The 108,828-nt window shown below is 69.2% G+C and carries 92 protein-coding genes; 38 read left to right on the forward strand and 54 right to left on the reverse strand.

Annotation, left to right across the window (positions count from 1 at the left end; translation table 11 throughout):
* Positions 1-55: 55 nt before the first annotated feature.
* A partial coding sequence (locus tag ASC99_RS42045; protein ID WP_369825079.1) for a recombinase family protein occupies positions 56-1,575 on the forward strand: 1,520 nt, incomplete at its 3' end.
* 417 nt (positions 1,576-1,992) lie between these two features.
* Here the strand turns inward: ASC99_RS42045 and ASC99_RS07090 are convergent.
* From ASC99_RS07090 to ASC99_RS36935, 3 genes are all read right to left on the reverse strand, one after another.
* A complete protein-coding gene (locus ASC99_RS07090; protein ID WP_057229516.1) occupies positions 1,993-2,271 on the reverse strand; it encodes a hypothetical protein in 279 nt (92 codons plus the stop codon).
* Positions 2,272-2,435: 164 nt separating this feature from the next.
* A complete protein-coding gene (locus ASC99_RS07095; RefSeq protein WP_057229518.1) occupies positions 2,436-2,735 on the reverse strand; it encodes a hypothetical protein in 300 nt (99 codons plus the stop codon).
* Positions 2,716-3,837 (reverse strand): GNAT family N-acetyltransferase, encoded by a 1,122-nt coding sequence (locus tag ASC99_RS36935; protein ID WP_057229520.1) that lies wholly within the window; start codon positions 3,835-3,837, stop codon positions 2,716-2,718. Before ASC99_RS36935 ends, ASC99_RS07095 begins: the two co-directional genes overlap by 20 nt.
* Positions 3,838-4,014: 177 nt before the next feature.
* Here ASC99_RS36935 and ASC99_RS07105 point away from each other — a divergent pair, with 177 nt between their 5' ends.
* The 3 genes from ASC99_RS07105 to ASC99_RS38295 all read left to right on the forward strand — a co-directional run bounded on the left by ASC99_RS07105 (position 4,015) and on the right by ASC99_RS38295 (position 7,145).
* The gene (locus ASC99_RS07105) at positions 4,015-4,512 is read left to right on the forward strand and encodes a GntR family transcriptional regulator (protein WP_057229522.1); all 498 of its coding nucleotides are present in this window, start codon (positions 4,015-4,017) and stop codon (positions 4,510-4,512) included.
* A 198-nt stretch (positions 4,513-4,710) separates the two neighbouring features.
* Positions 4,711-6,273 carry an AAA family ATPase gene (locus ASC99_RS40120; RefSeq protein WP_063857009.1) on the forward strand — a complete coding sequence of 521 codons (1,563 nt, stop codon included), beginning with the start codon at positions 4,711-4,713 and terminating at the stop codon, positions 6,271-6,273.
* Positions 6,274-6,470: 197 nt separating this feature from the next.
* Entirely contained in the window at positions 6,471-7,145 is a 675-nt protein-coding gene (locus ASC99_RS38295) for an HNH endonuclease (protein ID WP_157531406.1), read from the forward strand.
* A 63-nt stretch (positions 7,146-7,208) separates the two neighbouring features.
* Here ASC99_RS38295 and ASC99_RS07115 read toward each other — a convergent pair whose 3' ends face one another.
* From ASC99_RS07115 to ASC99_RS07130, 4 genes are all read right to left on the reverse strand, one after another.
* Positions 7,209-7,664: a hypothetical protein gene (locus ASC99_RS07115; protein ID WP_057229526.1), complete on the reverse strand. Its 456-nt coding sequence runs from the start codon at positions 7,662-7,664 to the stop codon at positions 7,209-7,211.
* Positions 7,665-8,066: 402 nt separating this feature from the next.
* The gene (locus tag ASC99_RS07120; protein WP_057229528.1) at positions 8,067-8,384 is read right to left on the reverse strand and encodes a hypothetical protein; all 318 of its coding nucleotides are present in this window, start codon (positions 8,382-8,384) and stop codon (positions 8,067-8,069) included.
* Positions 8,385-8,846: 462 nt separating this feature from the next.
* The gene (locus ASC99_RS07125; protein ID WP_057229529.1) at positions 8,847-9,356 is read right to left on the reverse strand and encodes a hypothetical protein; all 510 of its coding nucleotides are present in this window, start codon (positions 9,354-9,356) and stop codon (positions 8,847-8,849) included.
* Between the two features lie 247 nt (positions 9,357-9,603).
* Entirely contained in the window at positions 9,604-10,518 is a 915-nt protein-coding gene (locus ASC99_RS07130) for a DUF6192 family protein (protein WP_157531407.1), read from the reverse strand.
* Positions 10,519-10,790: 272 nt separating this feature from the next.
* Here ASC99_RS07130 and ASC99_RS07135 point away from each other — a divergent pair, with 272 nt between their 5' ends.
* Both ASC99_RS07135 and ASC99_RS38300 read left to right on the forward strand, forming a co-directional pair.
* On the forward strand, positions 10,791-11,642 hold the full coding sequence (locus tag ASC99_RS07135) for a hypothetical protein (RefSeq protein ID WP_057229827.1): 852 nt from the start codon (positions 10,791-10,793) through the stop codon (positions 11,640-11,642).
* 198 nt (positions 11,643-11,840) lie between these two features.
* A complete protein-coding gene (locus ASC99_RS38300) occupies positions 11,841-12,359 on the forward strand; it encodes a hypothetical protein (protein ID WP_057229533.1) in 519 nt (172 codons plus the stop codon).
* A 7-nt stretch (positions 12,360-12,366) separates the two neighbouring features.
* On the opposite strand, the gene ASC99_RS07145 is transcribed toward ASC99_RS38300, so the two are convergent.
* From ASC99_RS07145 to ASC99_RS07250, 22 genes are all read right to left on the reverse strand, one after another.
* Positions 12,367-14,031 (reverse strand): hypothetical protein, encoded by a 1,665-nt coding sequence (locus ASC99_RS07145; RefSeq protein ID WP_057229535.1) that lies wholly within the window; start codon positions 14,029-14,031, stop codon positions 12,367-12,369.
* A gap of 126 nt (positions 14,032-14,157) precedes the next feature.
* Complete coding sequence (locus ASC99_RS07150; protein ID WP_057229537.1) at positions 14,158-15,015, reverse strand: endonuclease/exonuclease/phosphatase family protein; 858 nt, start codon at positions 15,013-15,015, stop codon at positions 14,158-14,160.
* 86 nt (positions 15,016-15,101) lie between these two features.
* Entirely contained in the window at positions 15,102-17,084 is a 1,983-nt protein-coding gene (locus ASC99_RS07155) for an ABC transporter ATP-binding protein (RefSeq protein WP_235502985.1), read from the reverse strand.
* Between the two features lie 165 nt (positions 17,085-17,249).
* The gene (locus ASC99_RS07160) at positions 17,250-18,137 is read right to left on the reverse strand and encodes an aminoglycoside phosphotransferase family protein (RefSeq protein WP_162257857.1); all 888 of its coding nucleotides are present in this window, start codon (positions 18,135-18,137) and stop codon (positions 17,250-17,252) included.
* Entirely contained in the window at positions 18,134-18,895 is a 762-nt protein-coding gene (locus ASC99_RS07165) for a PIG-L deacetylase family protein (RefSeq protein ID WP_057229543.1), read from the reverse strand. Before ASC99_RS07165 ends, ASC99_RS07160 begins: the two co-directional genes overlap by 4 nt.
* A complete protein-coding gene (locus tag ASC99_RS07170) occupies positions 18,888-19,379 on the reverse strand; it encodes a GNAT family N-acetyltransferase (RefSeq protein WP_057229545.1) in 492 nt (163 codons plus the stop codon). The genes ASC99_RS07165 and ASC99_RS07170 overlap by 8 nt, the downstream gene beginning before the upstream one ends.
* Positions 19,380-19,482: 103 nt before the next feature.
* Complete coding sequence (locus tag ASC99_RS07175) at positions 19,483-19,974, reverse strand: NUDIX domain-containing protein (RefSeq protein ID WP_057229547.1); 492 nt, start codon at positions 19,972-19,974, stop codon at positions 19,483-19,485.
* A 56-nt stretch (positions 19,975-20,030) separates the two neighbouring features.
* A complete protein-coding gene (locus ASC99_RS07180) occupies positions 20,031-20,894 on the reverse strand; it encodes a bifunctional 2-polyprenyl-6-hydroxyphenol methylase/3-demethylubiquinol 3-O-methyltransferase UbiG (protein WP_057229549.1) in 864 nt (287 codons plus the stop codon).
* The gene (locus tag ASC99_RS07185; protein ID WP_057229551.1) at positions 20,891-21,382 is read right to left on the reverse strand and encodes an NUDIX domain-containing protein; all 492 of its coding nucleotides are present in this window, start codon (positions 21,380-21,382) and stop codon (positions 20,891-20,893) included. The genes ASC99_RS07180 and ASC99_RS07185 overlap by 4 nt, the downstream gene beginning before the upstream one ends.
* 242 nt (positions 21,383-21,624) lie before the next feature.
* Positions 21,625-22,569 carry a protein-L-isoaspartate O-methyltransferase gene (locus ASC99_RS07190; RefSeq protein ID WP_157531408.1) on the reverse strand — a complete coding sequence of 315 codons (945 nt, stop codon included), beginning with the start codon at positions 22,567-22,569 and terminating at the stop codon, positions 21,625-21,627.
* A gap of 275 nt (positions 22,570-22,844) precedes the next feature.
* The gene (locus ASC99_RS38305) at positions 22,845-23,006 is read right to left on the reverse strand and encodes a hypothetical protein (RefSeq protein ID WP_157531409.1); all 162 of its coding nucleotides are present in this window, start codon (positions 23,004-23,006) and stop codon (positions 22,845-22,847) included.
* Positions 23,006-24,604 (reverse strand): NUDIX domain-containing protein, encoded by a 1,599-nt coding sequence (locus ASC99_RS40125; protein ID WP_057229556.1) that lies wholly within the window; start codon positions 24,602-24,604, stop codon positions 23,006-23,008. The genes ASC99_RS38305 and ASC99_RS40125 overlap by 1 nt, the downstream gene beginning before the upstream one ends.
* Positions 24,605-25,405: 801 nt before the next feature.
* A complete protein-coding gene (locus tag ASC99_RS07205; protein ID WP_057229560.1) occupies positions 25,406-26,683 on the reverse strand; it encodes a tetratricopeptide repeat protein in 1,278 nt (425 codons plus the stop codon).
* A 258-nt stretch (positions 26,684-26,941) separates the two neighbouring features.
* Entirely contained in the window at positions 26,942-28,834 is a 1,893-nt protein-coding gene (locus ASC99_RS07210; protein WP_057229562.1) for a glycoside hydrolase family 15 protein, read from the reverse strand.
* Positions 28,835-28,891: 57 nt separating this feature from the next.
* Positions 28,892-29,356, reverse strand: a complete 465-nt coding sequence (locus ASC99_RS07215) for a hypothetical protein (RefSeq protein WP_057229564.1) — start codon at positions 29,354-29,356, stop codon at positions 28,892-28,894.
* A gap of 5 nt (positions 29,357-29,361) precedes the next feature.
* Positions 29,362-30,267 (reverse strand): helix-turn-helix transcriptional regulator, encoded by a 906-nt coding sequence (locus ASC99_RS07220; protein ID WP_057229566.1) that lies wholly within the window; start codon positions 30,265-30,267, stop codon positions 29,362-29,364.
* A gap of 126 nt (positions 30,268-30,393) precedes the next feature.
* On the reverse strand, positions 30,394-30,951 hold the full coding sequence (locus ASC99_RS07225) for a LuxR C-terminal-related transcriptional regulator (RefSeq protein WP_057229568.1): 558 nt from the start codon (positions 30,949-30,951) through the stop codon (positions 30,394-30,396).
* Between the two features lie 25 nt (positions 30,952-30,976).
* A complete protein-coding gene (locus tag ASC99_RS07230) occupies positions 30,977-32,041 on the reverse strand; it encodes a hypothetical protein (RefSeq protein ID WP_057229570.1) in 1,065 nt (354 codons plus the stop codon).
* Complete coding sequence (locus ASC99_RS07235) at positions 31,996-32,397, reverse strand: Mur ligase domain-containing protein (RefSeq protein ID WP_057229572.1); 402 nt, start codon at positions 32,395-32,397, stop codon at positions 31,996-31,998. Before ASC99_RS07235 ends, ASC99_RS07230 begins: the two co-directional genes overlap by 46 nt.
* A 96-nt stretch (positions 32,398-32,493) precedes the next feature.
* On the reverse strand, positions 32,494-33,945 hold the full coding sequence (locus tag ASC99_RS07240) for a glutamine synthetase family protein (RefSeq protein ID WP_057229574.1): 1,452 nt from the start codon (positions 33,943-33,945) through the stop codon (positions 32,494-32,496).
* Positions 33,945-35,447, reverse strand: coding sequence for an amino acid permease (locus ASC99_RS07245; RefSeq protein ID WP_057229576.1), 1,503 nt, complete (start codon positions 35,445-35,447; stop codon positions 33,945-33,947). The genes ASC99_RS07240 and ASC99_RS07245 overlap by 1 nt, the downstream gene beginning before the upstream one ends.
* Before the next feature lie 56 nt (positions 35,448-35,503).
* Positions 35,504-36,445, reverse strand: a complete 942-nt coding sequence (locus tag ASC99_RS07250; RefSeq protein ID WP_063857010.1) for a hypothetical protein — start codon at positions 36,443-36,445, stop codon at positions 35,504-35,506.
* 248 nt (positions 36,446-36,693) lie between these two features.
* On the opposite strand from ASC99_RS07250, the gene ASC99_RS07255 reads away from it, so the two are divergent.
* A complete protein-coding gene (locus tag ASC99_RS07255) occupies positions 36,694-38,019 on the forward strand; it encodes a helix-turn-helix transcriptional regulator (protein ID WP_057229580.1) in 1,326 nt (441 codons plus the stop codon).
* Here ASC99_RS07255 and ASC99_RS39650 read toward each other — a convergent pair.
* The 3 genes from ASC99_RS39650 to ASC99_RS36960 all read right to left on the reverse strand — a co-directional run bounded on the left by ASC99_RS39650 (position 38,000) and on the right by ASC99_RS36960 (position 42,013).
* Entirely contained in the window at positions 38,000-39,778 is a 1,779-nt protein-coding gene (locus ASC99_RS39650) for a prolyl oligopeptidase family serine peptidase (RefSeq protein ID WP_200948291.1), read from the reverse strand. The two genes, ASC99_RS07255 and ASC99_RS39650, sit on opposite strands and share 20 nt — an antisense overlap.
* 96 nt (positions 39,779-39,874) lie before the next feature.
* On the reverse strand, positions 39,875-40,561 hold the full coding sequence (locus tag ASC99_RS07265) for a dihydrofolate reductase family protein (RefSeq protein ID WP_057229581.1): 687 nt from the start codon (positions 40,559-40,561) through the stop codon (positions 39,875-39,877).
* Positions 40,562-40,606: 45 nt separating this feature from the next.
* Positions 40,607-42,013: a helix-turn-helix transcriptional regulator gene (locus ASC99_RS36960; RefSeq protein WP_082598144.1), complete on the reverse strand. Its 1,407-nt coding sequence runs from the start codon at positions 42,011-42,013 to the stop codon at positions 40,607-40,609.
* 181 nt (positions 42,014-42,194) lie between these two features.
* Here ASC99_RS36960 and ASC99_RS41660 point away from each other — a divergent pair, with 181 nt between their 5' ends.
* The 4 genes from ASC99_RS41660 to ASC99_RS07285 are packed head-to-tail and all read left to right on the forward strand — an operon-like array spanning position 42,195 to position 45,181.
* Positions 42,195-42,329 carry a hypothetical protein gene (locus ASC99_RS41660; protein WP_255359222.1) on the forward strand — a complete coding sequence of 45 codons (135 nt, stop codon included), beginning with the start codon at positions 42,195-42,197 and terminating at the stop codon, positions 42,327-42,329.
* A gap of 14 nt (positions 42,330-42,343) precedes the next feature.
* Positions 42,344-43,534 carry a cupin domain-containing protein gene (locus tag ASC99_RS07275; protein WP_057229586.1) on the forward strand — a complete coding sequence of 397 codons (1,191 nt, stop codon included), beginning with the start codon at positions 42,344-42,346 and terminating at the stop codon, positions 43,532-43,534.
* A complete protein-coding gene (locus tag ASC99_RS07280; protein WP_057229588.1) occupies positions 43,531-44,376 on the forward strand; it encodes an aldo/keto reductase in 846 nt (281 codons plus the stop codon). The genes ASC99_RS07275 and ASC99_RS07280 overlap by 4 nt, the downstream gene beginning before the upstream one ends.
* Positions 44,357-45,181, forward strand: a complete 825-nt coding sequence (locus tag ASC99_RS07285; RefSeq protein WP_057229590.1) for a hypothetical protein — start codon at positions 44,357-44,359, stop codon at positions 45,179-45,181. Before ASC99_RS07280 ends, ASC99_RS07285 begins: the two co-directional genes overlap by 20 nt.
* Positions 45,182-45,237: 56 nt before the next feature.
* Here the strand turns inward: ASC99_RS07285 and ASC99_RS07290 are convergent, their stop codons facing one another.
* Positions 45,238-45,951: an SDR family NAD(P)-dependent oxidoreductase gene (locus tag ASC99_RS07290; protein WP_057229592.1), complete on the reverse strand. Its 714-nt coding sequence runs from the start codon at positions 45,949-45,951 to the stop codon at positions 45,238-45,240.
* A 315-nt stretch (positions 45,952-46,266) separates the two neighbouring features.
* Here ASC99_RS07290 and ASC99_RS07295 point away from each other — a divergent pair, with 315 nt between their 5' ends.
* Positions 46,267-47,124 carry a methyltransferase domain-containing protein gene (locus tag ASC99_RS07295; RefSeq protein WP_082598145.1) on the forward strand — a complete coding sequence of 286 codons (858 nt, stop codon included), beginning with the start codon at positions 46,267-46,269 and terminating at the stop codon, positions 47,122-47,124.
* A gap of 8 nt (positions 47,125-47,132) precedes the next feature.
* Here the strand turns inward: ASC99_RS07295 and ASC99_RS07300 are convergent, their stop codons facing one another.
* From ASC99_RS07300 to ASC99_RS07335, 8 genes are read right to left on the reverse strand one after another with little or no spacing between them, the layout of a single operon-like run.
* Positions 47,133-47,666 carry an adenylyl-sulfate kinase gene (locus tag ASC99_RS07300; protein ID WP_057229596.1) on the reverse strand — a complete coding sequence of 178 codons (534 nt, stop codon included), beginning with the start codon at positions 47,664-47,666 and terminating at the stop codon, positions 47,133-47,135.
* Positions 47,663-48,397 (reverse strand): sulfotransferase, encoded by a 735-nt coding sequence (locus ASC99_RS07305; RefSeq protein ID WP_057229598.1) that lies wholly within the window; start codon positions 48,395-48,397, stop codon positions 47,663-47,665. The genes ASC99_RS07300 and ASC99_RS07305 overlap by 4 nt, the downstream gene beginning before the upstream one ends.
* A complete protein-coding gene (locus ASC99_RS07310) occupies positions 48,390-49,187 on the reverse strand; it encodes a hypothetical protein (RefSeq protein ID WP_057229600.1) in 798 nt (265 codons plus the stop codon). The genes ASC99_RS07305 and ASC99_RS07310 overlap by 8 nt, the downstream gene beginning before the upstream one ends.
* Before the next feature lie 4 nt (positions 49,188-49,191).
* A complete protein-coding gene (locus ASC99_RS07315) occupies positions 49,192-50,844 on the reverse strand; it encodes a pyridoxal-dependent decarboxylase (RefSeq protein ID WP_057229602.1) in 1,653 nt (550 codons plus the stop codon).
* Positions 50,837-51,877 carry a radical SAM protein gene (locus tag ASC99_RS07320; protein WP_157531410.1) on the reverse strand — a complete coding sequence of 347 codons (1,041 nt, stop codon included), beginning with the start codon at positions 51,875-51,877 and terminating at the stop codon, positions 50,837-50,839. The genes ASC99_RS07315 and ASC99_RS07320 overlap by 8 nt, the downstream gene beginning before the upstream one ends.
* The gene (locus ASC99_RS07325; RefSeq protein WP_057229606.1) at positions 51,877-53,076 is read right to left on the reverse strand and encodes a glycosyltransferase; all 1,200 of its coding nucleotides are present in this window, start codon (positions 53,074-53,076) and stop codon (positions 51,877-51,879) included. The genes ASC99_RS07320 and ASC99_RS07325 overlap by 1 nt, the downstream gene beginning before the upstream one ends.
* An 11-nt stretch (positions 53,077-53,087) precedes the next feature.
* Positions 53,088-55,097, reverse strand: a complete 2,010-nt coding sequence (locus ASC99_RS07330) for a radical SAM protein (RefSeq protein WP_057229608.1) — start codon at positions 55,095-55,097, stop codon at positions 53,088-53,090.
* 48 nt (positions 55,098-55,145) lie between these two features.
* On the reverse strand, positions 55,146-56,945 hold the full coding sequence (locus ASC99_RS07335) for a hypothetical protein (protein ID WP_057229610.1): 1,800 nt from the start codon (positions 56,943-56,945) through the stop codon (positions 55,146-55,148).
* A gap of 352 nt (positions 56,946-57,297) precedes the next feature.
* Here ASC99_RS07335 and argS point away from each other — a divergent pair, with 352 nt between their 5' ends.
* From argS to ASC99_RS07395, 12 genes are all read left to right on the forward strand, one after another.
* Complete coding sequence (gene argS, locus ASC99_RS07340) at positions 57,298-59,058, forward strand: arginine--tRNA ligase (RefSeq protein ID WP_057229612.1); 1,761 nt, start codon at positions 57,298-57,300, stop codon at positions 59,056-59,058.
* A 298-nt stretch (positions 59,059-59,356) separates the two neighbouring features.
* Positions 59,357-62,557 (forward strand): DISARM system SNF2-like helicase DrmD, encoded by a 3,201-nt coding sequence (drmD, locus tag ASC99_RS07345; protein ID WP_057229614.1) that lies wholly within the window; start codon positions 59,357-59,359, stop codon positions 62,555-62,557.
* Positions 62,554-66,582 (forward strand): DNA methyltransferase, encoded by a 4,029-nt coding sequence (locus tag ASC99_RS07350; protein WP_057229616.1) that lies wholly within the window; start codon positions 62,554-62,556, stop codon positions 66,580-66,582. Before drmD ends, ASC99_RS07350 begins: the two co-directional genes overlap by 4 nt.
* On the forward strand, positions 66,579-70,304 hold the full coding sequence (drmA, locus tag ASC99_RS07355; RefSeq protein ID WP_057229618.1) for a DISARM system helicase DrmA: 3,726 nt from the start codon (positions 66,579-66,581) through the stop codon (positions 70,302-70,304). Before ASC99_RS07350 ends, drmA begins: the two co-directional genes overlap by 4 nt.
* Positions 70,301-72,331 (forward strand): DUF1998 domain-containing protein, encoded by a 2,031-nt coding sequence (gene drmB, locus ASC99_RS07360; RefSeq protein ID WP_057229620.1) that lies wholly within the window; start codon positions 70,301-70,303, stop codon positions 72,329-72,331. Before drmA ends, drmB begins: the two co-directional genes overlap by 4 nt.
* Positions 72,324-73,064 (forward strand): DISARM system phospholipase D-like protein DrmC, encoded by a 741-nt coding sequence (gene drmC, locus ASC99_RS07365; RefSeq protein WP_057229622.1) that lies wholly within the window; start codon positions 72,324-72,326, stop codon positions 73,062-73,064. Before drmB ends, drmC begins: the two co-directional genes overlap by 8 nt.
* Positions 73,065-73,443: 379 nt before the next feature.
* Complete coding sequence (locus ASC99_RS07370) at positions 73,444-74,988, forward strand: hypothetical protein (RefSeq protein WP_057229624.1); 1,545 nt, start codon at positions 73,444-73,446, stop codon at positions 74,986-74,988.
* Positions 74,985-75,797 carry a hypothetical protein gene (locus ASC99_RS07375; RefSeq protein WP_057229626.1) on the forward strand — a complete coding sequence of 271 codons (813 nt, stop codon included), beginning with the start codon at positions 74,985-74,987 and terminating at the stop codon, positions 75,795-75,797. The genes ASC99_RS07370 and ASC99_RS07375 overlap by 4 nt, the downstream gene beginning before the upstream one ends.
* Positions 75,798-75,814: 17 nt before the next feature.
* Positions 75,815-80,275 (forward strand): hypothetical protein, encoded by a 4,461-nt coding sequence (locus ASC99_RS07380; protein ID WP_057229628.1) that lies wholly within the window; start codon positions 75,815-75,817, stop codon positions 80,273-80,275.
* 179 nt (positions 80,276-80,454) lie between these two features.
* The gene (locus ASC99_RS07385) at positions 80,455-81,441 is read left to right on the forward strand and encodes a Wadjet anti-phage system protein JetD domain-containing protein (protein WP_235502983.1); all 987 of its coding nucleotides are present in this window, start codon (positions 80,455-80,457) and stop codon (positions 81,439-81,441) included.
* Positions 81,442-81,599: 158 nt separating this feature from the next.
* A complete protein-coding gene (locus ASC99_RS07390; RefSeq protein ID WP_235502982.1) occupies positions 81,600-81,938 on the forward strand; it encodes an HIT family protein in 339 nt (112 codons plus the stop codon).
* 426 nt (positions 81,939-82,364) lie between these two features.
* Positions 82,365-83,420 (forward strand): phosphotransferase, encoded by a 1,056-nt coding sequence (locus tag ASC99_RS07395; RefSeq protein WP_157531412.1) that lies wholly within the window; start codon positions 82,365-82,367, stop codon positions 83,418-83,420.
* Here the strand turns inward: ASC99_RS07395 and ASC99_RS07400 are convergent.
* From ASC99_RS07400 to ASC99_RS07440, 9 genes are all read right to left on the reverse strand, one after another.
* A complete protein-coding gene (locus tag ASC99_RS07400) occupies positions 83,410-84,501 on the reverse strand; it encodes a zinc-binding dehydrogenase (RefSeq protein WP_057229634.1) in 1,092 nt (363 codons plus the stop codon). The two genes, ASC99_RS07395 and ASC99_RS07400, sit on opposite strands and share 11 nt — an antisense overlap.
* A gap of 28 nt (positions 84,502-84,529) precedes the next feature.
* The gene (locus ASC99_RS07405; RefSeq protein ID WP_235502981.1) at positions 84,530-85,765 is read right to left on the reverse strand and encodes a DegT/DnrJ/EryC1/StrS aminotransferase family protein; all 1,236 of its coding nucleotides are present in this window, start codon (positions 85,763-85,765) and stop codon (positions 84,530-84,532) included.
* The gene (locus tag ASC99_RS39295; protein ID WP_057229638.1) at positions 85,758-86,159 is read right to left on the reverse strand and encodes an AraC family ligand binding domain-containing protein; all 402 of its coding nucleotides are present in this window, start codon (positions 86,157-86,159) and stop codon (positions 85,758-85,760) included. Before ASC99_RS39295 ends, ASC99_RS07405 begins: the two co-directional genes overlap by 8 nt.
* Positions 86,160-86,182: 23 nt before the next feature.
* Positions 86,183-87,118: a phosphotransferase family protein gene (locus ASC99_RS39300; RefSeq protein WP_057229640.1), complete on the reverse strand. Its 936-nt coding sequence runs from the start codon at positions 87,116-87,118 to the stop codon at positions 86,183-86,185.
* Positions 87,115-88,110: a Gfo/Idh/MocA family protein gene (locus tag ASC99_RS39305; protein WP_057229642.1), complete on the reverse strand. Its 996-nt coding sequence runs from the start codon at positions 88,108-88,110 to the stop codon at positions 87,115-87,117. The genes ASC99_RS39300 and ASC99_RS39305 overlap by 4 nt, the downstream gene beginning before the upstream one ends.
* The gene (locus ASC99_RS07425) at positions 88,107-88,757 is read right to left on the reverse strand and encodes an AAA family ATPase (protein ID WP_057229644.1); all 651 of its coding nucleotides are present in this window, start codon (positions 88,755-88,757) and stop codon (positions 88,107-88,109) included. Before ASC99_RS07425 ends, ASC99_RS39305 begins: the two co-directional genes overlap by 4 nt.
* Positions 88,754-90,121, reverse strand: coding sequence for a glycosyltransferase family 2 protein (locus ASC99_RS39310; protein WP_162257859.1), 1,368 nt, complete (start codon positions 90,119-90,121; stop codon positions 88,754-88,756). Before ASC99_RS39310 ends, ASC99_RS07425 begins: the two co-directional genes overlap by 4 nt.
* Positions 90,122-90,312: 191 nt before the next feature.
* Positions 90,313-91,179, reverse strand: coding sequence for a glycosyltransferase family 8 protein (locus ASC99_RS07435; protein WP_057241264.1), 867 nt, complete (start codon positions 91,177-91,179; stop codon positions 90,313-90,315).
* Positions 91,176-92,186, reverse strand: a complete 1,011-nt coding sequence (locus tag ASC99_RS07440) for a UDP-glucuronic acid decarboxylase family protein (protein ID WP_235502980.1) — start codon at positions 92,184-92,186, stop codon at positions 91,176-91,178. The genes ASC99_RS07435 and ASC99_RS07440 overlap by 4 nt, the downstream gene beginning before the upstream one ends.
* 340 nt (positions 92,187-92,526) lie before the next feature.
* Here ASC99_RS07440 and ASC99_RS07445 point away from each other — a divergent pair, with 340 nt between their 5' ends.
* The 6 genes from ASC99_RS07445 (at position 92,527) to ASC99_RS07470 (ending at position 98,056) form a co-directional block, all read left to right on the forward strand.
* Positions 92,527-93,954 carry a hypothetical protein gene (locus tag ASC99_RS07445; RefSeq protein WP_057229649.1) on the forward strand — a complete coding sequence of 476 codons (1,428 nt, stop codon included), beginning with the start codon at positions 92,527-92,529 and terminating at the stop codon, positions 93,952-93,954.
* 23 nt (positions 93,955-93,977) lie between these two features.
* Positions 93,978-94,511, forward strand: a complete 534-nt coding sequence (locus tag ASC99_RS07450) for a GNAT family N-acetyltransferase (RefSeq protein ID WP_063857013.1) — start codon at positions 93,978-93,980, stop codon at positions 94,509-94,511.
* Positions 94,512-94,581: 70 nt separating this feature from the next.
* Positions 94,582-94,812, forward strand: coding sequence for a hypothetical protein (locus tag ASC99_RS07455; RefSeq protein ID WP_057229653.1), 231 nt, complete (start codon positions 94,582-94,584; stop codon positions 94,810-94,812).
* Positions 94,813-94,941: 129 nt separating this feature from the next.
* Complete coding sequence (locus ASC99_RS40130; RefSeq protein ID WP_235502979.1) at positions 94,942-95,805, forward strand: ISL3 family transposase; 864 nt, start codon at positions 94,942-94,944, stop codon at positions 95,803-95,805.
* A 225-nt stretch (positions 95,806-96,030) separates the two neighbouring features.
* A complete protein-coding gene (locus ASC99_RS40135; RefSeq protein ID WP_255359224.1) occupies positions 96,031-96,471 on the forward strand; it encodes a transposase in 441 nt (146 codons plus the stop codon).
* A 694-nt stretch (positions 96,472-97,165) separates the two neighbouring features.
* On the forward strand, positions 97,166-98,056 hold the full coding sequence (locus ASC99_RS07470; protein WP_057229657.1) for a hypothetical protein: 891 nt from the start codon (positions 97,166-97,168) through the stop codon (positions 98,054-98,056).
* A gap of 161 nt (positions 98,057-98,217) precedes the next feature.
* Here ASC99_RS07470 and ASC99_RS07475 read toward each other — a convergent pair whose 3' ends face one another.
* From ASC99_RS07475 to ASC99_RS07490, 4 genes are all read right to left on the reverse strand, one after another.
* Complete coding sequence (locus ASC99_RS07475) at positions 98,218-99,399, reverse strand: cytochrome P450 (RefSeq protein WP_057229659.1); 1,182 nt, start codon at positions 99,397-99,399, stop codon at positions 98,218-98,220.
* Positions 99,400-99,406: 7 nt separating this feature from the next.
* On the reverse strand, positions 99,407-100,654 hold the full coding sequence (locus ASC99_RS07480; RefSeq protein WP_057229661.1) for an MAB_1171c family putative transporter: 1,248 nt from the start codon (positions 100,652-100,654) through the stop codon (positions 99,407-99,409).
* A gap of 19 nt (positions 100,655-100,673) precedes the next feature.
* Positions 100,674-101,099, reverse strand: coding sequence for an ImmA/IrrE family metallo-endopeptidase (locus ASC99_RS07485; RefSeq protein ID WP_157543772.1), 426 nt, complete (start codon positions 101,097-101,099; stop codon positions 100,674-100,676).
* A gap of 525 nt (positions 101,100-101,624) precedes the next feature.
* Complete coding sequence (locus ASC99_RS07490; protein WP_057229664.1) at positions 101,625-102,047, reverse strand: helix-turn-helix transcriptional regulator; 423 nt, start codon at positions 102,045-102,047, stop codon at positions 101,625-101,627.
* Positions 102,048-102,424: 377 nt separating this feature from the next.
* Between ASC99_RS07490 and ASC99_RS07495 the strand changes: the two genes are divergently transcribed.
* The 8 genes from ASC99_RS07495 to ASC99_RS07530 form a co-directional block, all read left to right on the forward strand.
* On the forward strand, positions 102,425-102,736 hold the full coding sequence (locus tag ASC99_RS07495; protein ID WP_157531414.1) for a hypothetical protein: 312 nt from the start codon (positions 102,425-102,427) through the stop codon (positions 102,734-102,736).
* A 2-nt stretch (positions 102,737-102,738) separates the two neighbouring features.
* Entirely contained in the window at positions 102,739-103,692 is a 954-nt protein-coding gene (locus ASC99_RS07500; RefSeq protein ID WP_057229668.1) for a hypothetical protein, read from the forward strand.
* Entirely contained in the window at positions 103,692-104,375 is a 684-nt protein-coding gene (locus ASC99_RS07505; RefSeq protein WP_057229669.1) for an ATP-binding protein, read from the forward strand. The genes ASC99_RS07500 and ASC99_RS07505 overlap by 1 nt, the downstream gene beginning before the upstream one ends.
* 185 nt (positions 104,376-104,560) lie before the next feature.
* Complete coding sequence (locus ASC99_RS07510; RefSeq protein ID WP_057229672.1) at positions 104,561-105,124, forward strand: WhiB family transcriptional regulator; 564 nt, start codon at positions 104,561-104,563, stop codon at positions 105,122-105,124.
* On the forward strand, positions 105,121-106,146 hold the full coding sequence (locus tag ASC99_RS07515) for a DUF2637 domain-containing protein (protein WP_057229674.1): 1,026 nt from the start codon (positions 105,121-105,123) through the stop codon (positions 106,144-106,146). Before ASC99_RS07510 ends, ASC99_RS07515 begins: the two co-directional genes overlap by 4 nt.
* Positions 106,147-106,195: 49 nt before the next feature.
* Positions 106,196-106,429, forward strand: a complete 234-nt coding sequence (locus tag ASC99_RS39315) for a hypothetical protein (protein WP_057229676.1) — start codon at positions 106,196-106,198, stop codon at positions 106,427-106,429.
* 233 nt (positions 106,430-106,662) lie between these two features.
* Complete coding sequence (gene mobC, locus ASC99_RS39320) at positions 106,663-107,103, forward strand: plasmid mobilization relaxosome protein MobC (RefSeq protein WP_057229677.1); 441 nt, start codon at positions 106,663-106,665, stop codon at positions 107,101-107,103.
* A gap of 173 nt (positions 107,104-107,276) precedes the next feature.
* On the forward strand, positions 107,277-108,417 hold a 1,141-nt coding region (locus ASC99_RS07530), incomplete at its 3' end, for a relaxase/mobilization nuclease domain-containing protein (RefSeq protein WP_235583013.1).
* Positions 108,418-108,828 lie beyond the last annotated feature (411 nt).

The following is a 108,828-nucleotide window of genomic DNA, read 5'->3' on the forward strand; positions in this document are numbered from 1 at the left end:
GTCAGACGTCCATCTCCAGGGTGCGGACGCGTGCCACCGAACGGAGAGTGGAGAGATGGCGCGCAAGGCACCCGGTCAGGTCCGTTACCTAGATCTTCTCCTGCGGAAGTCGCAGGTCGTCCGCAGCACTCCGACACGGGACATCCTGTCCCTCAAGGCCCAGGAGACGAAAGGCCGGGCGTGGGGCAGGGCAAACGGATACGAGATCCGTCACATCTTCCGCGAGAACCTGAGCGCCTACAAAACAGGGATCAAGCGTCCCGAGTTCGATGCGGCAGTACTCGCACTGCTCGATGGCGAGTCGGACTGCCTGTGGGTCTACGACTCCTCTCGGTACAGCCGCAAGGGCGCGGGGGACGTACTCAAGATCTTGGACTCCCCCGGCAAGCGTCTCTACTTTGATCTGGACCGCCTGGACACCGAGGTCCCCGCCGACCGCTCTCGGATCGTCGGAAAGGCCGAAGAGGCCCGCGAGTACAGCCGGATCTTGTCGGAGAAGGTACGGGACACCAAAGCCGAGGACCGCGACGCCGGCAAGTGGCTCGGTACTGTGCCGTACGGATTGAAAGCGACCAAGAAGCGAAAGCTAAAGGGCAGTAAGAGCTGGCACATTATTGAGCGCATCCACGAGGAGGCCGCCCAGGGCCGATCCCAACGGCAGATCACCCTGGGACTAACCGCAGACGGCTACACCGCACCCTGGGGCGGACCTTGGCGGGTGAGCAGCGTCGGCAAGATCTTGCGAAACCCCGTATATCTCGGATGGCAGACCATTAGCGTCAAGGGGACACCCCAGATCTACCTGAATAGCAAGGGCAAGCCGATCCGGGTCTTCGCCAAGGGCTTCGAAGGGATTTCCAAGGCGACTTGGGACAAGCACCGCCGCATCGCCGCAGGATTCGAGCGGGCCGAAGGATTCGGGGCCAGGCATGACGAATACCCGCAGCCCGAGCAACATCCCGTCGCTGGCATGACGTGGTGCGTGGGGGGTGGCTTCGATAGCAAGATGGGCCATCGTGCAAATTCCGTCAGTCACTCTTTTCGCTGCTCCAACATCATCGCTGGTATTCCTTGCGAAGCACCCGCCTACGTTCAGCGTGGCGGAGTTTTGCGGGTCGTACTGGCCGAATGGAAGAAAAGACTGGCTGCGAAGGATCCCGGAGATCCCACCATGCTTGCTGTCGCTGAACGCTGGGTCGAGTTGTCACACCCTGAGGAGAGCCAGGCCGAAGCGGCGGCACGAGGCCAAATCAAGGTTGCAGAGGAAGCCGTCGAACGCCTTGATCGACTCAATGCAGGCGGGGCATACCCGGGCCGGGATGGAGAATCAACCTTCCTCAYGCACCGCAGAATCGCTGTTGAGGACGTTGAATCGGCGCGCAGAGAATGGGAGAACATCGCACAGCCGCTCGGCGACATCTCAGTCCTCACAGACCCAGAGCGGTGTACCAAACTGTGGGATACATCAGGGGACACCTACCGGGGCCAGCTCCTGCGCCTGGCCATCGACAAGGTGTTCCTTCGCCAGGCCGACTACAGCGGTCAGCACATTACGTCTGAGCGTGTCGTAATCGANTACCGGGGCCAGCTCCTGCGCCTGGCCATCGACAAGGTGTTCCTTCGCCAGGCCGACTACAGCGGTCAGCACATTACGTCTGAGCGTGTCGTAATCGAATGGGCCAAGCCCCGAGGGTGGAAGCCCCCAGAGAAAGTCGGGCAAGGCAGCCGGGTCCTAAAATAACGAAAAGGCCCCAGGTCAGCACTGTGCGAGCAGTGCTGACCTGGGGCCGTCGTGTTGGGTCAGGGGGTGCGGGTGGGGTTCACCAGCCGACGGATCAATGCTGGTGACGAGATCGAGAGCCACATGGCCTGGAAGGGGGCGACCGTTCGGGTGTCTGTCCGGGGGCGCGATGCTCGGTCTCGATCACGATGATGTGCTCCCCCCTGGGGTGCGGGCATCCTGGTGGATCACCGCGTGCATCACGGGGAGAGTCACTGCGGGCCGCCCTGGAGGAAGTAATTTGCCATGGCGATGCGGGCGGCGACCCCGCCCGCTCGGCGGGCTTCGGCTGCGGCGTCGTCACGGACCCGGGTGAAGTCGCTCGGCGCCAGCGCGTACAGGCCGTCGATCACCCGCTCCGCGCCGGCTACTGCGGCGCCCTGCGCCGGGCCGGGGCTACGGCGGGGCATCGGCTGCACCGAACGGGTCCGCCACCGCGCGTCCAGCAGCTGGGGACCATTGCTGCGCACCGAGTTGACGGCTGTGGACACCGCCCGCCTCTACCGGATACCCGCGGACTGCTGTGCGACGAGGCGGTCACCCTCATCGAGCGCACCGTCGGCCCAGAGGCCGAGCAGCTGGTAGTACCAGGGCGGTACGCCCGGGCCGCCCTTGAACGCGGAGCACCGTCGCCGCGCTGGCACCCTACTCGCGGTTAGGTCTCCAGCAGTGGCGGGACGGGCAGCGGAAGGTGACCGCCGGTGAGCGCCGAGAGGTCATCGAGCCGGTCGAGCAGGCCAGGTAGGCATCCGGAGGGATTGCGGGGCCAGTCGGCGATCAGCGATCGGATCTGCCCCGAGAGCGCAAGGTGATGGAGGTCGAGGGCGTCGAAGTGTTCACCGATGTCCTCAGTCTGGTCGACGCTGTCGGTGATCTGGCCGACGACGTGGCCGGCCGCCAGGTCGTGGAGCGCACAGTAGAGAGCCCAGGCCGTCTCAGCTGGTGTGGGTGGCATCGTCCCTCGATCCGGCGCTCACGTGGTGGTGGGCGTGCAGGATCGCGGCGACGCTGCCCGCCTCGGTGATCTGCCCGGCCAGCACTCGGGCCAGGGCATCGCCCAGCGGGACGCGCTGCATGGTCATGCCCACCTCGGTGGTGTCCCGGCGCATGACACCGGCCCCGATCCCGGTGGCCAGGAGCAGGGTTGTGGTGGCGGCGGTGCAGGACGGGAGCGGATGGATCACCCCGAGGTGCTCCCAGCGCGCTGCCCGCAGACCGGTCTCCTCCTCCAACTCCCGTGCTGCCGCGTGGACCAGGTCCTCGCCGGGCTCGACGCCGCCGCCAGGCAGGTGGAGCATCCGGCGGTCCGGCAGATAGAACTCGTCCTCGACGAGCACGATGCTGCCACTGTCATCGAGGGCGACGACCCGCACGGCGTCCGCCACGGCGATGTGCTCGTATCGGTCCGGGGCGTGCGGCCCAGCCACGGTGTCGGACAGCAGCCGGATGTGCGGGCCGTCGTGCAGAACCTGACGGTTGACGGTGCGCCACCTGCCTGGACGGTCGGCGCCGGTTCGGGCGGGCGGGTCGTACAGGTAGAGGACTTGCTCGGCTCCGTATTCGGTGAAGCGGGCGCTCTCGAAGAGGCCGAGGCGCCGAAGCAGGTGACGGGAACGGGAGTTGGCGGCCTGGGTGACAGCGCCGACCTGGTGCTCGGCGGGCAACACGGAGGCCACCCAGGACAGAACCTCGGCGACGGCCTCCCGCGCGAATCCGTACCCCTGCTGCTCCGGAAGGAAGGCGTACGAGATCTCCGACCGGCCGTCGGCGCGGTGGTCGGGATCGACGGTGACTCGGCCGACCACCTCGCCAGCGGCCAGGGTGACGGTGAAGTGCCCGGTCTTGCCGACCTCGTTGGTGAGGCACTGCTCGATCCGGTCCTCGGGGACGGGCCCACCGAGGAACTCGCGCACGGCGACGTCGGTCAGCAATCGGCGCAGCATCGGCAGGTCGCCGGCTTCTACGGGCCGCAGCCGAAGCCGTTCGGTGGTCAGCTTCACCGGCCAGTGCGCGGTGGGCTGTTGATGCTGCGGGTCAGGGCCCGCGGTGGGTGTCATCGTGCGCGCTCCCTCTCGTGTGCCCCCGGCGGCAGCTACAGGGTCCTGTCCATGATGGTGCGCCCAGGGACCGCGGCGCAGGCAGTGGGCAAGGCTGGCGCTACCTGACGGTCTGCTGCACGTCACGGCGAGGTGGGCGTTACGGTGGCCCGAAAGCCCACGGACGAAGGAGAGCCGATGCCGCGCGGCCAGCAGTCCGCCCACACTGCCGTTACCGAGGCGCTGCGGACCCGGGTCACCTCCGGCGAGTGGTGCCCGGGCACCCGCCTGCCCTCCCGCACCGTTCTCGCCGCAGAGTATGGGGTCGGCGAGGCGGTGGTGCAGCGCGCACAGGAGGCGCTGATCCGCGACGGCCTGCTGGAAGGCCGGGTCGGGTCCGGCACCTACGTGCCCGAGCCCCGCCCCCGCTTGCAGCTCCACCTCGACCCCGACGCTCCGTTCGGGGTCCGCCCGGGGTCCGCCGGGCAGTGGTCGGTGCTGTGCCGCCGGCCTGGCCCCGTCACCATGGCCTACTTCGTGCAGGACAGGCCGATCCTCCTCGCCCGCCCCGGCACCCCGGACACCGCCGAACCGGGCAGCCCTCGTCTACGCGCGGCTACCGTCAGCGCCGATGAGGCCCAGGTTCTCGGGCTGCTGCGCGACGATTCCTTGTCAAGTCAGTATGTTCACGGCTAGGGCCGACAGCTGAGGTGGTGGAGCGTCGACTTAGGGAACCTGCCACTGAACAGCCGGATGCCGTGTGAAAGCGGAGGAACTGGTGCCGGATCAGCCGCGGTGGCGCCGATCTGGATAGTTGGCCCGGGGTGTGCTGTGCTGGCGGGCACGCGGCAGCCATTCCTGCAGCCGCTGTCTGCGACAGAGACCTGGAGAGCCATGAAGTTTGAGGTTCTAGCTGAGCGCCGCTTCCCGCTGGATAACGGTCCTCGATGCCTCTTCCTCGTGCCGGATGGCTGGAACGACTACAGCTTCGTCACAATGTATGACCTGTGGTTCCGCGATGGGCTTGGGAATACCAAGCCGCTGGGGCAGGTAAAAGTTGGCCGACGAGGCTTGGATATTCATCAGCGCCCGATCGAGCCTGGTTCCTTCGAGGCAATTGACCAGGAATGTTTTTCCTTGGGTCAAGATGATTCCTACTATGAGGCGATCCGAGATCTAGGGGACAGTAGTCGCATTTCTATCCTCAAGGGTCTTCGTGACATCGCATTCGCTCCCGAGATCTTCGATGCAGTCTTCGGCGAGGAGGTGACTCAGACCTCCCTGCTTCGCGCGGTTGAGCGGCCAACTGTAGAAAACCAATTCAGGAGGATTGCTGGGGGCGGAGCAACCTTGACGGACTATGAGTTTCGATATACGCCGCCGCCGCCGTTCGAAGACGAAGCTAGCGAGCGCCCCAGCAAAGCCCTCGACTTTACCGTTAAGGTCGGCGCAACTCCGCCGACAAACCTGCACGTGTTGATCGGCCGCAACGGGTCTGGGAAGACCACCATCCTGAGGAATATCGCTTATTCGACTATCCATTCCCCGGGGCCGACGACGTGGGGATCAGCCGAGATGATTGATTCTCCCGCATTGATCTTCACCAATTGCATCACTGTCTCATTCAGTGCTTTCGATACCTTCGACTTGCCCCTGGATGAAGAAGCTCGCGATGACCTTATCGGTCGCGCTTTCATCGGGTTGCATCGATTGAATGGCCGCGCGGTCGAAGGGCCGAGGAACCTTGGCGCGCAACTATCGGATGATTTCTGTAAAAGCATTACACGGGTTGTAGGATTCGGCAGAGCGATGCGGTGGCTCCGTGCTGTGCGGCTACTGCAGAGCGATCCGCACTTTGAGCGTATCCGGGCCGATTCTCTTCTCGATCCTGGGTCTGCGCGTATCGAGTTTTACAGCGAGGAGGCGCTGGAGAACCTGCGCGAGGATTCTGCCGCCCTCTTTTCACAGCTGAGTGCAGGTCACAAGATTGTCCTTCTCACGCTGACCCGTCTTGTCGAGACTGTAGCCGAAGGGTCCATCGTTCTGCTTGATGAGCCCGAGACGCACCTCCACCCGCCGCTCTTGGCGGCGTTCATTCGTTCCCTATCAGACCTGCTAATTGACCGCAATGGCGTGGCGATCATTGCGACACACTCGCCGGTGGTACTTCAGGAGGTGCCCCAGCGGTGCGTATGGAAAATCACCGGCTGGGACGATTTTCGCGCTCCCGAGCGGCCTGAGATCGAGACCTTTGGAGAGAATGTAGGGGTGCTAACGCACGAGGTATTTGGCCTAGAGGTGATGGAATCCGGGTTCCATCATGAGCTGCGGCGAGCTGTCGAGCAGTTCGGCACCTACGAGGCAGTACTGGCGCACTTCGGTGGGCAGCTGGGGGGTGAGGCCAAGGGCCTTGTCCGTGTGCTTTTGGCCACGGCGTCCCGTATGAGGCGGCCCTGATGTGGCCGCTTGACCCTCCTGCCGTTACGGCCGATGACTGCTATACGGCATGTGCAGGCAGCATTCGGGATAAGTCCGCGAAGAACGGGCAGCCGGCAAGGGCATACCGCACCCTATTGGCTACTGCCGCCGCCGGAATCAGCGCGGCCTCGCAACGTTTTGAAGCGGCGGCCTGTGAAGGCTCTCTGCCTGGACTCATGGCAGAGGACTTCAAAGTGACGGGGTTCGATGATGCTGAGGCATACACGGTCATCTACGGGCAAGGGATGGTCCAGAACAGGGCCGGGCGCGATATTTACGATATGCTGATGGCTGCGCCAGCCTATAGACGTTGCCCCTTCTGTGGACATGGAATCGTCCGACAGTTGGACCATTACTTGCCAAAGGCGAGCTATCCGGCGCTATGTGTGACGCCCCTGAATCTGATCCCAGTCTGCAAGGACTGCAATGAAATCAAGAAAAGCTTTGTTGCGACTTCCATCGAGTCGCTCCTAATTCACCCATATTATGACCGAATCGACGATGTTCGGTGGCTGAATGCCAGAGTCCAGCATGCGACGGAGCCAACGCTCGAGTTTTTTGTCGAGCCTCCTGGGACTTGGGATCAGATTATCACTGAGAGGGTGGAGCATCATTTCGAACGATTCGAGTTGGGGAGAGTTTTCGGCACTCAAGCAAACAGGCTAGTGAGCGACATCCTCTATGGGGTCAAGAATTTGCTCTGGGCTGCTGGTTCAGATGCTGTGCATGCCTATCTACTCGGTGAGGCAGAAACGCGCTTCGAATCGCGGATCAACGGCTGGGAGGGGGTGACCTTCGCTGCCCTCGCAGGGGATGATTGGTTCTGCGAGGGAGGGTTTACGAGGATTTAAGTGGCGGCTTCTCTGGAAATTAGCCATGCCGTTGAGATCCTTCGAGGCAGTCTCATGGGCAACTCAACGGCGTTCAGGCGGAGTTGCCGATGACTCCCCGGTGGAAGTCCTGAGGGGAATCACGTTCCCCGCAGCCCTAGATTTCGATCGAAATGGGTTCCGCTCTGCGGTGGCGGCAAGGACGGCTGCGGCGAGAATGGTCTGCTCGTTGCTCCATCGGGCTTCTGCTTCGCCAGCGCGTGCGTCTTTGAGGGATTGCCGGAGCTTGGCGTTCTCCATGCGCAGTCGCCTTTCGCTTTCCGGCATTTGCCGGGTCTCGGTGCGGACGCGCTCATTGAAGAGTTCGCGGAGGTCGGAGTGGCGCTTGTAGAGCGCCATGCGGTGGACGTCCGCCTCGGCGGCCAGGCCTTCGACGGTGAGGCTGCCGCTGGAGCTGGTCGGGGAGCTGGCCAGGAGACGGTCGATGGCGGCTGTGATTCGTTCGCGTTCGGCGGCGTGAGCGGCCTGGTCGGGGTTCATCCGAGGATCTCCTGGGCGGTTCGGGCGGTGGCGTGGTGGGTGTCGGCGACGGTGCGCCACTTCGCCGCGGCGGCGTGCAAGGCATCGGCCATCGGTCCGGGGACGTGGGGGTGTCTTCGGCGACTTGTTTCGCGGAAGGCTCAGCCTGTGCCGAAGTGCGCCCAGGTGCTCCCTCGGTCTGATGCTGTGCCAGGTAGGCCAGGTGCTTGCGGTAGAACTTCTCGCAGATCCCCTCGTACCAGGTGAGCATGGAGCCGGCTGCGATGACGTCTTCGAGCGGGGCCAAGCCGTAACCGCACACCTTGCAGATGACGATGCTGCCGTCCGGACCAATGTCGGTGGGCTGGCGCTGGTAGCAGTACTTGCAGTACCAGACCTCCGGGACCAGCTTGCGCCGGGTCATCACCCGCCCCTCCCGTCAGTGCCGCGCGGCCCCTCGCGCCGCAGCGGCCGATCCGGTCGTACGGCGGCAGTCAGTTCTCGGTCACGGGCAGCGGCTCGCGCATAGTCGGCCAGGTCATAGGGGCTGAAACCGATCGCGAATGCGAACTGCTGCAAGTCGTCATCAGTCCCGGCCGCTCTCGGACCGATCAGGTCGAGGACCAGTTCGCCGAGCCTGCGCTCCTCCGTATGCATCCTGGTCACGAGCCGCCGCAGACGCCGGAAGTACTCCTCCCGGGCGGCCGGGTCGAGATCCAGGTATGCAGGGTGCCCATCCATCAGGACACCTCCTCCACACGCGATGGAATGCAATCGCTACCTTCAGCATCCCTCCCGCAGCAGCGAGCGCGAAGCCGCAGCCGCCCTCTGCCTGAGTACCGCAGCCAGCAGCGATGGGACCAGCAATCCCATCGGCATCCGAGTTCAGGACACCCCGGCAAATACGCTGCGGACCCGGGTCACGGGCGGCGAGTGGCTGCCCGGCGCCCGCCTCCCCTCCCTCGCCGCCGAGTACAGCGTCAGCGACGCGGTGGTGCAGCGCGCCCGTTCAACTACTGGGTGGAGCCGTACCCCGTCGAAGCCTGAGCGAAGGGGCGAGAGATTCCTCCTCGCCCCGACCACGATTGTCCGCAGGCGTTCGCATCGCCCGGACCGGCGGGGTCGGCCACCACAGTCCGGGCGGTGCAGCGGGCCGGGGTCAACCGAGCCCGGCCTCAAGTGCTGCTCCAGGGCGCCGGAGTGTCACGCCGTGGTTCCGTGCGGTTGCTTCGTGCTTTTTGCCCGGGGTTGGTCTGCCCGCTCCTCGTCTTCCAGGTGTTTGTAGATCTCCTCGGCGGTGTCGTAGGAGTAGCCTGCCTTCTCCATGGGGTCGAGGAGATCGAGGATTCCGTCGACCTGTGCGAAGGCGAGTTGGACCCTGTAGGTGCCAATCGCCTCAGGAGGAAGGTATTCCAGCAGACTCCTGCGGGCCCGCGCCAGCTTATGGTCTATCTCCTTGAAGATGTCACTCAGGTTGTAGAGAGACTTCTCCTGCTCGTTCCCGGCGAAGTAGTGGTCCCGGAACCGCGCGAAGCTCATCTCCTCATCTTTGCATTTGTAATCCTTGATCCACCTCTTTCCCAGGTTCCATTGCGCCTCGGTGAGATCCCCCTTTGCTTCCTCCATACTGGCGCCTTCCTCGCCGGTCGCCACAACCCGTTCCCAGATCTCCTCGCCTGTGTCGTGCGCCGCCCGACGGCGCGTCCTGGTCATGCCTGTCACCTACTCGTACTCGTCCCCGATTCAGGTATCTCGCCGAGCCGCTACCGTTCACCATCCTGGTGACGGGACGCCGGTCTAGGTCGGATCGCCCTTATCCAGGCTTTTCCGTCCGCGTACTCCTGGGTGGTGAGGTCGCCTCGGGCCTGTTCGGCCGTTGCTCCCTCTTCACCGGCGGCCTCGACTCTGGCCCATATCTCCTCGCCGGCTTCCTCTGGTGTCCGCCGCTGTAATCTCATGCTCATCCGCCTTCCAGCAGCCGTACGAGGTCTCGGTCCATGCCGGTGCGGCCCGTGGTGATCGCGGATTCGCACCAGTCCAGCACCGCGCGGCCCTTGGCCACGGCCTCCAGGACGGCGGCCTTCGTCTGCGGGGTGTAGTCCTGGGCGTGAATCTCGGGGATGGTCTTCTGGAGGGTGGCGAAGAAGCCAGCGAACCCCTGGAGCAGCACCACGATCTCGGCCTCCTGGCGAGGGCGCGACGCAACAGCACGGCTCTTCTTCTGCTGCTTCTCCGCCTTGCCCGGGGCGGAACCGGAGTCTTCCTCCTCTTCCTCGCCGTGCTCTACCGCGCGCCAGTGCTCGTACTCCGCCTTGCGCAGCTCATGCCGGGTCTTCGGATCCGCAACGACCTTGCGGGCCACGCCCTCGCGCTTCATCAGACGGCTGACCTCCGCCGCCGCGTCGTCGTCGTCCTTCAGCACTTTGTCGGCGCGCTCCAGCCGCTCGTCGCTGTCTGCCGCGTGCCGGGTCAGCTGCGTCATCTTCCGCCGGGCCGCGTCCACCGACCAACGGTGCTCGCCCGTCACCGGGTCCAGCGGGGGATTCTTGATGACCCGGAACCGCTGCGGATGAGAGGAGAGCGTGAAATGGACGGTGAACCCGACACCCGCGGCCCGCTTGGCCTCGGGCCAGCGAAGCGCCGTGGTGTAGTACCGCATCACGGTCTCTGACGCGAGCTGCATACGGTGGGCGGTGCTGTCGATGACGTCATCCAGTTCGACTTCGTCCGGATCACCGTCCTCGACGACAGCGACAATGCCGTCGCCCGCAAGGAATTGGTGGCCAGACAACGGCCCGGCGATCTTGACGAGGGACCGCATATGACGCTCCCACACCGCCTTCGTGTAGCCCGCCGGAAGGCTCATGACTGCCATCAGGTTCACCTTCTCCCACAGCGGGAGCCTTGACCTGCGAGCCATTCGACGTCCGGGGCATACGGTCCGCTGCGGTGATTGCGCCGTATAGAAGGAAGCATCCGAAGTAACAATCTCCACCAACAACGCTACCTCTGCCCTCGCCCGCGTGAACACCCCCTGTAACTGGCAGCCCGCCAGCCCCGCACTGACACGGTTCGGCTGGGAAGATCGTGCCCGCTGCCCAGCCCATTCCCAGGTACGCGGCGATGCTGGCTGCTACGGTCGCCGGCATGACGCTTACGGACGACCGTGTGGTGGACCTCCGGCGGGTGCCCGTCGACCACGTGCTGGACCGGGTGGAGCAGCGCCTCGGTACGGTGCTGGACCGGGCGGGCGTGGTGCGCAAGCGGCGCTCGGTCGGGGCCCGGAGCGACCGGGGCAGTTGGGTGCGGGTGGAGCGGCGGCCGTGGGAGCGGGCTCGCGCGCAGGGGTGGAACGGCATCGAGTCGGCAGCCGCCGTGATGGATGTCGCGATGCCGACCTGGTGGGGCTCGGTCGTGTGGCAGGACCCGGCCGATGGTGCGATCTGGCGGGCGGACGAGACCACGCTGCTGCCGGACTGCCCGGTCGGCACAGCGGTGGTCGCCACCGCCCCGGAGTTGTCCAGTTCGTGGTGGCGGGCGCTGAACTCCTCGCTGGACGCGCTCGCCGGACAGACCACGGTGCGGGTGGCGACACCCGACACCGAGCTGATCACCGAGCAGCTGGTGGACGCGACGATCCGGGCCGCCTTCCCGGAGGCGCCGAACGCGGTGGTGGAGCGGTGGGTGCCGGCGCACGCGGATCTGAACTGGGCGAACGTGACCGGGCCGGAGTTCTGCCTGTTCGACTGGGAGGACTGGGGGTTGGCTCCGCGCGGGCTGGACTCGGCCACCCTGTTGGCTGCCTCGCTGGCCGTCCCGGACCTTGCCGACAGGGTGCGGCACGAGCGCCGGGCGGATCTGGAGAGCCGGGACGGCAAGGTGATGCGGCTGTTCGTGCTGGCGAAGATCGCCGGGCCGCACGCGCATCCGGACGATCCCCGGGTGGGTCCGGCCCGGCGCGAGGCCGATCAGTTGGTGCGTGAGCTTCACCCGGCCTGACCGTCACCGCCGTTGTGCTAGCCGCGCAGGAGCGTGCGGCAGCGGTCCACTACTGGGGCCACTGCGCAGCCTTCGCCCGACACCAGCGGTCCGCTCGCGCCAACTCGACCGGTGCTCGGTGTGCGGTTGTTTTCAGGACAGTGGGCGGTTCGAGTGGCTACGGTGGCCGGACGTTGAGTTGGAATCGAAAGGCACGGTATGGGCCCCACAGATGCGCCGGACTACCTCAGCCCCCAGGCTCGGTGGGAGCAGGCCGCTGCGTGGGCGACCCAGCTCGTCGGCTGGTACCACGACAAGCGCCAGCCGGTCGTCACGGATGGCCGCCACGTCACAACGTTGGTGGCGTGCGGCCTCTACCAGCAGGTACTGGCACACGACTTGCCGGCCGACCAGCTCGGCGGTGTCCGGCTGGACCTCGCCGCCCGCGACCTGCCGTCCATGCCGGCAGCCGTGCTCGCCTCCACCGGGGCCGTGGAGGGCAACGGCGCAGACGAGCGGCGTGAGCTGACCGCCTGGCTGAGCCCGCAGGCTGATCCGGCGGACAAGGCCCGGGCCCGAGCCGCCGCCACGCTGGCCCGGGAGATCTTCGACGCGCACCGGGCGAAGTGCCCGGACCCGGCCACCCCGCTGCTCGGTGACCGGGCGGACAAGCTGATCGCCCGGCAGAACAAGCAGATGCTGCGGCAGATGACCGAGGTGTTCGGCACCGAGGACTGACCGCCGGTCAGACGGGCGTGCCCGGCATCCACAGGACGATCTCGGGATGTCCGCTCGGCTGGGGCGGCCACACCACCGGCGCACCGTTCGCTGCGGCTTGGCTCACGTCGAGGAAGACCGCGTCCGGGGAGGCCACGGCGGTGAGCCGTTCGGTGAAGTTGCCCAGCAGGTCGGCGTGCTGACGGTACTCCTCCTCCGTGGCATCCGGTAGCGCCTCCTTACCCGCCCGGCGGTCGGCATCGTCGTAGTACGCCATGGTGGCCTTGAGGGCGTGAACGAGGGTGCCAGGGGCCAGGAACAGGCTCATGTGGGTCAGGGCCCTGAAGTCCGGCAGCAGGTCACCGCTGTCGTCGACGATCGCAATCTTCCCCGTCGGGCTGGCGCCGTCGGCATCCAGGTGGGCGAGCAGCAAGTGCGCCTCTGCGCCCGGCTGGGGGAAGAGCATCCCGATGCCGGGGACCGGCAGCGTCCCGGGCAGATCGACGGGCATCGGGTCGTCGGCGGTGTGCGGCGCCGTGCGGTGGTCGGGCAGCACGACGTGGCGGCCGCCACTGCGCCACGCGCCGACCGCCGCGATCCGCACCGCGTCGTGGACTGCCTGGTCCTCTGTCGCCCCGAACTGCCGATTCAGGATGTGCGCGACGACGTGGCTCGGCACCCAGCACCAGGACGGCCACCGGCCGAACTCACGGACGCGCTCCTCCTCCAGGAAGGTGAACACGCCCGGGTAGACCTGGCTGATGCTCCGCTCCAGGCGGTGAGTGCGCGTCGCGGCGTCCCGGTAGAGACCGGCCATGTAGGCCCGCTCGGCATCGAGAACTGGGTCGAGGGCCGGGTCGAACGGGCCGAACGGTACCGACCTGGGGGGCGAGCCCTGTTCGTCCAAACCACCGCTGATCCCGTCGAACTGCTCCTCGCACCAAGCCTGTTGGGCTGCGACCCGGCCCAGGATGCTGCGGTGGACAGCCTCCACCGAGGCCCCGTGGGTGACGTTGACCGCGCGGTTCTTCGCCTTCTGCTGGGCCAGCAGACGACCAATGGTGGGCGTCGCCCGCTCTTCCCGCACCTCCAAGTCGCCGCTGCTGAGCGCGTACCAGGCGGCGACGATCGTGCGCAGCGGCAGCGCGGAGTACTCCAGGTGGGCGGGTAGTTCGCCGTTCAGCAGCCGGGAGTCGATGACCGGCATGAACGGCAGGTGCAGGTCGAACTCCGGTGTGATCGGGAGGTCTGCGCTGGGGCCGGCGGCCCACCAGGTGAGGTGAACGCCCGGGGCGAAACCTTCCAGGGCGGGGCCCCAGGTCGCCGCGATCACCACACCATTGCTCAGGTCGTGCAGCGGGACCTGGCTGGTGAGGATGCCGGCCGCCGACGGGAGGACCGCCTCGGTGAACGGCAGGACCAGGGACCGCTGCTCGGCGACGGCGCGGGCCGCGGCCACCACCGTCTCGTCGAGGCCGAAGGCCGAACCGGCGGTGAGCCGCCGCTCCTCGGCCGCCAGAATCCGCTGCAGCCGCTGCGGTGCGGGCAGGGTGTCCCAGGCTGCCGGTGCGACCCACCGCTGCCCGCCGTCTTGCTCGATCGCGGACCACAGGGACAGGCCCCGGGGTGAGCGCAGGAACGAGATGGTGGCGGATCGCAAGGCAGCGGCGATGTCAGCGTGAGCCTGGGGCATGACGGGACCCTAACCCACCCATGAGGCCACCGGACGAGGTTAGGAGTTGATCACACCGATCGGGGATGTCCACCTGCTGCCGAGTGGCGGCCACAGCGCCTTCCCCGGGCTACCCGGGATGCCGTGTCACCGGTACTCCCAGACGTTCGTGGTGTCGGCGAGAGCGGGGTCGATCTGGACCAGCAGACCCTTGTGGTCGCTCGGCATGTCGAGGGTGCGGTAGGAGACGATGGCCGGGGCGAGGGGGCCGCTCACCCAGCACTGGTCGATCCGGTCGTCTGTTCCGGTGCGGGCCAGCAGCGCGGGGTCGCCGGTCTTCTCGTACAGGTGCCAGGCGGCATCGACGAAGCCGGTCTGCATCATCTTCAGGCCGATGCGCCGGTCCGGAACAGGTGCGCTGCCGACCTGGGAGGCGTCCGCCGGGAGCATGGTGCGGGCAGCCAAGTTGTACGGCCTCATGGCGGAGAAGTCAGCCGAAGGCCCTTGCGCGGGCGGGTAGTTGAGGTCACCGGCGACGATCCCGTACGGGCCGTAGCGCATCGCGCGGGTGGCGATGTACTTGGCTTCGGCGAGGGCGATCTCGGCGCTGTGCGGGTCGAGGTGGGCGGAGATGACCGCCAGGGGCGTGGGCAGGCCAACGTCGAAGGTGGCGACGCCGAACCCGTGGGTGACCTTGTGGGCGAAGTCGGGGTTCCAGTTCAGCCAGCGCCCGACGGTCTCCTTGCGGTAGAGCAGGGCGGGGCCGTAGCCCGAGGAGCTGGGCGGCAGCGGCGGGGCGTCCATGTCGAGGTCGTGCATCGCCTGGGCGAGATGCTTGTGTCCCCAGCGTCCCCAGTCGACTGCCTCCTGGAACAGCACGAGGTCGGGCTGCTCCGGCAGTGCCCGGATCGCCTCGGCGACAGCGGGCCAGCGGTAGTCGGGGTTGCCGTTGCCGTCGTAGAGGGCGCCGTGGCCCAAATTCTGGACCAGCAGGGTGAGTCGCATGTCTGCTCTCGATTCTTCTCAATGGGCGGATGCTCTCCGCCGCCTTTGGTTGGGTGCCGTTCGGGGTGTGCCGGGTGGCTGCTGGTTCAGGGGGTTGCGGCTTCGTGCTCGCCCTGGGGGCGTCGTTGTCCCGGGAGGGGGGTGGTCTCGTATTGGGAGGCCTGGAGCAGGTAGTCGTGGCGGTAGCGGGTGGTGGGCTGTTGGGCCATCAGCTCGGCGTGGGTTCCCTGTTCGATGAGCCGGCCGTGGTCGAGGACGTAGATGCGGTCGGCCTTGGCGGTGGCGGCCAGGCGGTGGGTGATCAGGACGACGGTGGCGCCGAGTTCGGTGAGCTGCCGGATGCGCTCAAATGCGGCCACTTCGGTCTGGGCGTCCATCGCGGAGGTCGGCTCGTCGACGATGACCAGGTGTGGCAGCCTCCCGTCGGGGCCGGTGGTGGTGGAGCGCAGGTGGGTGCGGGTGAGGGCGGTCTTCTGCCACTGCCCGCCGGAGAGCTGGACGCCGCCCTCGAAGCCCTTCGCGACGAGGGTGTCCCAGCCGTTCTTCAACTCGCCGATCACCGGGTGCAGGTCGGCGTAGTCGGCGGAGGCGTCCAACTGGCCTTCGGTAAGGGGCTGTTCGGGGCGGCCGAGTCGGACGTTGGTGCCCAGGGTGAAGGGCCAGCGTTGGAAGTCCTGGGCCAGCAGTGTGACGGAGGCGAACAGCTGGTCGCGGTCGCCCTCGGCGATACTGACCTCGTCCCAAAGGATCTTCCCGCCGTCCGGCTGGTAGACGCCGGACAGAAGCTTGACGAGCGTGGACTTGCCGGAGCCGTTCGCGCCGACCAGTGCGGTGACCTCACCCTGGCGGATCGTCAGGGTGACATTCTCCAGCGCCGGGGTGTCGCGGCCGTCGTAGGTGTAGGTGACGTTCTCGACGGTGATCACCTCGGGGCGTTCGGGCAGCGGAACACCGCCGGTGGGGATGGCCCGCTTCTCGCCCTCCCTCTGCAACTCGGCGAGGTCACGGACGAACAGGCCCTCCTCGTAGAGGTCGTTGATCTGGGTGACGATGTTGCCGATGCTGGCGGTGCCGGTGCGGATAGCGACGATGGCGGTGGCGGCGACCGCCAGGTCCATCCCACCGGTTGAGAGCAGTAGGCCGAGCAGGCCGTACGCGGCGGTGAACCCGAGGCCGGCCAGTGTGGAGCCCAGCAGGTCGGTGCGGGCCTTCGCGCCGGCGAGACGGGCCTGCTCCCGTTCGGCGGAGCGGGCCATCTCCACGAAGTGGTGCAGCAGGAACGGCCCGGAGTTGTGGACCCGCAGCTCGGCGGCCGAGTGCGGGCGCATCAGCACGTCCGCGAGCACGCCGGATGCCCGGGAGTGCTGCAACCACGCCTTGGTGGAGGCGTAGCGGGCGCGGGCCACCCGCACCGCCGACCAGCCCCTCGGGGCGGTGATCAGTACCAGCATCGGCAGCAGCGCGGGATGAAGGACCGTCAGGATGCTTCCGGCGGAAGCCAGGCCGAGCAGCGCGGTCAGCAGGAAGGTGGCCTGGCCGACCAGACGCTGGATGGACATCGCGCCGAACCGGGCGGAGTCGACGATCTTCAGGAACTCGGGGTCCTCGACCGCTGCCAGCTCGGCGCGGCTGACCACCTGCAGGTAGGAGGCGGTGGCGATCCCGAAGACCTTCGGCTCCAGGCGTCCGGCGGCCCAGGACGACACCGTCCCCAACGCGGTGGCCATGCCGGTGGCGCAGGCGACGGTGGCGATGGCGGGCGCGGCGGTGCGCAGCCGATCGGTGACGTCGCCGTCGGCCAGCAGGCCGGTCAGCACCCAGTTGGTGGCCAGCAGCGCGAGCGCGCCGGCCACCGCGCGCAGCACCTCCGCCACCACCAGGGCCACCAGTGCCCGGCGGTCAGCCTGGACTGTCATCCGCACGGCCAGGCGCAGGAAGCCGGGCAGGTCGCGGGCGACGGCGAGGAAGGTGACGTCGGCGCCGGCCATCTCGTGCCGGGCCCAGCCCCAGTCATAGCGCATCCGGCCGCCGAACAGCAGCAGCTCACTCGCCGACGGCTCATCAGGCACGGGAACGTTCCCGGTCCGTCGCAGCTTCACGCCCCACCTCCCACCGGGCGGTCGGTGACTGGCCCAGGGGTGCGGCTCATCTGGTCTCGGGTCAAGGGGGTACTCAAGTCTGGGCTCTCCTCATTGATGGCGATAGTCGGCGCCGAGCGGTGCGCGCGGGCTGGTTCAGGTGAAGCGGCGAAGCTGGGCGAGCATCGTGTGGCCGTAGCGGTGGATCTCGGCGTCACGGTGACGGGCTGCCCAGGCGAGGGCGGAGGGGCAGTCGAGTGCCGCGTACGCCCGGGCGGCGACCTGCTCCTCCTCGCTCATCTGGCGGCCGTAGCCATCGAAGAACGCCTGCCGCAGCTCGGGGCGTTCGGGGGTGAGCTGGAAGAGCAGGCGCATCAGGTCGTGCCGGGCCCCCTCGCTGACGCCGGTGCGCTCGAAGTCGATCAGCCCCAAGCGGAGTACGCCGCCGTCGAGTTGGACGATCCAGTTGCGGGGCCCAAAGCCGCCATGGCACACCGCGGGCGGCAGACGGGGCGGCTCGAACTCCATCGCGTCCGCCAGCAGCTCCACGTCCTCCGCGGGCAGCCGCAGTTCCCGGGCGGTGGCCAGGGCCTCGGCGCGCTGCTCGGCCCACGGCTGCCGCTCCGGCACCGGGTCGGGCGGCAGCGGCTGGGAGTGCAGCTGTGCGGCCAGGTGACCGGCCTGCCGGTACGCCTCGGCTTCCAGTTCCGGCTCGAGCCGGAAGTGGCGCAGCGGCGTTCCGGGCAGGGCGGTGGTGACGATCAGCCGGGCGCTCTCGTCGTGGCCGAGCAGCTGTGGCGCCCGCCCGGGGCCGAGCGTGGTCAGCAGGTTGGTGTAGGCGGTCACCTCGCGGGCGAACGGCAGCTGCTCGCGGTAGGTCTTGCCGAACACCCGTCGGCCGTACCGGTCTTGGAGTTCCCAGACGACCGGCTCGCCGGTGCGGCCGGAGTAGTGGGTGCCGAGCACCGTGCAGGGTCCGATGGCGGCGTGGTGCAGGAGCCGCTCCAGCGCGGCGGGCACGCCGCCAGGACGAGGGTCGCTCATCGCATGGCCTCCGTGTCCGCCGCCGCTGGGCGCAGGTCGTGGCGTACGTACCATTCGGTGCCGACCAGCCGCTCGCGGTCGGTGGCGGACAACGCGGCGAGACGGCCCGGCAGGGCGCCACGCCGGACCTCACTGCTGTGGGCGAAGATCGCGGCGAGCTTCTGTGCCAGCCACGGCCTGACGTCCAGGGCCGTGTCGACCACGTGGTCCGGGACGCTGAACATCGTCCGCCCTGGTTTCATCAGCTCCTGCCCCAACTCCCGGGCGGCGGAGGCCGGGTGAGTTGCTGCCCAGAGGAAGCTCGGCTGCCACGGGGATCCGGCGTCGGGGTAGAGCAGTTCGAGGCCGGCGGCGTGGGCCGCGAGCATGGTGAGCCGGTGGGTGTGTCGGTGGTCGGGGTGGCCGGTCAGCCCGCCGTACGCGTCGTGCGTGACCACCAGTTGCGGGCGGAACTCGCGAAGATGCCCGACCAGGCGGCCCACCGCCTCGTCGAGCGGTGCGTCGAGCAGCCGCGCGCAGCCCGGGGCCGATTCCGGGACGCGGGCATCGGCGTAGCCGAGCATCCTCGGCTGTCCGGCCCCGAGGACCTTCAGTGCCTCGGCCAACTCCGCGGCACGGCCGGTGCCGAGGCCCCAGGTGGCTGTGACCACGGCGGTGCGGGCACCGACCGCCGCGTGCCGGGCGAGGAGCCCGCCTGCGGACAGGGACTCGTCGTCCGGGTGGGCGAACACCCCCAGCACACTCTCGGCCTCACGCACTGGGCACCGCCGGTGCTGTCAGCGGCTGGCGCAGCGTCAAGTAGTGCGGGGCTGGGGTGAAACCGAGCTTGTCGTACAGCGGTCGTCCCTCGTCGGTGGCGGACAGCTCCACCGAGGAACAGCCGGCCTCCTGGAGGGCGGTGATCAGGGAGCGGGTGACGGCTTCACCCATGCCCTTGCGGCGATGCTTCGGGTCGGTCACCACGGTGTGGACCCTGCCCCACAGGCCACCGGGGTAGAAGGGGCCCTCGTAGCCGCGGTAGATGATGCCGATCGCGCAGGCCGCCAAGCGGCTGTCTTCGGCGTCGGCGACGAACGCCAACAGGGTGGGGTCGGCGCCCAGTCGCTCGCGCATGTCGGCCTGGAACGTGGTGCGCCACTGCTCGGTGGCGGGCTCGCCGGTGAGGACTTCGACGCGCAAGCGCAGCAGTTCCTCGGCGTCCTCGGGCAGGGCCGGGCGGGGCCGGGCAGGGGTATTGGTCACTGGTAGTCCTTCCAGACGGCTGCCGGATGGCGGGAGGCGGCGGTCGGGCTGCGGGGGCGAGGCGGTCAGGCCGCGGTCGTGCGGGCTGCAACCCGCCTGGGGGTCACGATTGGAGGTACGCGGTGCCGCCGTCGCGCAGGGCGGCGTGGGCGGCGCGCAGATTGCGGGCGTTGTACGGCTCCATCACGTCGGCCGTGCACGCCTCGTCGAGGTCCCACCAGCGCCAGCCCAGCAACTCCCGCTCGGGCGTACGGATTCGCTCCTCCGCGCCGGGGGCGAGGGTGGCGTGGAAGGTGAACACGTTGCAGGGGTAGGCCGACGGGTTCGCGGCGGCACCGGGGAACAGCTCCGCTTTGGTGGTCATCCAGTTGTAGACGAGCAGACGGCCGACGGTGACCGGGACGCCGAGTTCTTCCGAGAGCTCGCGGGCGCAGGTCGCAGCCGGGGGCTCGTCCCACTCGGCCTTGCCGCCGGGCACGACCCAGGTGCGGGAGCGGCCGTGGTGGACGAGCAGCACGTCGGTGTCGCCGCGGGTGATCAGTCCGCCGGCGGCGGTCGAGAACACCGCACGCCCGGGTCGCTCGGTGTCGGACATGTCACTCCATTGGTCGGGGCCGCCCCGGGTGCTGCGGGCGGCATGCACGGCGGCGGTCAGGGGCGCAGAAGCAGGCAGAGCAGGGAGCCGAGCGGGTACTCGGTCACCTCGCTCCAGCCGGTGCGCAGTTGCTGGAGGGCGGTGTGGTCGAGGCCGATGTGGTGGCGGCCGTCGGCCTGCCGCTCGGCGAGCGGGGTGGTCACCGCGATCAGCCCGTCCGGGGTGAGCCGGCGGCGGGCGGCGGCGAGGACAGCCTGCTGGTCGAGGAACGCCAGCGCGAGGCGGAAGGCGACGACGTCGAAGCCGTGGGCAGGCAGCTCGTCCAGGGCACGGTTGGCGTCGAGTTCGCGGAAGACCGCTCCGGGCAGGTGGGCGCACCGTTCGCGGGCGGCAGTGATCGCCGTCGGGGCGAAGTCGACGCCGGTGACGGTGGCGCCCCGCTCGCCGAGGGCTGAGGTCAACTCGCCGGTGCCGCAGCAAACGTCAAGCACCGTCAGCCCAGCGATCGGGCGGTGGAGGTGCTGGGCAAGCAGGTCAACCTCCTTGTCGGTGACCGTGCGGAAGCGGGCGCCATCGCGGAAGTCGGCATCCCACGGGTCCGGATCGCTCAAGTCCTCCATCGAGTCCCCTCTTCGTAGTCGGAGCGGCCCCGCGGCTGGCTGCGGCGCGGTCGGTGAAGACGTGGGTCCGGTCAGCGGGGGGAACGGCCAGCCGACCGCGTCCGCCCGGGTGAGCTCCTGGTGCACGCTGCCGTCGGGCTCGTAGCTGGTCCGGTACAGGAACACGGCGTCGCCACCGAGCCGGGCGACGCCCTCCTCGACCACCGGCGTCCCGTCGGCGACGGCGCGCAGCCGCTGGTCGAGGTCGACCAGGCCGGCTGCCGGAGCGGCCGGGCGCCGGTGCCTTCCGGTACCGATCACGCCTCCGCCTCGACCAACTGGTGGTGATCCGGGGTGTCGTCGAACCCGTACGTGGCGAACGCCGGACCGCCGGCCAGGTACGCCTCCAGCGCCGTCTTCGACGTCGGGAACATCGGGCCGGGAAGCGAGGTCGCCGGTGCCCAGCGGACCTCCAGGTGCTTGGTGGGTTCGGTGTTGACCAGCTCGCCGGTGAAGGCGGAGGCCGCGAACACGAACATCAGGAACCCGCCCTTGCCGTCCCAGCCCTCCTTCACCTGGACCGTGTGGACCAGGCGCAGGTCGGCGGGCGCGACGACGAGGCCGGTCTCCTCCAGCAACTCCCTCGCGGCGGCGATGTGGATCTCCTCGCCCGGGTCGACCTTCCCACCGGGGATCGTCCACGCCGGACCGGGGCTCCAGCTGCGCTGGGCGTAGTGGAGGGTGGCGATCCGGTCGGTGGCCAGGTCGTGGACGATGACACTGGCCGCGAACCTGTTCGTCTCGTGCATCAGCTGTTCTCCTTCTCAGTTCGTCGCTTCGTCGGTACCGGCGGCGGGCGCGCTCGACCGGTTGGTGGTGCGCCGGGATGTCAGCAGGACGGCCGCGAGGGTGCCGGCCGCGACGATCCGGCCGTCACCGCACATCGCCGCCTGCACAATGCGAGGTGGGCGGCCGGCGAGCCGGTGCCGCACCCCTGGTCGAGGACCCGCCGCTCGGTCGCGCCAGGTGCCGAAGCGGCCGTCAGTCCCAGTCAGCACACGCTCCGACCCCCGTCCCGGCCGGGTAGCTGCCAGGTCAGACCCGTCCCGCCGTCCACCACTTGGCGCTCGTCCCTAAAGTGCAGGTCGAACTCTGTCGGGGATCCGGCCGCCGACCAGCGGGTGTGGACCTGCTCGACCTCGGCCCACAGGTCACGCGGCCCCCACACCTCCGCGCGGGAACCGTCCGGGGCGATGTGGGCCCGGGAACCGTCCTCACCGACCAACACCACCGTCGAATCCGGGTCCGGATCGGTGGGCCAGTGACGGCGCACCCCCGGCAGCAGATGCGCGAGGACGACCCAGAACCCGCGAACGCGGAAGTCCGGCGGCACCAGCACCGAACTCCTCACCCTGGCCGCAACGGTGGGCCGCTCGGGTACGGGCAGCCACGGGACGCCGCGTGCCAGGACGTGCCCCCAGGTGTCGGCGCGCAGCCGCCCGCCGAGCGTGCCGTCGGGGCTGCGTTCTATGACGGCGGTGGCGTGCCAGCCGGGCGCGCCGGTGGAGATCGTGCAGGTCAGCACCCCGCCCACCGCGAGCCGGAGCAACCACGCCTGGGGGATGGCTGGGACGGCGAAGGAGCCGGCGACCCGATCCCACGGCCCGTCAGGAAGCCCCCGCAGCCCGTCACGGGCGACCATCCGCACCCCGATCCCGGCCTGGGCCGTGCGCACTGCCGCTTCCCTGGCCACGCCAGGGTCGATCTCGACGCCGGTGACCTGCCGGCGGGTGATCAGCGCGGCGGCCGCGCACAGGATGCCGGTGCACGCGCCGACCTCGACGAAGCGGTGCCCATCCTCCAGACGCAGGTCCTGCAACGTCACGGCCAGCAGACCCGCCCCAGAGCTCTGTGCGGACGGCCGGCCACGGTGAACGATGCCGCGTTGGGCAGCCACTGCGGGCAGACCATCGAGTTGGACGACGACCTGATCCATCGAGTACACCGCCGACAGCAAAGAGGCCGGGTCGTGCTCACCCCGTACCGCCCGCCACGAGGTGGCAGGCCGAAGCTCACCAACGGGGGTGAACGCCGCTTCGATCAGCCGGTGCCGTTCCACCGCCCCGAGAGCGGCAACGACCCTGTGATCACGGACACCGGGCTGCCCGCCCAGGTCCTCCACGAAGGCTCGTCGAGCCTGCTCCACGGCAAGGCCGTCCCACCAACGCCGGGCCGGCGGCAGGCCGGTGAGTGCCGTATCGGCCGGGCGCCTCACGCCTCGACCCCGTGAACGGTCATGGCGCCGCCGCCGCTGGTCCTCGCCGACGCGGGACCGGAGTTCCAACTGCGCTCGATGTAGGGAAGGGTGGCGAAACGGTCGGTGGCCGGATCGTGGACGATGTCGCTGACCGACAAGCTGCTCGTCTCGTGCATCAGCTGCTCTCCGTTTCTCGGTTGGTCGCTTCGTCGGTACCGGCGGCGGGCGCGCCCGACCAGGTGCGGCGGGCGGCCAGCAGGACGGCCGCGAGGGTCCCGGCCTCGGTGATCCGGCCGTCCCCGCACATCGCCACCGCCTCCTCCAGAGGCACCCAGCGCAGGGCCATGTCGGCCTCGCTCGCGTCCCGGTGGTGCTCGCCAACCGTCAGGCCCCGGGCGAGGTACAGGTGCTCGCGGGTACGCTCGCATCCGCCACCGGGGCACATCAGCAGCCGCTGACCGCAGACGTAGACGTTCTCCTCCACCAGAGCGATCCGGCCCCGGTCATCGAGAGCCACGACACGCACCCCGTCGACGGACTCGGTGTACTCGTACGTCCCCAGGCTCTGGTCGGAGCGCCGCACCGAGTCGCGGCGCACCACCACCCGCACGCCCGTGAACTCGACGGCCGACGACAGCGTGGTCCAGCCGTCGATCAAGCCGACTCCGGCCGCGTCGGAGCGTTCTGGGGCGTCCGGTGGCACGGTGCGGCGCAGCCCGGCCCCGGCGGGTTCCACCCTGCTCGGCCGCGCGCGGCCGACCTGGGCGGTGTGGTGGTCGTGGATGAGCCGGCGGGTGGAGTCGCGCAGCCGCAGCCGGTGCAGGTCCTCGGGGCGGAACCAGTGCAGCAGGACACCCTCGCGGAGGTCGGCCGCCTGCGGGTCGCCCTGCCACTGGGCGGTGAAGATCTGGATCGGCACGGCCAGGCCGTCCACGCCGGTCGTCCACTCGACGGTCAGCCGCTCCACCTCACCGAGGCGCAACCCCGGGGTCTCCTCGGAGAGTTCACGGCGAAGCGTCTCTTCCAGGCTGCCGTCGCCGGGTTCCGCGCCGCCTCCGAGCAGGCTGAACTCGCCCGGGGCCCAGATGTGGTCGAAGTCGTCGCGCAGGTGCAGGAGGTAGCGGCCGGCGCCGTCGTGGATCAGCACCGAGGCGTTCACCGGTTCCGGCTGCCCGTCCAGGTCCGCGGTGTGCAGCTTGGCGCGCAGCGACGGGGAGGAGACCTGCTCGACGGGGCGCCACTCGCAGCCGGTGACCTCCTCCGCCTGGAGCGCGGTGTCGGGTGTCGCCGGGTCGGCGAGGTAAAAGGCGAACCGGAAGTCGTAGTGCTGGTGGGCGCCTTCGCCCTTGTTGGGGTTCGGGTCGATGTCGTTCACGTCGATGTCGACGGGCCGGTCGAGGAACTGCGGGATCAAGCACAGCGCGCCGGGCGGAATGCCGGCCTCCTCGGCGACTTCCCGCAGCGCGGTGGTCAGCAGGCTGGTGTCGGCTTCCTCGCCGTGGCCGCCGGGGCAGAGCGTCAGCCCGGTGGCCCTGTGGTGGATGTGCAGGACCTGCCGGTCGCGGTTGATGACGACGGCGCTGCACGTGACGTGCGCGGGCACGGTCTTGCGGCTGGTCGGCTCCGGCGTGGTGGCCAGCATGGCAAGCAACGGTTCGAGTTTGGCGCGCTCGGCGGGGTGGTGGTCCAGGTAGGCGCGAGTGACGGCGGCGATGGCGTCGGTGGACGGCGGCAAGCGGGGCTCCTTCGGGACCAGGGTGGCGGGGATCGGCATGGCTGCCAGCGGGCGTGGCGAACCACAAGTGCTGCTGAATTCACGGTCGTTCATGATCGAGGCTGCCCGTACCGTCGATGCTGGCAGCACGCATCGGCGAGTCGGACGGCAGGCAGGCAGGCAGGCAGGCAGGCAGGCAGGGAATAGTCACCCGAAGGTGGCACTCCCGTTCGATATCGGCGTGAGTCCCTACGCTGGTCGACTGCGGCCACGGACGGCGCCGCGATCATCCGATGCGTGCCGCTGGGCCGACATCGAGCACAAGAGCGACTCACCCTCTTCGAGGCGACCAGCCGGGCGTGCCAGTGGCCTTCGGCGAAGGCGGTGTTGGCGCGCTGCCCGAGCAGCACCCGGCCGTTCTCGACCAGGACCAAGTGCACCCCGACGACCGACTCGTACGACACGGAACATCTCCTCGCGCAGGCAGTGAACTGGCACAACTTCCGGACGGAGCAGGACGGGCCGACCGTCGGCCACCGGCAGGCGGCCGGACCCCGTGCCCTCCGTCGGTGGCACCACCGTAGGCGGCCGAACTGAGCTGCCCGGGCATGTCGCCGTGGATGCCACACGATCCGGTGAATCACCCAACTGCCCTTACTCGCAACCGAGTTGGAGGTCATCCCGGGCATTGTTCCAGAGGGCTCTGACAACGGTCGGGTCCGGCTGTGCCGTCAGGCCGGGCAAGCTGCGGCGCGGCCTGGGCGGACGCCATGCTGCGGTCAGCCGGCCGAGAACTCAGGGCCGGGCCGGTGCCGCCTCCGGGACTGCCGGCTGCTGAGGGCCGCTGTCCTGGGGCGCCGGTCACCGATCCTCCAGTTCGACCAGCCGGACCAGGAGGCGGTTGGAGTCGGCGTAGCTGGCGAGGCACTCGTAGCTCTGCTGGGCCGACAGGTAGTGCTCGAAGGCCCGGGTCACATTGCCGGCGCGTTCGGCGGCCCGGCCGAGCATTTCGCAGGACCGGGCCTGCCAGTGCCGGGCACCCGTGGCGGCGAACTCGGCGCGGGCCTGGATGAGCAGGCGCTCGGCGAGATCGTGTTCCCCGGCTCGGGAGTGGGCGTCGGCGAGGTAGGCGAGCGCGCGGGCGGCGTCGAGGTGGTCCTTCTCCTCCTCCAGTTCCTGGTGGGCCCGGGTGAGCAGGGCCACGGCGTCGGGCAGACTGCCTTGCTCGGCGGCGATGGAACCGAGCAGGATCCGGCGAACCGCGGCCGCCCGGCGCAGGCCGAGAGCGTCGAAGCGCTCGGCTGCCTCCCGCAGGTGCGGCTCTGCCTCGTCGTAGCGGCCTGCGGCGTGAAGGGCCGCGCCGATGCCGCTCGTGTACTGGGCCTGCCCCCGCGCGTTGCCCATCAGGACCGCGATGGCCAGCGCCCGGAGGGCCATCTCGGCGGCCTCGTCGTATCGGCCGACGTTCTGCAGCGCACCCGCCGTGAGGGAGGCCATTTTGGCTTCGGCGTCGTGGTTGCCGTCGAACCGGGCGGCGGCATAGCCGGTCTCGGCGCAGGAGAGCCACAGCTCGGCGGGCCGCAGCCGGTGCCAGGCCGGCCACAGGGCATGGACGAGCTGATAGATGGTCGCGGTCGGACCGGCGTGCGGGGCGGCGTCCAACGCGGGGGTGATGGCGGGTAGTTGGGCCTCCAACCAGCCGAGCGCGGCGTACTCGTCGGTGAAGTACAGCGGCTCGTCGGGCCGGTAGGTGTAGGTGCGTGCCATCGGCAGGTGGTGTGGGGTCAGCAGACGCTCGATGCCGCTGACGGTGTACAGCAGCCAGTCCAGGTAGGCGCGTTGGACGGCGATGTTCGCCGCCTTACTGTCGACGTCGGCGGCGAGGCGGCTGGCGTGGACGCGGACATCGGTGTCCATGCGGAAGGTGTCGCCGCGCTCCGGCGATCGGCCGGTGAACTCGACGAGCGAGCGCTCCCGCAGCACGGTCAGGTGTGCGGCGGCGGCTGAGGTGGTCAGCCGCAGAGCTGCGGCCACCGAGCGGGTGTCGACGTCGGGGGCGGGGATCTGGGACAGGCCCCGGTAGACGCCGGCGGTGGCCGGGGAGAGGCTGCGGTAACTGGTGTCGGCGGCGTTGGTCACGGCGGTGAGCTCCGTATCGTCGGGCCGCGCCGGGTATGCCGGTCGGGCGCAGAGGGTTGGATCTGTGGCACTTGCCGGCGAGCGGCCGGTCAGGGGCGAGCACGAGGTCGGTGGCCGGGGTGAGGGCTTACGGGGGTCGGCCACAGACGGCGGTGATCTGCTCAGCGTTCTGGGGCGGGCGGCGGATCCGGTCCGCCACCGCGGTGGCGTGGTGTGGGTGAGGGCTGCCGTCGGTCCGGTTGCCGGCCGCCTCCTGGCTCATGCGCTCACCGGCACGGGAGCGGGGGCGGTACGCGGCCCGGGCAGAGCGGCGGCGTGGGCGGTGGTAGTGAGGGTGCGGCAGGTGTCGGCGAGCGCGAGGTGGGTGAACCCTTGCGGGTAGTTGCCGAGCTGGCGCCGGGCGACGGGGTCCCATTCCTCGGCGAACAGGCCGAGTTCGTTGCCGATGGCCAGCAGGCGCTCCAGCAATTGGTGGGCCTCGTCGGTGCGGCCGATCAGCGCGAGGGCGTCCACGAGCCAGAACGAGCAGGCCAGGAAGGCACCTTCGTGCCCCGTCAGCCCGTCGACGTCGCCGCCCGGGTCGTCGAAGGTGCGGTAGCGCAGCACGAGAGCGTCGTCGGTTGCCAGCTCGCGCTGGATGGCCTCGATGGTGGCGATGACCCGCTTGTCGTCGGCGGGCAGGAACCCGACCGCCGGGATCAGCAGCAGTGAGGCGTCCAGCTCCTGGCCGCCGTAGTACTGGGTGAACGTTCCCAGCTCCTCGTCGAAGCCGTTGTCCAGGACGTCGTGGTGGATGGCGTCACGCAGCTCGGCCAGCTCCCGCAGCACCACCTGCGGGGTGTCGGGGCGGCGGGTGAGCATGGCCAGGATGCGGTCGGCTGCGGCCCAGGCCATCACCTTGGAGTGGGTGAAGTGCCGCTTGGGGCCGCGGATCTCCCAGATCCCGGCGTCCGGCTCGCGCCAGCGCCCGGCCAGGGTGCGCACCAGGTTCAGCAGCAGTTGGTCGACCTGCTCGTCCGCCTCCAGCCCGGCGTCCTCGGCGGCGGCCAGCGCGATGGCGACCTCCCCGAACACATCGAGCTGCACCTGGGCGGCGGCGCCGTTGCCGATCCGCACCGGCCGGGAGTTCTCGTAGCCGGGCAGGTGCGACAACTCGCGCTCGTCCAGGTCTCGTTCACCGCGGATGCCATACATGATCTGCAGGTCACCGGGATCACCGGCCAGGGCCCGCAGCAGCCACTCGCGCCAGGCGCGGGCTTCCTCGGTGTGGCCGGCGCGCACCAGGGTGGTGATGGTGAGCGCGGAGTCCCGCAGCCAGCAGAAGCGGTAGTCCCAGTTCCTGCCACCGCCGATTTCCTCCGGCAGCGAGGTGGTGGGCGCCGCCACCACGGCCCCGGTGGGCGAGAAGGTGAGCGCCTTGAGGACCGCCAGCGAGCGCAGCACCGCGCCCTGGTGGACCCCTGTGGCGATGGACCGCTGCGCGAAGCGCTCCCAGAAGTACAGCGTCTCCTCCAACTCCATCTCGGCATTGGCGAGTTCGGGGGCCGGGAGGTGGGAGGGGTTCCAGGTCAGCGTGAACGCGGTCCGGCTGCCCGGGCTGGCGGTGAAGTCCGCGCGCTGGGAGCGGTTGGTCGGGCGGCGGGTCGCGGTGTGGGCGGGGCCGTCCAGCCACAGGGCGTCCGCGCCTGCGACAGCGGACAGCCGGTCAACGCCCTGCTGGAAGTGGCGGCGCAGCAGCGGGGTGGTCGCACCGTAGCCCGGGCGGATCCGAATCCGCGAGGCCATGGCGACCCGGCCCCTCAGACCTTCGACGATGCGCACCAGCCGAGGCACCGGCTGCCCGTCCGGACCCTGGGTGGTCGGCATGAAGTCGGTGACCCGCACCGAACCGCTGGGAGTGTGCCATTCCTGTTGCAGTACAAGGGAGTTGCCGACGTAGGCGCGCCGGGTGGCGGCGCGGCCGGTGTACGCGGCCGGTGCCACGCTCCAGAACCCGTGGGTACCTCGGCCCACCAGGGCGGCGAGCGGGGCGGCGGAGTCAAAGTCGGGCAGGCACAGCCAGGAGACGGTGCCGTCGGTGCGCACGAGCGCGGCGGATCGGGTGTTGCCGATCAGGGCGTGGTCTTCCAGGAGGGCGGAGGCGGTGGCCATAGGGGCGGTTCCTGACGGGTGGTCGGACAGGGCGCGGAGACGACGGGCGAAAGCGCTTCAGGACGGCACGGCAGCGCGGGGTCCGGGGCGGGTGCGGAGTTCGGCGAGGGCTGCGGCGACGGTTGCGGCCAGGTCGGTGTGAACGGTGAGCCAGGGCGCGGCCGCGCGGATCCGGTCGGCGGCCAGGCTCTGCTGGTCGCAGCCCACGACGACGCCTGGTCGGGTCGGGTCGGCGGCGTTGGCCGTATACGTGTCCAGGACCTGTACGGGGCCGGCGGGCCGGAAGAACAGCACCAGGTCGCAGCGGCGCAGGTTGCGGCTGTGCCAGCCGAACGGGCGCCACGCGCCGTAGGGGTCGGCGGGGTTGAGGGCGGGCCGGGGGCTCAGGACCGTGCCGGCGAAGCCGGCCTGGGCGAGCAGGATGGTCGCGGGGAACTGCCAGTTGGGCCAGCTGTCCACGCTCCCTGCGAGATACAGGGACGGCCCGCTCCCGGTGAAGTCCGGCTCCTCGGGGTACTCCATGTACCTCACCGCTCACCGTCCCAGGTGCCGTCGGCGCCCCGGAGGCGGCGGGCCGGCGCGGCGGAGGCGGGGACGATCTCGTACAGCAGGCCGAGGGCGATGGCGTGGGCCCGGTTGTGGGCTGAGAGGTTGCGGGTCGCGTCCGCCAGGACGGTCTTCACGGTCTTGACGGGGACCCCTGCCAGTGAGGCGGCTTTGGTCAGGTTGTGTCCGGTCGCGAGGGTGAGCAGCCGGACTTGGATCTCGGGCAGGACGGGTGGCTGCTCAGGCAGTGTGGCGCGCAGTGGGGCGGTGTCGACGAGGCCGCCGGCCAGGCAGTGGGCGAGGGTGTGGCCGCGGTCGTTGAAGCCGAGGCGGTGATGGAGGCGGGAGGCCAGGGTGGCGATGGTGCTGACGGCGATGCCCATGGAGTGGGCGGCGCTGGCTGCGGTGTGGCCGGTGGCGAAGTGGGCGACGATCTGGCGCTCACGCTCGGTGAGCCGCGGCACGCTCTGGCCGGGTTCGTGCAGCGCGCCGTCCTTGGTGGCGACGACGGTGGGACAGCCGCCCGCCTGGGCGAGCGGGAGCTGGGGATCGGTGCACAGGGCCAGGCAGTCCCGTTCGGGCAGGGACAGGAGGGTGGCAGCGGCGCGGAAGGCGTTGACGCCGTGCGTGCTCTGATCGCGCACCACGACGGGCCACCGTGTGAGGTCGGGCAGTGGGTGGGCGTCGGTGGGCACGATCAGGGCGCAGGCGATGCGGGCGGACAGCGCGCGCAGCACCAGGCGCTCGGTCACGGAGTGCGCCTCGGTCGCCGGGGATCGGCCGGGGGTGGTGAGGGCTGCGGTGGTGACGACGAGGCCGCGGGCGCGGCGCAGGTGGCGGTCGAGGTCGCGGGTGCTGGTCGCCGGGGCGGCGACGGAAGTGGTCATGTGGTCCGTCTCGTCAAAGGTGGGTGGGTGCGGCCCTGACCCGGAACGGCCGCCATGGGTCATGCAGTTGGCCCGCCCGGGCCCGGCCTGGGCAGCAGTGCCTAACGGTGGGCCCGACCAGCCCGACTACGCCGGGCGGGTGCTGTCTGCGGGGAGCTGGGGCCGGTCGGTCCACTGGCTGAGCGGGAGCGGTGGCAGGGCGGGGTGGACGTGGTCGAGGGTGACCAGGTCGTAGAGCACGCCCAGGCATCCGGCCTGGACGTTGCTGGAGGTGGCGAGTTTGTCGAGCAGCGGCTGGCGGTAGCCGCGGATCGTGCTCGCGGTGACCCCACACTCGGCGGCGAGGTCGTCGTTGGAGCGCCCTGCCACCCAGCCCTGCAGCAGGGTGAGCTGGCGGGGCGACAGCGCGAGCATGACCGGCCGCCCGTCGGGGTGCACGTGCTCGGCCTGGGCAACTCCCCACACCACGGACAGCGTTGCCGCCTGCATCCGGCCCCGGGCACAGGTGCGTTCCAGCAGCCCGTGTACCAGCTGGGTGATCTGGTACTCGCTCTCGCCGAGGGCGGCGCACAGCCGGGCGTTGCCCGCGCCGCCGGCCAGCAGCCGCAGCAGGCGGACATCGGTGGCGGTCAGGTCGGCGGGCGGCGCGAGGGGAGCGTCGGTGATCGTGGCAGTGGTGGGCATGATTGTGCTCCAGGGTGAGGACGTGTCACAGGTCGGCGGGGACGGGGGTGGTGGGGGCGGCGATGTGGTGCAGCAGGCGCGGGCCCAGGCCGCGGGCGGTTGTGCCGGTGCCGATCACCACGATCAGATCGCCTGGCCCGCTACCGCCGGTGCAGGTGGCCTCCAGCGACGGCGCGCAGGGTCCGGGCCGCCAGGCGATGATCTGCTCGCTCGGCACGCCGGCGGCCGATGTGGCATCGGCGACCGCGACCAGCGGGTCCACCACCGCGACGGTGGACAGCGGGCTGCTCACGGGCAGCAGGACGACGCGGTCGGCCAGGGCGAGGGCGTCGCCCAGCTCCCGGGCCAGGCCGGTGGTGCGGGTGTGCCCGTCGGGTTCGAGGATGGCGGTGAGGGTTCCGTCGGTGAGCAGGCGGGCGGCGGTGAGGTCGGCGGCGATCTCTGCGGGGTGGCGGGCGCGGGAGGCCAGCACGGTGGTGTGGCGCTGGGTGCCGACGGTGGTCAAGTAGCCGTCCAGGCCGTGGAAGTGGGCGCTGATGCCCCCAGCGACCTCGGCGGGGTTCGCGCCCAGGGCGAGTGCTGCGGCGAAGGCGGCGGTGGTGGCGAGCGCGTGGTGGCGCCCGGGCATGGTGGTGGTGATGGTGTGGAAGGCGCCGTCGAAGTCCCGGACGGTGATGTGGCTGTGGGTGCCGGACCACAGGTGCCGCATCAGCCGGATGTCGGCGTCGTAGGCTTCGCCGGCGGTGACCACCCTGGGGCCGGGCCGGTCGGTGAGGCGCTGGGCCAGCAGCCGCATGCCGCTGTCGCCGATCGCGAGGACGACGGTGTTGCTGACGCGGGTCAGGTCTTCGAGTACGTCCAGGGCGGCGTTGCGGTCGCGGTGGTGCGGCGGGTTGGCGCAGGCCGCTGTCACCAGCGCGAGTGCCGAGGTGCAGCGGGCGAAGCCGGGCGGTGCTTCGTGGGTGGTGGCATCGGGGCCAAGGTCGGCGACCAGCAGGTCGCCGCCGCCGGCGTGCCCGGCCAGCTGACGGCTCGGCGCGGCGTTCAGGATCCAGCCGGAGCCAAGGTGCCCGAGGGCGGCGGGCAGCATCCCGCGTCGACAGCCAGCGCCAGCGCCTGGGCGTGGCCAAGCACCGGGAGCCCCAGCTGCCGCGCGTGATCGAGCTCCGGCTGCGGCCCGGCGACGGCACCCGACCACACCGCACTCGAATGCCCCACCCCCACGTTCTCCGGCACCGGCCTGGCCACCACCCGAACACCCGCGCCCTCCAACTCCCGAACCAGGTCCGGGTCTGCGCGGTCGGGGACGGAGCCGGACACGCGGGCACCGGCGGCGGCCAGGTACAGGGCGAGTCCGTTCATCCCCGGGGCGGCCAGGTCCACCAGGTACGGCGAGGCGAGCTGGACGGGCAGGGCCAAGGGGGCGGTGCGGGCGCGGCCGATCACAATGGGGCTCCAGGGAACGAGCGGGTGAGGGTGGGGAGTTGAGTGCCGGTCGGCGGCGGGGCGCTGGGGGATGTCTCCCGCCGCCGACCGGCGGCCTTAGGACTGGGCGAAGCCCCGGCGCCGCTCGGCGTCGGTGACCTGCCCCTGGTGGTGGAGCACCTCGCGGCGCGCCAGATGGGTGAGGTGGGCGACCACGTCCGCGCCGAACAGCTCGACAGCCAGCGCGCTTTCCTCCATCGCGGCGATCGCCCGCGCGAGGTCGGCCGGCACCGCCGGGGCCTCGTGCGCGGCGTAGCCGTCACCGCTCACCGGCTCGGGGGCCTTGAGGCCGGCCTCGATGCCGTACCGGATGGCGGCGACCGCGGCGGCGAGGGCAAAGTAGGGGTTGGCGTCGGCCCCGGGCAGGCGCACCTCCAGGTGCAGGCTGCGGCCGTGGCCGACCACCCGCACCGCGCAGGACCGGTTGTCGCGGCCCCACACCATCCGGGTCGGCGCGAACGAGTGCGACCGCAGGCGCTTGTAGGAGTTGACGTACGGCGCCCACAGCGGCCCGAGCTCGGGCAGCACCTTAAGCAGCCCCGCCACCGCCTGCCCGCCCACCTCGGACAGCTCCCGGCCGCCACCGGCATCGTCGCTGCCAGTTTCGGCGGCCAGCACCGGCTGGCCGTCGTAGTTCCACAGCGACAGGTGCAGGTGCAGTCCGCTGCCCGTCCCGGTGACCGGCGCCGCCATGAACGTGGCCGCCAACTGCTGCTGATCCGCCACCGCCCGCGCCGCGTGCTTGAACAGCACGTGACCCTCGCACGCGGGCACCGGCTCACCGTAGGGGAACGTCACCTCCAGCTGACCCGGCGCGCCCTCGGTCTTCACCGCCTCCGTCGCCAGCCCTGCCTCCCGCAGCACCCGGCGCAGCTCACGGGTGTAAGCGCTCACCGGGCCGCTCTGGTCGAGGGCGTAGTCGCGGTTGTCCCGGGTGAGCGGGCGCAGGCCGAGGAAGTCGACGTCGCAGGCGGCGGCTTGGGTGCCCTCGTAGAGGACGAACTCCGTCTCCAGCCCCGCCTTCACCGTGAGCCCGAGGCCCGCGAGGCGGGTGAGCTGCTCGTCCAGCACGGTGGTCGGCGCGACCGGCAGCGGCAGGCCGCCGTCGGTGATCGGGTGGGCAAGCAGCACCGCGGTGCCGGGCAGCCACGGCAGCACCCGCGCCGAACACAGCTCCGGAAGCAGCGTGATGTCCCCGAAGCCACTCTCCCACGAGGCGAGCGACGCACCCGTGGAGGCGGTCATCGCCAGGTCGGTGTCGAACAGGTAGCCGCACATCTCCGGCGACAGTGACCCGGCCGCCAGCTTCTCCAGCAGGAAGCGGGCGTCGAACTCCTTGCCCTTCAACCGGCCTTGGGCGTCCACCACCGCCAGCCACACCGTGTCCACCGCCCCGGCATCCACCCGCCCGGCCAGCACGCCGCGCGGCGAGGGCACCAGCTGCCCTGCCTCAGCCACGTCGGCCTTGACCTGCGGACGGCGCTTGCCACCCACCTTCGCCCCCGGCATCACACGACCTGCGCTTCCAGCTCGGTCAGCTCCGCGCTGCGCTGCACGGGCGGGTTGTACGAGCGCCCGGCCGCCCACCGCCACACGGTCGCCAGCACCAGCACCGCCAGCAGCGCGATCGGCGCGTAGTTGAACGTGGCGGCGGTCACCGGAGCTGACTGCGGCAGACAGAACAGCACGGTCACCACAGCCACCCACCCCACCGCCAGCACCCCGACCGGTGTGCTCCAGCGCCCCAGACTCCACGGCCCCGGCCGGAAGTGCCGGCCCGCGCGCAGCCGCAGATAGATGGGCACCGCGTACGCCGGGGTCATCCCCAGCACGTTCACCGCCGTGACCGCCGCGTACGCCACCGTGCTGTACAGCGCGGGCAGCGCCAGCACCGCCGCCGCACCCACCGACAGCCACACCCCCGCCGCCGGCGTGCCGTTGCGAGACACGCTGCGCCACAACCTTGAGCCCGGCAGCGCACCGTCACGGCTGAACGCGAACACCATCCGGCTCGCGGCGGCCGTCTCGGCGTTGCCGCAGAACAGCTGCGCGACGATCACCACCAGCAGCAGCGCCTTCGCGCCTGCCGGGCCCAGGGCGTCGAGGAAGATCTGCGCCGGCGGCACCCCTGTGGTGGAGGCGAGCGTGCCGTCGTAGTCCTGAATCGCGAAGAGCAGACCGGCAAGCAGCGCGAGCCCGGCGATCCACGACACCCAGATCGAGCGGACGATCCCGCGGGCCGCGGCCACCGACGCACCCGTCGTCTCCTCCGACAGGTGCGCGGAGGCGTCGTACCCAGAGAAGGTGTACTGCGCGAGCAGCAGGCCGAGCGCGCTGACGTAGATCGGGTTCGTCCACCCGGTGTTGTTGACGAAGTGCCCGAACACCCACGACGCGTCCTGGTGGCGGGACGGCACCAACGTCAGCACGGCGACGATCACCGCGACGCCGCCCAGGTGCCACCACACCGAGATGCTGTTCAGCACGCTCACCACGTGCACGCCCCGCAGGTTCAGCACAGCGTGCAGCACCAGGATCGCCAGGAAGATCAGGAAGATCGACCCCGGCGTGGGCACGAACCCCCATTGCAGGCTCAGGAACGCGCCCACGAACGAGGCGGCGCCGTAGTCGATTCCTGCGATCCCGCCGATCAGCCCGAGCAGGTTCAGCCAGCCGGTGAACCAGCCCCAGCGCGGGCCGCCGAGCCGGTGCGCCATGAAGTAGAGCGCCCCGGACGTGGGGTAAGCGGAGGTGACCTCGGCGAGCGCCATACCGACCAGCAGCACCATGCCGCCGACGGCCACCCAGCCCCAGAGCATCACGGCCGGGCCGCCGGTGTTCAGCCCGAACCCGAACAGCGTCATGCACCCGGACAGGATGCTGATCACGGAGAAGGAAATCGCGAAGTTGCCGAATTGTCCCATTCTGCGGACAAGTTGGGGCTCGTAGCCCAGTTGCGTCAGTTGAGCGGCGTCCGCTCCTTGAGGGGCGGCGCGGTGGGCGGGGGGCATGGGTGAACCTCCGGCAGAAGACGGACAGGGGTGAACGGGCGTGCGGTGGTGGCGGGTCAGCCCCGGGTGGCGGCGTGGGCGCGGCCGACGTAGGCGTGGAGCCTGGCGTTGTAGAGGAAGGCCTCTCCCTGGTCGGGCGAGTCCGCGACCTGGGACCACGGCTGGTGGGCGGCGAACGGCGACAGGGCGTCGAACACGACGGCCGCCTCCTTCATGAGCGAGCCGGCCCACAGGGCGTGTGCGAGGTGGCTCAGGTCCACCACCGGCCAGGGCACGCCGGTGGTGGACCACTGCTGAAAGGCCGTCAGCACACGCCCGCGGTGCGGCTCGAGGTGCCACTGGCGCCGGACCGCGTCCTTGCGCCTCTCCCGTACGTACTGGTTGACCGACAGATACAGCGGCAGGGCCAGAAGAGGCGATCCAGCGGGGGCGTTCAGCAGGGCGAGGTTGACGAAGTCGGTCGCCGCCCAGGGCTTGAGCTCGAACCAGTACCGCAGCATCCGGTGGTGGACCTCCCGGCCGGAGCGGTGCCGGCGGAGGGCCTCGTGGAACAGCCGCCACGGTCCTTGCTGCCCATCCAGCGGAGCCAGCGTCAGCAGGCACAGCAGCGGGACCGGATCCTCGGGCAGAGCCGATGCCGCCCACCAGCTCAACTCCCGGGCGGCCCGCTCCAGCTGAGCAGCGGAGCGGGACTGCGACCGGTGGGCGGCCACGGCACCCTCCACCGCGACCCGGGCGCGCAGGACCAGCAGATCCGGGTTGTCCGGCTCCTCGAGCGCCCAGTGGTCCAGAACATCGGACCGCGCTGCGACCGCCCCCAGCACCTGCGTCCGCGAGGAGCGCACACCCCAGTTCTGGCCGGTCGCCGCCAGGAGAGTTCGTGTCGACATCCACCGGCCGGCCCGGAGGTCATCCACCACACCGCGCAGAAAGGGGTCATGCCCGGCAGGGTGGTAGACCAGTCGGCTGGCATCGCGGCCGGGAAGGGGAGTACTCATACCTGGGGTGCTCCCTTCGAAGCTGTCGATCAAGATCCAGAGCGGACATCTCCACATGCCGGGCGAGCAGCGAGAACAGCTGTCTCGCCGAGCCGAAGGGCTACAACTCGTTGCGGCGAGTCATACAGAAGCAGCACCAAGTCGAGGGAAACAGAGCAAACTTGTTGCATCCATGTCGCACTCGTGCGGGAAGGTGGCCTCTGAGCTGCGAGGTCGCCGTGATCGAAATTCTTCGGAGGGCGTAGCTGATGCGGATCCGGTCGAGATCGGCTCTGGCCGGCCGCAGGGAGCTGGCTGGCCACACGCAGGAGAGCCTCGCGGCCGTACTCAACGTGGACCGCTCGACGATCCACCGCTGGGAAAGCGGGAAGAGCCTCCCGCGGCCGTGGCAGCGGGCCCGGCTCGCCGACGAACTGGGCATCGACGCCGCACAGTTGCAGGCACTGCTGCAGGATCAGGAAGCGCCCAGCGGCCTGCAGGCCCAGCCGGACGGCTCTCCTGCGGTTCATCAGCCGCTCAAGCCGCCCGCGGAGTCCGGCACGGGCAGGTTCAGCCTCGGCTCCAGCGAGACGCTGGTAGCGGACTGGGCCGCGAGCCACCACACCACAGGGCTGACAAGTCATCAGCTGTGGGTGACACGCGACGACATCGACGTCGCCGACTCCAGACTCGGCATGTTCCGCCAGCTCGACCACACACATGGCGCCGGTCCGTACGCCGCCCAGCTGGCCACCTACATCGACACCGAACTCGCAGCCCTCCTCGTCCGCCCGGCCGCCGACAAGGACACGGTCCGCGAGCGCGCCCGCGTCGCCACCGGCTTCCTGGAACTGGCCGGGTACCAGGCCGTCGACTCCGGGGACCCCGCCCGCGCGCAGGCCTATTACCAGCGCGCCCTCGCCCTGACCACCGCAACCAGCAACCACGCCTACGGCGCCTACCTCGTGGCCGTCAACCTCGGCCACCTCGCCCTGCACTGCGAACAACCGCGCACCGCGCTGCAATGGACCCAGGCAGCGACCGCCGCAGCCGGCACCGCCTCCAGCCCGGCAACCCGGGCCGCCATCACCGCGGTCCGAGCCCGGGCCCACGCCCGGATGGGGCAGGAAGCCGAAGCCAGCGCACTGCTCCACGAAGCCGACCTGCTGCTCGACAGCTCCGTCCCCACGGACGAGCCGCCGTGGATCGGCTACTTCACCGCCGCCTACCTCGCCGACGAGGCCGCGCACTGCCTCCACGACCTCGGCCGGCCACCGGCCGCCCGGATCCAGCTCTCCGACGCCCTCGAGGGCGTCGGGCGCGACAAGGTGCGCCGCCTGGCCATCGACGCAGCCCTGCTCGCCTCAACCTGGCTGCGCACCGGTGACCTTGACGAGGCGTGTGCCGCTGGCCGCCAGGCGGTGAGCTATGCGGCCCGAACCTCCTCCGGCCGCTGCGTCCACCGGGTCGCCGACGTCCTCGCCCAGCTGGCGCCCCACGCCGACTACGCGGCGGTGGCGGAGCTTCGCGAGTACGCCCGGCACGTGCTGCCCGCTGCGGACCAGGCCGCGAGCGCTACCGGGAACGCTGGATGACGTCCTCGTAGAACGCCAACTCGGCCAGCAGGGCCTGCTCCAGAGCGTGGGGCGAGGAGAGGTAGTGGCCGACGCCGTCGAGGAACAGCGTCCGGGCCGGGCGGCCGAGCGCCTCCAGGCGGTCCGCGAGCTGCGAGATGTCGTCAGCCCGTGCGATGTCGTCGTCGGTGCCGTGGATCAGCAGGACCGGCACCTGGATGTTCTCCGCCCGGACCGCTCCTGCCGGGCCGGCCAGGGCTGCGGCGTGCGGTTGCTGGAACCGCGGGACTGCCTTCTGCCACCGTTCCGGGTCGGTGATCGCCGACGTCGCGGTGGCACCGGTGAACGGAGCCGGGCGGCAGGCGGCCTGAAGTGCGGTGTATCCGCCGGCGCTGGCCCCGGTGATGAACACCGCGCCAGGCAGCACCTCGTCCCGGGCCAGCAGGTCCTGCGCGACCGCCGCACAGTCCTGGACGTCGTACTCGCCCCAACGCCCGTCCAGCGACTGCCGAAACGCCCGCCCCTGGCCCGTGCTGCCCCGGTAGGCGACCTCGGCGACAGCGAAGCCCCGGCTGACGAAGAACTGCACGCGCCAGTCGAGCCGCAGCGGGACGTCATCGGTCGGCCCGGGATGGGCACGCACGATGAGTGGAGCAGGCAGGCCGCCTTCGGGGACGTGCAGCAGGAAACGGACGTCGGCGTCCCCGGACCTGACCGTACGGTGGAGTGGGTACTCGATGCGGACACCGGCTGGGCCCTGTTCGGTGACCGCGATACCCGCACCGTCGTTTGGGGCCGCCCGGTCCACCAGCCGCACCGACGGCAGGCTGGCCGGCGTCGATCCGATCACCGCGATGTGCTCGCCGAACTCCGCCAGATAGGGCTTCACCGACGTCAGATCGCTTGCCCTGCGGCTCTGCCCGCCGTCGGCGTCGACCCGCAGCAGTCGGGTGCCGATGCCGTCGTGGACGGTCAGCACGATGTCACCGTCGGCGGTGACGACGTACGACTGGTAGCCGCCTTCCCACGGCGCGGGAGCGCAGTCGGCCGGCACCGGAGCGACCGCGCGCACCTCACCGTCATCCCAGCGGTAGAGGTTCCACCACCCCGTCCGGTCGGACATGAAGTAGAGCAGCCCGTCCGGCCCCCACAGCGGCTGGACGACAGACTCCTGCTCACCGCCGGCCACCGTCCGCACCGGGCCGCCGCCCGAGCCGATCTCGGTCAGGCGGAGCCAGCAGGAGTCCCACGGCATCCGGTCAGCACGCCACTCCAGGTACGCGAGACGGTTGTTGAGCAGCCTCGGAGCGGCCAGGAACCCCTGAGAGGAGACCAGCACCCGTACGCCGCCGCCCCGTTGGTCGATCGCCACGATCTCGTCGACGCTGTCGGTCCCCCGCACCGCCAGCAGGCTCCCGTCGTCCAGGCGGAGGTCGCCGTACTGAAAGCCGTCCTCGGCTCCGATCAGCTCCGGCTCGGCACCGGAGTGGATGCGGTAGACCTTGCTGTCCTCGTCCGACACTGCCCACAGCCCATCGAGTGCTGCTGCGAACGAACCACCGCCGTAGGCGTGCAGGCGACCGCCGACGCAGAACCCGGGAGGTGTCTGCGGGAGAGGACCACCGTCGCCGTCCCACCGCATGACCCTCCGGTCACCGCCGAGGCCGGGATCGCTCTGCAGCCACCACAGGGCGGCGCCCGACGCAACGAGTTCGTCGAAGGAGACCTGCTCGCGCGCCACCCACTCGGCAGGGAGGGGACCACTGCGTCGCCCGGTCATCGGATCCTCTCAGCCACTCGACATGCCCGTCCGCAGGCTACCCGGGAACCGGAAGCCTTAGTGGGCGGCAGCAGGCGAGTGGCTGGTAACGGATGCTCAGGAAACGCTCTCCTTCGGGGCGTAGCGCAGCAGGACCACGTCGCCCACCGGTCGGGCCTCGATGAGCTTCATCCGGTGGGTGCTGCCGCCCGGGAACTCGGCGGGGTGGACGAAGCGTGGTGCGGCGGCGTCGCCGACGAGCAGGGGGGCGATGGCGAGGTGGATCTCGTCGGCGAGCCCTTGGGACAGGAACTGGGTGTGGATCTGGCCGCCGCCCTCGACCATGAGCCGCTCGACTCCCCGTTGGGCGAGGTCGTCCAGCATGGCGCCGAAGTCCACGGCCGTCCCGGTGCTGACCACGTCCGCCAGTCCGTTCAGGGTTTCGCGCAGCTTCGGCGCGGCCTCGTCCGTGGTGTAGACGACCTTCTTGTCGCCGTGGTGCCAGAACTTGAGGTCCCGACTGAGGTCGCCGCTGGCGGAGATCGTGACCTTGAGAGGGAATTCGGGCTTGCCGGCAGCGACGCGCTCGGCCCGGCGCTTGTCGCTGTTGACCAGCAGGCGGGGGTTGTCCCGGCGCAGGGTGTTTCCGCCGACGAGGATCGCGTCGGAGTCCGCCCGGACTTGGTCCACCCGGTCGAAGTCATCGGCGTTCGAGAGCAGGAGCCGGTCGGCGGTGGTGTCGTCGATGTGGCCGTCGATCGAGGTGGCGACGCTCAGCAGGACGAAGGGACGGGCCGGTGCCATCGTGAGGTCCGTTTCTGGTTGGGGAGGCGTGGGTGCTTGTGGTGATCACACTTCATGAAGGACCGCCCTGTCGAGAGCACGCTGGAAGTCAGCGACCTCGGGAACTCCCTTCCAGTGCTGTAGGAATGGGGCAAGGGCTGCCAACTCGGTGAAGATTCGGGCTGATCCGGTTGCTGTGCCGATCGACAGCGCTTCGGAGGCTGCCCGGGCGGCTTGCTCTGGGCCTGCGGTGCGGAGCCGGGAGGCCGCCGAGCGGGCCAGGTACACGCCGCGGTCACGCCGGTAGGACGCGGGTAGTGCTCCGATTGCCCTCTCGAAGCCGGAGGCCGCCGCTTGGTGAAAACCCAGTAGGGCAAGTGATCTCGCGTGCTGGGCCTGGACATAGGCCGTATCGAGCCAGCGGCCGCGTCCGAGCGGCTCCACGGTCGAACCACTGACGAGGGCAAGGGCCTGTTCGTAAGAGTGCTGTGCGGCGCGTTCGTCGCCGAGAAGGGCGTGGCCGTGACCGCCGAAGACCGCTCCCAGTGCGCTGAGACGGCTTCCGGGAGGGGCCAGCCGGACAGCCGTGTCGGCGAGGTCTACGGCCTCCACGGGTGCCTGCATGTCTCCCGCGAGCTGGGACTTGCGTGCGAGGACGTAGACCATGAGGTCCTGATCGCCGGCGGCGTTGGACCAGTCGACAGCGCGATCCGCCCAGTACTGGGCGGCGAGGTGGTCGCCGCTGTCCTGGTACAGCCAGCTGCAGAACTCCGCGTACTCCGCCTGGACTTGGAGCAGGTCGCGCCGATCGCGACCGGCAGCTTCCGCCCGAAGCTGTGTGATGAGTCGGATGTGGTCTTCGGCAGTCGCCACGACATGACGGGGGCCGAGGACGTTGTCGCACTCCACGAGTGACCGGCGCAGCAGCCGCATGTTCTCCACCGGGTGGAGGTCGGAGGACAGCACCGGCTGAGCTGCTTGTGCGGCCGGTACGGCAAGTCCGGACAGTACGGAGACTCCCGCTGCGGCAGCGACTCCGCGCAGCAGGGCACGGCGCGGCATGGTCACGAAGATGATCCTTCCATCCGATGTTCGGCAACCCACTCGGACGTCCCCGTTCATGAGCGCCATGGTGGCCGGTCCCGGGGTCGGCCCCGCATCTGGCCGCGCGACCAGGTGATCTGATCTGTCGTCAGCGACGGAGCCATGGCTTCGGCTGGCTTCCGGATCAGCTCGATTGGACAGGTTCCGGCGCGAATCCGATTCCAACGGCTGCAGGAGCTCGGCGAGCTCGCCGGGGCGGATGCGCAACAGGGCTGCCAGGTGAGGGCGCTGCCACGGCTGAGGTTCACCGTCGCCCCGCTCCCAACGCCCGACCGTTGACCGATCGACGCCGGCCGCTTCGGCGAACGACTCCTGGGTGAAGCCGACACTCTTGCGTTGCCGGATCAACGCTTCGCGCCTGTCGGCCAACCGTCGCCACCCCTCGCCCCGAAGTCGTCAGCGGGCGGAACCCCCTGCGCACGACAAGATTTCCCCCACGGATGCCCCATGGATGCCACAATTCTGCTCTGTTCCCGCGCCGTTGGAGGCGGTTCTGTTGAGACCTGCCGGATCGCACTGACCGGTAGGTCTCCAGAAGGGAAGTTCCAGGATGCAGGAGATCCAGCAGACGGCCGCCGACGAGGGCGGTCTGCTCGTCGCCAAGCGGAACATCACCGCCGCGCGTTCCCGCGCCGACGTCCCGTCCGACAACACGGGCGGCCGGTCCGACCAGAACGACACCTGAGCCGGACGCCCACGATGCATGATTCCGCTTCGTGGGCGGTGCGCCTGGGCGGGGACATGTTCCTCGCCCAGGCGTTGCACCGCTCCTACGCCGTCTTCCCGGCCGACGACGCCAACTGCGCGCCGCTGCTGTCCTGGGGCGACCTGAACACCATCCTCGCCACCCACCGCATGGAGCCGCCGAGACTGCGTCTTTCGCAAGACGGCGAGACCGTCCCCCTTCACCGGTACTCGGCACCGATCACCAACCGCCGCGGTGTTACCTGGAACCGCGTTCACCCCGCCGAGCTCCATGCCCGACTCGCCGAAGGCGCTTCCCTGGTTGTGGACGCGATCGACGAGATCCATCCGCCGATCGGCGCCGCCGCCGAGGCACTCGAACGCTTCCTCGGTACGCCGGTACAGACGAACGCCTACGCCTCCTGGACGGAGAAGGAGGGCTTCGGCCGACACTGGGACGACCATGACGTGGTCGTGGTCCAACAGCACGGCGCGAAGCGCTGGCGACTGTGGGAACCGACCCGGACGGCGCCCACCTTCCGCGACGTGGAGTCCCCGGAAGAACCCGACGGGGAGCCGGTCGCTGACATCGTCCTCCACCCCGGCGACGTCCTCTATCTGCCGCGTGGCTGGTGGCATGCCGTGACCGCCGACCAGGGCACCGAATCCCTGCATCTGACGTTCGGCCTCGTCACCCACACCGGAGGCGGTCTCATCGGCTGGCTGGTCGACCAGATGCAAGCGGACACCATCATGCGACTGGACGTCCCCCGCCACGCGGAACCGGCGGAGAAGTCCGCCTACCGGAACGCCTTGCAGGCAGCGATGACCACTGCCCTGTCCGACCCGGCGCTGATCGACCGGTGGGCGGACTCCACCGACACCACTCACTTCGGCCGCCCGGCCCCTTCACTCCCGTACGTGGAGGCGCTCCCCGCACGCCGGGAGATCACCGTGCGGATCACGGCGACCCGCGCCAAGCTCACGACCAACACCGCTGCGGGAGCGGTCACCCTGGCGGCGGCCGGCACGGAGTGGGAGTTCGCGGAACAGGCAACTCCCCTGCTCCGCACCCTGCTCAAGGGAGAACCCGTGACCATCGGAGCACTCGCCGATGCCGCCCGCCTGGAGACCAAGGACGTGGCAGGCCTCCTTACCGACCTCATCAAGGGCCAAGCCGTCGCCGTCGTCAAGGCAACACCGTGAACGCCGTCCTCGGCCTGGGGACCTACCGGGTGCGCGCCGTCAACGAGGCGGCGCGCACCGCCCTTTCGGCCGGAGCACCCTGGATCGACACAGCACCCAACTACGCGCACGGCCACGCACACCGTGACCTCGCCGCCGCCCTGGCCGAGTACCCGGGTGTCCGAGTGGCGACGAAGACCGGCTTCGACCCGCAGGGACACCACAGCCTCGCCCCGGAGTTCGTCCGATCCCAGACCGAACAGTCCCTCGCCGTACTCGGCCGGGCCGACTTGGTGTTCGTTCACAATCCCGAGCGGTCCAGCCACGACCGCCAGCAACTGCACCAGAACCTCCTCGCCGCGTTCGCCGTGCTGGAGGAGTTCGCCCACGCTGGGCGCATCGGCGGCTACGGCGTCGCCACCTGGTCCGGCTTCACCGCCCAGGCGTTCACCGTCGCGGAGCTGACCGCGCTGGCCCGCGACGCGGCTGGATCGCAGGACCACCACCTCGCCGGGTTGCAGATGCCAGTGAGCCTGGTGATGGCCGAGCCCATCACCCAGGCTCTCGCCGGAGCCGGGCCACTCGTGCACGCGCGCGACGCCGGGATCACCACCTTCGCCTCCGCGCCCCTGCACGGCGGTGAACTCCCCGGCCTGATGACCCCCGAACTGGTGAATCTCATCCAGCCGGGATCGAACCCGCACGCCGCCGCGTTCCATCTGGTTGGGGCATGCCCGGCGTTGGATGTCGTCCTCACCTCAACCAGCAGCCGCACGCACTGGGACGAAGCCGCAGCAGCTCTCGCTGCCCCGATCCCGGAAGACCGACTCAGGAAGGTGCTCAATGTCCTTTCAGCTGGATGACGCTACCCGCCAGCTGCTGGAGAGCGCGCACACCAGGGCCGCCGCCTTCCTCGGTCTCGCCTGCTCCGGGCCGCCCGTCTTCGGCACCTCCGGCTCCACCGCCGGCCGCCGGGCGGGGAACCTGTGGCTGCGTGTCTCCAGCAGCAGGCGCCGTCACGCCCCCCGGGCCTCCGGTCAAGGGCCCCTCGGCGCAGAGCAGTGCATCCCGGAGTCCGTTCCGCGCCCTCGGCTGCACGACACCCTGGACTGGACCGAGGGCGACCGGTTCTACCAGGCCGACGTCTTCGACCTCGTCGGCCCTGCGGTGTCCGCGTCACCGGACCTCCGTAAGGACCCGGGCCTGGAGGACAGCTGGTGGAGCGGCTTGAAGACTGCGCTGACCGACATCGCCACGGCCCCGGGCACGAAGATCACCCTGCGGCCGGCCTGGATCGAGGAGGTGTTCCCGAAGTACCTCGGCATCCCGGCCCCCACACACGTCGAACGGGTCACCGGCCACGGAGACCTGCAGTGGGCCAACCTGACCGCCCGGCGGCTCATGATCCTGGACTGGGAACGGTGGGGACTCGTTCCGCTCGGCTACGACCCTGCCGTTCTGTGGGTCAGCAGCTTCCTCGTGCCCACCGTCGCGGACCGAATCCGCGCGGAGTTCTCCGACGTCCTCGACACTCCGGCGGGACGTGTCGGCCAACTGGTCGCTCTCGCGGAAATGCTCCAAGCCGTTGACCGCGGGTACTACCCAGAGCTAGCGCCGCTGCTCGCAGACGCTGCATACAGGCTCACTGGTGTTCGCCCCGCGCACTGATCGCAGACGCCACGACGGGGATGGCTGAACGGGCCCTAAGATTAGGCGCGTTGGGCCTACCAGGCGAGGGATTCACGGTTGTAGAAGAGGCCGCCGGTGGGTCCGTCGTCGGGGAGGGTGGCGAGCCAGACGGGTGTGTCAGCGGCTTCCTCGGGGGTGCGGTCGGTCTCTTCGTAGGCCATGCGCGTGTTCATTCGGCCGGGTGCGGCGGCGTTCACGAGGATGTTGGAGCCGTCGAGTTCGGCGGCGAGGATCTGGGTGAGGGCGTTGAGGCCGACCTTGGAGACGCGGTAACTCACGTTGCCGGTGCCCATGTTGTTCTGGGAGCCGAGATGGCTAGTGATGTTGACGATCCGGCCGAAGTTGTTCTTCCGCATCTCGCCGATGGCGGCGGCGCTGAGGCGCCAGGCGCCGAGCAGGTTGGTGTCGAGGGTGGCGCGGACCTTCTCGAAGTCGGGGCTCGACGCGAGCTGCGCACGGTCGACGGCGACGGCGGCGTTGTTGACCAGGATGTCCAGGCGACCGAAGGGCGCGGCGACGTCGGCGACGGCGCGAGCGACGCTCGCGGGGTCGGTGACGTCGAGGACGTGGGCGTGCACCATCAGGCCCTTGCGGCCAAGGGCGGTCTCGGCGTCGCGGCCGGCCAGGGTGTCGCGCACGCCCATGACGACGTGGATGCCCTGCTCGGCGAGGCGGGCCGCGATGGCGAAGCCGAGGCCGCGGTTACCGCCGGAGACGAGTGCGACGCGCTGGTCCGAGAAGTCGGTCATGCGACCAGTGTGGCGAACTGGGCGTCGATCTTCGCGACCCGGGTGTCGTTCTTGGCCAGTGGGAATGCCGTGCGGGCGTGGTGAGACCAGAGAACGCTGCGCTGCGACGGGCGTCGCGGAGCAGCTCGACGGCGGACTCCAGCAGAGCCCCGGCCGCAGGCCGCATCTCGTCGATCGCTTGCTGCACAACGGGCGATCGCCTCAGCGCCACCGCCCCCGAATGAGGTGCCCCAAGATATGACATAAGGTGCAGATCTGAACTGTTGATGCCGCCACCTCGGGCTCTGGCGCGTAACCACGGAGGAGGGCTGCGCCGTGTCGGAGAGTAGTGAACCGATCCACGCACGACTTGCCGAGCTCGCCGCCCCCTTCGCTTGCGAGCAGGTCATTGATCTTGGCTGCGGCGCAGGACCCACACTTGCAGCGATAAGCAAAGTGGCACCCCGGATATCCCTGGTTGGCATCGACCGGTCGGCGGAGTCTCTGCGTCAGGCCCGGGGCACCCTGCAAGAGCACAGCGGGCCGACAGCCACGATTGTCGCCGACTTGCGTGATCCGGTGCCGTGCGCGGACGGGAGCGCGGACGTAGTCCTCTCGTACAACACCATTGAGTGCTTGCCCGACCCGCAGGCGATGCTGGTCGAGGTCGCGCGGGTCCTTCGCCCTGGCGGCCGGGCGATCATGGCGCATGTGGACTTCGACTCCCTGGTGATCGCCGGCGCGGACGCCGACCTGGACCGTCGGATCTGCCACGCTTTCGCAGATGATGCGCAGAGCTGGATGGACCACGCCGACGGTCGGATCGGCCGCAAGCTCGGGCTCCTGGTCGCCCAGAGCCCACTGCGGCTGGTCGGCGTCGAGCCGATGCTGACGTGGTCAACCGCGTTCTCGGGGCACGCGGAGGGCCGGATCGATCAGATCCGGAAGGCGTTGCTGTCTGCTGCCAGGCACGGACGGGGCTCGGTCAGCCCGGCCGAGGTTGAGGAGTGGTACGCAGCAGTACTTGAGGCGGATCGTCTGGGCGGGTTCTTCTTCTCCGAGCTGGCCTTCATCGCGGTGGCCGCGAGCCCCCGCGAAGAGCAGTTGACCAACGAGGTTGCTCCACCGGCGCAGGACGGCGTCGCGTTCAGGCGTGACGGTGGTTGGACACCGGGCCGTTCCACAGCGGCCTGACCGGGCACCTACGACACGGTGCCGCCCCGGAGAACGCCGTCGGCGAAGGAACAGAGAGCATTCGCCGAGATGCTGATCGGGACTGTGGTGTCCAGGGTCAGTGCCGGGTGCTCGGGATCGGTCCAGGAGAGTTCGGGGGCGTCGGGCGCGGGGGTGCTGCGGTAGGCCGGTGAGGCTCGGAGAGCGTCGCGAGCGTGCCGGAGTTCCTGTGGTGCACGGACGTGGATGAGGCGGAGCCGCTCGCCGAGGAGGTCGGCGGCGAGCTGCTGCTCTGCCGGGGTGGACGTCACGAGGGTGACGATGCCGACGGGGTGCTGGCTGGCGGCGTGCGCGAGTGCCTGGATGGTGGCGATGCGGTCCTCAGTGGACCAGCCGAGGTCGCGTAGCACGCCGGCGGACCGCTGCTCGTCCGCGTCGTACAACCAGCAGCTGTCGCCGTGCCCGGGGTGAAGGTGGGCAAGGAGTCGGCGGGCCAGCGTCGTCTTGCCGGAGGCTGGCAGGCCCATGAGCCAGAAGACCGGGGCTGCAGGTGATCGGTTCATGCGGTGTAGCCCCACTTCTCGCACCAGGACCTGAGCAGTGGCGGGATCTCCACATTCGGAGGTGGCGGGGTGGCGGCCTGGATCTGTCCCGAGGCGATCTGCGGTGACCAGTCGCCGATGCCGTAGACGAAGGGGCCGTGGTCGTGGCGGCCGTAGTCAAGCATGGTCGGCTCCCAGGGGATGCCGAGGTGCTCGCACAGGGCCTTGCAGGTGGCCTCCGGATCGGCGGTCAGCTGCTCGTACGTGACGCTGATGGACGTGGGCACGTCGGCAGCGGCCTCGTCGAGAGCGGAGGCGAACTTGTCGACCGTGATGGCCGCTTCGGCGAGGTCGGCAGCGTCGCCAGCGCGGCGGATGGAGTCGGCGATGGCCACCGGGTGGCGGCGCAGGATGATGTAGCGGGCGCTGGGCCAGCAGTTGACGATCCGTCGCCAGATGAAGACGTTGCCCGGTGACTTCTCGACGAGCACGCTCTTGCCCGCCTGGGTGAGTTGGCGGTGCAGCAGCCGGTCCCACAGCAGGTGCTCGAGGTCTTGTTGGCTGAGTCCGAGGGTGCGCACGGACAGGTCGGTGAACTCGTCGTCGACTGCGACGGTGAGGCCGCCGAGGTGAAGTTCGTGCGGGGCGTGCACGTCGGGGTGGGAGCCGAGCAGGCAGCGCAGCAGGGTCGATCCGGAGCGGATCGTGGACAGGACGAAGACGGGTGAGGGGACAAGGCGGTCGTCAGACACCGAACTCCTTATTGACTGCGTGCTCGCGTTCGGCGAAGACACGCAGACGGGTCGCTAGGTCGCGGCGGTAGTGGGCGGAGCCGGGTTCGGTCTTCTCGTCGCAGTGGTAGACCCGCAGCGGCAGTTGGTGCAGGTAGCCGATGCCGGGCCCGGCCGGGTGGGTGAAGGTGTGGGAGAGCCAGTCCTCGTAGTTCATCCAGGTGTGACCGTCGTCGTGGAACTGGTCGCCGGGGATGCCGCCCGAGGCCGCCATGACGGGTCGTGCCCGATGGGTGTCGTAGATCAGGAAGTGGGAGGAGACTCGGTTGACCGAGCGGGCCTTCTCGCTGAGGGCGGGGCCGGCGTCTTCGAGCTTCCACTGCCAGCAGTCGTGGTCGTCGATGCGCTGGGCGAGCGCGAGCTGTGGGCAGCGGTCGAAGGTGTCGGCGATCTCGGCGAGGACGTCGGTGGTGTTCGGGTCACGGAAGGCGACGACGTCACCTTCGATGGTGATCAGGAATCTGCTCTTGTCGGTGACGAATTGGGTGTGGATGTTGTTGGCCTGGTCGCCGGAGGCCCGGTGGCGGGTGCGCCAGCGCAGCCGGACCTCGTCGAATCCCCAGGTGGTGTAGGCGAGTTCGGTGATCTCGTCGATGGGGGCGCTCTCGGCGCCGTCCACGACGAGCACCAGGTCGTAGGGATGCTGGGTGCCCCGGCACAGGGCGTCCAGGGTGGCGGGGATGGTGCGGCGCAGGAGTTCGACGTCGCTGTGGACGAGGTAGGCGATGGTGAACACGGGCGGGTAGGTCATGAGTTCACCAGCCTGCCGGTCCGGTCACGTCCGCCGCTGCTTCGCTGCTGGACGGGTTCGTGGTGGTGAGCAGGGCGCGGACGTCCGTCAGCATGGCGGCGGTGAGGTCGCGGGAGACGTCGAGCAGGGTCTGCTCGATGCCGTGCGCGATGTCGTCGGCGATGTGGGGGTGGCCCACGCACATGCCCATGACCTGGTACTTGGCGGCGGTGCCGAGTCCGATGCGGTCGGCGAGGTCCTGGAGCGCGAAGAGGTCGAACACCACGGTGCCGCTGCGGTAGAGGCGGTCAGCGAACGCCGCGGTGTAGCGGGAGACGAGAGCGCGCACCGACGCGTGAAGCTCCGGCCTAACGGCCATCTCCTCGCTGGCGTGGGCGACTTGGTCGGGAAGGAAGACGAACGCGCACCGGTAGAAGTCGGAGGCGCCGAGCATGCGAAAGCAGCCGGTGCGCTCCAGCAGGTCGACCATCCGCTGGTAGGTGGCCTGGCGGGCTTCGACGAGCCGGCCGATGCCCTCGGTCCCCTGATGCTTCATCAGGGCCCAGAGCTTGAGCGATTCGAAGCCGCGGGAGCCGTAGAACGGGGTGATCAGCCCGAGGTCGAGGCAGTCGGGATCGTCGGCTCGGTCCGGGTAGCGGGCGAAGCGGCCGAGCGCGCTCGGGTCGCGGAAGAGCGCGTAGCTGGAGGGGTAGCTGACGAACAGGCCCTTGTGCGGGTCGAGGGCCACCGAGTCGGCGCGTTCGATGCCGGCCAGCTGGACCTTGAGCTTCTCGGAGAACAGCAGGCTTCCACCGTGGCAGGCGTCGACGTGGAACCAGACGCCGTACTGCTGGCAGAGGTCGGCGAGGGCCTGGAGGTCGTCGATGCCGGTGGTGCGGCAGTTCCCGGCGACACCGACGACCATGAAGATCCGCTGGCCGGGCGGCGGCGAGGCCAGCAGTCGTGCCACCGAGGCGGGGTCGCTGGTGAAGTCGGGGGTGGCATCCGCCCACAGCAGCCCATTCGAGCCCAGCCCGAGGGCTTGAGCGGCGGCGAGGTAGGAGAAGTGCTCGACCCCGCCGGCGAGAAGGATCACCGGCTGCTCCGGCACGGCGCGCAGGCCGCCCTCGCGGACCTCGGGATAGATATGGGCGAGAGCGGCCGCGATGGCGATGTGGTTGCTCATGTTCCCGCCGGAGGTCCACATCCCACCCAGTGAGGCGAGCCCTTGGTAGTCGGCCAGCGGGGTGACCGGGTAGCCGATGAGTTCCCGCAGCCAGGTGATCAACTGGGCTTCGATCACACTGGCGGCCGGCGCGCTGCGGTCGAAGGCGATCAGGTTCTGATTGAGGAAGGAGGCGACGATGTCGGCCGCGAGGGCGGCGATGCTGTCGCCGGTGTCAGGGAACGCGAGATAGCGGGGATCGGCCTGCGAGACCGACCAACTGGCGATCTCCGCCAGGGACTCCAGCAGCTGCTCGTCGCCCGTCCCGGCCACCGGAATGGGCCCGGCGAAGCGGTCGATGAGCTCGCCGACCGTCGCGTGCCGCAGGACGAGGCCGTCCCGCAGCTCGCCCGAGGTGAAGTCGAGTCCGAGGTCGACCGCCCGGTGCAGCAGCGCGCGGCTGTCGCCGGTGGGCCGGTGGCTCAGCAGGGCGGGCGGTTGGGGGTCAGACACGTCCGAACTCCATTCGATACACGCAGCCTTCGCACGAGGACCAGGCAGGTCCTTCGGTGAAGGAGTCCCGGAGTGACCGGTACGGCTTCGAGGCCCAGATCTCGGCCATCGGCGCCTCGTGGATGTTGCCGAGCACGTTGCCTGGGGAGGACTCCATGTGGACACAGCACGGCGTGACGTCGCCGTCCTTGGTGATGTAGCTGGCGTCCCACGGCCACGGACACACGGCATTTGCGGCGGCGGGCGAACCGAGGCGGGAGTAGTCGAAGATCGACAGCTCGACGGCACGCTCATCCGCCCGGGCGAGACCGGCCTCCAACTGCGGGACAACGTCCTGCACTTGGAGGGCGAACAGGGACTCAGCGTTGAGGGTCTTGTCCTCGCCCCAGTGGTGCAGGCTCTCCACGCTAATGCGAGTGAGCCCGTGGTCGGCAACGAAGTCGACGATGGCCGGGAACTGCTCCAGGTTCGCCGAGGAGAGCGTCACCGCCGCGGACAGCCCGGTCTCCCGGCCCTCCGTCAGGGCAGCCGCTTCGCGCAAGGCGGTGCTCAGTTGGCTGAGGCGAAGGCCGGACCGCATCCGCCCGAGGGTGGCGTCGTCCGCTCCGTCGACGCTGATCGCGATCAGCCCCAGCCCTGCGTCGAGGACGGGCTCGAGGCGACGGCGCACGAGCAGGCCGTTGGTGTTGGTCGAGGTGAACACGGAGCGGTCGGTGCACGCCTGGACATAGGCGGCGAAGTCGCGGACGATCAGTGCCTCTCCCCCACCGACGAACGAGACGTGCCCGAGGTCGGGCAGCTGGTCGAGGAGCGCGACGAACGTCTCCAGCGACAGGTGACGGCCGCTGCTCTCGTGCACGGCCCGCAGGCAGCCGGCGCAGGCGAGGTTGCACAGGTCGGTGAGTTCCACCTGGAGGTACTGCGGCGTGGGTGTTGGCTGGCCGGGGACGAGGCCGTAGCGGTCGAAGTCGTCCGTGACGAGGAACTTCCGGAAGTGCTCCGGAACAACGACGGGAGACCGGTGCTCGGGCATCACGCGGCCACCACCTTCCGGTAGACGGAGACGATCTCGTCGGCGAAGACCTCGAACTCCTCCACGCGGCGGCCGAAGGCCGGCACCCGAGGTGCCCGGTGCCGGGACGCGGCACCGAGTGCGCGCGTCCACGCGGCCGGAGCCCGGTAGTCCTCGACCAGGTGGAAGCCCGGTTCGTCCGCGAGGTGGCGCATGGACGGCACGGCCGAGGACCACACCGGCACCCCCAACGCCCGTGCCTCGTGCGCGACCAGCGGATGGTTCTCCCACCACTGCGAGGGCACCAGCAGCGCCCTGGCACCGGCCAGCACCGGCCCGACATCAGCGCGCGATACCTGCGGGAGCCAGTGCACCCGAGGATCGGCCGAGGCCAAGGCCCGCATCCGCTCCTCGTACGCCCTGTCGTCCGGCACGGTCGCGATCAACAGCGGGAGCTCGGTGTCGCTGGCGCGGAAGGCGTCGAGGAGCAGGTGCAGTCCCTTCTCCGGCGAGCACCTGCCCAGGAACAGCAGGTACTGCCCGGCCGGTCCTCCCACGGCGAGTGGTGTCCAGGCGGAGGGCAAGCCGTAGCAGGCCCGGTCACGGACGACCTTGGCCAGGTCGACGCCGGCCTTCGCCAACTCGGCTGCCTGGTGCGGCGTCTGTGTCCACAAGGCCCGCACCCGCCCGTTCAGCCAGGCCACGTTCCGCGCCCGCCAGTCCGTCACTTCCCCGACGGCTTCCCCGGGCGCTTCGAGGCAGCCGAGGCAGTCCCGGGAGGATGCGGTGGAGCTGCACTGCGTGCCTGTGGATCGGACGACAAGCTGATAGTCGGGGCACACAGCGGTGTAGTCCGTCAGCGTGGCGACGACCGGCACCCCGCGCAGGGACGACACGTCGAGGAACTCCAGCCCGGTGCGGCTGAAGTGCAGCACATGGACGAGTTCCACAGGCGGTCGCGTCGCGAGCAGCTGCTCGACGCGACCGGCCTGCTCCGCCTCCTGGGCGCGCCACCCGACCGGGTAGTCGTCGGCGAAGACCGCCGGCAGGCTCAGGTACTCGTCGCCGGCGCGCCGGTGTAGCGGTGGCGGGTCGCCTGCCGCGAGCCAACTGACATGCAGTCCACGGGACTTCAGTGCCCGGGTGAGGTCGTCGGCCAGGATCTCCGTCCCGCCGGCGTTGTCGTCCGCGAACCGGTGAGTGGTAAGAAGGATGCGCACAAGCCACCCCCTCAGCAGGTGTTGCCCTGGAGACCGGCCCATCGGCCGATCGGCGTGAGGCCTTCCGGCATCCGGCCGTTCACACCCGCCGCACCTGGCCGGTCCGCAGCTTCCGGCCCGGACAGGCGAAGTCCCCCGGCGCCGGTGCGGTCGAGCACGGCGAACGGCTCGTGGAGAGTGAGAGCGGTCCAGCCGCCGTCCTCGAAGTCCACGAAAACGTTCACCCCAAGGCCAGCCTCGGCGTCGTCGTTCGCGGGCAGCGGTACCAGGAGCCGAACCTCCTCCGCCTCCCATGCGAGTTCGACGTCGGTGGCGTCCTCCCAGGCGGGGTCGGGGTGCGGAATCCGCCGGAAGCGGTCGGCGGGCGCGTCGAGCCAGAAGGCACCGTCACGGGTGCACCGCAACTGCCGCTCACCAGGCCACTGTTGAGCCGCAAGGTCGTGCAAGGTGACGTCCGGGCCAAGCGGCTGCACGCGGACGCGGACGCCGCGCACGGCGTCCGGCGTGCTTCCCAGGTCCAGCCGAACCGCCAGCCCGTCCGCGCCTGTGGTGAGGGAGGCGGAGAGGCCGTCCGGGTTCACGAGCCCGCCGCGCACCCGGCCAGGCCCACCGAGCGCGATGGCCGCCGCCTCCGTGCCAGGACCCGTGTGCAGGCGAGCCGCAGGAAGGTAGACGGTCTCGGGTGCAGCAGCGAGCGCCTGGTCCGTGAGCCCGTACGGGGACGGCAGCGCGTCCAGTACCTCAGGGTGCTGCTCGCGGAGTGTGACGACGAGGCGGACCGCCAGATCAGTGATAAACCGGATCAGGTCGCACTTCACCTCGTCGGGCTTGGTGATGTCCCCGTTGGCCAGGACCGCCTGGTAGTAGCAGCCCCCGCCGCAGACGTACCGGGACGGGCAGGACGAGCACACGTCACGGTCGTCGACCACCAGGTCGAGGTACTTGCGCCGTTCGCTGTCCTCGACGCCGGTGGAGGCGTGCCCGATGTGCCAGCCGGACTTCCCGATGAAGTGCGCGCAGGGGTAGAGGTTGCCGTTGGTGTCCAGGTAGGTGCCGCTCTTGCCGGCCCCGCACCGGTAGACCTGCGCCGCCCGGTCCTTCACGCGGTAGAAGTACCGCATGAAGAAGTCCTCGGAGTTCAGGGCGATCAGCCGCGCGAGGATGCCCTCTGGCGGCTGGGCGAGGATGTGGTCCACGAGCTCGGCGTAGCCCTGCCGGTAGCGCGGCAGGGTCTCGGCGTTGAGCGCGTAGTCCTTGTCGTAGGTGGCGTTCACCGGCTTCATGTAGATGTTGCGGGCGCCGACGTCCTCGAAGAGGTGCCGGAAGATCGCGGTGAAGTCGGTGCAGTATGCGGTGAGGACCGCGGAGACGCCCATGTCGGGGTGGCGGGCCAGCACTCGGTCCAGGACGGAGCGCACGTGGTCGTACGTGCCTCCTCGGCCGCCTGTGTAGAAGCGGACCTTGTCGTGGACGTCCTTCGGGCCGTCCAGGCTGATGTCCTGAGGCGGGCCGAGCGTGTCGGCGAGTTCCGGGGTCATCGACAGGGTCGCGTTGGTGACCATGGGTCCGGCCCACACGACGCTGACTGGCGAGTCGGCGAGGCCCTCCTCGACCATGGTGTGGACCGCGTCGTGCATGTGGCGCACCAGCATGGTCTCGCCGGCCAGGCCGAAGTCGACGCGGCTGTAGCGTGCGTCCTCCTCGACGAGCCGCTTGCGGTGGGTCGCGAGGCCCTGCAGCACGGTCTCGAGCGGGATGGTGACGGGCTTGGCGTCCGCGTGGACCCGGTCGCGGAACGAGCAGTAGGTGCAGCCCATGTTGCAGGAGTCGGTCAGCGAGAGCTGCGCCTGCGGGTACGCCTCGCGGTACTCGGTGATCTGGTGGACCGGCTCCAGGTCGCCGCAGGGGCACGGCTGGTCCGGGGCGGTGATCTGACCGCCCCGGACGTGGAAGACGTAGCCGTCGGCGAAGGAGACATGCAGGGCATCGCTGGTGGAGCGTGGAATCGCGTCGCTGATCACGGTTGACCTCTCAGGTTGAGATGGCGCGGATCGGGGCGGAACGGGAAATCAGGAGGGTTGGGGACCAGGCAGCCCGAGCCGTTGGCGCAGCCGGTCAAGCCGTTCGGCGAGGCGGGAGCACTCGCGCTCCGCCTGGCCGCCGACTAGCCGGGACGGGTCGGCCGCCTCCCGCAGGGTGAATGTCTCGTGGACGAGGTCGCGCAGCTCGGCGGCCTCTCGGTCGCCAATCAGCCCAGGCAGAGCGGTCAGTTGCCGCTCCAACGTCACGGGCCGCGGAAAGAGCCCAGGGGCGGTAAACGCCAGCCGCGTCAGCGCGGCCCGGGACTCGAACCAGAGGTACTTGGCGGTGAGTTCGCGGCCCTGCTCTTCGTACTGACTCGGCCGGCAAAGCTCGTCGGCAGAGGGGCCAGACAGAAGGGCTGCAGTCCAGCCCGGGTCGTGGTGGGCGGAGCCGGGCCGGCGAAGCTCGAACCACTCGTGCAGGTCGCGGCTCACCCGGCCGTCAGCGCTGACGAGATCGCGTTCGACCGGCCGCGCGGCGGACCCCTCCGCAGCCAGCCCGAGGCAGCCGAGCGCCTCGATCAACAGCTCCTCCGCAGGCTGATACCCGGCAGGGAACTCGGCGGAGCTCAACTCGAAGTCCACGTCACTGCACAGGCCCAGAACCCCCTGTGCGCACGAACCGCGCAGGAGAAGATCCAGCTCCTCATGCCCCAGGGTGGCCAGAACGACACGAGCGAGGCGGCTGGTGATCTCCTCGGTGACCTCGGCCCGCTCGCAGGCCCCCGCCCATCCGCTCGTGGACACCAACTGGTCTAGGTGCCACACAAGTTGCCGCAGCGTCTGGGCCTCGCCCAGAAGATCGTCCTCGGCGGCCGAGAACAGTTCGACCACCCAGCCGCGCCGTAGCTCCTCCAGCTCGGGGACGGTCGGCCGAGGATGCTTCACCAGAGCGTGCAGCTGGCCGAGCAGGGCGGCATAGGCGGCATCCCCGTGGCGCTCCCGCAGCCGTGCGGTCAACACGGTGTGGAAGACGCCGAGCTGTGGCGGCAGGACATCCTCGGCAAGGTGTCCCAGCCGGGCCGCGCTTGCCGGCGCAGCTTCGGACACCGGGAGCTCGCTGGCCAGCGTCACCTCGATGCCGTGCCGCCGGACCTCTTGCCGCGTTGTGGCGGGAGGCAGCCAGGCCGCCAGGGTGGCTTCGAAGCCGTCCAACTCCGCCGCGCCCCCGGGCACGGATGCAGGGATTTGATCGCTGAGCCGTAAGTCGTCCCCGAAGAGGTCTGACCAGGCGATGTCCCACTTCATCAAGGTCAGCTGGTCAGGCGCGGCGCCAGCCGTTACGAGGAGCGCGTCCTCCCAGTCGATCAAGACCGTCCGGCCACTGTGGCAGAACATGTTCCGCGGAATGCACCCGGAGGCTTCGACCCCGCGAGCGAGCAGGGTCGCGAGGAGTTCCGAGACAGCCCCACCGGACAAGCCCAGGGCAGCAGCTGACGGCGCCGACAACGGGATACCGAGGTAGGGAGACACCAGCGCGGCTCTCTGGTCGGGTAGTTGGACCAGCTCGGGAACACACACCTGAATGGCCCCGAAGCCGGCGACCGACAGGTCATCGAGGCGACGGGCCGCTTCAGCAGCCAGGCGCTGCTCGGAGAGCGCCGCCTCGGTGCAGCGCAGCTTGGCGACGACCTCGCGCTCCCGGTGGCGCAAGCGGCGCACCAGCCCGGCGACATCGACGAACCCCGAAAGCTCGAACTCGGTTCCCTTGTCAGGCTGTTCGAACGCGTGCTGTACCGAGACCGCAAGGTCCCGCGCATCATCTGCACCACCCAACAAGCCGCTCACCTCGCTCCCCTCCCGAGCGCCGCACGCAGACTTGCCACCGTAGCCGCTCGGTCACGTTGCGTTCGATCGAATTATCGGATTCGCTGAGCAGTCGCCGCTCGGATGGCGCTGACGCCAAGCGGAGCCCCTGCCCTATTTGCTGATGATCAATCAGGTATGCAGCGGTGAAGTGCTGTTCGGGAGTGCTGTTGTCGGCGAGGGGCTGCCGACGCCCGGGGTTAATCGGTCCGGCGACCGAGAGGGCATGGGATACTCGAGGCGCGGCGCCGACCGTCCTGGGGGTGCCGCTGGTGTGCGACTCCGCGCGGATCGTTCACGGCTCCGCCTTCTCACAGAAGTGGTCCCTCCTTCTATGGCTACGGTCCTCTCCATCGCCGACGCAGTGCAGCAGCGCTTCACCAAGGCGCTCTCCGCCGCGTTCCCTGACACAGCGGACAGCGACCCTCAGCTGCGACGAAGCGACCGTGCGGACTTCCAGGCCAACGGCATCATGAGCCTCGCCAAGCCCCTGCGGGCCAATCCCCGCGAGGTCGCCGCACGTGTCCTGGAGAACCTGGCCGCGGACGAGGTGATCGCGGGCCTGGAGGTTTCGGGCCCGGGCTTCATCAACGTCACCGTCACGGACGCCGCGATCCTCGACCGGCTGGCCGCCCGTGCGGCGGACGCCCGCCTCGGAGTGGGCAGTAGCGCCGCACCCGGAGTCACGGTAATCGACTACAGCCAGCCGAACATCGCCAAGGAGATGCACGTCGGCCACCTGCGCTCGACGATCATCGGCGACGCCCTGGTGCGGACCCTGGAGTTCTCTGGCGAGAAGGTCATCAAGCGCAACCACCTCGGCGACTGGGGTACCCAGTTCGGCATGCTCATCCAGTACCTCGTCGAACACCCCGACAAGCTGGACGAGGGCACCGAGCCGGCCGAGTCCGGTCCGTCGATGTCCCGCCTCAATCGCCTCTACAAGGCGTCGCGTGCCCTGTTCGACAGTGACACCGACTTCGCCGACCGCTCCCGTCGGCGTGTGGTCGAGCTCCAGGCCGGCGACGCGGAGACTGTTGCCTCCTGGCAGCGCATGGTCGACGAGTCGAAGCTGTACTTCGAAGCCGTCTACGCGAACCTCGACGTCCTCCTCGAAGACACCGACGCCATCGGCGAGAGCTACTACAACCACATGCTCGCCGACGTATGCTCGGACCTCGAATCCTCTGGCGTCGCGGTGCGCTCTGGCGGTGCGCTGTGCGTCTTCTTCGACGACATCAAGGGGCCCGACGGCGAGCCCACTCCGCTCATCGTCCAGAAGAGCGACGGCGGCTACGGCTACGCCACCACCGACCTCGCCGCCATCCGCGACCGCGTCGAGATGCTCGGCGCCGACCAGCTCCTCTACGTCGTCGACAGCCGCCAGGCCCTCCACTTCCAAATGGTCTTCGAGACCGCCCGGCGCGCCGACTGGCTCCCCGAGAACGTCCGCGCCCTGCACCTGCCGTTCGGCACGGTCCTCGGCAAGGACGGCAAGCCCTTCAAGACGCGCTCCGGCGAGACAGTCCGGCTGATGGACCTCCTCGACGAGGCCGTCGACCGGGCCCGCGCCGTCGTCGCCGAGAAGAGCCCCCAGCTCGGCGCCGAGGAACTCGAGGACCGGGCACGGCAGGTCGGCATCGGGGCAGTGAAGTACGCGGACCTCTCCACCTCGCGCACCCGCGACTACGTCTTCGACACCGACCGTATGGTCTCCCTCAACGGCGACACCGGGGCCTACCTCCAGTACGCCTACGCCCGCATCCAGTCGATCCTGCGCAAGGCCCCCGAAGAGGCCACGCCGACCGCCCACCAGGATCTTGCCCTGGAGTCGGCCGAGCGCGCCCTCGGTCTGCTTCTCGACGAGTTCGGCGCCACCATCGACCTCATCGCCGAGACGTTCGAACCCCACCGCCTCTGCGCCTACCTGCACACTCTGGCGTCGGCGTACACCACGTTCTACGAGCACTGCCCCGTCCTCAAGGCCTCGAGCCGAGAGGTCATGGAAACCCGGCTGCTGCTATGCCAGCTCACCGGCCAGACCCTGCGGCAGGGGATGGACCTCCTCGGAATCGGAACGCCCGAGCGGCTGTAAGTGAACCCAGCACGCCAGCATCGGTAACGCAGCTGCCCTGTGCCAACGTCCTGTTGTCAGGCGTCGGCCCCATCGCGGCCGGCCGACGTGCACGTCACCGCCCTCGCAGTCCGGCGGGCGAGGGGCGGTGACGTGCGACGCTGGCGGGTCAGCGCACGAGCACCTGCCCGGTCCTAGTGGCGAGCTTCCGGTCTCGGAGATACTGATCACTTGGCGAACGTACCTGCGAACTGGCTGTTACGGACCAGTGGGAGAATGATCGCCGGCCAGGGTGCGCATCGAAGAAGGAGTCCGTCACGTGGCGACCGTTACTGAAGACCAGCACGGTGAAGGAGACCGCACCGGTCGAACGGAAGCCCTGCCTCCCGTACCGGACCCTGGCCAGGTGGTGAAGGTCCGGGGCTCCACCTGGGCGGTGTCGGACGTGCGACGCCAGGGACTGCCGCGAAGCCCTGCCGACGAGGGGCGTGCGGGACTCACCCATGTGGTCAGTCTCCAGTCCCTCGACGAGGACCGGCTCGGCCAGGAACTCACGGTTGTCTGGGAACTGGAGGTCGGGCACACGCTGCAGCCCGACCAGGGCCTGCCCGAGACCGTCCGGCCCGAGGCGTTCGACGATCCGAACAAGTTGGCCGCGTTCGTGGACGCGGTGCGGTGGGGCGCGGTGACCTCGGCGGATGCCGACTCGTACCAGGCCCCTTTCCGCAGTGGTGCGAACGTCGAGGCCTACCAGTTGGAGCCTCTGCGCCGGGCGTTGAAGTCCTCCCGGACGAACCTGCTGCTGGCCGACGACGTCGGCCTGGGCAAGACCATCGAGGCTGGCCTGGTCGTCCAGGAGCTGCTGCTGCGCCACCGCGCCCGGACCGTGGTCATCGTCTGCCCGCCGAGCCTGCGGCTGAAGTGGCAGGACGAGATGCGCGAGAAGTTCGGCCTGGACTTCGTGATCGTCGACAGTGAGCTGATGGCGAAGGTCCGGCGCAGCCACGGGCTGAACGCCAACCCGTTCCGGCTGTTCCCGCGTGTGATCGTGAGCATGGCGTGGCTGCCGTCGCTGCGGGCCCAGCGGCTGCTGCGCGATGTCCTGGCCGATGTGCGCCGGACCTCCACCGCACGGCGCTTCGCCTTCGACGTGCTGGTAGTCGACGAGGCACACCATGTGGCTCCGGCCAGCCCGACCACGGCCCCGGGGCAGCGCGGCTACGCGGTGGACAGTAACCGTACGACGGCGACGAAGAAGCTGGCGGAGGCGTGTGAGCACCGCCTGTTCCTGAGTGCCACGCCGCACAACGGCTATTCGGAGTCGTTTACCGCCCTCCTGGAGATGATCGACAGCCGCCGCTTCAGCCGGGGCGCGAGCATCGACCGCAAGGCGCTCCGTGAGGTGCGGGTCCGTCGGCTGAAGACCGAGCTGCCGGACAAGGGTTTCCGGCCCCGTGAGCTGCTGACGATCCCGTTCACGCCTTCCGAGGACGAACAGGAGCAGTTCGACCGGCTGGTGGGACTGCTCACGGAGGTTGCCCGAGCGAAGGGCCGGGGCAAGGGCGGCGACATCGTCTCGATGTTGCTGAAGAAGCGCTTCCTGTCCAGCCCGTGGTCGTTCGCGCGGACCCTTGACCTGTACCAGGGCGCGGCTGCCGGAAGCAGGCAGCCGGAGCTGGACGAGGACGACTACTACACCGAGATCCTCGGAAGCGGACAGTCCGACGAGGAGGAAGGCGAGGTCGAGCACCCCGAGTTCACCGCGCTGCGGCACTCCAAGGGAGCCGACCCGCTGCCCTACGACCTCGGCGACACGGCCGCTTCACTGGTCGAGTGGGGGATGCGCTACGAGCACAAGCCGGACTCCCGGCTCGAAGCCCTGCTCACCTTCCTCGACGGAAACTGCCGTCCGGACGGCCGGTGGTCGAACGAGCGGGTCGTGGTGTTCACCGAATACGCCGCCACTCTGGACTGGATCGCCGGTGTCCTGCGCCAGCGCGGCTACGGCGACGTCCTGGAGACGATCCAGGGCTCGACCCCGCTGGAGGAACGGGAACTGATCCGCGCACGGTTCACAGAGCGGCCGGACAAACATCCGGTGCGAGTGCTGCTCGCCACCGACTCCGCGGGAGAGGGCATCGACCTCCAGTCGTACTGCCACCGGCTGGTGAACTTCGACATCCCGTTCAACCCGTCGCGCCTCGAGCAGCGCATCGGCCGGATCGACCGGTATGGGCAGACCAAGAACCCTGAGATCTACCACTTCTCGCCCGGCACCTCCTCCTCGACCTACGCGGCCGACATGGCCTTCATGGAGATCATCGCCAGGAAGGTCGGCAACGCGAGCCAGGACCTGGGCAGGGTCAACCAGGTCATCGACGCCGCAGTGCAGCAGCGTTTCAGCCCAGTGAGCACACCGCGCAAGGCCCGGCCGAGCGCGTCGGACGACGCCGACATGGCCGAGACCGAAACGCTGGCAGGCAGCATCGAGCTCAACCGTGAGCTCACCGAACTGTCCCGGACCTACGAGGACCGCAAGGCGGTCATGCACCTCACGCCCGCCAACGCGCGCCGCGTCGTGGACACCGCCCTCGACCTCGACTCCCAGCCGCCGCTCGCGGAGATCGGCGACCAAGACACCGATGCCCAGGTCTTCCAGGTCCCGCCCCTGGGCCGCTCCTGGCAACCGGCCCTGCGCGGCCTGGACACACGCCTGGAGCCCGGCGTTCCGCGTCCGATCACCTTCGACGACAAGGCGGCACACGGACGCACCGACCTCGTGCACATCCACCTCGGCCACGCCCTCATGCAGCGCGCCACCCGCACCCTGCGCAGCGCCCTGTTCAGCGTGGACGCACCCGTGAACCGGGTTACCGCAGTCGTCACCGACGACCTTCCCGAGTCCTGCGTCGCAGCCGTCTCCCGCCTCGTGCTCGTCGGGCGTGGGGGCCTACGCCTGCACGAGGAGGTCTTCCTCACCGGTATCCGGCTGCGCGGACAAGCACTCGCCGAGGCCAGGGTCGAGCAGGTCCTCGACGAAACTCTCGACTCCGGGAACCTGGTCCTTGCCGACGAGCAGGTACGCGCTCACCTCGCCGGCCTGTGGAATGACGATGACGCTCGGCTGCGCACACGGCTCCTGAACGCCATGCGGCGCAAGAGCGAGAGCCGACAGGAGAAGGTCACCGAGACGCTCAAGCGACGCCAGGAGACCGACATCGCCCGGGCCCGCGAGATCTTCGGTGCGTTCCGGATCAACCTGGGCGAGTCCCGCGACCGGTTGGAGCAGGCCATTCGGGTCCAGGAGGAGGAACTGCTCTTCACCGACGACCAGCAGAAGCAGCGCCGCCGTGACCTGCACAACATGAACGAGCGCATGGAAAGCCTGGACGACGAGGAAGCGCGCGAGATCGCCTCGATCCGGGAGCGCTACAGCGACATCCGGCCGTACGTGTCCGCCGCGGCCGTCGTGTTCGCCCTGACCACCGAAGACGCGAAGAACGGAAGCGTTCAGGCATGAGCCGCAAGTACGCCCAGACCACTGCCGACCTGCACCGAGGCTGGCTCGAACTGGTCGACGCCGACGGCCCGTTCCTCGCCGTCCCTGCACTCGAGCGCGTCTGGCCTCAAGGCATGCCCCAGCCCGACTCCCGCGCGATCGCGGCTGTCAAGGACGCCAAGCCCGCCTTCGAGAAGGCATGGGAACGCTGGGACACCCACCGGGACGACAATGGCGCCCTCGACGTCTACCGCCAGGCCCGCGACACCTGGGTCGACCTCGTCCTGCGCCAAGGGCTGCGCTGGGGCCCCTCCTACACCTCCCCGGGCCCGGCCGGCGCCGAGATCCGCTCACCCGATCACACCGTCACCGTCCGCGCCGACGGGGCCCTCGTCCACGGCGGGACCACAGCGGTGCTCGTCATGGTCACCGACCCGGTCGACTCGCTGCGTGACCCGCTCACCGACGGCTGGTCCGCCAACCCCGTCGACCGCATGGACGAACTTCTGCGCGCCTGCGGCGTCACCATCGGCGTCGTCACCGACGGCCGCTGGTGGGCCGTCGTCAGCGCCCGGGAGAAAACCATGGTCGCCTCCGGCATCGTGGACGCCCAGACCTGGATCGAAGAACCCCAGACCCGCAACGCCTTCATCGAACTCCTCCAGCTCCGCCGGCTCGTTGGCGGCAAGGCGCAGGACCGGCTGACCGAACTGTTCGGTGAGTCCGTCACCGCCGCCGAGAAGATCACCGACGCCCTGGGCACCCAGGTCCGCCGAGCTGTCGAACTCATCGTCCAGGCCCTCTCCGAAGGCGGCCTGGAAGCGGCACAACGCAGCGAGCCCGACCCCCTCCCCGAACGGCGCGGCGAGGTCTACGAGGCCGCCGTCACCGTCATGATGCGCGTCGTTTTCCTCCTCTTCGCCGAAGAGCGAGGCCTGCTCCCCGAGAACCAGCTCTTCGCCATGGGCTACGGCATCAGCGACGAACTCGACCGCCTCGACGCCCGGCAGCACGAGGAAGGCGACCAGGCCCTCGACGCGACCTCCCTCACCTGGCACCGCCTCCTGGCCACCTCGGAGGCGTTGTTCAGCGGAGCCACCTTCGAGGACCTGCGCCTGCCGGAGTACGGCGGGTCGTTGTTCGACCCCCTCCGCTTCCCGTTTCTCACCGCCCGCAACTCCCAGGACGCGCTCGCCATCGCCGTCAGCGACCGAGTCCTGCTCGAAGTGCTGCGCGCCGTCCAGATCGCCCAACTGACCGGCGGCGCCCGCCGGATCTCGTTCCGCGACATCGATGTCGAACAGATCGGTTACATCTACGAGGGTCTGCTCGGCTACTCCTGCGAGAACGTCGACGAGACGGTCGTCGGGCTGGTCGGCAGCCCCGGCTCCGAACCCGAGATCCCCCTCGCCACCCTCGAAGAACTCGCCGAGGGCGCCCGGACCGAGACCGCCCTCGGTGAGGCGATCCTCGCCTGGGTCAAGCAGCACCAGCCCGCCGCCAAGCCCGCCAGCAAGGCTGCCCTGGCAAAGGCGCTCAAAGCGGGCGACACTCTGGTCGACGACGCCGAGATCGCCCTGCACGACCTCACCGATGCCACCGAACTGCGCGACCGCCTGCGCCCTTTCATCGGCATCATCCGCCGCGACCTGCGCAATCGGCCCCTCGTGGTCGAGCCCGGCGGCGTCCTGCTGGTGGAAACCCCCTCACGGGCATCGGCCGGCGCCCACTACACACCCCGCTCACTTGCCGAGGAGGTCGTACGCCACGCTCTCGACCCCCTCGTCCGCTCACCAGGGCCGTACCAGACCACCGACCGGGAAACGTGGCGGTGGATCTCCTCCGACGAGATCCTCGACCTGCGGATCGCCGACATCGCCTGCGGATCGGGCGCGTTCCTCGTCGCCGCGGCCCGCTACCTCGCGGCGCGGCTGGTGGAGGCGTGGCACCGCGAAGACGTCGCGTACGGGCGGACGGCGCACGAACTCCAGGTCCGCGCCATAAGGATGGTCGTTGCTAGCTGTCTGTACGGTGCGGACATCAACGGCATGGCCGTGGAGATGTGCAAGCTCTCGCTGTGGCTGGTGTCCCTCGACCCCAAGCTGCCGTTCTCCTTTGTGGACGACAAGGTCCTGCACGGCAATGCGCTGCTCGGCCTGACTGACGTGCGGCAGCTGCGTGACCTGCACATCACGCCGGAGACCGCAGGCAGCCAGATCAGCATGTTCAACATCGACATCGACGGCACCCTGGAGCGCGCCTCCCGCCTGCGACAGCAGCTTGCTACCGAGGTCAACGAGGACGACCCCCAGCGCTCCGCAGCGACCAAGCGGCGCCAGTGGCGCGAGTACCAGAAGATCACCGCACAGCTCGCCGGCGTCGCCGACAGTGTGATCGCCGCCGGGCTGAGGTGGGGCGGCAAGCCCGGCAAGCAGCTGAGAGAGGCGTATCAGAACCTGCGCATCGCAGTCGAACTTGCTTACCCGGTCGGCGGCGGGCAGGCCGACCGGGCGATGCTCGACGCCATCCTGGAGGCTGGCCTCACGCCGACGGTCACCACGGACTACGAGCGATGGAAGCCCCTGCACTGGATCCTCGCCGTGCCGGACGTGATGAAGCGGGGCGGCTTCGATGCCATCATCGGCAATCCGCCGTTCCTCGGCGGGCAGAAGCTCACCGGGACGATGGGTACCAACGTCCGCGACTGGTTCGTCCATATCCTCGCCAGCGGTAAGAAGGGCAGCGCCGACCTAGTAGCGTACTTCCTCCTCCGCGCATATGGACTGCTCTCGCAGCAGGGAGGGCTGGGCTTGATCGCGACCAACACGGTTGCTCAAGGGGACACCCGACAGGTTGGCCTCGACCAACTCGCCGAACGGGGCTTCACGATCACCCGAGCCATCCAGAGCCGCTCCTGGCCAGCAGCTGGCGCCAACCTGGAGTACGCGGCGATCTGGGGAAGCCGCGGTCCAGTGATGCTGGAAATGCCCCGGATCGTTGACGACATCGAGACGCAGTGGATCTCCACGTTGCTTGAGGCAGGCGGGCGTGTGGGCGGTGACCCGGTGCGACTGGCGGAAAATTCCAACATCGCGTTTCAGGGATTCATCACTCGGGGCCAGGGTTTCGCACTGGATCCACAGGAGGCCGAGGCATGGATCGAGGAGGACGAGAAGAATGCGCAGGTGATTTTCCCCTACCTTAATGGCGAGGACCTTAACTCGCGCCCCGATCTTTCGCCGTCTCGATGGGTTATTGACTTCAATGACCGATCTGAGGCGCAGGCTTCAAAATATGAGCTTCCGTTCCGGCGGGTTCAAGAGGAGGTAATGCCTGGCCGACAGAAGATTAACCAGAAGGCCGTGCGCGAACGCTGGTGGCAGTATGAGAAGACTCGCCCGGCCATGCGTAAGGCGATTCATGATCTGGATGAGGTGCTCGTAATTGCATTGGTAAGTAGGACACTGATGCCGATGCGCGTTTTGAGCGGCCAGGTCTTCGGTAATGTTCTTGGCGTCTTTGCATTGGATTCGTTCGCCGACCAGGCGGTGCTGTCATCAACTGTGCATCAAATGTGGGCAATTAAGTACGGATCAGGCATGCGCAATGACCCGCGCTATACGCCATCTGATGTGTTTTCCACTTTCCCTCGCCCGAGTTCATCTGAGGGATTGGCTGAGATCGGCCGCACTCTCGACGCCGAGCGACGCGAGATCATGGTCAGTCGCAATCTCGGACTAACCAAACTCTACAATCGCGTCAATGATCCTGCTATCGCCAACTCAGCCGACCTTGACGTTGCTCGTCTGCGTCAGATCCATGTTGAGCTTGATCAGGCATTGGTGGCCGCCTACGGCTGGGGCGATATCCCACTCGACCACGGCTTCCACACCTACCGGCAGATGGAGCGGTGGACGGTGAGCCCGGCCGCCCGGGTGAAGATTCTGGACCGGCTGCTGGAGGAGAACCACCGCCGCGCCGCCGCCCAGGGTGATGTCGTACCCGTGAGCGAGGATGGCGGCGACGAGGAAGGGGACGACGAGTGAGCACCCGATCCGCCCAGCAGCCTGCCGCGCCGCAGGAGCAGGAAAGCTACCGTCTCCGTCTTGAGCCGGACGACCGGTCCTGGACGGCACGCGAGAATCTGGCCGACATCCTGGAGCGTGAACTCCTGGGGCCGGCAGGCGGTCCCGAGGAGATCATCGCGGGTGTCCCCGACTCGGCGTACCTGGTCGGCCGCATCGCGCCCGTCCGTCTGAACGACGGTACGGACGACCCCACCCAGTCGGGGTCTGCTGACGCCGCGACCGACGTCGGCGATGCCGTCGACGCGTCCGAGAGCCGTGGTGTGCCGATGACCGCCGTGGACGAGAGCAGCGCGGGGGCGGATGAGGACGAGGTCGAGGACCAGCCGCAGAAGCGCGGTCTGATGATCCCGGCGTCGATGGGGTTGCGCTGTCAGATCCCCGATGACCTGGAGGCATTCACGGTCACCGCGCGGTGGGGCACGTACGAGCCGGTGAAGGAGAAGCCCGGCGAGGGCGAGGACCCGACAGCCGCTCTCCGCCGTTACCGGCGCAGGCCGCATGAGGTCACCACCACGATCACGGTCTCCAACCTCACCCCCTCCAGTACTGAGCCCTTCGTACTGGAGGACAAGGTCACGCTGAGGGTCGACCGCTACGACGACACCGAGCGCGGCTGCCGGCTGATCGAGATCGCGCTCTGCAACGACCGCGAGACGCCGCGCAAGATCCCGGTGGAGGCATGGCTCTACCAGACCGAACTGGTCGTCTCCACACCCAGCGGCGAGGCAGTGTTCCTGCCAGTGAACGACGCACTGACGGACACCCACCACGAACCGGACGACGAGCTGCGCCGGCTGCGGCTGCAGTACCGTGACCGGCTGGAGTTCGCGGTCGGGCGTACCTGTTCGGTGGACTGGGAGGTGGCCGAGGGCGCGCGTCGCGCCGGCAGCGTGTGGACGACCTGGCTGCCGACCAGCGAGACCCCGCAGACCGCTGCGGAGGAGATCGGCGCGGCCCTGCTCGACATGCGCAAGCTGGAAGAGGCCACGCCCGAGGAACTGCGTGCCGGCCTTGCACCCATTGCCGAAACGTACGCGGCTTGGCTGGACGGTGAGGAGAAGAGGGCCGAGGCACTGCCCGAGCACCTTCGCCCGGAGGGCCTGGACGCGGTCGCCGAGGCTCGCAAGGTCCAGCGGCAGCTCGCGGACGGCTTGGAGCATCTGCTGTCCGACGAGGAGGCGTTGCGCTGCTTCCGGTTCATGAACCGGGTGATCGCTGATCAGCGCATCCAGTCGCAGGTGGCACAGCGGCGTGCGAACCAGCCCGAGGAAAGCCGTGAGAGCCTCGACGCGGCCCGGGCCGCCGTCCTGGAGCAGGGACCGCGCGCGCACTCCTGGTACACCTTCCAGCTCGCGTTCGTCCTGATGCAGCTCCCGCTGCTGTCCGACCCGGCCGCCGAGAAGCGGGGCGGTGATCTGGCCAAGGCACAACTTCTGTTCTTCCCCACCGGCGGTGGCAAGACCGAGGCGTACCTGGGCCTGGCCGCGTACACGTTCGCGATCCGGCGCCGCCAGGGCGTCGTGGACGCCTTCGACGGCCCGTTGGACGGTCGCTCCGGCGTGGCAGTGCTGATGCGCTACACCCTGCGACTGCTGACCTCCCAGCAGTTCCAGCGAGCCACCACCCTGATCTGTGCCGCGGAGCGCGCGCGGTTGGAGGATCCCGCCACGTGGGGGGACGAGCCGTTCAGAATCGGACTGTGGGTCGGCACCGATGTGAGCCCGAAGCGGTACGACGAGGCTGCCGATCAGCTTCGCAAGGTCAACCAAGGCCATGGCTACCGGTTGACGGTGCTGCAACTGCAGCGCTGCCCGTGGTGCGGTACCCGCATCGAGGCGCGGGACGTGAAGACCGACCCAGGCCTGCGTCGGGTGTACGTGTACTGCGGTGACGAGCTTGCCGAGTGCCCGTTCGCCGACGGCGGTGAGGTCGAGGAGGGGCTGCCGGTTCTGACCGTCGATGAGGAGATCTACCGGCTCGCACCGGCGTTCGTCATCGCCACTGTCGACAAGTTCGCCCGCCTCGCACGGGAGGGTGAGGCAGCGTCGCTGTTCGGCTATGTCTCACGGCGGTGCGAGCGGCACGGCTTCGTCCACCCCGACTACCCGCCCTGCAAGATCCAGGACGAGAGCAGTCACCCCAACAAAGACGGCCTGCCCAAGGCGTATCTGCGCTCCACAGACCGGCTCCGGCCCCCGGACCTGGTCATCCAGGACGAGCTGCACCTCATCACCGGCGCGCTGGGTACGACGGTGGGTCTGTTCGAGGTGGCCATCGACGTGATGACCGACTGGCGTACCAAGGACGGCCGGCGTGTGCGTCCGCTCCTGGTCGCCTCCACCGCCACCGCACGCAACGCGCCCGACCAGGTGCGCGCCCTGTACGGGCGGGACGTCACCATCTTCCCGCCGCAGGTACTCGACGCGGGGAACACCTTCTTCTCCAAGGAGATCCCGCCGACCGAGGAGGCGCCGGGCCGGCGCTACGTCGGGATCAGTACGACCGGGGTGCGCCTGACGACGGCGGAGATCCGCGTCGCCGAGGTCCTGATGGCCGGTGGCCAGCTGCTGCTCGACCGCTCGGGTCAGGTGGCCGACCCGTACATGAGCCTGGTCGGCTACTTCAGTGCGACCCGTGAACTCGCGGGTATGGCCCGGTACATGGGTGACGACATCCAGACCGCCCTGGCCAGGCGGCGCCCGTGGTCGAAGCTTCCGCGCCGTACCGGCACCGACTTCGGCGCGCTCAACATCGCCGAACTGACCTCCCGGGTAGCCAGCGCCGACATCACCTCCACCCTGGACCGGATGTCCGTACCGTTCGACCCCGTCTTCGACTCCGCGGTCGGCAAGCGGAATCTGCGGGCCCTGCGGGAGGCGAAGAAGCCGACCTCCGAGCGCGAGGTCAACCCGTACGACGTCGTGCTGGCCACCTCTATGCTCCAGGTCGGCGTCGACGTAACCCGGCTCGGGCTGATGCTGGTGGTCGGCCAGCCGAAGAACACCGCTGAGTACATCCAGGCATCCTCCCGTGTCGGCCGTGACAGGGCCCGCCCCGGACTGGTGGTCGCACTCGGCAACTGGGCGCGCCCGCGCGACCTCGCCCACTTCGAGCAGTTCCGGCACTACCACGAGACGTTCTACCAGCAGGTCGAGGCACTGTCCGTGACGCCGTTCTCCGTGACGTCACTGGAGCGTGGCCTGGACGGTGTGCTGGTCAGTACGGCCCGTGTCCTGCAGGCAGTGCGCCGGCAGAGCCTGTCGCCGGAGGACGGCGCGGCCCGTATCGAGGCCGAGCGGCCCTTCGCAACCGAGCTCATCGACGCGCTGGTGCGCCGTATCGGGCGGGCCGGAGACGAGGATGCCGCCGAGCGTGCCCGTCAGCGGCTGGAGAACCGGCTCGACCAGTGGGGCAAGCGTCGCAAGCATCTTGAGGACCAGCGCAAATCGCTGGTCTACGAGAGGGTCACTGACGACAGTCACCACGACGCGCTCATGATGAGCGCGGAGAACGCCAAGTCCGGGTTCGACACCCGGGACGCGGCGCCGTTCATCGTGGCGAACTCGATGCGTGAGGTGCAGCCGGAGATCAACCTCCTGGTCAGCCCGATCAAGGAACGGCTGGTGTATGTCGCACCCGCCAACGCACCCCAGTGGGTGATGCCGGAGGAGAGTTCATGACCGACGAGACGCGCTATGTCTACGACGCGACCAGGGCCGTCGATCCGCTCGGCGACCTGGAGGAGGAGACCGAGAAGGCCGCCAAGCACAATCGTGCAAAGGTCGGCTCCGCACGTCCCTCCTCGCTGCTCTACACCTACGGTCCCGGTTCGATCATGGACCTGCCGCAGTTCACGGTCATGCCCACCGGCCTCGACGACTGGGACCGCATCTGGCGGCGGCGCGACTCCTTGCCGCCGGCGATCCACGCACCGCGCCTGCGGGAAATCGTCCGGACCATGCTGCGGTCCCCAGACGTGCAGCTGCGACCGCACCCGTGGCAGCCGAAGAAGCACATCCGCTCGGCCGAGGGAAACGACCTCGGTGTCCCGTCCCGCGTGTTCCCCCAGTGGCTTCGCTGCACGGGCTGCGACATGCTCGGGATGCTCTCCCAGTTCGACTACCGCAACACCCATCCCTTCCGCACCGACCTGGCCACCTTCGAGCACTCCAAGTGCAACGGCCGGGCAGGCAGCCGTACCGGCAAGGCGATGCGGCGCACCGCCGTACCGGCCCGGTACCTGCTGGCGTGCGTGGACGGCCACCTCGATGAGTTCCCGTACGAGCTGTGGGTGCACCGCGGACAGCCGTGCAGCAGGGCCGAGGTGCCGGCGCTGAAGATGGAGGACCGTACAGCCGGAAAGGGTGCCTCGGCGATCATCTTCTGCGCGTCCTGCGACATGAGGCGCCCGATGAACGAGGCCCAGGGCGAAGCCGGCAAGGCCAAGCTGCCGCAGTGCCGAGGGCGCCACCCGCATCTGGACGCCTTCGAGCCCAAGGGCTGCCGCAACACCGCGAAGCTCATGCTGGTCGGCGCCTCCAACCTCTGGTTCCCCGCCACCCAGTCGATCATCGTCATGCCGGAGTCTCAGCAGGAGAAGGCCGACGACCTCGCCGACCGCATCCGCACCACGCTCGGCGACACCTTGGCCCAGTTCCGCGGCAGTCTTGCGACGATCCGGGCGCTCCTGTCGGTAGGCGGCATCGATGTCACCGGCCTCGCCGACCATGAGCTGGAGGCCGCCTTGGAGACGGCCTCTGCTCCTCAGCCCACAGCGGAGGAGCAGGAGGAGAAGCTCCGCGACTGGGATCCGGTCGACCTGCTGGTGCCCGAGTGGCGCTACCTGCTGCTGGACATCCTCGGCCCACGTGTCGAGGACCCGACCAGTGGCCTCACCCTGGCCAAGCGGCAGCGAGGGGACAGGCTAAGGCCCGAGATCACCCGTGTTCTGGCCGTGGAAAAGCTCCGCAAGGTCAACGCACTCGTCGGCTTCACCCGCATCGACGACATGGACCGCGTCGGAGACCTGCCACGCCGACTGGCACCTCTCACCCGCACTTCCCGACCCGCCTGGACGGTAGCGACCGAAGACCGCGGGGAAGGCATCTTCCTCCAGCTAGACGAGGACAAGGTCGCCGCCTGGGAGAAGCGCGTCCTGAACACCGAGGTGTGGCAGGCCCACCGCGAATCACACCGCAGGAACTTCGAACGCCGCTTCTCCGAGACCGCAGGCCAGGTCAACCCCGACAGCCGGCTGAAGCCGCCCCGCTACTGGCTCGTCCACACCTTCGCCCACATCCTCATCCGCGAACTCGCCCTCACCTGCGGCTACTCGGCAGCCAGCCTCAGCGAACGCCTCTACGCCTGGCCCGAAGCAGAAGGACGAGAGCCCGCCGCCGGCCTCCTCATCTGCACCACCGCCTCCGACAGCGACGGCACCCTCGGCGGCCTCGTCCAGCTCAGCGAACCGGCACGCCTCGAACGGGTCGTCGCGGACGCCCTGCGCAAGGCCACCCGCTGCTCCTCCGACCCCATCTGCGCCATGCGTACCCCCCAGAAGCCGGAGGACTTCCTGCACGGCGCCGCCTGCCACTGCTGCGTCATGGCCTCGGAGACATCCTGCGAGCGGGCCAACCGCTTCCTCGACCGACGCTTCCTCCTCGACCTGCCCGGAAGCAACCTCGGGTACTTCTCGACAAATGAGTGACCCCGACGCCGCCCGACGCCTCGGGCATCTCCTCACCAGGACGGAGGCCCAGGGAATCGCCGACCGGCTAGCTGACGGAGATACGCTCACCGCCGCACTCAAGGTGGTTGCCGCCAACCACCGGGCAGAGGCTCGACGCCTCCTGGAGGCGATCGCCAGCGGACCGGGGGCGGCACTTCAGCACATCTCGCTCCTGCGTGCCGTGGAGGGTGCCCGGGCACTTCCTCTCACGCTTATGCCGTTGTGGACCATGCCCGGGCATCTCGCACAGAGCGGCCCGCTCACCACATCGGTGCCGCACCTTGTGGAAAATGCGCGTCACTCGGTGACCTGCTCCACCTTCAACTTCCAACGAAGTTCCGGTCTGTGGACTTCTCTGCAGGCAGCCGCCCAGCGGCCCGGCGTCGCCGTTCGCGTCTACATGGATGCCAGGGCGGCAGACGACCCTGGACAGCATTGGTCACCGACGACCAAGGAAGTCGCCGAGCATCTGAAGCCTGCACAGATCTGGCGAACCCAGAACTTCGACGGCACCTACGTACGCAACCACGCCAAGTTCCTCGCGATCGATCACCACCTTCTGTTGGTGACCAGCGCGAACTTCTCCTGGAGTGCAGAGAACAACAACGTCGAGTTCGGCGTCCTCATCGATAGCCCGAACCTCACCGAGACCGTCGAGCGAGAGCTGCACGAGGCGCAAGGTGTCTTGTACGAGCGGGTTCCGGCTGCCTGAGTGTGTCGTGTCCTTGCCTCCTGGCCGGCATTGTGAGCGACAACGGATAGGTGCGCCCGGCCCGCAGTCGTCAGTCGCAGCGAACCGGCCTGGCCGCAGCCTTTGCCGGGCTGGAATTCGGCGAGCTGCTCGTTGGATCCGCCACTGGGCGTCCGCCGGTCAGGATCGAGCCTGGCTGCGGACAGCTCCACAGGTCGGCATGCCGTTCCCAGGGAACCGACGGCGTAGCGATTCCCTGCACCTAGGTTGATTGGGAAGCGATACCTCGCGGGGAGCTCACTTCCGAAAATAATCGTTTGGCAGTTCGAATATGACGCATTGTCAGACTCTCCCTCTAGCTTGGCCCTCGTGTCGGCCATCTACGGAAGGGGCCCTGCCAGTGTTCTTCGAGGAACCGATCGCAGCCTACGAGAGCCTGACTGCGCGGATGAAAGCACTGGCTGTGGTTCGTCCGGTCGTTGGCCTCGACTCCAGCAAGGCGAAGACGGAGAGGGGTTGGCACGGCTACCGGCTCGCAGAACTGGCTCTGGCGGCTGTCGACTTCGTCGCCTTGAGCAGCGACATGGGGACGATGGTTCGTCAGGATGCCGTGGTCAGGGAAGTAGCGCGGTACGCAGCTCTGCAGATGCCCGAGGGGACGGAGAGCGAGCGCGAGGCCGTTGGCACGTGGATCATCGAGCGACTGATCAACGTCGAGGAGCGAGACCGTGCGTTCCGGCAGCCCATCGGCACCCTCAATGAAGAAGGCTTCTCCGTAAGGGACTTCCCGTTCCAGATCCTCAGGGAGGTGCCCGACGAGGTCGGGCGTGCCGCACTGGTGGTGACCGAGGCCGCGATCAATGTCTTGCTCCACGCCATCGACATCGACGTCGCATCGGCGCAGATCGCGGCCGAGGCCCGACTGACCGCGATGCTGAAGCGGGCCCGGATCGAGGACGCGTTACAGGCGGCACTGCACGCCCGCAGACAAAGTCTGCGCTACGCGAAGCAGCTCACCGACTGGAGGGCCGCGATGCAGCGCAGCGTACGTGCCATCAGCTGGACGGAGCAGGTCGACGAGGAGGTCGAACTTGCCCTCGACCATGTCAAGGCGCGCTCCGATGCCGAGACGGCCATGCAGCAGCGGGTGGGCGAGCTGCTCGAAATCACCGAGGACGAGCGGAAGCGCCAGCAGCTGATCGATCTGGGCGCCGTGCTCGCCGACTGCCTCAACCGCCACGCGGGGCTCACCGTCTTGCTGATGCAGCTCGGCCCGGAGTTTCGCCGGCAGCAGGACCGGCAGGTGTTCGTCATACCCGCGCTGCACACACGGGTCCACCTCGAGGACCAGCTTCTGCGGCCAGTCCTGGAGCTGCCGATTGACAGCGCGGACGGGCCGCTGGCGGCCTTCACCCGCGCGGCCTTCGGCCCCAGGCGCCCGCACGTGCTCTACCTCCCTGACTTCTTCGCTGCACTGTGCCGGATCACCGAAAATCAGCCGTTGGAGCCAGCTGCCGTCCAAACCGATCACGAATGGGACGAATCCGCCGACGAACCTCTGTTCACCCCAGAACAGGAGCAGGACGCGGCAGGCATCCTCGCCGGCGTCCCGGCGGCGGGGGTGCACCTGTCCACGCTCCTGCGACAAGCACGGCTCAACCCGCCAGGCGTGAGCCAGCGATGGGGGACCGACCACTTGGTCGCGCTACGTGTCCAGGAACTCTTCCGCAACATCCCCGTCTCCCAACTGGCCGAGGGGAAGGAGGCGGTTGTCGCGATTGACGACGGCGCGGAGCTGGATGACCCGCGGTTCGGCGGATCTGACTTCCTCGTGCTGAGCGTGCGGGCCGAACCGGTCAACGCCGTGGGAGGCTCGCCCGCCGCCCGCCCCATCCCGTCGCCCCGCCAGCCCGGCGCCCCTGTACTCGCGAAGGACCAGGTATGACGAACGATGACGTGGCGGACGCCACCCGCATGATCGCCATGGCCCTGGGCCGCGGCAGGGTGCCAGCACGATCGAGCGAGTACGCGAGACTCGTCCAGCGCTACCAACGAGACCCCAGCTATGCCCACATGGTGCACATGGCAGCGAAGGGCTTCGATCTGACGGTCCTGGGCGTCGACCACCGCTCAGGGCTCATCCTGGGCACCACTGCGGAGAGCTCACTGTCCCTGTCGGTCACCGAGCTGGTGCCCGCTCCCCTGGACCGGCCGCTGTATCTGCTCGCCCAACTCGCCATCGCCACGCTCGCGTTCCCCCGACCGCAAGACTTGGACGACGACGAGTTCGTGGGCCGCGTCACCGCCAGCGCCGTCGACGACTACGTGCGCGAACATGCTCTGGCGATCGAGCAGCGCATCACCGCGGCTGGTGAGGACCAGGACCCGCCGACCGGCCAGCCGGGGCTGGAAGCACTGTGGCGTGCGTACCTGCGGCGCAGCGCCACGGGACGGACCAAGGGCGACAACACGCCGTTCGCAGCCAGCCGCAAGATCGTCGAGCGGGCACTGAAGCACTTGGTCGAGTACGGCTTCATGCACAAAGTGCCAGGCGACGGCGTGGGCACATACGTCACGCACGTGAAATACCGCGTGCAGATCCGCGAGCTCGCGGCCGGGGAGATGCTCGGAGAGCTCGCGGCTCTGGGCATCTCCCGTCTGCCGAGCGGAGACCTCGGCCGCACAACCGACGAGCCGGCCCCGCCAACGCCCGGCGCCTCCGGCCCTACGCTCACCCCGCCTCTCGCCGACTGACCGCACGGGAGTCCACTGTGTACGAGTTGAACCGCGTCCTGCTGCGAAACTTCGGCCCCCGCGACGCCCGGTACGAGTGGGTCGACCTCGACCTGTCCGGTGTCGGAGAGCCGGTGTCGACCGGCGCCCTGGTCCCCGACGCCGGCCACGTCCCGGATCGGCCCTCGCCTGCGAGCCTGGTGATGCTGGAGAACGGGGGTGGCAAGGGCGTGCTCCTCACCGCGATCATGTGTACCACCATCCCCTATCGCCACAAGGATCTCGAGGCGCTGCGCAAGTTCGTTGTCTCGCCCGTCCAGCCCTCGCACATCGTGATGGAGTGGGTGGACGCGCGCACCGGTCAGCTCCTGGTCACCGGTCAGGTCCTCGCGCCGGCAGCAGACAAGAACCTCAGCAGACTCTTCTACAGCTTCCACCCCGGAGCGGCCCTCACCGCCGATCGCTTGCCCTTCCACCATGGCGGCATCTGGCTCTCCTTCGACGACTTCTGCACCGAGCTGCGGGACCTCAGGGCCCGCAACGAAGGGCTGGGCCTGAGGGAGGAAGCCGGCCAGAAGGAGTGGGAGGCCCATCAGAGCAGCCTCGGCCTCGAGCCGGACCTGTTCAACGTCCAGCGCGCGATGAACGCCACCGAGAGCGGTGCCGCCAACGCGTTCACCACGACCACGTCCGGTGCCTTCGTGGAGTGGCTCCTCAAGAAGTCATCTGACGCTTCCGATTACGATGCGGTCGGCAAAATGTTCAACGGGTACGCGGGGGCAATCTCGCAATACCAGCTCTGGCAGAAGGAACGCGCGTTCGCCCTCGAGATGCAGCGCCAGTGCCAGCAGGTCGACGACGCCCACACAACACAGCTCTCGCGCGCAGCACAGGCAGCACAAGCCTCGAAGAACCTCGTGGTGCTGGCTTCGGCACTCCTGACCAGGGACAGACAACTGGCATGTGAGGTCGCAGTTTGCGGCACCGCCTATGAGCAGGCGGATGTCGAGCGCCGGACGAGGATGCGCGCACAAGACGCCGCCGACAACACGCTGCGACACGTCGAATGGCACAGCCTTCGGCTGGATCTGGCCGATCTGGAAGCCAGGCGGGCGGATGCCGAGGCGAGGAGACTTGAAGTTGAACAGGAACGCGACGGCTGGGCCCAAGTACCACTGGCCCTGGACCTCGCGACCGCTCGCCATGCCTTCGACAGTACCCATCTCGACCTGACACAGGCCGAAGGGGCCATCGCTCCCTATGCGACAGCCGCCGACGACGCCGCAGCCCGGCTGAGGATCGGCCTACGCCTGGAAGAAGAGGCCGTCCGTAAGAAGATCCGCGACCTGCAAGAGGCTACCCGCGCCAGCGGGATCGAGGTCAGCGCGTGGCGTGCCCGCATGGGCGAGCTTCGCAAGCTCGACGGTTTCGCGGAGAGCGAGACGGCGAGCCTCAGCTCGTTCGTCGCCCAATTCGAAGCGGACCTCCAGCGGTCGCGCGATTCCCGGGACGTGCTGGCCGGAGAAGCGGCGGCGGACGCAGCTACCCGCTCCCGCGCCATGGAAAGAGACCTTGAGGAGCAGGCCGACGACGCGAAAGCAGCTGTCGAAAATGCGAGGACGAGCGCTTCCCGTGCCAGAGTGGAGCTCTCCAACGCCGATGTCGCCGCGTCTGCGGCCGGCAGTGCCGCAGACAACGCGAGCACCGTGATCGACAAGCTCCGGACCAGGGCGCGGCACATCCAGCGCGACCCCCTCAGCTCGGAGCTGCTGGAAACAGAACCCGAAGCGACCGGCGGTGATGCCCTGACCTGGATCGCCGCTGAGGCAGGGCCGCTGCACGAACTCGCCAGCCGCCGCCACACAGCTCTGGAAGGAGTTCTGACCGCTCAACGGCGCAGGCTGGACAGAGACCAGGAGTACCTGACAGCCCTCGACACCAGTGCCGGGCTACTGCCCGCCCGCGCTCACGTCCGCGAGGTCTGCGACGCCCTGCTCGGGCACGGAGTCATTGCCCATCCCGGCTGGATCTGGATGCGCGACAACCTGCCGACCGACCTCCACGCCCGGGCCATTTCCGATCACCCCGACCTGGTGGACGGAGTGATCGTCACCGACGAGTCGGAGCTGGAGAAGGCACGCCAATTCCTGGAAGAACTCCGCCCACTGCCGGCAGCAGCTGTGGCCATCGGAACCGGTAACCGCTTCGCCAACATGGCCCCCAGCGACCGGGCCGGGCGCACCGTGGTGGAGCCCACACCTGCCATGCACGATGAACTGGCCGCAGCACGCGAGCGGGAGATCGTCGAGGTTCGTATCCGGGAGACCTCCGAGGAAATCCAGCAGCAGGAGACACGCCGAAAGGCAACGGCACGCCTCCTTGGCACCCTGGACAACTGGCAGGAGGAGATCGGGGAGGTTCCCCTCGACATACGCCTTGACGAGCTGGAGAGCCTTCAGGCCGCCGCCGGGGTTGCCAGAGAAGCAGCCGGCGCGGCCTCAGAGCGAGCACAGGGACTCGAACTGGCCCTGGGCAAAGCCGAGTCGCAGCGTGAGACCGCCCTCGACCTGTGGACAGCCCAGCAGCGGACGGCAGACGGCCTGGAGCGGCTGGCCGGCCGTGAGGCCGAGGCCGGCCGTGCTGCTGACCGGATCTCCGAACTCGTACGCCGGACCACGATGCGGGCTGTCGAGTTCGGCGAGCTGGAAGCATCCTGCTCCGCGGCGGAGGACGAGAGCCTTCGCCGTGCCGGTCTCGTCCAGACTCACGAGCTGGAGGCGGACGGACACAGCCGCGAGTGGAATTTGACCACGGCCACCGACGAGGCCGAACGCCGCCAGGCACAGGCCGGCGCGCTCCACCCCCTGCCCGTGTTGCGACAGCAGTACAAGCAGGCCGCCTCCGACCTACGCGCCCGTGAGGTCGGTGAAGACCTTCGCAAGCGCGCGCGGACTGCAGAGGCCGACCTCCGGACCTGCCAGGCTCTCTGGAAGAACGTCCCGACCCCTGTACAAGATCGAGCACAGGTCCTTGCCCAGGACGCACGTGCTGACGATGCCATCCAACGAGACGCCCTCGTGCGCAGTCTGACCGAGCAGCGCGAGCGACTGCAGACCGACGAAACCCACCTCAATACGCAGCGCGCCGGCGTCCAAGTACGGCTCGAGCAGGCCCGACCCGCAGAAGGCCAAGCCTGGCTGGAGGAGGGGACCGCGCACGAGTGGACCCCGAGTGACCGGGCCCAGGCCCAGAAACTGCTGGCGACGTCCGGAGACTTGAAGACCGGCGCGGACCGGGCAGCGCGTACGGCCGGGGAGTCTTTCTCTGCCGCGGGCCGCGCCAAGCAGCAGGCTGAGCGCAGCCGCACCACGCTCGCCCCGGTCCTTGCACTCTTCGAGACGGCGATCAAAGGCATGCCCATCGATCAGGAAGCCGCGCCCTATCCTGGGTCACTCGAAGGCGCCGAGTCCAAAGCCCGGGAGGCTGTGAGCCTCCACGCGACGGCCCACAAGCAGAAGGTCACCGCCGACCGAGCTGTCGAACGAGCCGTAGCCGATCTGAAGGACGCGGTCTCCAACGTCGCGTACCACGACCTCGACATTCCCCTGCGCACACAGATCTCTGCCCTCGACGGCCGAAGGATCCCGCCCCTGGCCGCCGATTGGGTGACCGCTCTCACGGAACGCGCCGCTGTCCTGGCCTCTCAGCTGAACGGAGTCGAGCAAGTACGCGACACCCTGGTCCTCCAACTGGCAGGTCGTGTCTCGGAAGAATTGAAGAAGCTCGACCGCGCCAGTACCTTCTCCGTCTTCCCCGACGAAGCCGGCCCGTGGTCAAACCAGCGCTTCCTGACGATCAAGTACCAGCCGCCGGAGCAGCCCCTGCTCCATGGACTCATCCGCGAAGCAGTCCAGACCATGGCCGCTGCCCCCAACGCCGTCGGGCTCAAGGGCGTCGACGTCGTCATGCGCTGCCTCCACAGCGCCGTCCCACGAGGCTTCACCGCCAAGGTGATCAAACCAACTGCCTCGCGCACCATCGAGCATGTGCTCGTGGAAGACATGAAAACGATCTTCTCAGGCGGCCAAGAACTCACCGGAGCCATCCTCCTGTACTGCGCGCTGGCCGCCCTGCGAACCTCGCCAGGCCCACGCAGCCGCACTCGGCACGGCGGCCTCCTCATGCTGGACAACCCCATCGGCCGCGCCAACGCCGACTACCTCATGCAGATCCAGCAGGAGATGGCCACCGCACTCGGCATTCAGCTGCTCTACACCACCGGACTCAGCGACGACAACGCCACCCTGCGGTTCCCCCTGCGTATCCAGCTGCGCAACGACGCGGAAGCCCGAAGCGGGCTGTCCCTCGTCCGCGTCGACGAGATCGTACGCACCTCCCTGGTCCCCGGGCCACGGGTGACACCCGATCCCGAGGCCCCCGAGCCCGCCGGCTACCTGAGCACCGCCCGGCTCTACACCAAGACCGAGGCCGGACGATGAGGACGCCAGACGACAGCCCGGTGCCACAATTGTCTCCAGCTGCTGCCCGGCTCAATGACACCCTGCACGTCAGGAGCTCCGGCGGCGGCACGCTCTCTCGCACAGCCCTGACGGAGGCATTCGCCTCTGCTCTGCCGGGTCTGTCCCAGAGCGGCAACAGCCGCCGTAGCCTCGCCACCTTGCTCATCGAGCTTGCCGACGCGCAACTCCTCACCCTGCCCTCCGGCCCGGCGAAGTGGGACGCCGGGCGCCCCCCGCTACCCGACGCCGTCCGCATCGTCCGCTCCCAGCCGATCCCCGCAGCACCCCGAGAAGTGCGGTCATGGAGACCGGAGCTCAGTTGGGTATCGACCACGCGCATCACCACCGCACAGACGAACATCCTGACCGCGATCAACCGGTGGTTCCGGGACACGAGCAGCACGGCACAGGCACGCCGACCACTGTCCCTGCGCGAACGGTCCCACGAGATCTTCAACGATGAGAAGCGCCTTGACAGCCTGATCAGCGGGGCGCTCTTCGGTCCGGGCCGACTCGATCTGGACCAACTCGCCACCTACCGCGAACCCCCACCGCTCGCCTACCGACACCTCGGAGACGGCGACACCATGCTTGTGATCGAGAACAGCGATACCTTCGCGACCCTGCGCCATCTGCTCCAACGCGTCCCCGGCCGCATCGGCTACATCGCTTTCGGCGCCGGCCGCGCCTTCGAAGCGACCGTTGCCAGCGTCGCCGAACTCCCTCAGATCCACCGCATCCTCTACTACGGAGATCTCGACGCGGACGGCCTGTCCATCCCGGCCAGGGCCTCTATTACCGCAACGCTGTTGGGCCTCCCACCCGTTGAACCAGCGGAAGGCTGCTACCGGCTCCTCCTCACCCGCCCTCGCAACACAGCACTCAAGATCGATCCCAGCCGCGCCCGGCTGCTCGTGGAGTGGCTACCGCCCGCCCTTCAGGATCAAGCCCTCGTGATGCTCACGGCGGGTGACCGCGTCGCCCAGGAGGCCGCAAACCAGAACCATCACCTCGCGGACACCCAGTGGCTCGCCATTCGGGAGATGGCGCCGACGGCCGCCCGCCCACACTTCGATTCGACGCGCGAAGACTGTAGGCCGTGCGACCTTCGAAGTACGAACCTTCTTACGGGTGAAGCGAATTGAGTGTTCTGGTGACGCCAGTTGTAGCCTGAGCCTCGATTCGGACCACGGGCGTCGGCACGCACGGAGGTGTCCGTGCGGGCCGACGCCCGTGGTGCCGTTCTCGTACAGCTCTAGGGATGGGTGGCACTGTGACTGCTTCGTCGGCAACTGCCGAGAAGGTGTCAGACTTCTACTGCGACGAGGCGCTGTCCGGACGCACGCCGGCCAAGGTAATCGAGGAGACCGAGACGGTACTCGCGTTCGTGCACACCCAGCCCAGCTACCCAGTGCACATCGTGGTGGTGCCGAAGGTGCACACTCCGTCCCTGGTGGACCTCGCCGACGGCGGCGAGGAGCGACTGATGGACGTAATGCGAGCAGTACGGTCGGTGGCCGCGCGGGTGCGCGCGGAGCACGGGGCGGCCTGCGTGGTGACGAACGAGGGCAAGTACCAGGAGTCGAAGCACATGCACTGGCACGTGCTGTTCCGGGGCGAGCTGCCCGAGAGCCGGGTCTGACCAACCCGCCCCGGTCGTCTCAGTGCCGGCGGCGCCGTGGGCGGGCAAGGCGGAGTGTGCGGGTGGCGATATCCCGGGCGATGCGGTGGATCAGCTCAGGGTCGGGCCGCGGGCGGGCCCCGTTCAGCGCTGGGAGCAGTTGCTCACAGCGGGCCAAGACCGGGCGTCCGTCGGTCAGTTGCTCGTCGTCCAGGACGACGGCACAGGTCGCCCATCGGGCCTACGCCTAGGCGTTGTCGAGCTGGTCGCCGCGGCTGACAGATCAGGACAGCGGGCTTGGCCATGGCCTCCAGCTCGGCGAGCGTGGGCGCCGATGGTCTCCGCGAATCCGGATCTACGTGAGGACCCCGAGTTAGATGTTGGCTGGTGGTGTCAGTTCCGGCCAATGACCCTGTGCGGCACGCGGTGTCCGATAGGCTCAGTGGGGTGACTGGGCAAGGTTTGACCGCGACTGCTGGCAGCAAAAACAACCCCGGTGGGCTTGAGCAGGTGGTGGCCCAGTTTGAGGCCGGTGCCGTTCAGCAGGTCGTTCATCTGCCCGACGGGCTGATGAACGACAACTGGCGCATCGACGCCAGCACTGGGACTTTTGCGCTCAAGAAGATCAGAGATGTCCCATTCGATACGGCCCGGCGCAACCTTCGCACGCTCACAGCGCTGGCCGAGGCCGGTGTCCCGGTTCCGGCCCCACTACTAACTCGGTCCGGAGACCCGGTCGTGGAGGTCGGCGAGGACGGCTTCTCTCTCCTTAAGTGGGTTGAGGGCAACCATCGGCTTGGCGCCGACCTGGACCTGCCCGAGGCGCGAACGCTCGGAGTGCTGCTGGGGCGCCTGCACGAAATCCTCAACCGCCCGACGGTATCCACCGGTCTGCCGCCGGCGGTCGATCCCCCGGCCGCCTCTGTCACGGCCCCCGAGAAGGCACACGCCCAGATCGACCGCTTCCTCGCGCACCTCGCCGACCTCGCCGAGCCGACTCCCTTCGACGGGGAGGCAGCCAGGTTCCTGGTCCAGCGCAGGCTGCTACTGGAGAACTACGCCCCTGAGCGGCCTGCGTTGGAGGTCCCGGCGGGGCCGTTCGGTTGGACGCACGGCGACTTCCAGCACCGCAATGTCCTGTGGCAGGACGGCGATATCGTCGGGGTTCTCGACTGGGACCGGATCCGGGTACGGCCGTTCGGCGAGGAGGCCGCCCGCACCGCCACGGTGCAGTTCGGCGGTGAGGACGGCCTTCTCGATCTGGAGCGGATCGCGGCGTTCATGGACGGCTACCGGTCGGTCATCGCGATCAGCCCGGAGGAGCTGGAGGACGCGGTGACGCGGTTGTGGTGGAAGCGGATGACGGACCCGTGGGTGCTGGTCTTCCACTACGACCGCGGCGACCACTCGTGCGACGAGCTATTCGCCCCTCAGGAGCGGCTGCTGACCTGGTGGACCGAGCGTCGTGGGGATGTGATGGCCGCGTTCACGGCTAAAGCGTGAACCGGATCATCTGACGGATACCCTCCCGTGCGGTGGCGGCCTGCAGAGCCTCGTTGATCTCCATGAGCGGCCGGCGATGAGTGGCGATGTCGTCGGCCGCCAGCAGGCCCTTGCGGGCCAGCTCGGCGTACCGGGGGATGTCCTCACGAGTGCGCACGGAGCCCATGACAGTGCCACCAAGGGAGCGGCCGTGTCGTAGCAGGTTGCCGGGCAGGGGTACTTCGGCACCCTGGGGCAGCATGCCCAAGACTGTGGCCTGGCCACCGGGTGCGAGGACCGCGAACGCCTGGGCGGCGGTCTCGACCAGGCCCACCGCCTCGACGGAGCGGGCGACCCCGTTCGTGGTCATGGCCCGGATTGTCTCCACCGGGTCTTTCAGGCTCGCGTTGATCGTGATGGTCGCTCCGACCTTGGCGGCGGCGGCAAGACGGTGGTCTTCAAGGTCCACCGCGATGATCTGTGTTGCTCCGGCGATCCGTGCCCCCTGAACGGCGCCGAGGCCAACCCCGCCGCAGCCGAACACCGCGACGCTGTCACCGGGCCTGGGCTGGGCGATGTTGAAAACTGCGGCCAGCCCGGTGGTGAGGCAGCAGCCCAGCAGAGCACCCGCGTCGAAGGACACCGCGGAGGGGAGGGCGATGAGCGCGTTGGCGTCCACCAGCATCAGCTCGGCGAAGGCGGACACACCGAGGTACTGGCGGATCGGCTGGCCTGCGAGGGTCATGCGGCTGCGCTGACGTTCCTTGCCTGAGGTGTCGGAGCAGTACACCATCGCGCCCGACAGGCAGGGGCCGCAGCGGCCACAGAAGATCTGATCGCAGACGATCACCCGGTCACCAGGGGTGAAGCCGGTGACGCCGGGGCCGACGGCCTCGACCATGCCGCTGGCCTCGTGCCCCAGGACGGTCGGTACCGGGTAGGGGAAGCGGCCGGCGGCGAAGTGCAGGTCGGTCGCGCAGATCCCGGCGCTCACAGTGCGGACCAGTACCTCACCCGCAGCGGGGTCGGCGAGTTCGATCTCTTCAATGCGCATCGGCTCGCCGGGGGCGGTGTGGATGGCGGCGCGGCAGCGGTAGGGCATTCGGGGGCTCCTTCGGAAGCTCATTGCGTCAGGAACTGGACAGGGTGCGGTGCAGGGCAACAGCCATGGTGGTGGCGACCTGTTCCATGTAGTCGGGGGCCTGCACGTGGGGGATCTTGAGGACGAGCATCTGGCGGTGAGCGCGGTAGTAGTTCTCGAGCGAGTCCCGGGTGGGCGGGGTGTAGGGGGTGTGGGCCAGGTGCGGCCAGTAGCGGGCGGCAAGGCCGGGCTGCTGGAGGAGCGGGGTCTGGGCCCAGTCCTCGTACAGCGCCCTGACCGGGACCGCTCCGGCCTTCAGGTGCCCGCGCAGGGCCTGCGGGTCGTGGACGTGCTCGGTGACGATCAAGGGGGTGCCGTACCAGCCGCGCACGGAGGTGTCCTCGACTCTGGGCCAGGTGACGGGCGCGTCGAAGCTGGTCAAGACCTCGCGCAGGGTGGCGAGGTTGGCTTCGGCGGCCTTCATCCGCACGGGCAGCGTCCGTAGCTGCTCGGTCGCGATGGCGGCGGACAGGACCGGCATCCGGTACTTGTAGCCGCCGCCGGTCGCTGCCAGGGGCATGAGACTCGCCAGGGTGAGCTCGCTGTGAAGCCGTTGGGGGTGGTGCCCGAGGGTGAGGGCGCGTTCGTACACCTGGCGGTCGGAGGTGGTCATCACCCCGCCCTCGCCACCGGAGACGGACTTGGACTCCTGGAGGCTGAAGCAGCCTGCCGCTCCCCAGGACCCGACCGGGCGGCCCCGGTAGACGGCGCCGTGGGCGTGCGAGCAGTCCTCGACGATCGGCAGCGCGGTGGCGGTGGCGAGATCGTCCATACGGGCGGGGATGCCCCAGGCGTGCGTGGCGAGCACGGCCGAGCAGCCGCCGGGAAGGTGGGCGAGGCCGCTGGCGGCCAGGTTGGGGCTGCTCGGCTCGATGTCGGCGAAGACCGGGTAGGAGCCGGCCTGGAAGACCGCGGTGATCGCGGAGATCCACGTCATCGGAGACACCACGACCCCTGCGTCGGGGCCGACACCGACGCCGTGAAGGGCCGCGTGCAGGGAAGCTGTACCGGAGTTGAACGACAGCGCGTGCCGGGCGCCGGTCAGCTCAGTGAAGGCGTCCTCGACCCCGGCGACCTGCGGTCCGCGGCCGATGTCGGACAGGCGCCCGCGTTCCAGGACGGCCAAGGCAGCGGCACGTTCGCCCTGACCGTACTTGGCAGTGCGGGGAAAGGGCAGCGTGACCGCTGCTTCCCCGTGTTTCGTCGTGTTCTGTCGCTCAGCCACGCTGGCCTGCCGGGTAGGTCGGGCGGACGGGGACGAGGTGCTTGTCGGCGTCGCCCGGGGTTCGGTGCATGTGGGCGCCGTCGGAGCCGGGCGGCAGGTCGCACGAGAGCCAGAAGATGCGCAGTTCCTCAGCGATGTCGAGGATGTCGTGCGCCAGACCGGGGGCGGTATAGATGATGTCGCCGGGCCCGACCGGGTGCTCGGTGTCGCCGACCAGGACGGTGCCGTGGCCGCTGGCGACCATCCAGAACTCGGCGAAGTCGTGGAAATGCCGGTCGAAGCGGCCTGTGCCGTCAGCTCGGATGACGAACTGGCCCGAGGAGAACACCGAGCAGTCATCGGGGAGATCGGCAGCGGTGATCCGCTGTCGGTCATTGGTGTGGAACACGGTCATGGGCTTTCTCTCCTGTCGTGTTGTCAGTTGCCTTGCGTGATACGGGGGATCAGAGTGAGGCCGCCGGACAGGCCGTCGAGTTCGGCTTCGATCTGCGCGGTCCGCAGGCCGATCAGCGCCGTGTCCTGGCAGGCGGCGTGGTAGCGCAGGAGCGAGACGGCGATCCGCAGGCGACACAGTGCGAGCGGCATCAGGGCCTTCACCGGCTGCTTTCCGTCGAAGTAGCCGGCGAACAGGGCTCGGGTCAGTTCCGCGCTCTCCTGGAGCGAGAAGCCGGCGAGGTCGGCGAGCGGGTCGCCGCCTCGTGCGCTCTCCAGGTCGATGACCCCGGTGATGGACTGTCCATCGGTGAGGACGTGCCGGGCTGCCCAGTCGCCGTGCAGCAGCCGCGGCGGGGTGGCGGGCAGGAGCCGTGCACCCCAGCGCAGGGTCCGGTAGGACCGGGCCAGCAGGTCGGCCGTGTCGGAGGGCAGCGTTGCGGGGATGGCTGCGGTCGAGGCAGCTCCCAGCCAGCTGCGGATGGAGGAGTGCTGTCCGCAGCCGCTGGCGTCGAGGCGGCCGAAGCCCGAGACGGTGATCTGGTGGATTCGGCGGAGCGTTGCACCTACGCGCTCGGCCGCCGCGACAGCGTCCCCACCATCGGGTGCCCGGTCCAGTGGCCCTCCGGGGCACCATGTCTCCACGCAGGAGCCATGGTCGTACCAGAGCACCCGTGGCACCGGAACTCCCATGGTGTGCAACTGTGTTGATGCCCAGGCCGCCGTCGCGTACCGGGCGATCCTGCCGGGCCGGGGCACCTTGACGACCAGCTTCGTGCCATCCGGTGCGGTGAACGCGAAGGGCAGGTTGTCGGCACCGGGCGGCAACGGCCGGAGGTCTGCGGGGCTCGAGGCGTTGACGGCCGCCAGCGCCCTGGCGCGGGCTTGACTGAGAGCGGTCGGCAGGTCGGGGGCGGTCACGGCAGCCTCTGGGGTACCCGGTGGACGAGGACCGGCCGCCGCCCGTGGGCGGAGGTAATCGCCGCGTCCAAGAGCGCGATGGAGGGGAGGTTGTCGGCGGCGGGGCACGTCGAGTCCGAGCGGTGGATCGTGTCGATCATCTCGGCGATGCACAGCTGGTAGCCCGGCACCTCCGGTTGGGCAGGCCGTTCCGCCGTGTGGGTGCCCGAGCTGTCGGCGATCGTGATGTCGGCTCCGACGGTCCAGGAAGCGGCGAAGCCGCGGCCTTCGACACGCCAACTTCCGCCGGCATCGGTACGCAAGCCACTGGAGGCGGTGAATGCACCCCGGTAGTTGAAGAGGGAGCCGTCCGCGAAGCGCACGGTGATCGCGGTTGCCGCGCAGTGGGTGTCCAGGAAGCGCACCGGCGTCTCGACGCAGGTGACTTCGACGGGTTGGGCGGTGATCAGCGCGCGGACCTGGTCGAAGGCGTGGACCGCCAGGTCGCTGGTGACAGGCAGCTGCTGGCCTTGGCGGAATCCCGGTGCGTGAAGCGGGACCAGGGTGTCGGCGGTGACGAGGTAGGGCGGTCGGCCGAGCAGGTGTACCTGGTCGCGGAAGGCGAGGAACTGCGGGTCGTTGCCTCGGTTCTGCATGACGGCGAGGACCAGGCCCTTGCGCTGGGCGAGTTGGACCAGCGCGATCGCGTCGGTCAGTCGCAGGGTGAGCGGCTTCTCCGTCAGCACGTGCGCACCGGCCTCCAGCGCGGTGCGGCAGGTCTGCAGGTGCAGTTGAGGGGGTGTCAAGTTCACTACGACATCGACGCCGTGCCCGTTGAGAGCCTGCTCGAGGGTCGGAGCGTAGGCGGCGTTGAGGTCGTAGCGTTCGGCCAGGTGCTCGGCGGCCGCCCGATCGGGGTCCACGAGAACGTCCACGCTGACGCGGCCGTCGGCGGCCAGGCTACGTATCCAGCGGCCGGCGATCGTGCCGCACCCTACGACGGCTGCCTTCATGACGCGACCTTCCGTGGCTTGTTCCAACCCGGTGCCGTCACGGTGGACGGCGACCGGTCGCCTCGGTGGCGGCGGATGTGGGTGAGGGCTTGGTGCGTCAGCTCGTTGGGTGGGCACGCGGTGGTGTCCAGCGTGACGAAGTTGGGGGCGAGCGGGCGCCGCAGGTAGGCGTTGAAGTGCTCGCTGAAGTGGGCGTCGTAGAAGATGGACGGCATGCCGGGCCGCATGATCGCCCGCGTCGCCAGGACAGTGGGATCGGTGGTAAGCACCAGGGTGAGGTCGGGCATGGCCACGGTGTGCTGCAGCACCATCGTCCGCGCTTGCGCGTCGCAGTCGAAACCTTCCAGGCGGCCGATGGCATGGGCGTGAGCGAGGAGGGTGTCCACGGTCCGGTCGAGAATCACGTCGCGTCCCTCTGCCTGGGCACGGCGGGCCATCCCCAACCGCAGCGCTTCGATCTCCAGGAACTGGGCGAGGCACGCCAGTTGCTCGCGCGACGTGTGTACCCGAGGGGCTGGCAGCATCGCCGGATCAGGCGCCACGTGGTAGTAGCAGGGGATCACCACGGGGTCGTTGAGGTGCGGAGCGAGGGCTTGGGCCAGCGTTGTCTTGCCCGCGCAGCTGACCCCCTCGACGCCGACGATCACGAGACGCTCCTGGTGTCTGCTGCCGCAGAGCGGCGGTTGCTCTTCGGGGACAGCGCCGTCCGGCGGGACCCGCGAGCGGCCCACTGCCCGATCGCCAGGGCAGGTCCCGCGCTCTTGAGGAGGTAGGCCGCCAACGTCTCCCCGCAGTGGCGCACGGTCTCGGTGGCTCCCAGTGCCCTGCCGCTCTCCGCCCTGCCGAGGAGGCGCACGGGAGCGACGACGCCCAACCACAGGGAAGCCGCGGCAGTCACCCGCACCGCCGGGGCGACTCTCGGTGACAGTGCCAGGCCCAGGCATACGGCGGTGACGGGCGTGGCCAAAGCCCAGGTGGAGCCCCGGAACGCGCCGACGGCCTGGGCGGCGAGATGGCGGTGCGCGCCCTTACCCTCGGCCTTCCAGTGGGTGTAGCAGGCGGGGTAGTCGAGGTAGTTCTGAAACCACCTGCCGCCCTGCGCGATGAGTTCTTCGACCTGCTCGGGAGCCGCGACGGTGTACGTGTACGGCAGCGAGTCGACCGCAATGCCCTCGATGGTGAGCCGGTAGCCGAACGGGAGGTCGTCCAGGACGGTGAAGGTTGGCAGCCCGCCGACCATACGGAAGGTGTCCACGCGCACCAGCAGCCCGTGCCCGACGGTCTGGGCCAGTCCCTGCCGAAGCGTGTCCACCACCGGGCCCTGCGAGGGGCGCCGTGTGGAGGCGCCGTAGCGGCGAAATGCCGGGATCTCGCGGCGAAGCGTCCACAGGGTCTGCAGCCGTGCGGCACCCCGGCACACGCTCCGGTCCCACCACCCGTCTGCGGTGCCCTGGGTGGCAAACCGGGCGGACTGCTGGATCACGGCGGGCCAGCGGCCCTCGGCCTGCACCCGCTGGCCGATGAAGGCGGCGGTTCGGGCCAGCAGCAGCTCGCTGGGACGCGAGTCCACGTCGTACACCGCGAGGTAGTCGCCCTCACCCGCCGGGGCGATCTGCTCCACTGCGGCATTGACCTGGGCAGCCTTACGGCCTTCGCCCTCGTAGTGGACGTGCCGGACGGCAATCTCCGCGCCTCTGTATGCCGTCAGTTCCGACTCCACCACCTCGGGGGTCGATGCTCTGGCGCGCAGGACGCGCATCGCGCTCTGCTGCGGCAGGACACTGGCCCCAGCTTCCCGGGTCAGTTCGGCGATCTCCGTTTCGGTGAGCTGAGGGAAGCGCTGCCCGGTGATGTGGGCTGCCCGCAGGCCGGTGAGCGACCCGATGAGATGCTCGCGCTCGAGTTCCTCGCGGGCGGTGGTCACCACCGTGAGCGTCGATCCCGGGAATCCGCTCAGGAGGGCGACGAACCAGTGAAGCGCGTCTGCGATGTGCTCCTGCTCGCGCAGCACCGGCAGGACGACATGGAACCTGACGGCCGCTTCGGTCAGCGCGGGCGATCCGGGCGCGGTCGGCTGGTCGACCCACGCGAGAGTCCTGCGTAACTGCCGGAGGCCGTCGGCCTGGTGGGTCACCGCAGCAGCCGCGACCCACCAGGCCGGGCTCCGCCACCACGGCCGGTCGGAGGAGATGCTCATCGCCGTCACAGCCCTTCCACCTCGGCCAGGAAACCCCGGTAGAGATCCCCGAGCCGACCCTGCGGGTAGTCGTCGTTCCACGGCTTGTCGGGGCCGGCGAAGTGGATGAGCGCCGCGGTCTCCTCGTCCGCGAGGAGCTTCTCCAGCGGGGTGAACGCCTCGGCGTAGTGCGCGAAGCCGGGTTGAGCGGCCAGCGGCGACAGAGCGAAGGTGTTCCAACGCGCCTCCAGGCGACGCCAGTTGTTGCCCACAGCGAAATTCAGAGCATCCTGGTCCCAGAACTTCACCTTGTCCGGGTGCTCCTCCAGGAACCGATGGGCCTTTTCGAAGGTCTGCAGCTGGCGACAGCGCGTGAGGTCGAGGACCATGACGCCGCTGTTGAAGTACTCGCGGCCGATCGGGATGCCGAGCTGGTCCCAGCCCGGCAGCGCGATGCCGTAGCCGATGGTCGGGTTCTGAGGGTCCAGGACAGCTCCGACCGGGGAACCCAGCAGGGGCTGACGCAGCAGCGGCCGCAGATCCGTCAGCACCATGGTGTCCGCGTCGAGGTAGAGCACCCGGGTCTCGTCGGGGATGACCACCGGGATGGACAGACGCGTGTAGACGGCGTTGCTGATCCAGTCCGAGACGGGGTAGTTGGGATCCGGCACAGGGGCCGGGCGAAGCTGCGTGGCCAGACCCAGGTGCTCGGCGTCGTGCTCGATCGCCCGGCGCCCAGCCGAACTGATGCCCTGGTCAAGAACGATCAGACGCAGCTCGGCCACCGCTTCGCCGTGCGCGGAGGCGATCGAGCACATCAAGGTGCGCAGCGGGAGGACGTATCCGTCATCGATGCCGCAAACCAGCGGCGGCAGAGGCGTTGGGTCGCTCATGCTCGGATGCTCCTTATCGTCACGGCAGGCAGGTTGGCGGTGGGGTAGCTCGCGCCTCGGACCCAAGCCAGGGTTCGGCGCAGGCCGTCGGCGAGGTCGGTGCGAGGTTCCCAACCCAGTTCGGTGCGGGCGAGGGTGATGTCCGGGCAGCGGCGCCTGGGATCATCGGCCGGCAGGGGGACGAACGTGATCGGGGAGGTGGAATCGGCCAGGAGGCGGATCTCCTCGGCGAGTTGGAGCACGCTGATCTCGCGCGGGTTGCCGATGTTGACCGGCCCCGGGCAGTCGCTCGCCGCTGCGGCGAGGAGCCCTTGGACGGTGTCGTCCACGTAGCACAGTGACCTGGTCTGCAGGCCGTCACCAGCCACCGTCAGCGGCTCGCCTGCCAAAGCCTGCTGGAAGAAGGCCGGGACGGCGCGGCCGTCGTCGTGGCGCATCCGCGGCCCGTAGGTGTTGAAGATCCGCACGATTACGGTGTCCGCACGCCCAGTGGTACGAAAGCACGTGACGAGCGCTTCGGCGTACCGCTTGGCCTCGTCATAGACGCTGCGCGGCCCGACCGGATTGACATTGCCCCAGTACTGCTCGTCCTGGGGATGGACAAGCGGGTCGCCGTAGATCTCAGAGGTGGAAGCCAGCAGGAGCCGGGCCTGCTTCGCCTGGGCGATATCGAGGGTGTGGAGTGTGCCGATGGCGCCGACCTTCAGCGTCTCCAACGGGAGCCGCGCGTAGTCGAAGGGCGAAGCAGGAGAGGCGAGATGGAAGACGAAGTCGAGCAGGCCGCTGATCTTCAACGGCGCGGTGATGTCTCGCTGCTCGAAGGTGAAGTGGTCGCTCCTCAGCACCTGTTCGAGGTTTTCGATGCGGCCCGTGGCGAGGTTGTCGACACCGACGACCTCGGCGCCAAGATCAAGGAGGTGCTCGACCAGGTGCGAGCCGATGAAGCCGGCTGCCCCGGTCACCAGGACCCGGCGATGCTCGAACGCCGCTATCGTGCCTGCGACCACACGAGGAGGGGCTAGCACTGCAGTTGCTATCACGGTTGTCTCCGTTTCTGGGACACATCTGCGACTGCGGCCCGCCATGGGCCCGCACGGCGGATCAGGTAGGTGCCCGCATCGGCGGCGAAGGTCGGTCACCTGCCGCGGCCCAAGCTCGGGGCTTCGGCAGCCCCCACAACCGAGGCCCGCTTGCCGCCGCAGTCGTGGCGTGGTGATGCACCAGGAGACACCCGACAGGGCAAGGCCAGGCAGTAGGAGACAGCGCGAGCGTTGTGAAAACCCGCAGGTGAGTGTGAAAAGCCGCGAATTCGAGCGCACACCAGTCAACTTGACGTAGCGTCCGCACGTGACTACGCCCCGAGAGCCCGGCCCGCACACGGCGCGCACCGGCGAGCGAACCAACACGGTGCTGACGACAGCCCTAGGCCAAGCCAGCTGGTCCCCACGCGAGTTCGTCCGCGCCCTCAACCTCCGCCTGGACGCTGTAGGCGAACCCCGCCTGGACCTCACAGCCGCTCACGCCTGGGTCCGCGGCTCCGTACCCCGCTCCGACGCCGTCCGCCGCCTAGCCGCCGCGGTACTCACCGCCAAGGCTGGCACCGAATACACCCCCAGCAGCCTCTGGGGCAGCCACTGCACTTCCGCGCTGCCAACGAAGACGGTCACCGACGACCTCATCGGCCGCCGCCTACTCACTGACGTTCTGGACACCGCAGCCGCTTGGAACACCAGCGATCCCCGCGACCAGGCCACTCTCCGTCCCGCCAGCGACCTGTTCACGGCAGCTTGGGACGCCACCCGCCAACCCAGACCCGCGACCGGCCGGGAGTCGGGCATCGACCACGTCCTCCCACCGTTGATGAACCTCCTCGAAAGACACCTCGCCGAGCTGCGACGCCTTGACGACGCCACCGGCGGTGGCGCACTCTCGCAGCGCTACGTCCGTACCGCCCTCGACGGTGTCCTCGGGCTCCTGCGCCACAGCCGCTATACACCGGCCGTCGGCACTCGCCTCCTGCGCAACGCCAGCGGCCTCGCCCAACTCGCCGGCTGGATGGCCTTTGACGCTGACCTCGCCGCCGCCGGCCAGCGATACCAACTCCTCGCCATCCGCCTCGCCCAAGCCGGAGACGACCACGACACCGTCGCCAACGTCCTGGGCATGCTCGCCTACCAGCACGCGGCCAGTCAGAACCCCGCTGCCGCGCTCCGCTTCGCGGAAGCGGCCGTCACCTCCGCAGCCCGTAGCCTGCCCACCGTCCGAGCCCGGGCGCTCGGTCGCCTCGCCACCGCCCACGCCGCAGCAGGTGACCTCGACGCCTTCCGGGATGCCACCGACAGGTGCCACGCACTGCTGGAGCACCGCAGGTCTGACGACCCGCCAGCCCTCTACTACTTCACCCCCGACCAGGTCGCCGCTGAATCCGGCCAGGCCCTTGTCGACCTGGCCGCCAACAACCAAGGCCGCGCCCGCCGGCTGCTGGCCGAGGCCAACAGCCTCCTGTCGCCGCTGGCAGACCACGGATCTACCAGTGGTTACAGGCGATCCGCGCTGCTGCATGGCATCCACCTCGCCCGTGCGAACCTCCTCGCTCACGAGCCCGAAGCCACCATCCACTGCCTGCTACGGCTGACCAGTCACCTCCCCGATGTCCAGTCGATCCGCTGCCGGAACCTCCTGGGCAGCCTCCGTCGGCACGCGGGTACCCGTATCAAGTCGGCGAGCGGCGCTGATGCGCTGAGCCAGGTCGACAGGGCACTATCAGCCGCATGAAACACACCAGCCCAGCTCCTCCGATGACTAAGACGACCATCTCCTTGGCAGTTGTCCCGTACAACGGCCCCGAGGCACGCCCCCTCACCCAGGCTCTCCACGCCGAGCAGATCGCGACCTACGGCTTTGCCGAAGACCCGGACGACACCCCGGCGGACCACTTCAACCCGCCGAACGGAGTCTTCGTGATCGCCCGCCTCAGGGGCCGCCAAGCCGCAGTCGGCTGCGGCGGATGCCGGTTGATCGCACCAGACACGGCCGAGATCAAACGCATGTACGTGCATCCAGACGCCCGGGGGCTATCACTGGGGTCCCGAATCCTGGAGCTCCTGGAGCAGGAAGCCCGCACACTCGGTGCAGCCCGCATCCTGCTGGAGACAGGAAACCGGAACGCCGCGGCGCTGTCCCTGTACGAGAAGTTCAACTACCGGCCCATCCCCCCGTATGTCCCAGGCCGCCAGCCGTCTGTCAACCGGGCGATGGCGAAGACCCTGACCCGGGCGAGCGGCGCCTCACGCACTGGCGCGGAGTCGGCAGCGCTTCAGTCATCGCGGTGACGCCGCGACCGCCGGGCACAACTGGCTGAACGACGCCCTCACCGCCCCCGGCAGCAAGATCGACGATCAGATGGCCTTCTACTCCCCGTGGAACCAGAGCATGCAGCCCGCCTTCAGCTTCCTCCATGCCTGCTGGGCGTTCCCCCTCACCATGCTCTACTCCGCCCGCGCGCTGGAGCACACCGAAGGCGACGTGAAGCGCTTCTTGGCCGCCTATCTCGACCAGCAGCGCGGCCACCTCGTCACCACCGCTGCTGACTGTCAGCGGTCACGTGATTCGGCTCTGTCGCTGATCTTGTGATCAGGCGGGCGCTGACGGTGGTGCCTGGCATCCTGTGCCGCGTGTACTTCGCCGAGTTTCGAGGCGCTTCTGCCTCATCTGTCCGGTGTGGTGGTGGAGTTGGTCGAGCGGTCGGCTGGCGGGATCACGATGCATGCTCGTGTCCGTGCGGCCGACGCGCCGTGTCCGCACTGCCGGAGCCCATCGGGACGGGTGCACGGGCGATACCTGCGACGACTGTCCGACGCGGCGATCAGCGGCACCCGGGTGGTCATCGAGCTGCTGATACGCCGGTTCCGGTGCCTCAACGCCGCCTGCGCGGCCGTGACGTTCGCCGAGCAGGTCCCCGGGTTGACCAACCCGCATGCCCGCTACACCCCGCTGATGCGCGGGACACTGACCTCGATCGCGCTGGCGCTGGCCGGACGCGCTGGAGGTCGACTCGCGGTCGCGCTGGGGGTCCCGGTGGCGAAGGACACCCTGTTACGCCTGCTCAGAGCCTTCCCCGAGGAGCCCGTCGGGCAGGTCCGGGTGCTGGGCGTCGACGATTTCGCCCTACGCAAGGGCGACTCGTACGCCACCGTCCTGGTCGACCTGGAGCGGCGACGCCCCGTCGACGTGCTGCCGGGACGCGAGGCAGAACCGCTGGCCGCTTGGCTGCTCGGCCACCCCGAGGTGGAGGTGATCTGCCGGGACCGGGCCGGCGCCTACGCGGAAGGCGCCCGCACCGGTGCCCCGCAAGCGGTGCAGGTCGCCGACGCGTGGCACCTGTGGAAGAACGTCGGCGAGGCGGTGGAGAAGACGGTCGGTGCTCATTTCGCCTGCGTGCGGGCCGTGTTCGAGAAACCGACGGCCCCCGAACCCGCCGACGCGCCCATTGATGACGAAGGCCCGGTGGCGGCACCGGTGGGGATCCTGGACGTCTGCGGGCGCGAGCGCCGTCTGGTGGTCCGGACACGGGAGCGGTTCACCCTCGTCCAGGACCTGCTTAGCCAGGGAACGTCACTGGAGTAGATCTGCCACCGGCTCCAGCTGGACCGTTCCACCGTCCGCCGCTTCGCCCGCGCTTCCAGCATCGACGAGCTCCTGGTCAAGGCGGTCAACCGGTCGACGATCCTGGATGAGTACCGGCCCTACCTCCACCGGCGGTGGAACGAGGGCTGCCACGACACCGCCCAACTGCACCGCGACATCGGGGCCCTCGGTTTCACCGGCAGCATCCAGGCCGTCCGCCGCTACCTGCGCACCTTCACGCCCTCAGTTCCCGCACCGGCGCCCAGGCCCGCTCCACGGCCCCGCCGCGTCGTCCGGTGGATCATGACCAACCCGGGCAACCTCACCGACGAGGACGCCCTCACCCTCAAGGAGATCCGCGCTGGCTGCCCCGAACTCGACGCGGTCACCGACCACGTCCGCGACTTCGCCGAGATGATGCGCGACCTGCGCGGTGACCAGCTGCCCGACTGGATGGAGCGCGTCGAGCAAGACCCCCTGCCCGCGCTGCACTCCCTGGTCAACGGACTTCGCCGGGACCAGGACGCTGTCATCGCCGGACTGTCCATTCCCTGGAGTTCCGGCCAGGTCGAGGGACAGAACACGAGAGTCAAGCTCATCAAGCGGACCGGATACGGCCGCGCCAACTTCGACCTTCTACGCAAACGCATCCTGCACAGGACCTGACCATCGATCACAAGATCAGCGACAGAGCCGAATTACGTGACCGTCGACACTGACCACCTGCGCGCCCTCGACCGCTGGCTCGAACACCTTCACTAAAGCTGACAGCATGGCAACAGCCCGCTGCCCGGACAGGACGAGCTCGACTACGGGCCGGCTGGCCACCAGCCGTGCCTGTACGGGCCCGGCCTGCTCGCCGACCCTCGCCCAGGACGCACCGCCGTCTTCCACTACGGCCACGAGCACGCGTTCTCCGCTCCCACTCACCTCACCCAAGTTCACCTGCGACCAAGTCCCGGGCGCCCTGTGGCTCACCCGTACCGGCGCTACCCTCCACCTGTGGGCGCCGGGACTTGACCAACGGCAGTGGCGGGCACCGACTGCTCTGACCGCCGAATGTCGGAGCGTGGGGATCCTCGGCGCGATTACCAAGATCGACAGATGCCGTGCGGCCCTCGTCGGCGAGTCGGCTCGCCCCGGTGGATGGCGACCTGAATGCCGTCCCCACCGAGCAACAGATGACTTGAACTCCCGGGCCGCGCCTACTTGGTAGGAGTGTGATCAAGGCCGCTCGGGTGTCCGCTTCACTCGCGTGGCCTTCGTGGCTAGGGTCCGTCGTCCCGGACTTGATCGGTCCGGTCACGGCGTTCAGGAGGACTCCCTGCGTATCCACCGTAGCCCGCACCCGTCGAACTTCGTGATCATCCCGAACGAGCTGGCGCAGAACCGCGCGATGACCTATACCTCCCGAGGGCTGCTGGTGGACCTGCTGTCCCGTCCGGACGACTGGAAGGAGACGTGCCGGCACATGGCGGACTCGAGTCCCCAAGGCCGCAAGACCCTGGCTGCGGCACTGGACGAGCTGCGGGCCTGGGGGTATTACCAGGTGGAGGTGGTCCGCCTGCCCAACGGGCGAATCCGGTCGGAGGCCCACGTTTTCGATCGGCCGCAGCTCGGAGTGCAGCCGGGTGCCACCCTGCCGGGCTCCGGTGAACCGGCTCCCGGTGATCGTGGCTTCCTTCCAAAGGACCTGGCGAAAGTACCCTCCCTCCCCGCTGAGCCCGAGCCGGTCGCTGCGGGCGATGAGACGGCCGAGGCTGAAGGCGGGCGGGCGGAGAGCGACCCTGGGTCTCGACCGCAGGCCGCTGAGCCGCTGGTCGAGATGGACGAGGAGACCAGGGTGGCGATGAACGCGTTGCTGCACGCAGTGAGACCGGAGCGGCGGCTGCCGCTCGGACTGGCCGAGGCGGCAGCCTTGGCCCCGATGGTCCGAGCGTGGCTGGAGCGTGGCGCCTCAGAGGACCAGCTGCGGGAGGCGCTGCTGGCCGGACTGCCCGAGGTGGTCTACTCCCCTGCGGCAGTGCTCCGGTCGCGCCTGGAGCGGAAGATGCCCGCTGAGCCGCGCCCCGAGAGGCCGACCCGGCGAATGGCGGAGTGCGCCGGCTGCCGCGATCCGCTGCCGGAGCCGGGGCTGTGCGGGCGGTGCGGCAGTGCGAGCAGGAGCCGACCGGCGGGAGGACGCGCGGCCAAGGTGACGGCGCGTGGGATGGACAAGGTCCGTGCAGCGATGGCCGGTTCGACCGCGTGACACGCCGAGGACCGCTTCGGCGGAGAGTGGCCCAAGGCCGGGAGGGCCAGCGGTACGGCGGTTGTCGGCACCGTGTCGGCCGCTGTCGGACACGATCCCCGACTGGGGGCCGCCGTAGGGCGAGGGTGCTCCCGGAAGTATCCAGCAGCACCCTCGTAGCCCTACAGCAGGACCGGTAGCGACTCCAGGCCGCGGACCAGCCGCGAGTGCCGCCAGCGGAGCTGATCGGCGGGCTCGGCCAGCCGCAGGCCCGGAAAACGCTCCAGCAGCACCCGCAGCGCGATCTCGACCTCCGCCTGTGCGAGCGGCGCTCCGAGGCAGCGGTGGATCCCGTGCCCGAACGCGAGATGGGAACGAGCCTCCCTCTCCAGGTCGAGCCGGTCCGGGTCCGAAAACCTGGCCGGATCGCGGTTGGCGGCGCCGGGGCTGACGAACACCGGACTGCCCGCCGGCACGTCCGTCTCACCAATCCGGACCGGTTCGGGCGCCCACCGCCACGTGGCGATGCTGACCGGGGAGTCGAAGCGCAGCAGCTCGTCGACGGCGCCCGCGGTCCGGTCCGGGGCCGACCGAAGTAGCTCCAGCTGGTCGGGGTGCCGCAGCAGCGCCAAGACAGCGTTGCCGATCGCGGCGGTGGTCGTCTCGTGCCCGGCCACCAGGAGCAGTACCGCCAGCGAGACCAGCTCCTGCTCGCTGAGCTGGTCACCGTCGCTGTCGCGGGCGGCGACCAGCGCGGACAGCAAATCCTCGTCCGGATCACTGCGCTTGGCCACGACCAGCTCGGCCATGTAGTCGGCCAGCGAGTGGGAGGCCGCGTCGATCCTTTGGTGGTCCCCGGTCACGAACAGGTCCGTCGACCACTGGCAGATGCCGTCCCGGTCGGCCGTCGGCACCCCGAGGAGCTGACAGATCACGGTGACCGGCAGCGGTGCCGCGAAGCTCTCGACCAGGTCCACCCGCTGCCCGGGGGACCAGCCCTCGGCCAACTGCTCGGCGAGCGCGCCGATATAGGGGCGCAGCGCGTCGACCGTGGCCGGGGTGAACGCCCGGGTGACCAGCCGGCGAAGCCGGGTGTGGTCGGGCGGGTCGCTGTTGAGCATCGTGGTGGCCAGCGCGGGGTGCAGGGAGCGCCCTGACGGGCGGCCGGCGAAGAACGCGGCGGTGTCCTTCGACAGTGCGGGGTCGGCGAGCGCTGCCCTGGCCTGGTCGAAGCCGGTGACCACTGCGGCCGGGAGGGCGCCGCCGTCCATGGGCACTTGGAGTACAGGTGAGCGTTTCCGCAGGGCCGCGTAGGTGGGGTACCGGTCCGCGTAGAAGGCCGGGTCGGTGAAGGGGGAAGCCATGGTGCTCCTAGGCCGCGTCGTCGAGCGCCGGGGGCTGGTGGGAGGCGGAGGTACGGTGGACGATCTCGCTGCTGACGTACTGCTCAGCGACCGAGCGTAGCCAAACGGCCTCCTCGCGCAGGTCTCCCTCGCGGGCGGCGTCGCCACCGGTTTGGGGAGCCGGATCCGCCTGTGGGCGGGCACCCCAGCGGGCGGCCTGGATCGCGCCGGCGACCACGGCGGCTTCGACGATCGCCTCGGCCTCGGTACCGGTGTGCCCGGCTTCCGCGACTGCCCGGGCCGCTGCGGCCTGGACCGCCCGCGAGCGGTACTCGTCGAGGGTGAGGATGCCGTCGGCCATCTCGACCACGCGGCGGTGCAGTACGAGGTCCGGCTCGGCGCTGCCACCGAAGGTCCGCAGTACGACGTCGGGGCAGACGGCGGTGATGTCCTGCCACAGTGGCAGCAGTGCGTCGGCAGTTTGCCGCTCCCACCGGGAGAGCCGCTTCTTGGCGAGCGGCCAGAGCATCGCGGGCACGGTGAGACCTGCGGTGATCAGCAGCACGCCGGTGAGCGGGGCCGTGAAGCTGAACGCGCACCGGTAGGGCGTCACCAGCGTGGTGCAGCGCGGGCCGCCGGGGAACAGCTCGATGTTGGCGAGGCTTCCCACGGTGTTGACGACCTTGTAGAGCAGGTAGAGCAGCACGAAGAAGCAACCGGCGGCCGTCGCCTTCAGGCCGAGTCGGTGGACGCGCCAGGCGGTCTTGGTGCTCCGCCGCCATGTCTGGGCGAGGGCGTCGTAGGTGGCGTGGCCCATGAAGGCCACGTAGGCCAGCGTGTACACGTGCAGCGTTGCGGGCGCCTGGCCCCAGTTCGCGTTGGTGAAGGGGCTGCTCCAGCGCCGGTCCTCCGGCGTCAGGAAGAAGGCCACCGCCATCACGGCGGTCACGGCGGCGAGCATGAGCAGGCGGGGCCGGAGCTTGGCCTTCGCCTGCTGCGGCTCGTAGTTGAGGGCGAGAAGCCAGCCGACGACCGCGAGGCTGGCGCCGAGCATCAGAGCGTTGGAGACCAGCTTCGCGAGGTCGCGGGTGACGGCGTCAGCGGCATCTTGGACGGCCGGGTTGAATCCCACGATGGCAACGGCCCAGGCCACGAGGAGCAGCGCGGTCGCGGAGGCGTTGGAGGGTCTCGGGGTGCCCCCGCGGCGCGGGCGCATCCAGAAGGCTGCCGCCAGGAGGAGGAGGGTGGGCAGGCCGGAAGTGACGATGCTGATCATTGCGCTGTTCTCTCGTCGGTCAGGTGTACATCGCGTCCCACCGCTCGGTGGCGGCGGCGGGGCGCGTCGAGGGGGTTAAGGCTGCGCGGTACATGCGCGAGAGGATGATGGTGCCGAGGGTCTCGGCTTCCTGCTCCTCCGCGGTCGCGTAGGAGGTGCGGGCGGAGATTCCGAGGCAGGAGCTCCAGTCGATTTCGGCGGCCAGTTCCGAATCCGACCGGAAGTCCGCACGCGAGACCGACCCCTGGTGGTCCCAGAGGATGTGTCCCAGCTCGTGGCCGATGATCTGGCGGCGCAGCAGCGGCGACGCGCTCTGCTCGTAGAAGATCATCTCGCAGTCGTCGTACTGCTGGCGAAGCCCGCAGGCGAAGGAACCCTTCATGTCCTGGGGCTCGCAGACGATCCGTCGGCCGACCTCATCGGAGACAGCTTGGATCAGCTCCACTTCGGTGAACCGGTGGCGCAGGTCCAGTCGGCCCAGCCGATCCTCGCAGGCGGATCGCAGTGAACTGGCATGCACGATCGCCTCCAGAAATGATCAAGGATTACTGCTCCAGGAAGCCGGGAATCTGAATCCCGGACTCGCAGCGATGGAACGATGTTAGGCACATCCCGCAAAGATCGTTTTAATGTTGATCTTTGGATGCCCGTCGCATTGCAGGCCCGAGCAGACCGCGGGATCACAGAGCGTGGCAGTGAATAGGACTGCTATCCGTAAAGATCGCGGCTTCTCGGGATTCCCGTCAGGTGATGGGTGGTTAGTTCACTACCGAAAGCTATGTGAGCGCGAGCACGTCAAGCCGATCGTGACTTGCATCTCAGTTCCGAATCAGGCGGGAGATGGCTGGAAGTCGGGGCAGACGACCATTTCCGTGGCGGGTGGAGGATTTCACGTGGCTCGGAGGTCGACCGCCCGGCTCGCATATCTTCGCGCGTAGATTTCGTTCAACAATAAACGGCGAAGCGAATGTTACTCGGAGGGAATCTCGGGAAGGCCCTGCGACTTCCTCGCCATGTCGATCATGCCAGTGACCAGACGCATGTTCTCCGGGCTGAGCCCCTCGCTGCGCAGGGCGATCGACTTGACGCCGGCGTTCTCCATCGCGCTCTGAAGGTCGCGCTTGGCGAACAGCGCCTCGGGCGCCTCGTCGGTGACCCAGTACGTCGGGGGCACGTCGAAGAACGAAGCGATCCTGAGGAGGGTGTCGATGGTCGGGTTCGTCTTCTCGCCGCGACGCAGTTGTCTGATCGCCGTGTCGCTGATCCCCGTCCCGGCGGCCACCTCGGCGACCGAGTAGGCGTCGCGCTGCTGCGGGTGCCGATGCACGAACAGGTAGTTCAGCCGCTCAGCGACCTGGGCGAGGCCCTTGTCCTTGTCTGCCTGCCCAGCCATGGCGGTGCCTCCCGTGTCAGATCGTCCCACGGCCGCACTTTAGTGCCCAATCATACCCAGATGCACATCGAGAGCCGAACTTTAGTGTCCATCGGGCGCACTTTGGTGTACGTTGATCGCGCCGAAGGGGAACTAAAGTGCTAAACCCCTGGTGGGGGCGCCTGCGCGTCATCTCTCCAGGGGGTCCGCTGTTCAGCGGAGCGCTTGGTAGTCACTTCGGCCGTCCTCGGCGAGGACCCGGGAGTTGACGCTCCCGGGCCTCTCGCATCGCGAGGACGTCGATCCCTCCGAAGACCGGCCTCCGCCTCTGACAACGCGGCCGGGCTCCAACAGCCCAGGAGTCTCGCATGTCCTCCTCAATTCGTACAGCCGGGTCCTTGCCCCGGAACGGCCGCCTGGTCGCGACCACCTCGCTCGCGCTCGCCGATACCCTGGCGGCCCTTGCCCCCGGCACCAGGACAGTCCGCCTCCACAGTGCGGCCGAAGGCGGAGTACCCCGCATCGCCGAGGCGTACGACGTCCATGGCCGGCACCTGCCGCAGCCGCTCGCGATCCGACAGCCAATGGCCCGCTGGATCACTCAGGCGTTCGTGCTGGACCGCGGATACGCCCATGCACTGGACCTGACGACCGGACACGTGATCGCGCTGGCCGCTGCCGACGGCGGCGACCTCCCGCTGGCGGCCTGACCGTGGCGCGCATCAGGACGATCAAGCCCGAGTTCTTCACCAGCGACTCGCTCTCCCGCGTGTCCCTCACGGCCGAGAGAACCTTCTGCGGCCTGTTCAGCCTGGTCGACGACCGCGGCCGGTTCCGCGACGACGCGCGGATCATCTACGGGCGTCTGTGGGTCACCCGCACCGAGCAGACCCAGGACGGCGTAGAGGAGGACCTGCGACAGCTTGCCGAAGAGGGCCTGATCTGCAGGTACACCGGCTGCGACGGCAAAAAGTACCTGCACCCGGTGAAGTGGCTCGCCCACCAGAAGATCAGCAACCGGACCGAGTCCCGAGCAGCAGCCTGCCCGGAGCACCAAGCCGAACTGGAGTGCGGTGGATGCAAGCGCGAGCGCTGCCCTGCCCCGGCTCCGGAGAACTTCCGCAGGACCGCAGAAACCCTCCCCGTCCCGAGACAAGCTCCCGCCGACCCCGCCCAGCACCCCTCCCCCGCCCCAGTGATCGACCAGCGGGCCGACACGGTCGCCGCCACCAGCGAAGCGGACAAAAGCACAGGTCAGAGGCTGTCTCAGGAAGTTCTCCGAACCACTGCGGAGCCGCTCGGCACTGGATCCAGGATCCAGGATCCTGGATCTACCCCTAACGGGGGCGGCGCCGCCGCGCCCGGCGCGACCGCCAGGTTGATCATCGAGTACAAGCGGCAGTTCGACCAGGCACCACCCCGCAGCGAGCTGGACCGCCTCGGCAAGGAGATCAAGGCCCTGGTCGCCGAAGGCTTCGCCGAGGAGCAGATCCTCGCGGGACTGCGCGAGTTCGCCCGTCTGCCCGGCATGGGCCCCACCCTGCTGCCGAGTCTGGTCCACGCCGCCGCCACCGGCCGCCTGGCCGGACAGCGCGGACCCGGATCACCCGGCCGCCACCAGGGCTGGACCAACCCGGACGCCGACGCCTACGCCGAGGAGCTGTGATGATCGACCCCCAGCCGCTGGGCGGCGCGATAGCCCGGATTCTGCGCCGGCGCGGACTCGACCCGGCCGCCGTCGCCCGCACCGAGATCCCCGAGCCGCAGCTGCGGCTCCAAGCCCTGGACGCTGCGGCGGCCCGCATCCCGGCCCGCTACCAGGACGCTCTGGCCGACCACCCCGAGGTGATCGCCTGGGCGGACGAGGTCCGCCGGGCGGCCCGGCCCGGACCAGGGGGCCAACCCGGCATAGCCAAGGCCACCTCGCTCCTGCTGGCCGGCCCCACCGGCACCGGCAAGACGCACCAGGCATACGGAGCCTTGAGACTCCTGCTCGCCGATGGTGTCCGACTGCGCTGGCGCGCCACCACCTCGGCCGATCTCCACGCGCTCCTGCGGCCGAGACCCGGTCACGACGGCGAACGCGACTTCCAGGAGCTGCTGCGCGTGCCGCTGCTGCTCGTCGACGACCTCGGCGCCGGGAAGTCCTCGGAGTTCACCGAAGAGGTCACCTGGCGGTTGATCAACCACCGTTACAACGAGCAGCTGCCGACGATGCTGACCACCAACCTGGCCACAGCCCAGCTGCGCGAGGTCCTCGGCGAGCGCGTCTCCTCCCGGCTGCGCGAGATGAGCCGCCACGTGCGCCTCACCGGCCCGGACCGCCGCCGCCCGCCGACCGCCGCCTGACCATCCGCCGGACCCTCTGCCCAGCGACACCTTCCGACCGTTCCGCCCTTCGCCGCAGCCGAAGCGCCGACGCCGCAAGCCCCCTTCTAACCCTCCCGCGATCCCGTGCGGGGCCGGCCGAGCCGCCCCCGGGAAACGCCCTGCCCTCGCGCCCGCCCCCCAGGCGCGACCGGAGACATCCCCGAATGAACTTCGCCGTCAACGAACTCGAAGCCGCCCACGACCAACTCGACCGCGGCTCCCCGCGCTGGCGCCTCAAGGCCGCCTGCGCCGGGATCAAGAACCCCGACATCTTCTTCGCCGATCCTCGCGTGGCGGCCCACCGCCAGGCCCTCGCCCTGTGCGGGCAGTGCCCGGTCCGCCTCGCATGCCTGAACGACGCCGTCGAATGCGGAGAGCGGGACGGGATCCGCGGAGGACAAACCGAGGAACAGCTACGCGAAATCGTCGACTACCGCAAGGAACGACCCGTCGAGCTCGACCGTGTCCGCGCCACCCTCGCCGGAACCCACCGGCCGCAACTGACCGAGGCCGAGAAGCGGAGCCTGGTCCGTGTCGCCATAGACGCAGGCGTCCCGACCGGCACCTGGTCCACCGCCCTGGGCATCGGCTACAAAGCCGCTCACAAACGACGCCGTAAGGCCACCACCCAGCTCGACGTGATCCCCGTGCCCATGCGACGCGAGGAAATCGAACTGGCTGCGGACCTGCGCCGGGCCGCCGCGCCCACCCTGGCGGTGGCCGCATGAACCGTCGGCCTGTCGGCGTCTCCCGCTGGGACATCGCAGCGATCGGCTCCCTCGGCGTCGTTGGTTTCGCGCTCTCCTACGACGCGCTCCAGCAGATGGCTGAGGCAATCCACATCCGGGGGCAGCTCACTTACGCGTTTCCGGTCGTAGTCGACGGCTTCGTGGCGTACGGAACCAGAGCGCTGGTCCTCCTGCGGGAAGCCCAGTGGACCGCCCGCGCCTACACCTGGACGCTCTTCTTCGGAGCCACCGGCACCAGCGTCTGGGCCAATGCCCTGCACGCAGTCCGCCTCAACGAGCAGAACATCGGCCAAGCCAGCGGACTGCACCTCGGCGACGTGGCCGTCGGCGCCCTGAGCACAATCGCCCCGCTCGCCCTCGCCGGCGCGGTACACCTCGGCATCATCGTCACCCGCCACGGAGGAGAGCAGGCCGACCCCGCCAGCGACGCCGCCCAGCCCTCACTCACCATCCCGGCCACCGTCACATTTGGCCGCCCAGCCGGAGCCGATGATGCTCCGAACCTCGAGCCACCCATACCCACCCGTAGCGAAGCCATCACCCGGAACGCCCGAGCGGAACTCACCGACGGCACCGACCGGACACCGTCCAGATCCGCCGAAGAGAAGCTCGCCGCGCACCGCCGAGGCTCACGACTTCGTGATCGGATCACGTCCCGGATCCTGCGCAGAACCCAACACCCGCCGGTCCGTCCGAGCGGTCCGGCCAACGGTCCGGCCGCACCGGACGAGACCAACGGTCCGAGCGGTCCAGACGAGGCCAGCGGTCCGGCCAACAGTCCGGCTGCACCGGCAAGTCCGAGCGGTCCGACCAACGGTCCAGGCGGTGTGGACCCGGTGCTGCTGAGGGCCGGGCGTCAAGCAGCGGCCGAAGCCGGACGGATCACTCGCAGGGTGGTTGGCGACGGCATCCGGGCCCAGGGCCTCACGGTCGCCAACGACCGATTGTCCGAGGTCATCCACGCCCTACGAACCGACAAGCCACCGCCTCCAGGGCGCTAAGCCGTTCCCTCTCTCCTCCTCTCCCCCACTTCACTCAACGGAGCGCCCCTTGAGCACCACCGTCCTCGCAGACCGTGACATCGTGGCCGATTTCGTCGCCGTCCTCGCCCAGCACCGCCACGTCCACAGTGCTGAGCCGCTGGGGGACGGCCGATGGAAGGTACGCCGCAGGTGTGCCACGTCGGCCGAGATCCTCACCAGCGAGCAGACCGAGGAGCTGGTGATGGACCACCTGATCGCGGCGTTCGCTGCTCGTGGCCTGGCCAGCTCCTACGACTTCTAGCCGCGCACACCCTCACCAGCTCACCGCCTTCCGGTCCGACTCCGACCATCAACTCGCTCTCACCAGAGGCAGGTTGCCACCTACGGCGGAGCGAGCTATCCCCTTGGAGTGCCCTAAAGGGCACTCCAAGGGCTCGCCCCGCCCAAGAGGCGGGGAAGGCCGAGTGTCGAGCCGAGCGGGGCGCTCGACTCGACACTCATCGGCGGGCAGGACAACTGACAGGAACAGCCCAGATGACCACCGCCGAACCCGTCGCCGACGAGCCGACCATCGCCCGTCGTCCACGTCGCCGCTTCCATGAACCACAGCAGCGCCAGCGCTTTCTCACGATCCGCGTGAGCAGCGACGAGCAAGCACAGATACGCCGTGCCGCTTCCGAGCGTGCTGAGACCGTCGCCCGTTTCGTCGCGAGCGCTGCCCTCAGCGCCGCATCCCGACCTGACGCCCCACGCGACACCAACGACCAGCTCAACCGCGCGATCGACGAGCTCGCCGCCTCGCGCCGGCAGGCCGCGCGGGTCGGCAACAACGTCAACCAGATCGCCCGGGAGCTCAACTCCGGTGGTCTCCCGCACCCGACAGATCTGGTCGCCGCGTTGGCCACAGTTCGAAGCACCATCGCCACCCTGGACGCCGTGGCGGCTGCCCTTCTGAAGGATCGGAAGAAGACCTGAACCCGAACATCACCCGGGGGTCGCGGACGTACGGGCTGCTGGCCTACCTCTACGGTCCCGGCCGACGCGACGAGCACACCGACCCGCATCTCGTGGCCAGTTGGGACGGCTTCGCTCCCGACCCGGGCCGCGATCCGAACGCCTCCCTCAAGCAGCTCCAGACGGCGCTGGATATGAGGGTCGAGCAGCGCGGCTCCAAGCGGGCGCTGAAGAAGCCTGTCTGGCACTGCTCGATCCGGACCGCTCCCGAAGACCGGCTGCTCAGCGACGAGGAGTGGGCGGAGGCGGCCCGCCGTGTCGCCGAGGAGGGCGACCCGGACGGCTGCCGGTGGGTCGCCGTGCGTCACGCGGACGACCACATCCACATCGCCGCCACCATCGTGCGCGGTGACCTGCTGAAGGCGGACATCGAGTTCGACTTCCGCAGGGCCCAGGCGGAGTGCCGCAAGATCGAGAAGGAGTGGGGGCTGCGTGAGCTCAACCCTGGCGACGGCACGTCAGCCAAAGAGGCGACCAACCGCGAGAAGCACAAGGCCCAGCGGCTGTCCCGGCCGGACACCAGTCGGCAGCAGCTGCGCGACGCGGTCCGCCAGGCCCTGGCCGGCGCCCGGGACGAGGAGGAGTTCTTCTCCCGGCTGGAGACGGCCGGGGTGCTGGTCAACCGGAAGATCGGCCCTTCCGGCGACACCCTCGGATACAGCGTCGCGGCCGTCGGTGAGCGCGACGGCGCACGCGAGCCGGTCTGGTTCGGCGGCTACAAGCTCGCCCCCGACCTGACCTTGCCCAAGATCCGCCGACGCCTGGCCGTGCCCGTCGCCGACCGTGCGGCCGAGAGCCGCCCCTCCACCGGAGAGAGCGGTGGCCGGACGCCAGCAGGCCGGCGCTCCCCGGCAGCTACGGCACGCCTGCGGACGGCGGACGCCGCAGTGGAGGCAATCGACCTGCTCGGCGGCGAACCCGAGGACGCGGCCGGCGTGGTCGAGGCAACCGGTGAGGTCCTCGACGCCTTGGCGGCGACCGCCCTGTCCGGACAGAAGCAGGAGCTGCTGGCCGCAGCCCGGGCCTACGAGCGGGCCTCGCGTTCGCACGTACGAGCCGCGAACTCCGGCTCCCGCACGGTGCGGGCCGCCGCCCGCGCGGTACTGTCCGGCGGCTCCACCAGCAACCGGGGCCCGGACGGCGCCGCTGCGGCCACCCTGCTGTCGGTGCTGGTCCTGCTGGTGATCGCAGCCGGCCGCTGGCACGCCGAACAGGGCCACCGTCAGCAGGCCGCAGCCGCCCGCGCGGCGGCCGACCACCTGCGCGCCGCCTACCNTGGTGATCGCAGCCGGCCGCTGGCACGCCGAACAGGGCCACCGTCAGCAGGCCGCAGCCGCCCGCGCGGCGGCCGACCACCTGCGCGCCGCCTACCGCCAAGCCGCAGCGCAGCCGATGGCAACCCTGCGTGAGCGCGGCCGTCAGCTGCCCAAGGCGGTACGCGAACGCCAGGAGCAGGCACTTCGCCGGGCGGTACCGGGAGAGGGCGCACGCCAGCTACTGGCCGAGCCGGAGTTCGACGCGCTGGCCGCAGCCCTCGCTGAGGCCGAGGCCGCCGGGCACGACCCGCAGACCCTGCTGGATCGCACCCGATCCTGGCGAGAGCTGGACAGCGCCGACTCGGTCACCGCCGTGCTGACCTGGCGCGTTCGGCACATCGCCAAGCTCCCCCACCAGGCCGCCACCAAC

The organism is Kitasatospora sp. Root107 (assembly GCF_001424875.1).
Lineage (GTDB): Bacteria > Actinomycetota > Actinomycetes > Streptomycetales > Streptomycetaceae > Kitasatospora.

What these genes read in the sequence shown, in the direction of transcription:
- ASC99_RS40130 (WP_235502979.1), top strand. Translation starts at nt 94,942, where the DNA reads ATGCATGCTCGTGTCCGTGCGGCCGACGCGCCGTGTCCGCACTGCCGG.
- ASC99_RS07125 (WP_057229529.1), bottom strand. Translation starts at nt 9,356, where the DNA reads ATGACCAGGACGCGCCGTCGGGCGGCGCACGACACAGGCGAGGAGATC.
- ASC99_RS07475 (WP_057229659.1), bottom strand. Translation starts at nt 99,399, where the DNA reads ATGGCTTCCCCCTTCACCGACCCGGCCTTCTACGCGGACCGGTACCCC.
- ASC99_RS07210 (WP_057229562.1), bottom strand. Translation starts at nt 28,834, where the DNA reads ATGGCCACCGCCTCCGCCCTCCTGGAAGACCACGCCCTGATCGGCAAC.
- ASC99_RS38295 (WP_157531406.1), top strand. Translation starts at nt 6,471, where the DNA reads ATGGCAGAGGACTTCAAAGTGACGGGGTTCGATGATGCTGAGGCATAC.
- ASC99_RS07320 (WP_157531410.1), bottom strand. Translation starts at nt 51,877, where the DNA reads ATGCCCGAGCACCGGTCTCCCGTCGTTGTTCCGGAGCACTTCCGGAAG.
- ASC99_RS07375 (WP_057229626.1), top strand. Translation starts at nt 74,985, where the DNA reads ATGACGAACGATGACGTGGCGGACGCCACCCGCATGATCGCCATGGCC.
- ASC99_RS07450 (WP_063857013.1), top strand. Translation starts at nt 93,978, where the DNA reads ATGACTAAGACGACCATCTCCTTGGCAGTTGTCCCGTACAACGGCCCC.
- ASC99_RS07230 (WP_057229570.1), bottom strand. Translation starts at nt 32,041, where the DNA reads ATGCTGCCCGCCGCCCTCGGGCACCTTGGCTCCGGCTGGATCCTGAAC.
- ASC99_RS38300 (WP_057229533.1), top strand. Translation starts at nt 11,841, where the DNA reads ATGGGCCCCACAGATGCGCCGGACTACCTCAGCCCCCAGGCTCGGTGG.
- ASC99_RS39295 (WP_057229638.1), bottom strand. Translation starts at nt 86,159, where the DNA reads ATGACCGTGTTCCACACCAATGACCGACAGCGGATCACCGCTGCCGAT.
- ASC99_RS07350 (WP_057229616.1), top strand. Translation starts at nt 62,554, where the DNA reads ATGAGCCGCAAGTACGCCCAGACCACTGCCGACCTGCACCGAGGCTGG.
- ASC99_RS39305 (WP_057229642.1), bottom strand. Translation starts at nt 88,110, where the DNA reads ATGAAGGCAGCCGTCGTAGGGTGCGGCACGATCGCCGGCCGCTGGATA.
- ASC99_RS40120 (WP_063857009.1), top strand. Translation starts at nt 4,711, where the DNA reads ATGAAGTTTGAGGTTCTAGCTGAGCGCCGCTTCCCGCTGGATAACGGT.
- ASC99_RS07190 (WP_157531408.1), bottom strand. Translation starts at nt 22,569, where the DNA reads ATGGATCAGGTCGTCGTCCAACTCGATGGTCTGCCCGCAGTGGCTGCC.
- drmC (WP_057229622.1), top strand. Translation starts at nt 72,324, where the DNA reads ATGAGTGACCCCGACGCCGCCCGACGCCTCGGGCATCTCCTCACCAGG.
- ASC99_RS07115 (WP_057229526.1), bottom strand. Translation starts at nt 7,664, where the DNA reads ATGAACCCCGACCAGGCCGCTCACGCCGCCGAACGCGAACGAATCACA.
- ASC99_RS07095 (WP_057229518.1), bottom strand. Translation starts at nt 2,735, where the DNA reads ATGCCACCCACACCAGCTGAGACGGCCTGGGCTCTCTACTGTGCGCTC.
- ASC99_RS36935 (WP_057229520.1), bottom strand. Translation starts at nt 3,837, where the DNA reads ATGACACCCACCGCGGGCCCTGACCCGCAGCATCAACAGCCCACCGCG.
- mobC (WP_057229677.1), top strand. Translation starts at nt 106,663, where the DNA reads ATGACCACCGCCGAACCCGTCGCCGACGAGCCGACCATCGCCCGTCGT.
- ASC99_RS07490 (WP_057229664.1), bottom strand. Translation starts at nt 102,047, where the DNA reads ATGGCTGGGCAGGCAGACAAGGACAAGGGCCTCGCCCAGGTCGCTGAG.
- ASC99_RS07250 (WP_063857010.1), bottom strand. Translation starts at nt 36,445, where the DNA reads ATGAGTACTCCCCTTCCCGGCCGCGATGCCAGCCGACTGGTCTACCAC.
- ASC99_RS07290 (WP_057229592.1), bottom strand. Translation starts at nt 45,951, where the DNA reads ATGACCGACTTCTCGGACCAGCGCGTCGCACTCGTCTCCGGCGGTAAC.
- ASC99_RS07130 (WP_157531407.1), bottom strand. Translation starts at nt 10,518, where the DNA reads ATGGCAGTCATGAGCCTTCCGGCGGGCTACACGAAGGCGGTGTGGGAG.
- ASC99_RS07220 (WP_057229566.1), bottom strand. Translation starts at nt 30,267, where the DNA reads ATGACCACTTCCGTCGCCGCCCCGGCGACCAGCACCCGCGACCTCGAC.
- ASC99_RS07285 (WP_057229590.1), top strand. Translation starts at nt 44,357, where the DNA reads ATGTCCTTTCAGCTGGATGACGCTACCCGCCAGCTGCTGGAGAGCGCG.
- ASC99_RS07120 (WP_057229528.1), bottom strand. Translation starts at nt 8,384, where the DNA reads ATGGATGGGCACCCTGCATACCTGGATCTCGACCCGGCCGCCCGGGAG.
- ASC99_RS07225 (WP_057229568.1), bottom strand. Translation starts at nt 30,951, where the DNA reads ATGCCCACCACTGCCACGATCACCGACGCTCCCCTCGCGCCGCCCGCC.
- ASC99_RS07255 (WP_057229580.1), top strand. Translation starts at nt 36,694, where the DNA reads ATGCGGATCCGGTCGAGATCGGCTCTGGCCGGCCGCAGGGAGCTGGCT.
- argS (WP_057229612.1), top strand. Translation starts at nt 57,298, where the DNA reads ATGGCTACGGTCCTCTCCATCGCCGACGCAGTGCAGCAGCGCTTCACC.
- ASC99_RS07245 (WP_057229576.1), bottom strand. Translation starts at nt 35,447, where the DNA reads ATGCCCCCCGCCCACCGCGCCGCCCCTCAAGGAGCGGACGCCGCTCAA.
- ASC99_RS07150 (WP_057229537.1), bottom strand. Translation starts at nt 15,015, where the DNA reads ATGCGACTCACCCTGCTGGTCCAGAATTTGGGCCACGGCGCCCTCTAC.
- ASC99_RS07275 (WP_057229586.1), top strand. Translation starts at nt 42,344, where the DNA reads ATGCATGATTCCGCTTCGTGGGCGGTGCGCCTGGGCGGGGACATGTTC.
- ASC99_RS07400 (WP_057229634.1), bottom strand. Translation starts at nt 84,501, where the DNA reads ATGCCCTACCGCTGCCGCGCCGCCATCCACACCGCCCCCGGCGAGCCG.
- ASC99_RS07310 (WP_057229600.1), bottom strand. Translation starts at nt 49,187, where the DNA reads ATGACCTACCCGCCCGTGTTCACCATCGCCTACCTCGTCCACAGCGAC.
- ASC99_RS39650 (WP_200948291.1), bottom strand. Translation starts at nt 39,778, where the DNA reads ATGACCGGGCGACGCAGTGGTCCCCTCCCTGCCGAGTGGGTGGCGCGC.
- ASC99_RS40125 (WP_057229556.1), bottom strand. Translation starts at nt 24,604, where the DNA reads ATGCCGATCCCCGCCACCCTGGTCCCGAAGGAGCCCCGCTTGCCGCCG.
- ASC99_RS07300 (WP_057229596.1), bottom strand. Translation starts at nt 47,666, where the DNA reads ATGAACCGATCACCTGCAGCCCCGGTCTTCTGGCTCATGGGCCTGCCA.
- ASC99_RS07240 (WP_057229574.1), bottom strand. Translation starts at nt 33,945, where the DNA reads ATGCCGGGGGCGAAGGTGGGTGGCAAGCGCCGTCCGCAGGTCAAGGCC.
- ASC99_RS07480 (WP_057229661.1), bottom strand. Translation starts at nt 100,654, where the DNA reads ATGATCAGCATCGTCACTTCCGGCCTGCCCACCCTCCTCCTCCTGGCG.
- ASC99_RS07510 (WP_057229672.1), top strand. Translation starts at nt 104,561, where the DNA reads ATGAACTTCGCCGTCAACGAACTCGAAGCCGCCCACGACCAACTCGAC.
- ASC99_RS38305 (WP_157531409.1), bottom strand. Translation starts at nt 23,006, where the DNA reads ATGCACGAGACGAGCAGCTTGTCGGTCAGCGACATCGTCCACGATCCG.
- ASC99_RS07135 (WP_057229827.1), top strand. Translation starts at nt 10,791, where the DNA reads ATGACGCTTACGGACGACCGTGTGGTGGACCTCCGGCGGGTGCCCGTC.
- ASC99_RS07185 (WP_057229551.1), bottom strand. Translation starts at nt 21,382, where the DNA reads ATGCACGAGACGAACAGGTTCGCGGCCAGTGTCATCGTCCACGACCTG.
- ASC99_RS41660 (WP_255359222.1), top strand. Translation starts at nt 42,195, where the DNA reads ATGCAGGAGATCCAGCAGACGGCCGCCGACGAGGGCGGTCTGCTCGTC.
- ASC99_RS07515 (WP_057229674.1), top strand. Translation starts at nt 105,121, where the DNA reads ATGAACCGTCGGCCTGTCGGCGTCTCCCGCTGGGACATCGCAGCGATC.
- ASC99_RS07145 (WP_057229535.1), bottom strand. Translation starts at nt 14,031, where the DNA reads ATGCCCCAGGCTCACGCTGACATCGCCGCTGCCTTGCGATCCGCCACC.
- ASC99_RS07175 (WP_057229547.1), bottom strand. Translation starts at nt 19,974, where the DNA reads ATGTCCGACACCGAGCGACCCGGGCGTGCGGTGTTCTCGACCGCCGCC.
- ASC99_RS07505 (WP_057229669.1), top strand. Translation starts at nt 103,692, where the DNA reads ATGATCGACCCCCAGCCGCTGGGCGGCGCGATAGCCCGGATTCTGCGC.
- ASC99_RS07215 (WP_057229564.1), bottom strand. Translation starts at nt 29,356, where the DNA reads ATGGAGTACCCCGAGGAGCCGGACTTCACCGGGAGCGGGCCGTCCCTG.
- ASC99_RS07455 (WP_057229653.1), top strand. Translation starts at nt 94,582, where the DNA reads ATGGCCTTCTACTCCCCGTGGAACCAGAGCATGCAGCCCGCCTTCAGC.
- drmB (WP_057229620.1), top strand. Translation starts at nt 70,301, where the DNA reads ATGACCGACGAGACGCGCTATGTCTACGACGCGACCAGGGCCGTCGAT.
- ASC99_RS07265 (WP_057229581.1), bottom strand. Translation starts at nt 40,561, where the DNA reads ATGGCACCGGCCCGTCCCTTCGTCCTGCTGAGCGTCGCCACCTCGATC.
- ASC99_RS07160 (WP_162257857.1), bottom strand. Translation starts at nt 18,137, where the DNA reads ATGAGCGACCCTCGTCCTGGCGGCGTGCCCGCCGCGCTGGAGCGGCTC.
- ASC99_RS07435 (WP_057241264.1), bottom strand. Translation starts at nt 91,179, where the DNA reads ATGAGCGACCCAACGCCTCTGCCGCCGCTGGTTTGCGGCATCGATGAC.
- ASC99_RS07105 (WP_057229522.1), top strand. Translation starts at nt 4,015, where the DNA reads ATGCCGCGCGGCCAGCAGTCCGCCCACACTGCCGTTACCGAGGCGCTG.